Genomic DNA, 98,637 nt, shown 5'->3' with positions numbered 1-98,637 from the left:
AACCCCTGTTACCGCCGTGAAAGGGCGGTGTCTTAACCGCTTGACCATGGAGCCGTTTTGCCGAGCAACAAAATGAATTCTAACATGTTCAGCTTATATTGTCAACCCTTTTTTAAAACTTTTTTTCGTTTTTATAAATTGCAATAATGGATATCCGTTATAATTATATGCCTCATTTTATTTTGGTGGTTTTCTATTTGCTCTAATCTCTTATTTCTAAAAACTCTAATATTTGCATCTCTGGTTGCTCCTTCCTTTGATTTCATACTGAATGATCTTCAAGCATTTCTTAATTGATAAATTTAAAATCTTTCCTGTATTTACAACTTTAGTGAGAATTATTTAATATCTATATTAACTTCGTATAAAATGGAGTAGGATTCCTTCGAATCCTACTCCATAATTGATATATTATTTTAAATTACTATTTAATCTTACAACATCTCCAATTGTTTTTAACAGACTCTTATTCATGTCTGTAGTATCTTGACTAACTTCCCAAATCATAATTCCACCAACATTATCACAAGCCCATTGTGTTTTCTTCGTGATAGTGGGAATTCCATTATAATGAGCCTGCATTCCATAAATTACTGAAACATCTGTGTTATATGCATTAGGATTGGCTGCAAGAATTTCATCATAAGATGCCCATGACGGTCTGCCATAGAAAGGTACACCTAATACAACTTTGTTTGCAGGCATATTCCTAGTATTCTTCCAGTAATTGGCAGAATTAACAGCAAACTCATAGGAAGAATGCCTCTCTCCGTCTCCTCCATCATATGCCATAACATTGATAAAATCTACTGCATTAAGTACAGCATCTGTATGAGCAGCCGCGTCATAATAGATATTTCCATCAGGGGTTGCACCACTTAAAACAGCCGATGTTAATAACATATTTTCTTTTTTAAGCTCAGTACTTAAATAAAGCATAAGTGCTTCGTATTGATCTTGAGTAGTACCCGTTCTAGGGTGCTCCCAATCCATATCTACTCCATCAAACCCATACTGTTTAGCCATATTAACAATTGCATCGCCAAACTTTTTAATTTTGGAAGGAGAATTGGTTGCTGCTATGAAAGTGTTTTCTAAAGGTACGTCATTGTAAGACCAGCCACCAATTGCAATAAGTACTTTAACACCCTTTTGATGAGCCTCATTAATTATACTGGTTGCTGTTTCTGGGTTTTCCAATGGGAGAAGATTTCCGTCAGAAGTAGGAATAGCAAATGCATAGTTAATATGAGTTAAGTTATTGTACTGAATCCTATCTGTTTTATTCGTTTCCCAACTTGGATAGTAACCTACAATTTTAAGTTCCGTAGTTCCTGGATTAGGTTCTACTTCATCGGAACTAATCTTTTTCCATACACCCCATTGTCCCGTAGTTCCTGGTTCTTCTCCTTGTGTCCACCATTTCGCTTCCCATATAGAACCGTTATGAGAAACTCGATCTCCGCCGTTATAGACTTTACCAGATTCCCATTGAGCAACTTCCTGAACAGCAAGTTCTATGACATTCGAAAGCTTCACTGATGCTATAGAAGCAACGGGTAAGATTGGCATGGAAACGCTAGTTTTGATTTGTTTCCATACGCCCCATTCTCCGGTAGTCCCTGGTTCCTCTCCTTGAGTCCACCATTTCGCTTCCCATATAGAACCGTTATGAGAAACCCGCTCTCCACCATTATAGGTTTTTGAACTTTCCCATGGAGCAATTTCAGGGTCTACAGGGTCAACTGGATCTACTGGGTCAACTGGATCTACTGGGTCAACTGGATCTACTGGGTCAACTGGAACAAATCCATTGGCAAATACGTCGTTAATCTTGTCAACTAAAGGACTATTAATTATTGACCATTTTTTAAGCTTACTGCCATAATTGGTTACAGTTCCACTTAACTCAACATCTCCATATGCTGTCCAAATAATCGTTCCAGCTAAGTTTTTATCTTTAATATATTGTGCTTTATAACCAATTGACTCTTCATCATCATAACTTAAGAAGAAGTTATCTTTAGTTAGGTAAGGCACCTTTGCCTGAGCATCCCAGTGTTTCGTCCAGCCACTATTAGATTTAAGTGCCGTTTGTTTAATAAAAAAATAATTTGGTACTCCATCATATACATCTCTTGGCCAATTAGTATAATCTGCACAAGTCATAATCGGTCCGTCCGGCTGTATAGTTTCAGCTCTTTTTACAGTCTTAGTATTAAGTGCTGCTGTACCATCTGTTATTATGCCTTTACCATAGAATGGCATTCCCATATTAACTTTATTAAGGTTTACACCTTTTTGTACCAAATATTGATACAAATTATCCCAGTTAAAATTAGGTACTTCTGCACCCGTATATTCATATAGTGGTGCGTTGTGGCCTGCTTTATCTGACCAGCCACCATTAAAATCATAAGTCATGAAATTATAATAATCTACATACTTATTAACTTCATTCCAATTAAAACCTTCAAGTTTCCTTGTATCTGCTGAGAAACATGAAGTAATCAGCTTGTCCGTTCCAATAGCTTGTCTAATTTCCTTAGTCAAAGTAATAAAATTATTATAATCCATTTCTTTACCAGTAAAGTTCATTCCAGTAAATGGTCCTGGATATTCCCAATCAAGATCAATTCCATCAAAGCCTAGTCCAATTAACCGTACACAATCTTCAATAAATTTTGCCTTTTTTACCGGATCAGCTGCAACTTCTGAAAAATGTTTGCACATACTCCAGCCACCTATTGAGGCCATTATTTTAACGCCATTTTGTTTAGCTAATTCTAAAACTCCTGGTGCTCCACCTTCTTTTTTAAGAGGCATTGGCAAAGGTTGATTATATAGTCCCCAACTAGGATTTGACCAGGTATTACCCCATTCCACTACTTCAAAACCCTGTTCCCCTGCTCGTCTGGCAATATCAGCATTGATAGAGTATACCGGATCTAATTCACCAAATAGAATAAATAAATCCCAACTACTGTATATATCAGTATTGAATATTGGAGCTGGCTGTTGTTGTACGCCCTCTTTATAAATATTTTTATTCCTATAATCTCCGCTATGTAGGGAACCATCATTAGCCACTCCAAAGAAAGAATAATTTAAAATGGTATATTTTGAATAGTCAATATTCAAATGCGTTAATGCTCCCGGAGCTGGCAAACCTGCATTGGTGCCTTTCCAGGCATCCCATTGGGTTATATATCCTATTACCTGTTTGTTATGATCTCTAGCTGTTGCCTCGCTATTAGCTTTTACATAAGTCTTACCGGGCAAACCGGTTAAGATCAAACCAATAACTAATAAAGTCATGAATATAGATTTAAAAACCAGATTTTTCTTTATCTTATTATATAGCATTTTTACTCTCCTTTCTTGTCTTCACAACATTAAATTAATTATTAACTTAACACTACTGATAAAACTAATTTGTGGAACTAAATTTATATACACCTCCTTTTATTTTTATATTTTTTTAAAATCCACCTCCTTATCTATGTTTTATTCTTTTAATCTATTTTGCTCATACTGAGTTGACTGCACACACATTTTATTTCTTAACTATTCACTTGCTTTTTATTCTATTTTTAAGCTCTATATAAGCACTGCTTGCAAATGCTATAATCAAAGGGTATACTGCATGAAATCTTATTAATTTTAGTTTTTAGTAGTTTAATGACTTAGTAAATATATTGGGAAGGTACATTTTCTGAATGAATATGTAAAGCTATAAATTAATTAAAAGAAATTTACTTAAAAAATTAAATATTTATTAGTTACTTATATTAATTAGTTACTATTTTATAGAATTTTTTAGTAATTATAGAAATGTTATTATAAATATAACATATTTTAACATTTAGTAAATGTGCTATATTTGGCATTAATTGTATATTTTTGTTCTATTTACTTCTTTTGGTATCAAAATAGTTTTTAATCATAAGTTTTTCGAAATAACAATCGAAATAAAAGCAATTTGTTAAGCACTGAAAGATAAAATATAGTATTAAAATGGCACCTTCTCATTGGAAGATGCCATATAACTTAGGGTAAGCAACCTATAGCTATCATTTTCTTTACTCGAACTTATCCCCTCACTGCAAATGTTCAGACAGTAGAATATGCTCGCTAATAAAACTTTCATTTCAACCAAATTATAATTGATGTTTATAGAGAATATGCCGGTCCAAACCGCCATATTTTTTTACTGTGGTAACAATGCTATAATTAAGACGAATAAAGTTATTTAAGCTGTACTGATTATCCGGATGTACTGTTGCAAGGAAATATTGGTAAGCCGTATCCTTTAAAATCTCTTCTGCTGCTTTCATAAGCTTATACTGAAGTTTATTACCTTGATAATCCTTACTTATCACCACGGTTTCCATATGTGCTACCTGTATCATCTGTTCTTTTGTCAGGTTCAGATATACCCCTAAATTATCTTCTGCCTGATTAGGAAATCTTACAATTAAAAAACCTGCAAGGTTTTGATTATCTGATGCCTTTAATATAAATCCCTCCTTGTCTATATGTCTTGTTATAAAATCAGGTTCATCCATACAAAACCAAGAGGGGTCTTTCAGATATTTGTTGGCTTCTGAATTTAAGTAAGTAATGGCCTCTATATCCTGATAATCTGCTTTATTAATCTCCATATTCATGTATTCTCGATTCTTTCATATTTGTTCTTAATAAATAGCCAAATTCTTTAATACTATTAATTAGATACTTTAATAGTTATTTTACATCAAATTCGAATGCTGCATATCCTATTTTATCATTAAAACTTATCTCTTTAATTAGTCTATAGCGTCCTGTAGGAAGGGGCTTATAATAAGTGAAATAAAATACAGCATCTAATGATTTGCTTGTCTCCAAAATATAAAGCTCGTCTGTCCATCCTAAGTTTATATTGTCATTAATCATGTTGTCAAGTACCATATACCATTAATGATTACTTCTAATTCCAGACGTGATCCCAATTCAATCTCGTTGGAAGAAGTATTTTTTATTGACAATTTTATCATTTCTGTTTCAGCAAGAAGCTCGTTATTATTTCCAATCATTTGAACGTTTTTTAAAGGAGCATCTGTCATGGTGCTTTTATTCATATACTTTATATCCCATTTCCCATCTATCAATGAAAGATATCTATTATTAGTAATATTATTAACAGTAGAATAAACCTTTGTATTGCTAATAATGGATTCACACATCTTTATTGCTTCTTCTTTATCTATAAGAAAATATTCTCCTTTGTAATTAATGGCATATTCTCCAGCAAACAGAAGGGTATAAGGATTATCCCCAGTTTGCCCCAAAAGAGCCGATAACCCATGTGAGTGAAACACATAGTTATCGGCTCTTTCTTTATAACTTTTACGCTGCGGGATACTGACTTTCTTAACAACAAATGCGAAATCATTGTTTTTTGAGTTAGGTACGTAAACACAAATGGAGTAGGTGATTATTCATTTTTTGATTTAAGAAGAATTAAAAACTAGTAATGTAAATTAATAACAGTAGCCTTTACTCTTGTCATTGCCTCAATAGAATAACGAATACCCTGGGTACCAATTCCTGATTTCTTAACGCCTAAGAATGGGAAGTGGTCTGGTCCCCTTTCTGTTTTATTATTGATCTGTACGGTACCTACCTCCAGTTTTGAAGCTACATAAAATGCATCTTCAATATTTTCGGTAAATACAGAACTTTGTAAACCATATTCAGAAGCATTGGCAAGTTCAATTGCTTCATCAATGGATTGTACACGCAAAATTGGCAATACCGGCCCAAAAGGTTCCTCCCAGGCAACTCTCATATCTGTTGTAACATAATCTAATAAAGTAGGATAAATTAAATTACCTTCTCTCTTCCCGCCACAAATTAGTTTTGCACCCTTTGCTTTCCCGTCTTCGATTAGATTCCATACAAAGTCTGCGGCTCTTTTATTAATTAAAGGTACTACATCAACTTGTTTTTCTAAAGGATTACCGATTTTTAATTGCTCAATTAGTTCTTTTAATTTTGTAATTAATTCATCCGCAACTTCATTTAGAACTAATATCCTTTTAACAGCGGTACATCTTTGACCGGAGTAGGAAAATGCTCCAGATACAATATTTTTTGCTGCAAAAGATAGGTTTGCATCTTTTAATACGATTGCAGCATCTTTACCGCCTAATTCCATTAGTAAAGGAACCATGGTGGTCATTTTAGAAATATGTTCTCCTACTTCTGTACTTCCGGTAAAGTTTATAAAATTAATATCGGAATGTGTTACAACATAATCCCCTATTTCAGAGCCTTTACCTGTAACTATGGTTAGTACACCATCAGGCAATCCTGCTTTTTTGAATATTTCCACTAATTTGGTGCCGCATAGTGCTCCGGTTGTTGCAGGTTTAAACACTACTGTATTACCGGCTGCTAATGCTGGTGCGATTTTAGATGCAGCCAAATTAATTGGGTAATTAAAAGGGGATATGGCAAGGACAACTCCAACTGGTTCTCTTGTTACAACTGCCACTTTTTCTTTATTAAATCCAGAGAAATTGTCTCCTTGAATACTTTCTCCATGGATACTTTTGGCTGTATCCGCAGTGAATCTCATAAAATCTGCTGTCCGGCTTATTTCTGAATTGGCACTTTTCTTGTCTTTACCAACTTCGTGAATCAGAAGATCTGTTAGTTCGTCAATATTACGAAGTAAAATATCCGCTGCTTTATATAGAATTTCAGCACGCACACTTAAGGGTGTATCTCTCCAGGCAGGGAATGCATTTTTTGCTTTTTGAATCTCCCTGTCAACTTCCTTTTTTGAATAAGCCGGTACTGTACCGAGTACGGTACCTCCAATAGGTGATGTAATTTCAATGTATTTTTCATTGTTTTTTATCTCTAAATCAAGATTTTCCTGTAATGAATCTTGTTTAACTTCTTTTTCAGCGTTCATAAACACTCCTCCTTACGGTTATAATATCTATAATATATTTATAATAGTTCTCTTTGAAATATATTTATATTCAATAATTAATAAATTAGAATTAAACTGATTATAATCAGTAAACTATATTAAGTCAATAGGAATTATATGAATGATTATCTTATATTCTAACAATATTCTGTTCAATTATTCTAAGATTTTTATTCTATGGAGGCAAAAAGGCTATTGTAAAATGTATGATTCATACTGGGTATAGTAATCTAATCTCCGGCATGAATCATACATTTTGCAACAGCCTTTAAGTAGTTATAAGAAATTCAGAAAAGTATATCTTGTAGAATTTCTTTATAATTTCTGCTCACTAATAATTCTTTCCAATTCTAAAATCTCTGCAGGTGTTAATGTTTGGTTTTTTAAATATTCTGTAAGAAATGTATTTAAAGAACCATTGTATAATTTATTAAATAAAGCTTTGGTTTCTATATTTTGAACGGTGCGCTTAGAGATACATGCTTTACATAGAAAACCTGGATCTTCTCTTTTAATGGCACCTTTGTCTATTAACCGATTGATTACGGTATATGTGGTGTTTTTTTCCCAACCTATGTATTCTTTTATAATCTTAGCAATATCTTTTGCAGCTAAAACTTTATTCGACCATAATAACTCCATAATATTTAATTCACCTTCGTGTAGTCGTATTTCACTCATTACTGCTCCTATCTGCCTGAATATAGATAATTTTTGTAGGCTTTTCAATTTAGTCTATTTTCTATATATAAAATTCATTTTACATAAATTATCAGAAAAACAGTTGTAATAAATTGTGTAAAATAAATGGTAAAAAAGGATTTTAAGTACATACTACATAAGTAGAATGCAAAAATATTATAAAAATAATTATAATCAAGTTAAGATTTTATAGTAATATCAAGTGTTTTATTGAATACTTCTATTTCTGTACAACAAATTTAAATATTAATTTTTTTATTTTAAAAGCGTAAAAAAATATAGGCTCTACAATTGTCGAATGCAATAACATAAATAGTCGAATTATGAACTACTTATGTAGACAAGTCCTAATGCACTTATTCTATCCTAATAGAACCCAATTGTCAACCATAATAACCAAAATTTATGAAAAATAACATTACAAAACTGACATATTATACATATAGAAAAATAGAAGCTCTAAAATTATTTTTCAGGGTATATTTTTGAGCAAATGAAAAAAAGCTTAGTCGAGATAACAACTAAGCTTTAAATGCAAAATACTGCATAGACTGGTACATATTTTATATCTCCAGAATATTCAAAATTTCTGGTTGAAATTTTTATTGCGCCCTTTATGTAACTACATTTTGATTTTAATACACTTAAGTTTTTAGAACGTGTAATATTACCGGTTTTCACTTCAATTGGGACTATAGAATTATCTTTATAAAGGATAAAATCTATTTTAGCTTGTGAGTTCGATTCCCAATAAATAAGAGGATATCCGTTTCCATATAAGGTTTGGGCTACATAATTCTCAATAAGACCTTTTCTAATATGATCAGGATGTTTGCACTCAATCTGTTTTAATGAAGAATATAACATTCCCACATCTGCCATATATAATTTGTACTGAGGCAATATATTAGAACTTATTTCTGATTTACAGGCACTTTCTAATGCTTCTTCTGCAAGTTTATTACATCGTATACCATAGAAAGTATCAGTTATGTACTGTACGGCATTTCCATACATTGCATGAGTTGCACCTTTACGAATTAAGGTATATTGAAATTTACGATTTTCCTTTATAAGTTGTTTATCCATGATACTATAAACTTGACTGATTTTTAACCCGTCTCCTTCGTTATTACGGCTTTTGGCATCCCAAAGATATGCACTGGCTAATATTCTATGTTGTTCTGAGATATTATATTTTCCTTCCATACTGATAAATTCATTTACAGCCGCAGGCATTCCCCCTGTTTGCAAATAATCTTCAAATAAGGCTAATAATTCCCGGTGAACAATATCAGGAAGCTTCTTATTAGAGGCATAATGTATTCTAATTGTTTCTCCATACCATTCATTACCTGTAGCAATCAAGAATTCCTCAAAATTCAAAGGAAAAAGCTGCAGGATATAAAAGAAATCATCCTTTTTATACCGTTCGCTGTGAAAGCTTGTTATACACATAATCTGAAAGGGTGGATTTGCTTTAATTAAGGCTTCTAATTTCTCCATAAAGGGTGGATAAAAAGAAACTTCATCCATAATAAATAATATCGGCTCTTTTTCATCTTCCGGATGTTTAGATGCATAAGGATAAGTTTCAGAAATCATAAGCAGATTCTGAATCCATATAGACACATCTTCCCCCTCCAGCAATTTATGACATTCCGGTACTCTTTCAAGATTGATATAGATGGATTTTGCATAAAATGACTTTGCAAAGTCATTAGCTAAATAAGTCTTTCCGGTACCTCTTCCGCCCATTAACAGGAGAGGCTTATTCATATTATTTTCTTTCCATTTAAGCAAACTATCGATTCGTTTCCTTTTCAAAATAAGTACTCCTTTTATCTATCTTAATTTTGTAAGCAGCTGTTCGAAATAGTCTGGTAAAGGTGCTTCAAATTCTACATATTTCTTTGTTGTTGGATGAATAAAACCTAATACTCTGGCGTGTAACGCCTGGCCTTCCAGATGAAAAGGATCTTTTACAGGACCATATACATCATCACCTAATAAAGGATGGTGTATACTTGCCATGTGTACACGTATTTGATGGGTCCTGCCAGTCTCTAAAGAACATTCAATATGGGCATATTTATTGCCTAGGTTTTCAATTACCCGATAATGTGTAACTGCGTTTTTACCATTTTTCTGATTGATGGCCATCTTCTTGCGGTCCGTTTGATGTCTCCCAATGGGAGCATCCACTGATCCACTTCCTTCTTTAAAAGGATGATACACGAGGGCATTATATTTGCGGGTAATGGAATGAACTTTTAATTGCTCTGCTATAAACTGATGTGCTTCGTTGTTTTTGCAGGCAACTATGATACCGGTGGTATTCATATCAATGCGGTGGACAATACCTGGGCGTAAGACGCCATTAATACCGGATAATTCATCCTTACAGTGATATAACAGACCATTCACCAAAGTACCGGTATAATGCCCTGCAGCCGGATGGACTACCATTCCTTTTCCTTTATTAATAAGAACAATATCTTTATCTTCATAAATAATCTCCAAAGGAATATCCTCCGGTTCGATATTCAAATCAACAGGAGGAGGTATTTCAACGGTTATCTGTTCGCCTTCCGATACTTTATAGTTGGACTTTACCTGTTTCCCATTTGCCAAAATCAGGCCATCTTCAATTAACTTCTGAATATAGGATCTGGTCAGATCCTCTGTATTCTCAGCTATATACTTATCAATTCTTATTTTGCTGTCTTCTTTTTCTACCAATAAATCAATAAAATTATTCATTACACTCTATCATCCAAATCTAATCATTTTTTTTCTTACTTTTCCCTAAAAATTCAAAATCTTCATCTTTATAATAGAATAAGAACAGAATAATAAGGGCTGCGGAAGCGACTGTAACATAGCAGTCTGCTACATTAAAGATTGGAAAATTTATTAATTCAAAATAAAGAAAATCAACAACATATTTTCTAAAGATGCGATCAATTAAATTGCCAATGGCTCCAGCCGTAATAACTACTAAAACAATACGGAGATAATTATAGCGTTTATCAGCCGGTATCTTAAAATAAAAGAAAATCATAGCAACCATGATGATAGATGAAAATACAACCAACAGCCCGGTCTGATTGCTTAGTATGCCCCATACGGCACCTGTATTCTCATGATACAGCAACTTAAATACATTAGGTATAATTGTTACAGGGCCTTTTTTTAATTGAGTTACAGCATAATATTTGGTTAATTGATCTAATGCAATTAAAAGAATCAGGTAAAGTAAATGTCGTAATTTTTTCATAAATCCTCCAGTCGTAATATAAATCGAATTCCAGTCATAATCTCTTCCTGGGTAACAGATGTATCTATAAATGCCTGCCCTGTTTTTGATAATAATATAAACTTTAATTTTCCTGATTCCATCTTTTTATCATGGGCAGTAGCTTGAAAGATATCTTCCGCCTTTATTTCGGATACATTTACAGGTAAATCAAAGCTGCTGATAAATGCTATAATATCCTCCAGCTCTTCTTTTAGAAGATACCCTCTTTTATAAGAAATATAACAAGAAGCAGCCATACCTATAGCCACACATTCCCCATGTAAAAGATTAAAGTTCGTTAGTTTTTCAACAGCATGTCCGATGGTGTGCCCGAAATTTAATAAAGCACGTTCTCCAAGTTCTTTGGGATCTTTTTCTACCACTTCCCGTTTAATCAGACAGCTTTTATAAATCATTTCTTGCATCACTGAAATATCACGGGATATTATTTGGTTTTTATGGTTTTTCAGCCATTGATAGTAATCTTTATCTTTTATTAAGCCATGTTTTATTATTTCACCTAAGCCTGCGTAATATTGCCTGTTGCTAAGTGATGTTAAAGTGCTTAGATTTATATAAACGGATTCAGGCTGGTGAAATGCTCCAATCATATTTTTATAGGATTGAAAATCAACTCCGGTTTTTCCTCCGATACTGCTGTCAACCATAGCTAATAACGAGGTCGGCATCTGGATAAATCCAATTCCTCGTAAGTAGGTAGCAGCGGCATATCCGGTTAAATCACCGGTTACTCCACCACCTAGAGCAATTAAGAGGTCTTTACGATCAAATTTAGCTTGTATTAGATGCTCATATAGAGAATATACCGTATCCAGGTTTTTACTGTCCTCTCCTGATTTAAACACAAATGTTTCTACTGTCTTGGCATGCGCCTTTAATAAATTACTTAATTCTTCTAAGTAAAACTTACTGACATTGGTATCGGAAACAATGCAGAGTTTAAGATTCTTCGTTCCCAATTTTCCTAATTCTTCTATGAGTTTAGTATAGTCATCTTCAATATGAATATCATAAATAGGCTTATTATCATAATTAACAGTAATACTGGAATTCATAAATAACACCTGTGCCTTTCTACTTGGTCTTATGTATAGAATTATATTTTATAATTGTTCTTCTTCGTCTACATTAAGAAACTCAAAGTCATCATAAGTATCATCCTTTTGCCCGCCTGTTTTGTCATTTGGGGAATCTATAGAATCACCTTTTGACATATTATTTTGACTATCTTTTTTAACATTATCCTGCGTAGTGGTAACAGTGTCCTTTTGAACATCTGCTATGCCGGTTTGTGAATTTGCTTGGGTATCTTGCTGTATGTTGTTTTGTGTATCTGTTTGAGTATCTTTCTGCAAATCAATCAATTTTCCTTCTGATTTATCATCCTTATGATTCAGGAATGCATCCAGATTTGCAATATGTATATTAAAGGCGTCGGATTCTAATAGTTCTTCCTGTGTTTTTGCTAAATATTTAAACTGAGCCTTATATGCTTCATATTGTCTTACTAATTGGATGGTCTGCTGATGAATTTTATCTAATTCATTTTGGGCATCCATAAGAATAAACTTTGCCTTTGCTCTTGCTTCTTCTTTAATGGCATGAGATTCTTGTCTTGCGGCTTCTTTGGTCTCTTCTGCTGTTTTTTCAGCCAGAACCAATGCTTTTTGAATCGTTTTTTCGATAGTTTTATAATAATTAATACCCTCGTTTAGTACATTACATTTATCTTTTAATTCGATATTTTCTTTATATAAAGTTTCGTAGTCTCCAAGTAAAGAACTTATGAAATATTCCACATCCTTTTTGTCAAAGCCGATCCCTGTTTTAAACGTTTTGCTCTGTAATTCAATTGGTGTTATCATATGCTTCCTCCTAAGTGTATTTTAATATTAAACAATAATATCTGCCCTTTTTTGTCTGGCTTTGCAATTCTTTATAAATGAATTTACCATGTCCCCTTACAGATACTGTTTCACCTTCTTTTAGTACATAACTGTTTGATTCCACAAGACGGCCATCTACAAACACATTCCCGCTGCTTATAAGACTTAACATGCTGCTTCTGGAGGAGCCAAAAGCAAGTGAGATTATAGAATCCAGTCTTGGAGAGGAAACGGTCCCCCTGATTTCTTTAAAGGAAGGACGAATCTCCGGTGCTTCCTCGTTCATTCTTTCGCATTGAATTGAGGTGTGTTTTACTTTTTCTAAGTTATCTATAATAAATGAACTTATTCCGGATAAACAAAATATATATCCTTCTTTTTCTTTTACCAAAATATCACCAATTTTACCACGCTCTAATCCTAGGTTCATTATAGCACCCAGGAAATCTCTGTGGGTTAAATCATCACTAAACTTTTTATTTAAAGGCTTTATTCGAATACAGGTAATATAACTGGAAAAAGCCTTTACAGATTCATCTCCGTAAAAGCATATAATATTTCGCTCTGCGCCTTCATATCCACCATATAATTGATGGTTTACGTAAGGTAATTCTTTATTCATACTTTTAAATATACTGATTTCGTTTAAAGTCAAAAAGTCAGTATAGGTAGCTATACCCTTCCTATCGGCTATATTTGCCAGTTCCATAAATCGTTTTCTTAATAACAATTCCTCTTTATCTTTACTCAAAGCTGTCTCCTAACTAAAACATGATATAATAAACAGAGTGAAGAATTTTCAAACTTACTTGCAGACTTTGAATGAGTCCCAAGGTCATAAGCAGGCTATGTTCATGAAATGATACAAGTGGACACATTTCCTCTGATTCATACAAGCTGCAATAATATAAGCTCCGATAAAACATGTTGAAGATAGGATAATATAACAATACCTATTATAGGCGAAAAATCTGAAACCGATGTATTAAAAATTGAACGCCTTAATAAAAACCTAATAGGGTCAAGAAAAGGATTAATTAAATTCAATAAAATTTTCTTAATCCCATTAGGAATTGGAAGCCAAGAGGAAATGATATATACAAATAAAATGATTTCGATTACATTAAAAAAAACATAAAAGGTTCTATAAATTAAAATGATGTTCATATTTAAGTCCTTATAGTTATATTTTAAAATTCTCTATTCAAAGTGGGTACTTCAAATCCATCACTTTGAACCAAATCCAGATAATCACCGGAAATATCAACAGAATCAGGTGATATAATGAATATGTAACTGGAAATCTGATGTAGTTTTCCGTTCAACGCATATACAGAACCGGATACAAAATCCATAATCCTCTGAGCTAAGTCAACGTCAATACCCTCTAAATTAATAACAGCCGCCCGGTTGGATAATAACATATCACATATGTCCTGAGAATCTTCAAAGGTGGTAGGTTTCATAATGCAGACTTCAAATCCCTTGGGTGTTGTTCTAATGGGAACAACTTTGTTATTTGTAGTTCTTTCCATTCTGGTCACCCTTTCTTTTTTAGGTTCTTGGAAGGAAGCGCCAAAGTCAGATAATGTTTCTTCTCTTTCCATAGACTGCTGTCTTAATTTTTGTTTCTCTACTTTACGCTCCATACGCTCGGCACGTTTCGCTTCTTTTTCTTCTAATTCATCATCGTAATCATCGAAATCATCATCTTCGGTTAACTTAAGTGAATCTAAAATGTTTTTAAATATATTAGCCATATGCCAATCTCCTATCATGATTATTTATATATACGCATTATTATTCTCAAAATATATTCTGGTAATTATATAGAATAATTACGTTCACCAAATATACCTGTCCCAACTCGTACTATTGTTGCTCCTTCTTCTATTGCAACTTCATAGTCTCCAGTCATACCCATAGATAATATATCCATATGAACATTATCAATGTTTTTTGATTTTATGTCAATATTTAATTGTCGCAAATTTCTAAAATGAACCCTATTTTTTTCAGGTTCTTCTACAAATGGAGCGATCGTCATAAGACCTTTTATCTGAACATGGTTTAACTTTGATATTTCCATGATTAGGGGATATATGTCTTCTGCATATACGCCAAATTTCGTATCTTCTTTCGCAATATTAACCTCAATTAATATATTACTGACTATATTTTTTTTAGCAGATTCTTTATCAATCTGTGTGGCCAGTTTTAAAGAATCAACAGAATGTATAAGCACGGTTTTATCAACGATATATTTTACTTTATTCGTTTGCAAATGGCCGATTAGATGCCAATTTAAATTCTTAGGTAGTACTTCATACTTGGAGGTTAATTCCTGTACTTTGTTTTCACCAAATTCTATTATACCGGCATCCATGGCTTCTTCTATCATAGATACAGGTTTTGTTTTACTGACTGCTACTAAAGTAACCTCATCTCTTCCACGTCCTGCTCTCCTACAGGCAGCAGCTATTTTTTCCTCTACGATTTTCAAATTTTCTTTAACCAATGGATTCACTACCTTTCAATAATTATTATGTATGCAATGTCTAATAGATAATAGCCTGTTCTACTGCAGTTTTTCCATCCAATGCAATATGATCGTAAACAGAAAGCCCGTATTCGGTATTATCTTTTATGATGCAATATTCTTCATTTTTATATAATATTTCTACGCGGCGGAAGATGGCATAACCTTTATTTACATTGAATACACCTTCTAAAGCCTCTTTTGGACCAACCTGATACCGTTCGCCCGATTCAGAACGTATATAGATACCGGGATTTTCAAATAATCTGCCGTCTACATATCCTACAGTATCTGTCTTATAGTATATATCGGTAGGAACAAATACATATTCTACTTCACCACTATCCGTATTATAAGTTTCCTTCATTAAACCGGTACTACCTGAGTCACCCCCTAGAGTAAAGAACTCCAAAGGAATGGTATAAAAATCTTTCTTAACAATTGCTGAAGCAGGTATTTTAAGTCCTTTGGCAGAATTAGCCTCTAATTCAATCGATACAAAACGGTCATCAATATAGCGATCCAAATATTTTGTTAAGCTTAGTTTAGCAAAATATTTAGTACCCTTTTGAAAAGTGGAAATTGGTACAGTTGTACTTGTCTCTGTATCGGTAAATGTTATTTTAACATATTCTTTTTCTTGTAATTTTTTATATTGATTTTCATCCAATAAAAGAACAATATTCCAATTATTGTTTTTTATAATTCGGTAAATAGGACTATTCTTTTCAACTAATTCCATGGTACGAAGCTGTACTTTATTATAATTTTCTAAACTAAAGTCATCTGCTGTAATAGAATCTGTAGTTACATCCTCCATATTATCAATACTGTAGGAAATTACACCGCTAATTTTAGAATGATTGACTTTTAGAGAATTGCTTGTCCCTTTCTCTTTCATAATATTATGTAGATTATTTAAAAAGTTATCATTAGCAATTTCAAGTACCATATTATCCAGTTCATATTTTAAATCATATACGGCAGAGAAATTGCTGTTGTTAAAATCATTATGAAAATTCATAATTTCTTTTTTTACGTGCATTATATTATCAGAGGATATGGTAAGTGCATTTTCCCCATCTCCAATTAAATCATAAGATTTTTTATTTTTATCAAGGGTATAAATCGTTGTATTTTTTGCCACACGATCTCCATCTCTGTGATAATAGTTTATATAACCGGCTGCGCCGGAATAGACTACTTCTTCATTCCTTAGAATTAATCCGTTAAAAATATTATTATCTGCAGTAAAGCCTTCCCTTACTTCATAAATGGACAAATGATCTTTTGTAAAAAATATATATACCACACATAAAACATAAATAAATATAATAAGAAAGACAATTACGCCAACATTAACATTCTTGCGCTTTCGAAATTTCGTAACTTTTTCTGCCAATTAAAAACCTCCTTCATACCAATAAGCATTTTACATTTGTTACGTAATTCATGCTTATGTATCGTATATAAGCTATGCTAATGTACTGCTTATATATTATCTTCTTTATTATACTTATATTTGAAACATAATGAAAGTACTATTTGTATTTTTTTATAAATAACCTTTCGAATATTGGATAAAAATATGGTAATACTAATTAATGCAACAAAAAGGAGGTAAACAATTGAAAACAGTAGATTATATTGCATTAGTTTTAGTAATCATTGGAGCCATCAACTGGGGCTTAATTGGTTTTTTCGGTTTTGATTTAGTCAGAGTTATTTTTGGTGATATGACTATCGTATCAAGAATATTGTACTCAGTGATAGGTGTAGCTGGATTATATGCTCTAAGCTTCTTTGGAAGAGTTCAAAATGATTAATTAATCAAAATAGCAATCCAGTCATAATTGTTTTATTATGTTATACTTACTATCATTCTAAACAAGAAATGAATAAAAAAATTCTTGTGAAGTACAACAAAAGGGACTGATATAAAATCAGTCCCTTACTGCTTTTTATAAGTTAAATTTGTTTAATTATATTTTATAACCAATCTGATCAATTTATATTAACCGAGAAATACATTTCATAAGGAAACAGAGACAAATTTCTTTGCCGGTTCCGGTAAATCTATCTCATCACGAGATAAACTAAGGATAAAATCTATATTAAATTCATTAGATATATGTTCTAATTTTTCTAGGGTAGGTAATAAATCAGAATTATCAATGTTGGCAACTTTTAAGAAACTATCTAAGAATATATGTTCCAAATCATGATCTTGCGAAATTAAACCACAGATAAAACCTAAGAATTCGCTATAATTATCAATACAGTAAGACTTTACATTAATCAATCGAATCTTATTACTTAATTCATACATATGTTTGTTGCTCTTGTCAAGATAAACAATACTGCCTTTTGCTTCTTTTACTGCGTTATTAGCTTTTTCAATCAGGATTTTAGTTTTACCTTTTCCCTTTTCACCAGCAATAATCTGTATCATTATTATCTCCTCCTTAAGATGTGTACAAAATATGGTTGATTTAGATAAATATATAATTAATATAGTTTAAGTATAGTCTATTATCACACAAATTACAACTTAATTTTTTACATTTTAGTAAATTATAGTTAAGAAATCATTTTCAATAATTTTGTCATTTGTGAAAATAAACTGTTGCCATCACTTGCTTGCATAATTAATGAAACATAGGATTTGTTATTACTATCTTTACTATGTAATATCAGACAGTTCCCCGCTTTACTGGTGGTTCCGGTTTTTCCGCCTATTACGGTAATACCTTCCGGAGCAGTTTCCAAACCTTTTAAATAGCGGTTGGTATTTAAGAACTGTACTTCTTTTGATTGATTGTCTTTATCGGTATATTGAATGGTACAGCTTGCCTGATTAATTATTGAGACAAATTTATCATACATAAGCAATTCATTAAAAATTAAATATAAATCATAAGCTGTTGTATAATGATTGTCATCATGAAGACCATGAGCATTGATAAAATTAGAATGAACCGCACCAACACTTTTCGCTGTTTCATTCATTAGCTTGGAAAATCCTGCTTCGGAACCGCCTATATGTTCTGCAATAGCGATTCCTGCATCATTACCAGAATAAACTAATAAGCTGTTAAGTAATGCGTCTAATTTAATTTTATCACCCTCTTTGAAGCCACAAAGTTTTGCACCACTTTCTGTAATATGAGAGGCATTGTAACTTATAGTTACCGTATCATTTAAATCACCTTGTTTTAAAACCACCAAAGCAGTTATTAACTTGGTCAAACTAGCCGGATAGAGACGCTGATACACATTATTGGCATATAAAACTTCATCATCACTAGTATTGACAATCAGTGATGATGTGGCAGTAATATCTGAATTTTGCATATGATTTAAGTCGTCAGGAATAACGGTTAAATCAGTTGCAAGAAATTCAGCTATATCTATATTCTCGGGTTGTTCATATTGATATTCGTTTTGGTTTGATTCCGAATAAGTTAATAAAACAGTTGGAGTGTTACTACATCCGGTTAAAATGGCAGCTGTTAAAACAACCGCTATAAATTTCTTCTTCATGCTTTATCTCCAATTCCATATCTTAAATCCAAGAAATAATATAAATGGTTAAACAAGCAATAACAACACAATAAATTTGGTTTTGTTATGCTTTAAATATTTCTCTCCAATCTAAGTCACCGCGATCCAAAGCTTTAATTAATAATTCAGCTGTTGCTAAATTAGTAGCCAAAGGAATGTTGTGTGTATCGCATAAACGAACAACATTATTTACATCCGGCTCATGGGATTTTGAAGTTAAAGGATCTCTTAGAAAAATAACAAGATCTATCTCGTTATGTTCAATCTGAGCGCCCATTTGCTGCTCTCCTCCAAGGTGACCGGCTAAGTATTTGTGAATGGAGAGATTTGTAACCTCTTCAATTAACCTTCCGGTAGTTCCTGTTGCATATAAAGTGTGCTTATTTAAAATACCACGATAAGCGATACAAAAATTCTGCATTAATTTTTTCTTAGCATCATGTGCTATTAGTCCAATATTCATTAGGTGTTACCCCCTTTTCGTTTTCTTTGTAAATTAATATTTAAAACTAAACCTATAGCAATCATACAGCTCATTAAAGAGCTTAAACCATAACTAACAAAAGGTAAAGGCAAGCCAGTGTTAGGCAGCAGTCCAGTAGTAACTCCTAGGTTTACAAACACCTGGAACATAAACATAGAAGCTATACCGATAGCAATTAACATACCTAAGCGGTCAGGGGCATTCTTTGCAATTTTTAAGCATTGGAATATTAAAATTGCTAATAAAAATATTATAACACACGCACCGATAAAACCAAAGGCCTCTCCTAAAATTGAGAAAATAAAATCACTTTCAGATATTGGTACATAAGTATCTGCCTCTATAGAGTCCATTCCTTCTGTTAGAAGCTTACCGGTTAATTTACCTGCTCCAATTACCTGTATGGAATTCTCTTGCTGATATAAAGTATCGGTGGAAGCTTCTGATTCAGGATTTAAGAAGGCAATTACCCTCTTTTGCTGATAAGGCGTTAAAATACATTGAAAATCCTGTTGAACATACCAAAATAGTCCAAAAAATAAAGGAATTCCAATCAGTATAATAGGTAAAATAATCTTATAACTTAAACCAGCAGCAAATATCATTATAACAAAAATAAATAACATAACTAAACTAGTCGATAAATTTGTTTGTGTTAATATTAAATAGGTGGGGATACCCATTAATAAACCTGTTAACACTAATACATAAAATTTATCCATCTTTTCTCTTAATATTGTATACATTTTTGCTAAAAATATTATCATTATTATCTTACTAAATTCTGAAGGCTGGATGGTAACTACTTTTAAATTAAGCCATCTTCTTGAATTATTAATTTCAACACCAACTAATTTTACTAATACTAATAAAATTAAATTGACTATATAAAGCAAAATATAAAATTCACTTATAAAATGATAATCGATAATGGAAACGATAAATACTATAAAGAAACCCAAAAATATACCAAATATCTGCTTTTTAAATATATTTTCGCCTTCCTGTTGTGCAATACTGACTAAGAAAGCACCAATACTGCTTAATAATACTACAATTACAACCAGTGTTATATTATAGTTTTTAAAATTATACTGCTTTAAATTAAACATAAAAGATTTTTCCTTACTATTTTTTTTGCTTAAGGTCTTTAATTGGAATGTTGGCAAATAAAGCAGGTACTGATCCGTTAGAACTTTCAGATTCTGTTTGTGTTATCTTAATATCAAGTCCATCCAGATCAATTTCAATATATCTGGATATAACGGCGATAATATCATTTTTTATCTGCTCCATAATCTCAGGAGAACAGCCAGCACGGTCAGAAACTAAGACTAATTTCAACCTATCTTTTGCCACATTACTAGAAGTTTTTCTTCTGAAAAAATCTGCTAAGCTCATTAAATTTTCTCCTCTCAATTAGTTTTTCTTTAGTAAACTAGCAAGTTTGGCAAATAAACTCTGTTTTCCGTTTAAATCCAAATACGGAACTTCCTCCCCTACTATTCTTCTGCATATATTCATATATGCTTGTCCTGCTAAAGTGTCAGATCCAACTAAAGGTTCACCTTGGTTAGTAGATATGACGATATTCTCGTCATCAGGTACGACTCCAATTAAATCCACTGCAAGAATTTCTACAACGTCATCACTTGACATCATATCACCACGTTTTACCATATCATTTCTAAGTCTATTTACAATTAAATGAGTTTGCTTCATTTCGTTTGCTTCTAATAGACCTATAATTCTGTCAGCATCACGTACAGCGGATACTTCTGGAGTTGAAACAACTAATGCTCTGTCAGCACCTGCAATTGCATTTTTGAATCCTTGTTCAATTCCGGCTGGACAGTCCATTAATATGTAATCAAATTCTTCTCTTAATTCATCTGCTAATTTTTTCATTTGTTCCGGAGTTACCGAATTCTTATCTCTTGTTTGTGCAGATGGTAGTAAGTATAGATTCGGATATCTCTTATCTTTGATTAATGCTTGTTTGATTCTGCAATTCCCCTCAATAACATCTACGAGATTGTACACGATACGATTCTCAAGCCCCATAACAACATCTAGATTTCTAAGTCCTATATCTGTATCAATTAATACTACTTTTTTATCTAATTTTGCTAATCCTGTACCAATATTAGCCGTTGATGTTGTTTTACCTACGCCACCCTTACCGGATGTTACTACAATTACTTCTCCCATTCTGTTTCTTCCTCCAAACACTTATTATTATAAATTAATATCATTCAAAACTTCTTTATTTAGTGTTTCAATGTATATATTACCCTCTTCCAAGAATGCAATTTTTGTTTCTCTTTTTGCATTCTTAATGGGTTTATCCGGCGATCTTGCAATAGTATCTGCTATTCGGATCTGTACGGGATTCATATCCAGCGCTACAACAAAGGAATTGGTATTACCGGTTGCACCTGCAAAAACAGTGCCTTTTAGGGAACCCAGTACAATAATGTTTCCTTTGGAAACTATTCTGGCACCGGGATTTACATCACCTATGACGATGATGCTGGTTTCGGATTCCAAAACCTGACCTGATCTTAAATTACCTTTATAAAACTGGCCTGTGGTATTGGAAAGCTCCATAAGTTTTTCATCTAAAGCTTTTTTAAATACTTCCTCTTTTTGTGGATCATTTTCAACTACACACACCACATGGAGTTCTGTTTCTTCGGCAATAATATCAAGTACTGTCCGTTGTTCCTCGTTGGATAGGGTTCTGCCCTCAAAACTGATTGCCATTTGTGCCTTACTGAAAAATTTAGAGGAATCTCGAAATTTCTCGGCAATTTTCTCTTTCAGTTCATCAAATTTCATGAAGGCATCCAAGACAACAACAATACCATATTTATTACCTTTAATAATAACTGGATTATTCATTATTACCTCCTGGATAACAATTTAAACTCACAAGGAAGCCTGATATAGATATTGGATGAATAAGAGACTTCCTTGTTTTAGCAGGATTTATTAATCGGCAAATCCTCTGGATTCCGTTTCCGGTAATTCTGCAAAGCCGTTTACTAACTTATCTTTATCTTCCAAATCAAAATAATAACTGTAAACATCCCTGGTAAGTTCCACCGCATTGGAGGAACCATGTCCGTTTGGAATTACGGTTGTTACTGATATTTCTGGTGCGTTATAAGGAGCATAGGAAACAAATAAAGCGTGGTTGGGTTTTAATTTGCTTTCTTGAGCCGTTCCTGTTTTACCGGCAACGGTTACTCCAAAATCTTTAAACATTTTACTGGATGAACTTCTTGCACCATTTGCAACTTTATACATTCCCTGATGAATTAAATCCCATGTGGAATTTTTAATATCAGTTAATTCTGTATATTTTGCTTTATTATCCAACAAAACATTATTATCTTTATCTTGAATTCTATCCAGCAATGTTAAATCAAAGCGTTTTCCACTGTTTGCAACGGTAGTTACATAGCGGGCAATCTGTACGGGTACATAATCGTTAGTACCCTGGCCAATTGCAGAAGGAACGGAATATTTATCCGAAATATGAGGTTCATATTCTTCTACTTCAACACCGGATTTTTCACCAAAACCAAAAAGTTTTGCATATTTTGCAAGTTTTTCAAGACCCATTTTATCATTATTCTTACCGGTACTGTCCATACCTAAGCGCCATGAACCTTCATAAAAAAAATAGTTACAAGAAACCTCCAACGCAGTAGTAACCTCTACTTTTCCATGGCTATGTGTTGTCCAGTCCCTTGGAGAGGGTTTGATTTTATCAAAAACGGTTTTATCCAAAATGGTTTCTGTTGGACCTACTGCCCCTTCTTCCAGTAAAGCTGTCGCAGAGACCATTTTATAGGTAGATCCCGGTGCGGTCTTTTGCTTGGTTGCACGGTGGTTTAAAGGAAATGTAAGGTCATTATTCAGTTTATTATAATAAGCAGCATCCACTTTATTAGCCAACATGTTATTATCATAACTTGGATAAGAGACCATTGCAAGTACATCACCAGTATTTACATCCGTAACTACAACGGAAGCACTGCAGGGATCTAAAGCTAGCTGTGCAGGAGTAATTTCTAATGTCCTTATTTTATCTGTAACAAAGGAATAAGCCGATATTACATCATTTTCTAAATTAGATTTTTCTTCCTTATTGTATTTTATCACACCTTGGTCAAATAATAAAAGACAAATTTCCTTTCCTGATAATTTATACGAATATACCAAGGATTTATATAATATCTTATCAAATTTACTATCATTTTTTAGTGTATCTACTATGGTTTCCAATAACTTTTCGTAAATTTCTTCTGTATTATAATACTGGTCACTAATATCTAACTTAGTTAAATCAATATTGTTACTTGCAATTGCTTGTTGAAGAAATTGACTAAAGCTGAATTTATTCTCTTCAAAATTACTATAATTGTAGGGAACCGTCTCATTAGACCCACTGCCGGAAGTGCTGCTACCCCCAGATGTACTAAGAATTAGTTTACCTTTCACTAATAATTCTGAATAGATATAAGAAATATAATCTTTTTCTTCTTGTGACAAACTGCTATATAAAGAAGTATTTTCATAGGCAAGTAGAGATTTGATTTCACGTAAGGCATCTTTTTGTTTTGATGAAAACTTATTATATACCTGTTTTTCTAATGCTGTGGCATCGTCTTTATTTAAAGCATTTACATCAATTACATTATTATTAATTAAATTATAGTAAACATCATAAATCGGTATACGAATATCAGAAGCAGATGTACCTTTTGTCCCTGCATTCATGCTATTATTTATTTTGGATAATAAAATACCTGCCAGATTCTTCTCAATTATGTGATAAATTGCTTTTTGCAAATCGCTGTCTATTGTTAAATAAATATCGTTTCCCGCAACAGGGTCAAGACGGTCAATTGTATCCAGATACTTTCCTAAGTTATTTACAGAAATATTCTCTAAGCCCTTAGTTCCGGCAAGGTAGGATTCAAATTCTTTTTCAATACCGGATTTGCCGATAACATCGGAACTGTTGTAATCAAATTCTTTATTTTTTTCTAACTCTTCTGCATTTATTAAACCGGTATAGCCCAGTATGTGGGCAAAATATACACTTTCATTATACTTACGATAAGTTTGCTGTTCAATCTCAACTCCTGGAAGAATTTTGCTGTTTTCCACTATGGCAGCCACCGTTTCATCACTTACATTGGATGCAATAATAATCTGATTGTATTTTGGGTAGTTGGTATAGATGGCATAACGTAAGGTCATAATCTTTAATGTTTCTTCCAAGGTGTAATCATCTGAAATAGCAAACATATATTTACCATGTCTCATATGTTCAAATACTTCCTGAGCAGTAGCATTTTTTTCTTCCTCAGTTAACTCATTTACCGAACGGTGCCCATATACATTTTTCTTAAATCGTAATTCTGCGTTACCTTCCACAGTAAAATACAATTCTCCACTTTCATTAATGGATATACCAAATTCACTCTCTATTTCATTTCCGTGTTTTTCTAATAGGGTAATCAATTTATGAAGCATGGTATTTTTGTCAGCATTATTATTAAGTTCAGTATTTTCTTTCAAAACCACCGCAAAGGTAAGCTCATTATAGGCTAATAAAACGCCCTTTTTGTCATATATATTTCCTCTTGCACTTTTAAGCTCTCTTGTTTTTACTCTTTTTAAAGAAACATCTTTTGAATGTTCCTTTCCTTGGACAATTTGAAGTACAAAAAGCCTATTTACCAAAGTACCAAATAATATAATAAATATGAGACCAATGGGAACTAACCTGGAGGTAACCATTTGTTTTAATTTTTCTATAATAATATCAAACATAACTTAGACCTCCTTTTGTTCAGCTTTTTCCATATGTTTATTAATAATATAAAATAACTTAAGTAAAAAAATTGATATTAATAAGGTATATACGATTTCTGGCAAACCAATTCTTGTAAAGTAAAAGAAGATGTTTAATTTACCTCTTAACAAAAAATTAAAAACATAGTATAAGAAGAAATAAAAAAAGTTGCTGATGCCTACTAATATTATAGGGATGATTTGGTCGTCTCTTTCAAATACGATATTAGCAAAGCCATTAATATATCCAATTACCATATACATAAACGCATATAAGCCAATTAAATTTCCAAAGCATAAATCTACTAATAGACCACAAAAGAATCCGACTGTTAAACCAGACTTTCTACCTCTTAAAAATCCATTGGATACGGTTAGTATTAATAACAGATTTGGAACAACATTAGCAAGAGCTATCCATTGGAATATTGTGGTTTGTAACAAAAAACATATTAAAATTTCAATGGCAATAATTATAAATCGTTTCACGAATATCCTCCCGGGATAACTTATTCCAGTTTTTCTTTAACTTCTGTAATAATTAAAACTTCTTGTAAATTTTCAAAGTCGACAGCTGGCGTTAAATCTGCTGTTTTAGATAGATTATTGGAATCTAAGGTTATATTACTTATGTAACCTATTAATATTCCTTGTAGATATTTAGGACTAATATTTGAGGTTACTACTTCATATCCATCATATATATCAGCGTCTTTTTTTATTAATTCTACTGGTAATACACCTTTTTCTAATTTCGCTAAGTCTCCTTTAACTACACAGATATCAGAAGTTTTTAAAAACATACCACTGACACTACTGGAGTCGTCAATAATGGATCGTACAATTGAATGGTTTTTTCCAACCGTTTCAATAATTCCAACTAAACCATTACCGGCAATTACATTCATATCTACTGCAATGCCATCATCAGATCCTTTGTCGATGGTAAAGGTATTAAACCAATTGTTTGGATCTGCACTTATGACTCTTGCAGCAACTTTTGGATAATCGGCATATTTTTTATCTAATTTATATAAATCACGAAACCTGTCTAACTCATATTTATCTTGAAGAAGAATCTTGTTTTCATAAGATAAAACATTATTTTCTTCTTTTAACCGAGTGTTTTCTTCCTCTAATTTATTTAAACTAGCTATTTTTTCAAATCCATTAAACACGGAATGCCCTACGGTATTAATACCTTTTTGCATAGGACTAATGATGTTTCCAACAGTTGCTTTAAATGGAGATAACTCATCCCCAAATTGATAAGAAAGAAACATTAAAGCAAAACAAAGGATAGCGACAGCTATGAACACATGTTTCGGATTCAGATTTAACCTAGTCCGTCGTCTCATAATAATCTCCATTCTGCCGAAACACCACGAATTTGGGTGTCAGCTTTTTTATATATCCTGAATTTTAACCAAAATTAGCCTGTTTTTGTGTCAGGGCTAAGGAGGATAGTTTAGGATCCTCAATAATTCGTCCCAAACCACTTACTACAGTATTGGATGCATTTTCACAAACATTTATCATTAAATCTGTTTCTTGTGCAATTAATTCTTTTAAACCAAGTATGGATGCTGAACCACCAGTCACATAGATACCTGAATCAATAATATCCGAAGAGATTTCTGGTGGAGTTCTCTCCAGAATAATTTTAACTGAATCTACGATAGTATGGAAATGTTCCAATATAGATTCATAAGCCATGGCAGAACTAACGTCTACCTCAGTAGGAAGTCCTGTTACAAGGTTACGTCCATATATTTTTATACTTTTTTCTTCTTTCGGAAGTGCAGAAGCTAATTGAATCTTAATATATTCTGCTGTTTTATCTCCAATTACCAAGTTGTAAGTTTTTTTAACAAAGGATTTAATAGTTTCATCGAATCGATTGCCGCCAACTGGTACCAACTTACTGATAACAATGCCGCCTAAAGACATAATGGAGATTTCTGTAGTATCAGCTCCGATATCTACTACCATAACACCCCTGGCATTAGTAACATCCAAACCTGCTCCAACAGCATCCGCAATTGGTTTTTCTACCATACGTATATTTTTAGGTTTCGCATTAGAACTTGCTACCAAGTCAAAAAATGCTCGCTTTTCTACTTCTGTAATGTCAGTTGGAGTTGCCAAAACAAACTCTGCTGAAGAAAAACGGCTGCTCCTTGCATTAATTTTCTTTAATAAATAATTTAATAATTCAAGCATATTCACTAAGTCTGCAATTACACCATTCCTAACCGGATAGGTAACTTGAATATTAGTAGGTGCTTTTCCATACATTTCATAAGCTTCATTACCTACTGCTATTATCTTTTTCTTATTTGCAATTGCAATTACATTTTTCTCGTCGAGTATAATACCTTCGTTTTTATGGTATATCTTAATGGTGCTTGTTCCAAAATCAATTCCATATATTTTTCCTGCCATACAAGCTGTCTCATTCCAAATTTATAACACGTCATTGGAACAGAATCATTTGTGATGCTCACCATATAATTCATCAATTCCAAAATACTAACAAAAAGGCAACGGTGATTACACCGCCCTGGAAATTATAAATAGCCTTCTTCACCAAGACTTATATATCTATTATCTCCAATAATTATGTGATCCATAAGCTTAATACCTATTAAATTTCCAACTTCTTTTAGTCTTTTTGTAGTATGTATATCTTCTTTACTAGGTGTGGGGTCTCCACTGGGATGATTATGTAAGATTATAATATTTACTGCTTCATACTTTAAAGCATGAAGAAATATTTCTCTTGGGGACAATAGTGAACTATTCACAGTTCCGGAAGAAATAATCATATCTTTTAATATCTTACTTTTTGAATCCAACATAATAAGAAGAACTTTTTCCTGGGTCAAATGACGCATATCCTGCATATAGTAATTAGCAACTGAAGATGGACTGGTTAAACGAATTGCATCTGCGCCAGTGGCTTTTGCCATTCGTTTTGTCAATTCGGTCATACATAATAATTGTATTGCTTTTACTCTTCCGATTCCTTTGATGGATATCAGCTCTTTCATATTCATATGATTAAGTCCAAGTAGTCCAGGATAAACCTTAGAGTAATTTAAAACCTTAGTTGCAACATCTACTCCTCGTTCATTCTTAGAACCGGAACGTATAATTACTGCAAGAAGTTCTGCATCAGACAAAACACTGGGCCCATATTTTTCACATTTTTCATAGGGCCTTTCAGATAATGGTAATTCTTTAACGGTATAAAACTTTTTATTCATGATTCCTCCTAATCTTCTCTCTCCAAGAAAATAGCAGGATGCCTATTATTAAAGCTTACGGTAGATAATGATTCCCAAGACTATTCCAATTATTCCGGCTATGGTAAATTTAATTCTTATTCCAAAGTTGATTACCAAAACGCCTAAATTCAGGCTTACGGTACTATGGTCATTTCCATTGCCAATACCAAACTCCTGACCATAATTAAGCCATGATAAATAAGGTACATCTTTTGCTAAATAACCGATAAATCCTCCTAAAACAACACCTGCTAAAATAATTAGCAACAGTGCCCATGAATTTTTACCGCCAACTCTAGACATAAAAGTTTCCTCCAATTATACCATTTCTAGTGTCCATTCTAACACAAATCCATATGTTTGTATACTAAAATTCCATAAAATCCTTATACCTTATAACTGTATTAAGTTTTCCTCATAGAGTTTTTGAACTGACATGAGAATACCAAGTTTTCCATGGTACCAGGTTAATCCTCCTTGAAAATATACAGCATAAGGCGGTTCAATTGGGGCATCTGCGCTTAGCTCTATAGAAGATCCCTGAACGAAAGCACCGGCCGCCATAATTACGTCGGAGTGATATCCCGGCATAGGCCATGGCTCAGGAACTACGTAACTATCTACAGGTGCGGCAGCCTGAATCCCTTTACAAAATGCTATAACACCCTCAGGGCTTCCCAAAGTGATTGCCTGTATAATATCATAACGGTGTTCTGTTCCATTAGGAATTGCGGTAAATCCTAACTTTTCGTAAATATTTGCCGCATAGATAGCTGCTTTTAAAGCTCCTGATACAACCTGTGGAGCCATAAAGAAGCCCTGATACAACAAACTATTAATGCCTAATGTAGCACCTACTTCTTTACCAAGTCCAGGAGCAGTAAGGCGAAAGGCTGCATTATCAACATATTCTTCTTTTCCTACTATATAGCCGCCAATAGGTGCCAATCCACCACCCGGATTTTTAATTAAAGAGCCTACGCATAAATCGGCTCCCACGTCCGTTGGTTCTATTGTTTCCACAAATTCACCGTAACAATTATCTACCATACAGATTACATCAGGTTTCAAATTTTTTATATAGGAAATTAGTTCTCCAATTCGTTTTACAGATAGGGTTGGTCTGGTTGCATAACCTTTAGAACGTTGAATGGTAACTAATTTTGTTCTGTCATTAAGTGCATTTTTAATTCCGTCATAATCAAATTCACCATCCGGCAAGAGATCAACTTGAGCATAGGTAATACCATACTCTGCTAAAGAACCTCTGGATTCACGAATTCCAATAACTCCCTCTAAGGTGTCATATGGTTTTCCGACCGGAGATAAGATTTCATCTTCCGGGCGAAGGTTACCGGATAAAGCAGTGCTTAAAGCATGAGTTCCACTGATTAGCTGTGGCCTTACAAGGGCAGATTCTGCATGAAATACGGAAGCATATACACTTTCTAAAGTATCACGGCCTATATCATTATAGCCATATCCTGTGGTAGCTGCAAAATGGATATCACTCACTCTGTTATCCTGCATAGCCTTTAAAACCTTCAACTGATTATATTCAGCGATTCTATCTATTTCATCAAAGCGTTCCTTTAGATTTTGCTCAATTCTTTCGCAGAAATTTAGTATTTTGTTATCAATATGAAGATCATTATATATTTTATTTAATTGCGTATTCATTCGTTTTCCTTTCCTGTATAAATATCATGTCAAATTTATTGAGATAAGCGGTTAGAATAGTTTGTTGTAATAAACTCAAGTTGTATTATTTTTTATATCGTTTTGTCAGGTCATTGGGAACGCAGTGAAAAATTTTCAAGATACCTTGTATTTTCACTGCGTCTATAATGACCTTTTATAAAATTATTTGTTCTTATTATGAAAAACATTACACATTACACTTTATATTATATTTTTCAACTGAACTTCTTGTATTATTGCTTCTAATACTTCAGCTTCATGGTTATTGTACCGGTCCTTATTTATCCAAGTCACATCTTTTTCACGCTTAAACCAGGTTAATTGACGTTTAGCGAAATGTCTTGTATCTCTTTTTAAAATATAGACTGCCTCTTCTAAGGTACATTTACCTTCAAGATACTCTATAATTTCCTTGTACCCTAACCCTTTCATGGAAACCATGTCTTTCGTACAACCCATGTCTAATAAATGTTTTACCTCTTCTATCAGCCCTTGTTCCAACATTATATCAACCCGCTTATTGATTCTTTCATATAGAACCTCTCTCTGATTATTTAATACAAAATAACAGAAATTATAGGGAGATTCTTTTTGTCTTTGTTCTTCATTATGTTCTGATATTTTATTCCCGGTCAGTTTGTAATATTCCAAGGCACGAATTACACGCTTTATGTTATTTGGATGAATGGAATTTGCAGATGCCGGATCTACTGCCTGTAACATAGAATGAACATAAAGTTCACCTTTTTCCTTAACTAAATCTTCTAATTCCTTTCTATAGGAAATCTCATGGGAAGTATCTTCATCATTTTCCTCAAAGTCAATACCATACAGGACTGCTTGTATATAAAAACCGGTACCTCCTGCAATAATCGGAATTTTGTTTTTTGCATAAATTTCTGCCATGTACTTTTCTGCATATTCCTTAAACTTCACAACATTAAAATCTTCTTGAGGATTAAGTTCATCAATAAGATAATGCTTGATACCCTCCATTTCGGAGGGCATTATTTTCGCAGTTCCAATATCCATATGTTTATACACCTGCATGGAATCAGCAGAAATAATCTCTCCATTGACAGCTTTGGCAAGTTTAATGGATAAATCGGTTTTTCCTACAGCAGTTGGCCCTGTTAAAATAATCAATGGTTTCTTCATAAAATACTTCCTTTATAATTACTTATTATGATAATAAGTTTTAATATATATTTGAGGAATATACTCAAATACTTGTATCTAAATTAAACAATTCTCTTAAATTTCTTTTCTAATTCATATTTACTCATGGAGATTATAGTTGGTCTGCCATGAGGGCAATGATAAGGATTTTCTAAAGTCAGCAGCTGATCAATCAAAGAAGAAGCGTCTTGAGAGGAAATTCTATGATTTCCCTTTACTGCTGCTTTACAGGAAACGGAAGCTATTTTCTCCAATATAATATCCGGTGTTTCATTATGAGCCTCATCAACCAATTCGTCAATCATTTCAATAAGAATTTCTTTTTGAGCCAAACCGAACAAATCACCGGGAATAGCACGAACCGCATATTCCTTACCGCCAAACTCTTCTATTTCAAAACCAATACGCTTTAATTCTTTGCTGTATTTTTGAATTATCTCTTCTTCTCTCATGCTCAAAGAAAGAATCACAGGTGGTTCCAACATCTGTGCGTTATATTGCTTTTCATGAAGTGCTTTCATTGTTTTTTCATATAGTACCTTTTCGTGAGCTGCATGCTGATCAATTAAATACATTTTATCTCTGAATTCAACGATCCAATAAGTAGAGAATACTTGTCCCACAATTCGGTGATTTTCTTTCGCTTTCTCTGATATAAAGGAAAGCTGTTCCGGTTTGCTTATGATTACAGAAGAATCGTTAAAAAAAGATTCCTTTTTATCTGCATCAGAAGAAACATCATTCGTATCTAAAGTATTATACTGAGTGGTTTCTTTAATCACAGGAGTTGCAGTTTTAACCACTTCTTGAAATTTTCCGATTTCTGTTTCTTTTATTAATTCCTTTGTTTCTTCTGAAACAGGCGTATTATTAAGATTCAGATCACCTGCTGCATCCATATATCTATTATAGGTATATGAACTTGAACTCCCTTTATTGCCTGCTCCGTAATTAAGCAGGGAATTATTATTTGAAACTAAATTCTCATTCTTTTCTTTTAATTCTTCCATTCTTCGATTGACTTCAAATGGTTCCGGTATTTTCTCAGTAATAACAACTTTCTCTTTGCTTTTATCTTCTAATGAAACAGAAGGTATTAACTCTTTTCCCTCTAAAGAATTTTTAACAGCATGATAAACTAGCCGATAAACTTCATCACCGTTCTTAAAACGGATTTCTAATTTAGCTGGGTGTACATTTACATCAATTAACTCACTTGGAATATGCAAATGAAGACAGGTAAAAGGATAACGGTGGGTCATAGAAAAGGGCCGAAATGCTTCTTCAATTGCTTTGCTGATTAAGCTGCTCTTAATGTATCTTCCATTAATAAAATAATTCTCATAATTGCGGTTTCCCCGGGAAACAATAGGTTTTGCAATAAAACCATCTATACTCAGCCCATCTGCATCACCTTCCACCGTTACCAGATGAGATGCTATATCCCTTCCATAAACATGATATATAATATCTTTTAAATTATTATTTCCCGATGTGTGAAGCTTAATTTGGTTATTATTAATAAATTTAAAGGCAACGTTTGGATGAGATACCGATAAACGTTCCATCAGGTCACTAATGTATCCGGCTTCCGTAACCGGAGATTTTAAGAACTTTCTTCTTGCCGGTGTATTATAGAAAAGATTTCTTGCGATAAAGGTAGTACCGCCGGGACAGCCTATATGTTCCATACTCTTCTCTTCGCCCCCTGCAATTTGGTATCTGATACCTGAGAAAGCTTCGGCTGTTTTAGTCACAAGTTCCACCTGGGCTATAGCAGCTATACTGGATAACGCCTCACCACGAAATCCCAAACTGGAAACACTTAACAAATCCTCAGCTGTTCTAATTTTGCTGGTGGAATGTCTTAAGAAAACCAGCGGCATGTCCTCTTCATCTATACCGGAACCATTGTCCGTAATTCGAATAAAGCTGATACCGCCCTCCTTGATTTCTACTGTAATGGCATTAGCACCTGCATCTATAGAATTTTCTACTAATTCCTTTACCACCGCCGCCGGACGTTCGATTACTTCACCGGCAGCTATTTGATTAATCGTGCTCTCGTCTAAAACCGTTATTTTCGTCATATGTTCACCTCTATTCTTTCTAAATTAACGTAAAGTACTACTATTAAAGTACCAAATGTATTCTATGTACCAGATTAGTTCTAGTGGATTTTTTGCTGTAATTCATAAAGTATATTCATGGCCTCCATAGGAGTCATAGAATTTAAATTGATCGTCTTTAATTCCTTTATAATATCTTCATAGGGATTTAAGACATCATTAAAATCAAAGAATGACATCTGATTTGGTATATCCGTATGCTTTTTCTTTGCTTTATAATGAGGATTTGTTTCATTATCTGCTTCAGCAACATAATCCTTATCAGAAGAATCATCCGGTATGTTTTCCTGATTACTGTGGGAATCCGCAATTGCCCTTGCTTTTTCCGTAATGTCATTTTGACTTAATTCTTCTACAATTTCATTTGCCCTTTTTAATACACTTTCAGGAACTCCTGCTAATTTAGCTACCTGAATTCCATAGCTTTTATCAGCACCGCCTTTTACTATTTTACGAAGAAAGACAATGTCTTCTCCCTGCTCTTTTACTGCAATGCAATAATTATTTACACTGTCTAGTTTGCCTTCTAATTCAGTCAATTCATGGTAATGGGTTGCGAACAATGTTTTTGCTCCTAATAGCTTCGGATTACTGATATGTTCTACCACAGCCCATGCAATACTTAATCCGTCAAAGGTGCTGGTACCTCTTCCAATCTCATCTAAAATAAGTAAGCTGTTTTTCGTTGCATTTCGGAGTATGTTGGCTACTTCCGTCATTTCAACCATAAAGGTACTTTGACCGGAAGCCAAGTCATCGGATGCACCCACACGAGTAAAGATTCGATCTACAATTCCGATATTGGCATAGGCAGCAGGTACAAAGCTTCCTACCTGAGCCATTAATACGATCAATGCAGTCTGTCTCATATAGGTCGATTTTCCAGCCATATTAGGACCGGTAATAATAGAGATTCTTTTTTCCTTATTATTAAGATAGGTATCATTAGCCACAAACATATCGTTGGAGATCATCTTTTCAACAACTGGATGTCGGCCGTCCTTGATGTCGATGACACCGTCTTCATTAATAGACGGTCTGACAAAATTATTTCTTTCAGCAACTAAGGCTAAGGATGTAAATACATCCAGTTTTGCCACAGATTTAGCTGTTTGCTGGATACGGCTTACTTCCGATGCGATCTTGTCACGAACTTCACAGAATAAATCGTATTCTAAAGAAAATAATTTATCCTCAGCACCTAAAATTACATCTTCCAATTCTTTTAATTCAGATGTTGTATAACGCTCGGCGTTGGTTAAAGTCTGTTTCCGAATCCAATTTTCAGGAACCAGATTTTGATAAGAATTAGTTACCTCCAGATAATACCCAAATACTTTGTTAAATTTAATTCTAAGATTCTTAATTCCGGTTTTTTCTTTTTCCCTGCTCTCCAGTTCGGCCAGCCATGTTTTCCCTTTTGTTTTGGCTTTACGAAGCTTATCCACTTCTTCATGAAAACCATCTTTGATGATACCGCCTTCTCTAACAGTAATAGGCGGTTCTTCTACTATGGACGTTTCAATTAAGCTATAAAGGTCTTCCAGTGGATCTAAATTATCAAAAATACTTTTTAATAAATTACTGGAAGATGTATTTAATAAAATCTTAATATGTGGAAGCATGGACAAGGAGGACTTAAAGGCAATTAAGTCTCTAGGTCCCGCACTTTTATAACTGATTCGTCCCATCAGACGCTCTAAGTCGTAGATAGGATTTAAATATTCCCGTATTTCTTCTCTCGTAATTACACTATCGTTTAATTCCGCTATGGCATCCAAACGGATATTGATTTCTTCCTTATCAATTAGTGGCTGTTCCAGATAATTTCTTAATAATCTTGCACCCATGGCAGTCTTTGTCTTATCCAGCACCCAAAGAAGAGAACCTCTCTTTTGCTTCTCTCTTAAGGTTTCTGTCAATTCCAGATTACGTCTTGTGGAACTGTCTAATAGCATATATTTACTTGTCACATAAGGCATAATTTTGGTCAAATGGGTTAAGGAGTTCTTTTGTGTCTCATATAAATACTGTAATACGGCACCGGAAGCAATAACACCAATGGTATAATCTCTTAAACCAAGACCATCTAAAGAAGAAACATTAAAATGTTCCTTTAAGGATTTGGCACATCCCTCATCATCAAAATACCAGGCTTCCAAATTGGATATGGAAATCTGAAGCCGGCTTTTCAGGTCGTCTATATCTACACCACTTACTAAAAATGTACTATTACATATGATTTCAGAAGGATTGAATTTTGTGATTTCGTCCAGTAATTTTCGGTCGGAGTCTACTTCCGTAACATAAAAATCACCGGTTGTTACATCTACCGTACTAATTCCGTAGGCATTTGTAGTATGTACGATTCCCATTAGATAATTATTCTTGCTTTCATCCAATGCCTGAGGATTGATATTGGTTCCGGGTGTTACAATTCTTATGACTTCTCTTCGAACAATTCCCTTTGCAGCCTTTGGGTCTTCTACCTGCTCGCATATGGCAACATGATAACCCCGGCTTATTAACTTACTTAAATAGCCGTCCACTGCATGATAGGGTATCCCGCACATAGGTGCTCTCTCCTCCAATCCGCAGTTTTTACCTGTCAAAGTTATCTCAAGTTCTTTCGAACAAATTATCGCATCTTCAAAGAACATTTCATAAAAATCACCCAAACGGTAAAATAAGATACAATCTTTATATTGGCTTTTTAGTTCCATGTATTGCTGCATCATTGGTGTTAATTCTGCCATGGTTAATCGTCCCTTCTAAACATATGGTATTTTATTTATTTATCTTTTATATTCTCTGCGGATTCTAAAGGATTACATCATCCATCAGTTCATCTCCGTCTGCAGCAGAGGTTGCTAAGACATCACAACGTTCGTTTTGAGGATGCCCTGCATGTCCTTTTACCCAGACAAAGTTTACTTTATGAGGTTTCATAGCTTCTAATAACCGTTTCCATAAATCCACATTTTTAACCGGTTCGTTTTTGCCCCGTTTCCAGCCTTTTTTGATCCACCCTTCCAGCCAGTGATCATTAAAAGCTTTCACCAGATATTGTGAATCGGAATACAAATCAACTTCACATGGCTTGGTCAATGCCTCTAAGCCTGCAATTGCTGCCATTAATTCCATTCGATTGTTGGTTGTTTTCTTATATCCCCCTGACAGCTCCCGAATATGTTCCTGTCCCTTGGAATCAACAAATACAAGGATTGTTCCATAACCGCCGGGGCCCTCAGGATTTCCTCTGGCTGCACCATCTGTATAAATAGTAACCTTCATAAATTACTCCCTTTTTTATCATTTAAAAATATAAGGGGCTGTTGCAAAATTGCCATTCTTCGATTTAAAAGCTTTCTCAGAATGACAGATTATTGTTTGCGACAGCCTGGTCGTTACATAACTTTATGTTTAACTTATTTCCAGCAAGCATGTTATTCTCTGCTTTTACGTGAACATTATAACATAATATTCATGGTTTGAAAAGTAATTCCTTATCACTAGGCAAAGGCAAACATGTACCAAGTATAGTTCATACATGAAAGCGCTTTCTAAATTTCCCCCAGATATAACTCTGAAAGTAAGTATATGCTTTATCAAATATTAATAAGGCAAACTGTCCTCCAAGGATTAGTAAGGCCCATATTTCTATACGAATTGTTCCTTGATAGAACAGATGAGGCATAAGAATTACAGATGGCAGATAAATAATATTAAATGTAATATATTTAATCACCCACAATATAAGGTTCCTATTCTTTAATTTAGCAAGTTTTTCCCATGCAAATTCATTGATAAGAATATATAATCCCATTGCTGAAAAAGTAATGCAATAGAACTTATTGGGTGTCAGAAAGAAATTTAGGACAATGCTGCCTATAAAGAAACCCAGTCCCAGCCTGATGCCACACTCCCGTATGGCTATTCCGACACAGAAAGCTGCCCCGGCCAGAAAAAAAAGGGTGTTAAATTCTAATATTCCACTTAATGTAACCAGTACTACAGATATAGCAAGTAAAATGCCTAAGAATGCCATCTTTTTTGCCCCTAGATACATCGGCACAAATCTCCTCCCATACATTCACATAAGGTGTCTGCGCACCATAAATCACAGCATATGTTACCAGTTCCAAAAACGGAGTCACCACCATAGCGGGTGTTTTGATATCTTTGTCCTCTAAATTGTAATTGATTTAATATATTTCTATATTCAGGATTACCCGGTTCCATGTTAACTGCCGTCTGAGCATGGTTTAACGCTTCATAATTATTTCCAATACCAGCGTTTGCAATAGCACTGTAATAATACCATCTGGCAGTACGGTTTCCAATCCCTGATAAGACATTCAAAGCTTCTCTATAATGTCCTGAATTAATATAGTTGGTTACAGCAGTCATTTCAACCGGCTCATCCGCACTACCGCCAGAGTAAGTGCTTTGACCTCCGTAATAGCCACCTTCTTTTTCCTTCATAATTTGATCATATGCTTCCTGTACTTCTTTAAATTTTTCTTCTGCTAAATCAGCTAATGGATTATCAATATAAGAATCCGGGTGATATTTTCTGCTTAATTCTCTATAAGCCTTTTTAATTTCATCATTGGATGCACTTGGTGAAACACCAAGGATTTTATATGGATCTGCTATCATATCTTCCTCTTTTCTGCGAATTTCATGGTATTATTTCTGAATGTTCTCTAATTTTTTCTTTTGGAGAGAATCAAACTTAGTCCAAACTCCCTCGTATAAAATGTTTCTTAATATGTCCGCGTCCAACAAACATGGCAGTTTTTCGAATTCACCGGTACATTCTGCTAACATTAAATTAAGTATGTTCTTGCATTCTGTTTCATAATAATCTTTTTGAGAAATCGATGTTAATGGATTATATCTGCCCTTTTTTATGTCTTCTTCCAAGTCTTCATAAGCATCAATAATATATATATACTTGCCTAAAAAGAAACCGAATTTTCTTAATGCAGATTCCCACACATCTTCTTTATATACAAACAATTCAGACATTAGTTCCCCAAAGCAACGGGACACCAAATCAATATTCTGGTCATTGTTTTTTTCACATTCTTTCAGTCGGTTTAAGCTGCTCCCAATAGTCTGGCATTGTCTGGGATACTTATCACAAATCTTCTTAAACTTCTTCTTCAATAGTTTTGTACCGGTAAAGCCTGCAATGCTTTTATCATCCTGCCAGTCATCTAAAAGATGATAATAAGAAAGAACGATATTCATATCCGCTGCATAATTCGTAATCTCATTACAAAGTGTATCATGTTTCTTTACCGGATGTACAATACATCTGTGTATTCCGTGTTCTGTATCACTTTCATAGAGAGAAGTTAATAAAATAATAAGAAAAGTCATATCATATGTCAATGTCATTTGCCCGAAAGAACCATACTTATCTTTTAAGGTTTTGCATAAACCACAATAATAAGCTCTATACTTATAAAAATCTTTCATTTTTAGTTCCGGCTTATATATATTTACGTAACCAAACATAGTTCCTCCCGGTAATCAGCTTAAGTGCTTGTTATTCGATATTAATCCAATTTCCCTCTTCTAAAAATTGATTTGCTGCTTTTGTAGCATTATCAATTATATCTTCCGAATACCCCATAACACTTAGCAGCTTAATTGCATTTCTTGAAACTGCTCTTCCTGCCTGGAGTTTATCAAATAATACATTATTATCAACCACTTGTTCCTGGAAATGATAATTGGAATAATATCTTTCTAAAATATGCGTTAATTCAATGTCATGAGTAGCTGCACAGCATAAAGCATTTGCCTGGGAAAAGCTGTACAGAATCTGGGAAGAAGCGGCAACACGTTCTAAAGTATTGGTTCCTCTTAGTACTTCATCAACAAAACATAATGTTGGAATATTTGAATTCAACTTATCCAAAATACGTTTTAAGGATTTTATCTCAACAATATAGTAGCTTTCTTTATTTAACAAATTATCCTGCAAAGCCATGGAAGAAGCAACATAAAAATAACTAGCCTTATAAGACTTACACATGGATGTGAAAATTGTTTGAGAAAGTATAGCATTTATAGCAAGTGTTTTTATAAATGTTGATTTACCAGATGCATTGGAACCAGTTATTAGTATACACTGGTCTTCTGAGATAGAATTGGTAACCGGTTCATCAATCATAGGGTGGTATAACTCTTCTGCCTGTAAAAATGGTTTTCCGCCGGATACAAGTTCCGGTAAAGAATAATAATCCATCATAGCTCGAAAGGATGCAACAGCTATCATACTATCCAAAGTACCTATAGTTACAAACATTTTATTTAAAGTCTCGCGATTGTTTTTAAAACAAGTCAGCATGGAGTTAAATTTAATTAAATCCGTATGGAATAGCATTCGTACATAGTCCAATACAATATCAAGCATCTCACCGTTTGGATTCTTACCTGCCACCACTCTGGAACCTTTTTTAAATTGATTGAATTTCTGGCTGGCTTCTTCCAATTGGGTAATGTATTCTTTTATTTCCGGAATATTTAATTTCGAAAATTCTTTCACACAACCTAATAATCTTATTATATAGGAACAAACATTTAAATAAGCTTCAATTTCCGCTTTTTTGCGGTAATATTGAATCATATTGTTGGTAACCATGGCAAAAGTTAAAAGTCCGCCTATAGGAGGATTAAAGAATATCAAAGCTATGGCCCCAAGTAATCCTATAATCATAAGATAATGAGGGACATTGCTTGATATATCCAGGTTATCCAAACGATTAATATATTCGAAAACAGAAATATCTTTTAATTTTCCCATCCTGCGAAGGGTCACCTGTACTTGCATTCTTTTCTCGGAATTTTGCTGAAAGAATTCTATAAGACGGTTTCTTTCCTTTAAATCTTTTTCATCGTATTTTAATTTTCTTAATACAGAATACAGATATTCTTCACCTATGGAACTGTTTGTATTATTCATTAACATAAAAATTTCATCCATAGAAACATCGTTCCAGGTAATATCATCCACATCTTGTGAATCGTCCTGTACAGAACGATAATAGCTTGCGATAGATATTAAACTTTCAGTGGTATATTCTTGTTCGGGGATTTCACCCCATTGTTTTTTTAACTTCGCAATTAATTTTTCTTTGTTGTTTTTTGTATCATAGATGCTCTTAATAATAATTCCTATAATAAGCGCACCTGTAATATAAACGAATTCCATAGTAATATCCGTACCTTTCCTTGTTTTAGAATTAAAATATAAGACTTGATATTGTAATACTTCACACACTGTTTTACTCTCAATTGAAGAATTAACTTTGAAAATTGAAATGTTTTCAAACTTTGAAATATTTCAAATTCAATGCACTCTCAAATGCCATTATAATTTTTTCCAAAATGTATGTCAATTATATAATGACATTCTTTATATTATTCTTATCAATTTAAGAATTTCTAAAGAATTTATCAAATCAGGGAATAAATGCCTAAAATAATAAACTGCCATTCTGAGAGCTGCCGAAGAACCTCACCTTGTAATGAGATTCTTCGCTTAAAACTCAGCACAGCTAAATTCTAAGCTCAGAATGACAGTTTTGTAACAAGCCCTATATTTTGTTAATCATTAATAATTCTAACTGCAGTGATTGGATTTCTATAATACATATTAGAAATCTTTATTCCTGTTCTTGTAGTACTAGCATGAACAATTTGACCATTGCCAATATACATAGCAACATGATTAATTGAACTGCCATTACCGTAGAATACCAAGTCACCAGGTTTTACATTGGATGGATTAATCCTTGTTCCATTACGTGATAAGGATGAGGATTGACGTGCAATGGAATATCCAAAATTCCTATAAATTAAATGTACAAAACCAGAACAGTCAGTTCCATTCGTTAAACTGTTACCGCCCCATACATAACGGTTACCTACAAATTGTTTTGCATAAGCTACAATTTGTGCTCGAATACCGGAAACTCCAGTAACTGTTTCTTCTACGGAAACACCTTTTATAAGTTCATAGGTTAAATCAACATACTGCCTGGATACGTAACCCTTATCCTGGTCTACTCCGATTTTAACCCATTCCTCATCGAAATCAAGCACTTCAAATTCCTCACCAATAGGTACACTGGTAATTACTTTTGATAAGAGACCAGCTTCTGCTCTTACATTAAGAGTTGTAGTATTAACAGTAGCTACAACACCTCCTACTTTCTTTGCTAAAGTTACTGCTTCATTTCCAGTAATAAGGTAGGAACTCATTACATAGCCGGTAACTTTACCTGATTTAATCTTCGCCCAACCGCTGTCATCTGTTTCAAGAATAGTACATCCTGCATTCTTCGGTAATTTACCAATGATTTTTTGGTCTTCTCCCGGTTTTTCCCGTATATTTAAATGATTTTCAACATTAGCAATACCTAAATTGGTATAATTATATTGATCGGCAAGTTCTATTTCTTTATTCTTAACAGCTTCACTTACTTCGCTGTATTTCTCAAGTGGTACTGTAATTCCTGCAACAGCCTTCTCACCAACTACAGCCTCAGCCTTTGCTACCGCGGCATTAAGAGAAAATAATACCATTCCGCCCATACAAAAGGTCGAAATCTTTAAGAACTTCGTGAAATTTTGGTTCATGGTAATCCTCCGATAATTTGGTTTAAATGTATTTGTAATATCATGGTTAAATTTATATGTTAAATAAAGTTGTTACAAATATATTAAATCTATTACAGGGTTATTATAACAATGGTTCATAATTTTGTCAACTAAATGTCAAACTTTTTTTAATTCTCAGCTAAAAATTATAAAATAGTTAAAAAAATAATTACTATGACATAAATATTCCATGTTTTATTCTATATACGTAGAATATCTTACGAAAATATTAATGTTTTTTTAAAATAAAAAAAAGCGGATGTATTTATCCGCTTAATTATAGTTATATAATGATACAGATAATGCCGCCATTGCTGTCATTAATAATCTTCTGCATGGTTTCCTGAAGTTTTAACTGACTTTCATCCGTCATTTTGTTAATCTTAGTATTGATTCCGTCATCTACCAATTGTTTAATGGATTTACCATATATATTGGTTTCCCAGATTCCTTCCGGTTCTTCAGCAGCATTCTTATTAATGTAAGCAATTAAATCTTCAGCCTGTTCCTGAGTACCTACGATAGGTGCTATTTCAGTTTGAATATTGGCCTTAATCATATGGATGGATGGCGCCGTAGCTTTAATTTTAACACCATATTTATTACCATGTTTCATAATCTCAGGCTCATCTATGGTTATATCTTCTCTGGAAGGAGTAACTACACCATATCCTCTTGTACGGACATCCTGACATGCATTGCCCACTTTTTCATATTCGTTTTTCATATTGGCAAGTTCTCTTAAAGTAGCAATCAGCTGATACTCATCGTTAATTGGTACACCGATTAAGTCACTTAAAATATTGTAATAATATACATCATCAAAATCTACCGTAACTTTTACGGAACCATTCTCCATTTCGATCTTATCGATTTTGAATTTCTTAACATACTCACTGCCGCTTTCCATGTTTTCTGCTCTTACATCACGAATCAATGTAATGTTTCTCATTAATTCTTTAATGGAGTTAATCAAATCCAGTTTTAACCAATGGTCATCTGGTAACATTTCGGCCCATTTGGGCATATAAAAGTCAATTTCAGATACCGGGAATACAGATAATATGTTAACCATGATTCTATGTATGTCATCTTTCTTCATCTGCTCACAGTTAACTGGCAAAACAGTAACATTATATTTTGCAGCGATTTCATTTGAAAGATCAATGGTATTCTCGGAATAAGGTCTATTTGTATTCAGTAATACAATAAAAGGTTTTCTTAATTTCTTTAATTCATTAATAGTTTTCTCTTCTGCCGGAATATAATTTTCTCTTGGTATGTCACCGAAACTTCCATCTGTTGTTACAACAATACCGATTGTAGAATGATCATTAATAACCTTTTGTGTGCCAAGTTCCGCAGCCTGGGTAAAAGGAATTTCATAATCAAACCATGGCGTTTTCACCAAACGTTCCTGTTCATTCTCAATGTGGCCGGATGCGCCACTTACCATATAGCCTACACAATCAATAAGACGTATATTAACTTTTGTTCCTTCTCCTAAATTAATTTCAGCAGCTTCTTTCGGTATAAACTTTGGCTCTGTTGTCATTATGGTTTTGCCTGCTGCGCTTTGTGGTAGTTCGTCTATGGCTCTTCCCCGGCTATATTCGTCTTCTATATTGGGTATTACCAATAGATCCATAAATCGTTTGATAAAGGTAGACTTTCCAGTTCTAACCGGCCCTACCACGCCTATGTATATTTCACCGCCTGTCCTAGCCTTAATATCATTATATACATCGTATATTTGATTTGATAAGTCAAGTGACGATAATTGCTCTAACATATGCCGTCCTCCTTTCAGTTATATCTAAACATATGCAATAAATCTTCATTTCATGCCTTGTTTTATTGGGTCGGACTAAGGGATTATTGAAATAAAATCATGGGCAGGAAACAGAATAATCTGCTCCTACCCATAATTATATTTCAATATTATGTTTAATTCATTTCCATTGATATCATATTTGCTGCTGCATCTGCCGCTTCTTGTGGCGTCAGGCTTCCCTCCAGCATAGCTTGCAGTTGTGCAGTTACATTAGACATAAATACTCTTGCTGTCGAATGAATTACACCAGGTTTTGCAAGGCTTACATATTGAGCTAATTCCTTCATTGGAACATTGGAGTCATATATATCCAATGCAGAAGCTCTTGATGGTATATAGCCAGTAAGGCTATTAAATGCCTTTTGGTTCTCTGTATTTGTCATCACGTTTAAGAATTGTGCAGCCTTGTCAGCGTTTGGTGACTTAGCAGATACTACGAACATTCCGGTTACACCAAAGGTAACTCCTTCAAGTGGAGGTCCTATCACATAATTCTTCATTTCCTGGCTTTCCATCAATGTTAACATGTATGCAGAACTATACGTTGCTAATGATTTTCCTTCCAGGAAGATGGAGGATTGATCTTGTGATGTTATAGAATCTGCTGGAAAATATCCTGCGTCATACTGTCTTTTTACCTCTTCCCAAGCTTTCACTGATTCAGCGCTATTAATAAGTATTTCGTTATTTTCTCCAATTATATCACCGCCATAAGCCCAGATATATGGATATAGAGTTGCATTAAGGGTATTTCCACCTTCGAAGGTACGAGCATAATATCCTGCTGCTACAGCTGCATCTGCCAGCTTATTAAACTCTTCAATGGTGTCTGGAAGATCATTTGCATTACCACCAACCTCAGCCAGAATATCACTATTATAGAACATTGTCTGAACTTCTCGTAAAATTGGAAGTCCATATAGATGACCATTATATGACACTGCCTCTATGGAAGTTTTTGAGAAATCAGAGTAATCAAAACCGGAACCCAAAAGCTCATCTATAGGTGCAAGAACCTCCTTATCAGCAAATTGTGTCATCATATCCGGTATAAGATAGAAAATATCCGGACCTGCATCTGTTGCTAAAGCAGCAAGCATTTTTTCTTCTCTGTTTTTCCAGGGAATCTCTTCAAATACTATATTTGCATTTGGATATATTTTTTTAAACTCTGCTGCCATGTCATCAAAAACTTTGTTTTGATTGTCAGCTAAATCTGTAGATACAAAGGGATGTGTCCATACAGTAAGTGTGAAACTCTCATTTGTATCAGGTGTCTCCGTTTTTTCTTCATTTTCAGTTCCTTTAGTCTGTTCCCCCGTTGTCGGTACGGCAGGGTCTACCGTATCAACTTTCTTTGTTGGACTACAACCGGCCAATACCACCATTGAGAGACTGACTGCCACCAACATTTTTAATACCTTCTTCAACATGTTTTTTCCTCCCTAATTTTAATTTTTGCCAGAATAATGATATATGTTCCCTCTTTAATTCTGTGTATTTTTCCTATATATCATCACCCTGACAGTTGTATTTTAGTACAATATATATAATTAGTAAACTAAATACCTTGCCAATTAATATAACTAAATTGCTATATTATACTTTACCGATGCCAATGCTAATGAATTTTAAAGTTTATCACCTTAAATTCACTCTTATTTAGACCTCTATCCTCTTACCGGTGTTCCTTTTTCTATAGATTCGTAGGCTTTAATAGCAACTTTTAAAGCAAATAATCCATCCTCTCCGGTTATTGGCGATACCCTGTCATTATCTACAGCATCTGCAAAGTCTTCTAACATAAGCCGATTCATATCATCTCCCCAATAACTTTGGAGGCTCTTTGTATGCTTATTCGAGTACAGATTTCCATGTTGTTTAAATGAATCCACGTTTATGCTTCCTTGGGTACCGATAATGTTAAGAGTTACATCTCCCCATGTAGGAAATGACTTCGGTCTATTCCATGATGTGTCCAATGTAGCATAGGGACCGTTCTTAAATTGCATAAATATCAATCCCGTATCTTCAACGGGTATATCATGTATATACCTTCCGCCTTTGGCAAAGACTTCTTCAACTTCCTTGCCTAAGATCCAGTGCATGATATCAGCTACATGTATGGTATGATCAATTATAGCACCACCTCCGGCTTTTTCTTTATCAACAAACCATCCTCCCGGCATGGTTCCATGATTCGTTCCGGTTATGGCTACTATATCGCCAATTGAACCATTATCTATAATTTCTTTTGCCCTGACTACAGAAGGAATATATCTGCACGGTAATGCCACCATAAGTTTTATACCATTCTTCTTGCAGGCTTCAATCATTTTTTCTCCATCTTCCATAGTGGTTGCTAAGGGTTTTTCTACAATCACATGTTTCCCTGCATTAGCAGCCTCTATAGTAAGTTCGGCATGGAGTTTATTAGAAGTGCATATACACACCGTGTCCACTTCATTATGTAGAATCAGATCTGAATATTTTTCATAATATCCTATATCATATTTTTCAGCTAATGGTCTTCCCATTTCTGTGTCAGGCTCCGCAAGACCAATGATATTAATGTTTTTTATATTTAGCGCCTCTTCAATATAAGAAGCAGCATGAACATGTTCACAGCCTATTATTGCCAGATTCATTTATATCACCTCCTTAGGATATACCTTTTGGCCTGTCTTCATAGACTCCATGGCACACAAAGATATGTAAGCTGCCTTTATGGCATCGTTGCAGGCTATTGGTACATCCTTGTTATTCTCTATTGCATCTATAAAAGCTATAATCTCCTTCGCATAGGGATTGCTTCTTGGGGTTAAAGGACTTTCCGGTATGGCTACCCCGTCTTTTGCACCGGATGCAGTACTTTCGATTTGACAAATGATTGGAATCGAATCTTCGGAGTTACTTTGATAGATTCCCTCCGTTCCCACAATTTCTAACTTGGTTGTAAAAGGAGAACCACCAGGCTTTGACCAATCCGCTTCAATATGGGCTATAACTCCATTTTTAAATTCCAACATAACAACATCATATTCGTTATATCGCTCATGTTTATAGGCATTTCCCTTTGCATAGACTTCCTTCACATCTCCAAAACAGTGCATAAGAAAATCAATATCATGGATTGTCATATCATGAATAGCTCCACCGCTTGTATTTATATCTTCGTACCATTCCCTTATCCTTCCGGGATGTACCCCTCCGCGGTAGGTTCTCACCATGACTGGCCGGCCTATATCTCCACTTTCTATAATCTTTTTTGCAGTTTCATATTCCGGAAAATAGCGGAGTACATGTGCTATCATAAGCTTAACCCCTGCCTGTTCTGCTGCATCACGCATCTTCTTTCCTTCTTCTACTGTCAAAGCTACTGGTTTTTCACATAAGATGTGAAGCCCTGCCTTGGCAGCCTTTATAACATATTCACAATGCATATTGGTAGGAAGGCATATATCTACCATGTCAATATCTTTCCTGTCAAAAATATCATTTCCATCATACAAAGCTTCGGCGCCCAGAAACTCTGCCATTTTATCAGCACGCTCTTTCATTACATCGGCCACAGCAACGATTTCGGCTTCATGTATATTCTTATAACATTGAGCGTGTGCATGAGCAATCCCGCCGCATCCTATAATACCTATTCTAATCATGATTACCTCCTGCTTCTATTATGTCTCTATATATCCTTTTGTTTTTAATTGAGGATTCGTATATAGACAGGATTATATCCAGAGCTTTTTTACCTTCTCTCCCATCTATTTTTACTAAAGAATCGTTAATTACAGAAATATAAAAGTCCCGTATCTGTGTAACATGAGTATATCCCCAATAAGCTTTTCCTGGTATTACTTCACTATTTTCTTCTGCCATCTCATAGTACTCTACTCCATCTATATCAACCCATGCCAAATCCTGCTTCATTCCTACTTTTCCATGTTCACCAACTATTTCTAACTCTATTGGTGCATCATAGCCATAACAGTTTGTAGCATACAGATGATATAAACAGCCATTCTGAAATTTTACCAGAGCATCCGCAGTGTCCTCAACTTTCAAATATTCATGATTTCTGTTACTTATATTACCTTCTATCCATTCTATATCACTTCCAACCAACCATTGAACTCTGTCTATAGAATGTATTGCCTGATCGATTAAAACGCCTCCGCCCTCCTTATCCCATGTGCCTTTCCAATCTGAATCGGCATAATAGGATTTATTCCTTGACCAGGATAAATATGATCTGGCGCACTTTATTTTTCCTAACTTTCCTGAATCAATTATATTCTTGATGTGGGTACATCCTTTTGCATATCTTGTTTGAAATATCACTCCTAGTTTTGTTCCCATTTCTTCTGAAACAGAAATCATTTTGTCCGCATTGGACAAAGTGATAGCCATTGGTTTTTCTGTCAGAACATGTATTTTATTCTTCATCAGCTCTATCGCAATCTCATGATGTGAATAATGGGGTGTTGCTATATGGGCCACATCTATGTTGTCCTCCATACATTCTCTGTAATCAATAATTGCTTTACAGCCTTTAAACTGCTCTGCAAATGCCTTCGCTTTATTTAAGTCTGTATCTACAGCATAAACCACTTCTGCAAGATCACTCAACTCTTTAAACACCTGTGCATACATCTCTGATATTCTCCCGCAGCCTATCATGCACACTCTAAGTTTTTTCATATTATGACCGTGCTCCTTTCACACTTTAGCCAATCTCTTCTTGCTTTTCTCTTACTCTTTCTTTCCATTTTTCTATATTATCAGCAATGAACTTATCGTCATTTAGTTCTGGATAGGACTTATAAACTCTGTTTATCTCTTCCATCTGACCTTCACCTAGTATTTCCTTTTCATCTAAACACCAATTGCCTTGAAGTAACCCCTGTCTTGCCAACACCTCATTTATTCCGGGAATACATCCAAAGAAATTATTGTTCACATCAAAAAATGCAGCATTACAGTCTGTAATTTGAGTTCCCATGGCTAAAAGTTCTCCAAATCCTGCTCCCGTATCTTTAGCCTTTTTAATCTTATCCAGCAACTCCGCCGCCTTACTGGTCCATACTGCCCAATGCCCCAATAAGCCTCCGCATATTTCTTTTTCTATAATCTGGCCATTAACATTGAATTTATATTTTGTAAGAAGATCTGCGACTATGTTATCATCATTTCCTGTATATACTGTGATTTCATTACAGCGCTTGGAACTGCATACAGCTCTGAGTACATCTAAAGTATCATAACGGTTAAATGGGGCAGTTTTTATTGCTATAACTCCTTCTATGTCCGCAAACTTCTGCCAAAATTCATAACTGAATCTTCTTCCTCCGGCATTAGGCTGCAAATAAAATCCAAAAACCGGCATAATATCTGCAATTCTTTTGGTTCTTTCTAAGAGCTCATATTCCGTATAGGAATCCAGTCCTCCCATACTAAGTAAAATCATATCGTATCCTATTTTTTCTGCAGTTATGGCTTCTTGTATTGCCTGCTCTGTTTCCCCGCATACCCCTGCAATTTTTATAAAGGGTCTTTGTATATTGGAACTTACAATTTCATCATGTACCACACTTAAAAGTCTCGCATATAGGTTATGCTTTTGATCCCTGATATTAAATTGTGTAGTATGTACACCCACTGCAAGTCCCCCTGCGTTTGCCTCCATATAATAGTGAACCAGAACCCGTTGGGTGAAGTCATCAAATACCCTGTCCTTATTAATAGCTAATGGACACGCCGGTATAACTGTCCCTGTTTTAAGAAGATTTAAAATATTTCCATCCAAACCTTTTGCCATCTAATATTTACCCTCCCTTTCTTGAAAATGTGTGGGTTTATCTATTGTATCTCCACCATTTAACAACCATTCTGATGTGGTATCTATCATCTCTCTTATTGTGGTTTTGGGATATCCGAATATAGTATGAGCCTTAGAAGCATTACTTAACAATGCCATATCAGATTCAATGCCTGTAAACTTGGGAGTTTTATTGAATTTCTCTGCAAACCTTTCTGCCATCCATCTTATAGATACGGTCTCCGGTCCCGTAACATTAATTACATTTGCCGGTGTACTTACCACCCGAAGAGATCGGACAGCCATCTCACAAGCATCTTTTTGCCATATAACATTTGCATGGCCCATAGTTAAATCGATAGGTTGTTCATTAAGAACTGCCTGTGCAATCTCTGATAGAACACCATACTTTAAATCTATGGCATAATTTAACCGGAATATGGTCATTGGTGTTTGGTTCTGTTTTGAAAAATATTGAAGTATTCTTTCTCTGCCCAGGCAGGACTGAGCATATTCACCCACTGCTTCCGGGGGAAACTCTTCAGAAGGTGCTCCTGCCGATACCTTAACCAGCGGATACACGCATCCTGTAGAAAAGGCAACTATATTGGAAGCTTTGTATTTATTTGCTATCCTTCCCGGAAGATATGAGTTTATAGCCCAAGCAAAGTCTTCATTACCTACGGTACCAAATTTATATCCTACCATATATATGATATTTTTTACTTCCGGGAGAGCTTCCAGTTGATCCTCTGACATAAAATCGCATTTTATGGTTTCTATTCCTTCCGATTCAAGTTCTTCCTGAATACCGTCACTTTCTGTAAATCTGGCCACACCATATATCTTTTTCTGGTTTTTTGCTTTATTAGAAGCCCTTTTGGCTAATTTAGCAAGGTTAACCCCCATTTTCCCACTAACACCTAATATCATGATATCCCCATCTATTTTTTCAATATCATTAATTAACTCTTCAGATGGTATATACATACTTTCTTTTAAACTTTCAAAACGATTCATTTCTACTCCACCTCTATATATAAGATATTATCTTTGTAAGACCTGCATGGTTTCCAGATTCTAAATCTGCCCACGCAGATTCTGCCTCATCGATTTTTATACTATCCTTTATGTATTCATCAACTGTTATCTTTCTCTCACCAACCAGTCTTATAAATTCTTCCATATTGCGGCCTTCTGTCCATCTTACATACCCATATGGATAATCAATTGCCTGGAATTCATAAACTTTATCGTATCTTCCCGGACCTCCGGCTTTCGAAATCATGATTTGTATTTCTTTATCAAACATAAGACCTCTATCATAATGAGGCTCTATATCCCCTACGATAATACTTTTGCCTCTAAGTCTCAGCCATTCCAGACTTTTGTTCGTCTGATATCCTGCACTTCTGCCAGCACATAAGAACACAGCATCTGCCCCTCGTCCACAAGAAATTTTATCAATATGACTTTCCATTTCTACTTCGTTAATAAAAGTTTTTATTCCTGTAATTCTTTCGAACAGTTCTGCTCTTTTTTCTGTATTATTCAAAGGAACAACCTGTAGCACTGAAGCATTGGCTATCTGTCCAATCAGCTGACCAAATATGCCAAGACCAGATACTACTGCAATTTCTCCAAACTGCAAGTGTGCCTGACGTAAGGCATGAATGGCTATAGCTCCCAAACCAACTAAGGATGCTTCTCTAAGCCCAACGCTGTCAGGAAGTTTAACACATAAGGTCTTAGGTACCAGCAGATATTCGCTATGTGATACATGGGGAGCTCCGTAACAGGCAACTCTATCACCAATCTTGATGTATTCTACTCCCGCTCCAACCTCAACTACTTCTCCGGAACCACTATAGCCAAGATTAACATACTCATTCCCGCTGTTCTTAGTCATGGTTATCTCCGTACCCGGGCTTATAGCCGTATAGCTTGTTCTAACCAATATAAAATTATCTTTTATTTTTGGTATCTCTTTTTCTACAATACATACTTTTCCTTTTAATGCACAAATACTTTTCATTCTAACCTCGCTTCTGGTACTTTAGCACCTCTTTTTATTTTATTCCAGTGAATGCGATACCTCTGGTGAAATATTTTTGGAAAAATAAAAACATTAAGAATGTTGGCACGAACGAAAATACTGCTCCGGCCATTTCAATTCCAAAATTTCCTTCCTTTGTAAGAAGAGAAGCCAGACCAACCGTTATAGGATACATTTTCTTACTGGTGGTAAATATAAGCGGAGTCAAGAGATCATTCCAACAAGATATAAACGCAAAGGTACCAACAGTTGCTATTACAGATTTACACAATGGCATCATAATGCCAAACAGTACTTGAAAGTCATTAGCACCGTCTATATATGCTGCTTCTTCCAATTCCTTAGGTAGTTGAAGCATGAACTGTTTTACAAAAAAGACTCCCATTATACCCCATATCTGTGGAAGAATAAGAGGGATATATGTATTTATCCATCCAATCTTATTAAACATGATATAACGTGGTATTATTAAGATTTGTGACGGAACCATAATAACTGCCATCATAATCCAGAAGATTAAATCTCTTCCCTTAAATTGCTTTTTTGCAAATATATAGCCTAAAACCAATGCAAAGAACATTTGTAAAGCAGTAGGTATAATGGTGATAACCAAGGAATTTTTTATCCATGTCAAATATTCTGAATTCTTTATTATAAAAATAAAGTTAAATAGGGACAGGTCTTTCTTTATCCATGTAAATGGGTTGCCTACAGGTATTTTCATTTTTATCATGCTGCCTATTATCATTATGATGAAAGGTGTCAGAAATAATATGGCTAATACCGTTAACAGTACAACTGAAACTACTGATGTCTTTTTATCTTCCATAATATGTTTCCTCCATTAATCAAGCTGCTCTCTTATAACTCTTTTCTGTATAAGTGACAGCAACAATATTATTAAAAACAGTACATACGCAAGAACACTGGCATATCCGAATCTTAAAGAAGAAAATCCCTGTTCATACATATAAAATACTATCGTGTTAGTTGAGAAATTAGGTCCGCCGTTGGTAAGTAGAAATGCCGAATCAAATATCTGGAAAGAACCTATCGTGGTAACAATTGCTACGTAAAAATGTATAGGTGTTAATAAAGGGAAAGTTATTTTTGAAAATATTTTCCACTTTCCAGCTCCATCTATTCTGGCAGCTTCATATACATCTTCCGATATACCGTTAAGTCCTGCAAAATAATATATCATGGTACTTCCTACAACCTTAAATACACTCAGGCTTGCCAGTACAAGTAATGCCTGCTTGGAACTGGCTAAAAAAAGCTGTGTATTCAACCCCAAAAAAGAAAGTATCTGATTTATAATTCCCTGATCCGATCCCATAAAAATCCACTTCCATATACCAGATATGACTACAAAAGATGTTACAACCGGCAGAAAAAATATACCTTTAAAAAAGGTACCCACTCTTTTTTTCTGTGAAAATATCATTACCGCTAAAAACAACCCTAATGCCATAGTGGGAACAATATAATAAACCGAGAACATTGCTGTGTTTTTAATAGACTTCCAGGCAATGGCATCATGAAAAAGCCGTTTCCAATTACTCAATCCGTTAAATTTTGGTGTTCCTACAATAGACCAATCCGTAAATGTAAGCACAAAACTAAATATTATAGGAATAAGATAAAAAATTATAAATTGCACCATTATGGGAATGAGAAATATGTACACAATACCGTATTTCGACAGATGCTTTTTAACTTTTCCTGCCACAGGCGGTTTCCTCCCTTTATCTGGTTTACACCCTGAATATGCTTTCACTACTACTTACCTCCTCATGCTTTAGTCAATATTATGTATGTTTTTTGATTGTGAGGAAACTTAGAAATAAATAGTATCATTCTAAATATCTCACTATCTATATTCTAATAATATTATGGTTAAATTTAAACAAATAACTTTGCCCATTAATAGAACTATATTGCTTTTTTATCGAAAAAGAGAGTAAAATTGCGGGATAACCATTTATATACAGCGATTATTATTAACAAATATATTAATATTAACAAATCACATTTATTTTTCAAAGCTTTTGTGGTACAATTTACTATATTCTCATTGAAAGGAAGTGTTTGTATTAGGAAAGATTTCATTTATGAGCTGCACTCTTTCATGGAGCTGGATTATCCCATAATTTTTGATTTCTATAAGATGGATTCTTCTTTCAGTGAAGTTTTCTACCATTGGCACATAAATATCGAATTGCTATATTTTATTTCGGGCAGTGCGGAAATCTCCATTAATGGAGAAATTATTTTAGCTTCTGCCGGTGATGTAGTTATAGTAAACTCCAATTATATACATAACATTAAATTATATGGTAGTGAATGTAGTTATTATTGTTTGATTATGGATAATAATTTTTGCCGTGAAATAGGCTTTGATATAACAGAAAATATATTTTGCGAAAAAACAAATGATCCGGAAATAATCAATATATTTAATATAATAATCCGGGAATCAAAAAACCAGCGGCTTCATTGGAAAAGAGCAATTAGAGCACTATGTATAACCATAAATATATTGTTATACCGAAACCAAATAGTAATAAATAAAGAGCGAATTGCCAGTAAGAATAAATCAGAATTAATTAAACAAGCAATTGAATATATAAATAGAAATTTGAAGAATGAATTTAGCTTAGACGATATTGCCTCTGAACTTTGTATAAGCAAATATTATTTTTGCCGTATTTTTAAGGAGATAACAGGCCAGACACTAAAGGGCTATCTCCTTACGACCCGCTGCCTTTATGCCCGGACACTTTTAAAAAAGGGGAATATAAACATTGTAGAATGCGCTGAAATGTGCGGCTTTAATAACCCTTCATATTTTTCAAAATGCTATAAAAACCAATTTGGCTATCTTCCATCTTGTGAGTTAAAAACATAATACAGAATAATTTCAATTGTTTACTATTGCTCAGATTAATTTTTTGAAAAACACGAAGGGATCTTAGCATATAAAATTAGAATAAAAATAGGGACAGCTTATAATCATTGATAAAAGGAGTTATCCAATTGGACTCCTTTTATTCAATTGGGCCATTTAATACAGTATCCATTGTTACTTTAACAACGTAACCAATTAGAAGAATAACGACTATTCCCATAGCATAATTTAGCCATGTCCATATAGTAAGAATTTGCATAGTCAATAATAAAAATATAAGTCCTAACAATCCAAATACAATTGTTACACGGCGGTACTCCAGCTTTTTATCCAGCTTCTTTTGTTTTTCTTTTGAAACAAATAAATAGTTATTAGATAATATCGGACCTTTCTCTTTTGAAGTAAAAAATGCATATACAAACATCAATACGGAAAGTATTCCGGATATTAATGCAGGAACTATTTCACTTTTCATTCAAGAACCCTCCAATTAGAATATACTACATTATATGTTAATATAGTTTAACATTCTAATTATTATCTGAAGGTTTATAAATCATTTTTATTCTATTATATAGGAGTAAAAGTAACTTACATCATAAAGTATATTTAGAAAGCTGTATTATAACCTGAAATTAACCAGCTCCCTTTTCCCGCAAGTAAAGTTATGGGTATAATTAGAAATATAGCGGCTAATATATTTAATATAATACCTTATCTCCTAATAATAAAATATATTCTTTTCCCTCATATACGCTATTCCCTTTATTACATATATAAGGAATGTCCCTCATATATGTAAACCCTAACTTTATCAAAACATTGCCCGATGCAGGATTCTCTTTTGCATGTCTTCCCATTATCTCTTTTATATTTAAATCCTTTTGCGCAAAGCTTATGATTTCTTTCATGGCTTCTGTTGTATAGCCCTTTCCCCATGCCTTTTTACCCAGATTATAAGCAATTTCATATTTATTATAATCTTCTTCCAGATATAATACTCCTGTTCCTAATAATTCTTGAGTTGTCTTTAATATGAAAGCCCATCTGTACCAGTTATCAGAATTTATTTTACTAACTTCTCCTTTGACCCAATCAATAGTTTTATTTATATCATTATGGCTAGTCCAAAACATATATTGGGCAACGTCGGGGTCACTTTCCCAACAATCATAAATATCTTTTGCATCTTCTAAACAAAATGGTCGTAATATTAATCTTTCTGTTTCTAAAATGGGTGTATTCATTCTTATATGCCCCTTTCAACAATAAACTATACTGCTTTATATTTTATAATAATTATGTACTAATTTTTCTTATATTTTGTTTATTAATTCATGCTTGTTACATATATACCATGTTGTTTTATGAAGCTTATTTTTTTAAAAAATATATCATCGTCTTCAATTTTCTACACTTATATTCTAGAATAATTAATATCCGCTTTTCTTGCTTGTGCACATAAATTTTGCCGTGAAACTTTATAAGTGTTCCCGTCCTTTATAAATATGGAACCCAACTGTCTAAATTCAAAACTTACATTCTTTTTTATACACTGTTCTCTAATATTTAGAACCCACTCATAATCTAAGGGTCTTACGTTGCTTCCCGATTCACCGCCAACAACCACACACTCAATTGTATCGTCTAGATAATTCTGAATATTAATTCTTTCAAGCATGGGCTGTATGGTAATCATTTTATGTTTTATAGGTAGAGTTCTTAGTACAGAAAGTCTCTCCTCAGCTCTATGTTGATTTTCAATAGTAGTACATATTGTCACATTGTTATATCCATCTTGAAAATCCTCAAGTAATCCAACTGGAAATCGTTCAATCCTTTTAGTCAGAAATAAAAAGTGTAAATCATCTCGGATTTTCATCATTTCCCATACTTCTTTTCTCCAATCATCTGCCTCTTCTACAAAAAAATCACTGTTAAAGCATAAGAATACGGTTTGTCCGCTTTTTATTTTATAATTGCCCTTTTTATCTTTTTCTATGGGTTTGTAAAACTCTTCTGTTTTATATATTTTATCGGTATCAATTCCTTTTCTTTGATCTGCTCTATGTATATAGCAATTGGCACATCCTTCGCTCTTTTTATGACATCCACGCCATGGATTCCATATAGCCATAAGACCTCCTAAATAACTGTTTCTATTTTTTGCAATTTAATCCGGTTTTGGGTCACGTTCAACTAAAGATTTTTACATAGTTGAATTAGATTTTCATAGACTTTCTTTTGAGCTCCCCGCATCTCCATCTCAATGCAATTCCATTCTTGGTTTAACATATGATAACTTTTTTGCTCATGAAGCACTTCTTTAAATCCTACAGACTTATAGCATTTAATAGCGGACTCATTTTGTTCAAATACACCTAGTGTTATCTTATTCACTTTTAAGATTTCAAAAGCATACTTTATAGCCAACTGAAGCATCTCATAGCCGTATCCCTTTCCTCTTAATGAATTATCCACGATAACAAATCCAAATCTTACAACAGTCTTGTTCTTATCTGTAAAACGCATTATTAAATGACCAACAACACCATTTTTGTCAAATGCGGTCATTGGCCAAAAAGAATCGCTGTCTTTGAAGGAATCATAATATTCATTCATTTTATCTCCATCAATTGGAAACTCGTTGTATCTGTCAGCACTCCATAGCCTAAATTCTTGTTCATTTCTTATCCATTTTACAATATATTGTGCATCACATGCCTTATATGGTCTTAAACGAATCATACTATCCCCGATTCCGGTGTTTTTGCACCTTTTTATTATATATTTAAAAATATTCCTCATTTGCCGTCTTATTATTTCTTCCAGATACATCGTTATAAAATGCCGCTTGTGCTGCACTCATATATGGATTCAGCCATAGGAGTCCAATTCCCAATGTAAATGCTGAAAGAATCATCCAACCAATAAAACTTATATTAAGGCAAAACAAGCGCCATTTATTTCCGTACATCATATCTTTCGATTGTTGAAGGGCTTCCTGAATATTCATGTATGGATCGTTTGCCATAATATACGGTGCCATTGCATAGCTTAGAGAAGCAATAATACCGGGAATTACAAAAAGCAATGACCATAATAATGTGTATAATTGTATTAATAAATTCATACCACATGCCTTCCAAAAAATATCAAACCTAGAAAAAATATCACTGAATTTTGGATCAGTATTATTGATTAGATTTTGGTTAAATCGGCAGTAACCAAGCTTAATTACACCACCGAGAAATAAAGAAAGAATGGCAAGCATGATTATGGAAGAAATCAAAATAGCGAAAACCGATATAAAGGCTGTTGGTACACGTACAGTCATACTCTCTGATTTTCTAGAGATAGTATTACCTGAAACTGCATTGACACCTAATAACGAAGCAATGAAACCGGTACCAATAGCCATTCCCCATCTACCACTTAACGCTCTCCGGGCAATTTCTCGAAAATCCTCCGCGTATAACATATTAAAATCCCCCTTCAACTTGTTTTATACGTATATTTTTTTCTAGTACATCTGCAAATTCCATTATATTTGGCCCCAATGTTTCTAGCCATTCTAAAGTTTTTTCATCCTCTTTATAGTTATTAGGATGTTTCCGAATCTTTAATACTCTATGCATAATTTTGATATCAGGTACCAAATTATTTTCAAGTGCCCATAAACCGGCATTTGTTTTACTAATAATTTTTCCTGACTGCAAAGTATATAGGCATCTTGCAATGTCCAATAAATTACCTGCGGCGTATAAACTTCTGCTTGGTTTATCAAAATATTTTCTAATTATACAATAATAATCATTAATAGCGTCAAATTGCGCTTTCACATTGGGATAGTTTAATAGAAATCTTATATCCTTTCCATATAATAATCTTCCATAATCCATTAAATTCATCATAGAAAACACATCAAATTCATAGTGTTCTGCTATTCGTTCACCTGTTGTTCCCCAATAAACAACCTTATCTTCCTGTTTATTCAAAAATGCTTCTAAAGATATAAAACCACCCTCAAATGCTCTAAAATATGGGCTATTTATATACTTTGCAGATAATTCCTGGCGTAAATGAAGAAGTTTTTCTGCCTGATCACTAGATATGGAATGCTCCGTTAAGCATAGAATATCAATATCGCTCCAACCTAATTGAAAATCATCCAATACAACTGAACCCAATATATATATGGAAGGATTATTATCTATTAGAATATCTGCAATTGTATTAACCATAATGTCTATACTTTTATTCATACAAAATCCTCCATGCTTTCACTGCCTGAGAGTTGCTCCGCAATTCACTTTGTAAACAATCTTCTTATTAATAACATTTTAGATAACTGCTTTTCTTTAACTATTATATCGTATAAAAAGATAAATATCTACCAATATATGTTATACTCAAGGTATTTCTTTAACAATATTTTGATAAATAACCCATAACTTTCTTAATTTATTCTTAAAAGCAATTGTACAAGATGAAAGACAATTTATTCTATGTTATACTATCGATATCTAAGTGAGGAGGTTTATAATATGGCACATATTTTGGTTGTGGATGATGAGGAAGTAATTAGTGACCTGATTATTATGAACTTAAACATGGTTGGGTTTACCTACAGTCAGGCTTTCAATGGACAGGAAGCCTTAGAAGCTATAAATCAGATGCAGTATGATTGCGTTTGTACGGATGTTCAAAAGCAGATGTCGAAAAGAAACCGGTTAAGATTGAAGATTCCAATACAAATCTGAATACGGCCTTATCGGATGAAGATACTGATGAGAATGAAAAGCAGGATACCGAATTAATTGACAAAGCTTTGAATGAAAATTCTTCTACTGATAATACTGCTGATTCAACAGAACAAGAAACCTCTTCAGAAATCGAATCAAAGATTAATGCGGCTAAGTTGGAGCTTGAAGGAAAAGAAGTAGATCTTAAAGTAGAAATGGAAGGCTCTACAGAGATTGTAAAAGGAAAGATACATGTAAGTGAAACAGGTTATCAAATGGCATATGATCCTGAACGATTTGAATTATACAGGAAATTAGATGATGTTGACAATTATAAGGCCAAAAATAAAGATTTATTCGTATATCCATATGTATTCTTAAATGTAAGCAGATGTGAAAATACTACCATTAACTAATATGATATAAAATGTAAAAATTATTATTGACAACTATTACGTTTACTGATATAGTTTATTACGGATAGTGATATATCAGTTGTAACAAATTATATTTTAAAGAGGTGATGTTATGTGAGAGATACAGTGAAAGGAGGCGCCTTAACAGAGGCAACTTTATATATTCTTCTTTCAGTCTATAGCCCAAATCATGGATACGGTATTATGCAGTTTATTGAGAAAGAAACCGAAGGTCGCTTAGTATTGGGTGCAGGCACTCTATATGGCGCAATTAATAATCTGCTTAAAAAGAAATGTATTGAGCCTGTGAACGAAGATAATACGGAACGTAAAAAAGAGTACGTAATAACTGAGTTAGGGTGCGAAATGGTTGAGTCTGAAATAGACCGTTTGTCAAAGCTGCTTCTATCTGCCAAAAATATTGTAGGAGGTAATAAACCATGATTAAAATTTTTAAAGTATTTTTCAGTGATTTGGACAAACAAGAGAAATGGTTGAATGAAAAGGCACAACAAGGATTAAAATTAGTAAAGGCTTCAAAACTCTTTTACTATTTTGAAAAATGCAAACCTTCCGAGTATATTTATAAATTGGAATTTATCATAGATAAATCAATGGCTCAGCAAAAAGATTATAGAGCCTTTTTAGAAGAGCTTGGGATTCATTCCTTTACTAAGAACTTTGGTTTTGGTAACTACTCTTATGGTAAGATTCAGTATAGTTTATCAGCAGGCAGAGTTAGAACTTCTCCCGGAACCATTAATTCTGAATTATTAATTTTAGAAAAGAAAAATGACGGTAAACCTTTTGAAGTATTTACAGAAAAGAAAGATAAATTATCATATTACAGGAAAGTAAGAAACGCATTTATTTTTCCAATAGCTGCCCTCCTTACCATTGCAATTGTGGGCAAACCACAATTAGATTTTATTCATAATCAAGAACTCATTAATATACTGCATTATGGAGTTAAAGTATTAACCATATGTGTATGTATACCCTTATTAATAACAGTATTAAGAACATGCTTCCGAATCAATGAATTAAAAAAAGATATCACTATAGAATAAATTATTAATAATAAGTTTTGGAAGGTTACCATAAGATTTACAAATAGAATAAAATGTATTCTTAACCGGGCTGTTACACAGTAGTGTACAGCTCCATTTTTTGGGGAAGTATATTTTATTAAGCTGGCAAAGAACTGCAAATAATGGTAGAGTATATGATTGGATCACACCCAGAATCTGCAAGCAAGCTTGTGAATTCTGTATTTCCTTTGTATTATATCATATACCCCATCATCAATTAGATTCATTATAGTCTATTTCTCCCACTTTAAATCTGAATACTCCCGTCTTTTATCACGAAGTAAAAGATCATTTACGGCTTCTTCCGGGGATTTATTCTCAAACAATACCTGATTTATTTGTTCTACAATAGGCATTTCCACATTGCATTTTATAGCAAGTGCAAGTGCTGCTTTTGCGGAATATACTCCTTCAACCACTTGCTTTACTTCCTCCATAGCAGCTTCCATGGTATAACCTTTTCCAATCAAATAACCGGCTTTACGGTTTCTGCTGTGGTGGCTTGTGCAGGTTACGATTAAGTCACCAACGCAGGAAAGTCCGGCGAAAGTTTCTATTTTGCCGCCCATAGCAATACCAAGACGGCTGATTTCAGCAATTCCTCTTGTCATAAGGGCTGCTTTTGTATTATCTCCATATCCTAATCCGTCAGCTATACCTGCTGCCAGTGCAATAACATTCTTTAAAGAACCACCAAGCTCAATGCCAATTACATCGGGGCTGGTGTATACCCGAAAACGGTCACTCATAAAAATATCCTGTATAAAATGAGCACTCGCTTTGGATTCTGCACCCACTACTACCGTTGTGGGAATTGCACGGCTTACTTCCTCCGCGTGGCTTGGGCCGGACAACACGGCAATGTCTGCATTATTTAATTCTTCGTGTAAAATATCGGTTAATGTATCTAAGGTGGATTCTTCTATACCTTTACCTACATTTACTACAATTTGTCTTTCCTTAATGTAAGGTCTCGCTTTTTGAGCAGTTTGTCTCACATAAGGTGAAGCTACCGCAAATACAATAATATCTTTATCTTTACAGGAGCTTTCCAAATCACCGGATATACTTACAGAATCCGGAAGTTTTGCCCCAGGAAGTTTTTCTTTTAATTCTCTTGTTTTTGATAGAATATCTACTTCATTAGCAAGTGATGACCACAAAATTACCTCATGTCCATTATTTCCAAGCAGAATAGCTAAGGCGGTTCCCCAAGCTCCTGCTCCTAAAATACTTACTTTTGCCATTAATAAATACCTCCTAAGTTTACTTGTCTATTTTCACCTTTTGACCGATTTTATTCTCGGTTCCACTCATTAGTCGTTTTATGTTGGAGCGATGCTTTATAAAAGCAGATAAAGTAAATATGATACCAACTATAATCATATGTAAATTACCCGGATAAAAGATTATGATCCATATTGGAAGTAATGTGGATATAACCAGTGAACCAAGTGATACATATCTAGTTACAATAACAATAACCATAAATATAACCAACGCGGCAATTGCAAGCCTCCAGTCATAAGCTAATATAACTCCGCCAGTTGCTGCAATTCCCTTACCACCTTTAAAATTAAGCCAAACAGGAAAGTTATGTCCTAATACAGCTCCAAGACCGGCATAAAGCATTAAAAGACTGACTGCTTCATAATCCGGAAATATAACCAGACGGACCAGCAAAACAGGAATAATTGCCTTAAGGGCATCTCCTAAAAATGTAACTAATCCTGCTTTCCATCCTAAAGTACGGAGGGCGTTGGTAGTACCAGCATTTCCGCTTCCGTATTTACGGATATCAATCTTATTAACTTTTCCAACAATATAAGCTGTTGAAATACATCCAAAGCAATAACCAAGTACTAAGCAAATTAATATTTTTATAAACATACTATTCCTTTTCCTTTCGCTCCCTGATGAAAATCTTTAATGAGGTTCCAGCAAAGCCAAAGGCCTCCCTAATTTTATTTTCTATATATCTAGTATATGAGAAATGCATCAAAGATTTGTCATTTACAAAGATAACAAATGTAGGCGGTTTTACTGCAACTTGTGTTATATAATATAATTTTAAACGTTTTCCTTTATCAGAAGGGGGTTGCTGCAGGGCAACAGCTTCTGCCATGATTTCATTTAATACTCCGGTAGCTATTCGTAAATTCTGATTTTGAATTACCTGTTCTATTAAATCAAATAATTTATTCAATCTCTGTCCGGTTAATGCAGAGATAAAAATCATTTCTGCATAAGGCATAAAAGCTAAAACTTCTTTTATCTTATTAGTATGCTTATAAATGGTTTTATCATCCTTTTCAATGGCATCCCATTTGTTTACTGCAACAATAATACCTTTTCCACGTTCGTGTGCAATACCGGCTATTTTAGCGTCCTGTTCGGTTACACCTTCTGAAGCGTCAATTACAAGAACTACTACATCTGCTCTTTCTACTGCAGTTACTGTACGGATAATACTGTAGCGCTCCAAATCTTCCGTAATTTTATTTTTACGGCGGAGTCCGGCTGTATCAATAAAGATATATTCTTTACCATGGTATTTTACGGTGGTATCTATTGCATCCCGGGTAGTTCCGGCAATGTCAGATACGATAACCCTATCTTCTCCCAGCAATTTGTTGATGATGGAGGATTTTCCTACGTTTGGTTTTCCTACAATTGCAATTCTGGGACGTTCATCCTCCTCTTCTGTCATATCTTCCGGTCTAAAGTGCTTAATCACTTCATCCAGCATATCTCCAAGTCCAAGTTTAGAGGCGGCAGAAACTGGATGTGGATCTCCAATTCCGAGATTGTAAAATTCATATACATCAGGCATAAATTTATCAAAATTATCGACCTTATTTACAACTAAAACTATGGGTTTACTGGAGCGTCTCAACATATCTGCCACTTTAAAATCAGCATCCACCAAACCTTGTCTTACATCTACAATGAACATAATGACATCTGCTGTTTCAATAGCAATTTGCGCCTGCTGCCTCATATGTGACAACATTAAATCTTTACTTTCCGGTTCAATACCTCCTGTATCAATCATTGTAAATTGATTGGTCAGCCAGGTAACATCAGCATAGATTCGGTCTCTTGTTACACCTGGATGATCCTTTACAATTGAAATTTTTTCTCCTGCTAATGCATTAAACAATGTTGACTTTCCTACATTGGGACGGCCAACAATTGCAACTATCGGTTTACTCATATTTATAACTAGCTCCTTTCAAAGTCTGGAGACTTTGTGCGCAACACAAATCTCCGGTTGAAAGAATTTTATTCTTTCAACCTTTCGACATAATGCCATTTTGCGGCATCTCAAATAATATATGAAGAAGTTCAAAATGAGAATTTCAATGGATTTTCATTTTGGACTTCTTCCAAGTGTAAAGATATTTTTCCTTCACACTTTTCTCCTTCATCTTAATTAATTATGGCATCAATTAAGGACTTTCCGTCTGATTGTACAATACGAAGTTCTATTTGTAAAGCATTTCTGATATCTTATGCAGTAAAAGCATTCAGTAATACTTCACCATTTCGAAGCAATACATCCGATAATAGTAAGTATTCCCCTAAATCTTTTCCTTTTAACTGTTTCGTTATATCTTCTCCTATTAATAATCCTGCAGCATTTTACACCTTAATTCTTTGTTGGTGGTATGTTTTAAACAAAATAAACGATTCAAATAACACTAGCTACGGGATTAGAACATCTGATAATTGTTTACTTTTTTAGCATAGATTGCATATGATTTAGTATAACAGTTGAGTGATAAATTATCAAATCTATTTTAAAACTTTATTATCTTTTTATTATCTAAATCTAACTTAAATACCAATAAGATGACAATTCTGCTAAATATATATATGTCTTTAGATGTACGTACCAGTTAAAATTGATAAGCTTAAATACCGTAGATATTTAATTTTGAAATGTATCATGTTAAACAGCAAATGAGGTATGACTTTAAGTCCATACCCCATTGCTAATTAAGATTTTCTTTGATTGTAAAACCCTTAGTATTCTAAATTATAAGAGATTAAAATTACACCATCTTGCATATATACATCAACTTTTTGATTTAAAGCATCAGCTAAAAATTTAGAAGTTATTATATTGTAATTGGCGCATTATTCTGCTTGCAGTCCTCTCAGCAATAAACCGCATAGTATAACCGCAGCTAAGAGAATAGCCAACAAGGGCCACAAGTTGACCAAATAAGAACCGTCACCCACCATTAATTTATATCCCCAGGTCGCAGGGAATATGCTCCCTCCAATCTTAAAAAATTCAGGGAGTAAATTAACCGAAAACATAATCCCCGACAGCATAATGGATGGTAAAAATATCACTTGTGAGATCATAGTTAGTTTTGCTTGGTTTTTTACCCATAGCCCCAAGATACTCCCAATACTTAAGGATACTGCAATAAAAATTGCAAGTGAACCAAAATACAAGATTGGGCTTGTCGGTAGTGCTGCGCCAAAAGCAATGGGAGCGACGATGTATATTATCACGCACATAATCAATAGATGAATAAATGATGATAAAAACATAGAAACCAGACCAAGGTACAACGGTACCCCATTGGCTTTGTACACCTTCTTTATATCACTTCCATATATCTCCACAAGGGAGGGCGGCAAACCAATCAGAGCTCCAGTTGATACCCCCAGTACAGTCATAGATTGTATAAGTGTATGCTTGGCCTCCGGGTTTATGGATGTGAAGATTCCGCCCATAACGGCAAAAAACAAAAGAGGAACCACATAACATGTAATCAATAGTGATTTGCTTCGTATATCCAATTTCCATTGCAATGCTACTCCGTACAAAAATCCATTCATTCACCATCCCCCCTTGCTATTTCGATAAAATGCTGTTCAAGGGTTCCTCTGTCTATTTTAATGTCCAATACGTCAATTCCCCGACGCTTGAAATCTTCAAGTAAGGTCAGCATGGTATCCCCAATATTGTCAGATTCAAAATTTTCATCACCTTGCTGGGTTTTGATGTGGAGAGTATACCGTTTGCCGAGTTTTGAGGTCAATTCTGAAGCAGTACCTATAAAGGCAATATTACCATCATTGAGAATAGCAATGCGGTCGCAGAGACTTTCAACCTCTGCCATATCGTGACTGGCTAAAATAATTGTCTTTCCCTGCCCTTTCAGTTTTCGTATTTGGTCATGGAGGGATATTCTGCCTTCAACATCAAGCCCGGCAGTGGGCTCGTCAAGGAACACAATATCCGGGTCGCTGATTAAGGCAAGGGCAAGGTGCAAACGCCGCTTTTGCCCCGTTGACATATCAGTATACAGTTTCTTCGACAGCTCACTAATTCCGAGGGCAGCAAGCATTGAATTGTCTATTTTTGTTTTATTCCATTGTGCAAATAAGCTCACCGCTTCCATAGGTTTGATATGGCCCGGGAGAGATGCTGATTGCAATTGAATACCCATCCTGCCATTCACCACAATACTGCCGCTGTCATACCTACGCAAGCTCTCGATACATTCAAGGGCTGTGGTTTTGCCTGCGCCGTTTACGCCAAGCAACGCAAAAATCTCACCTTTTATAACATTGAAATTCAAATTCTTCAGTACAGTGTGATTACCATAACTTTTTTTTAGTCTGTCAACCTGTATGGCGTAGCTCATTTTCTTCCCTCCTCTAGAGGATTATAACCCAATGACATAAAATAGACTCCTAAAGCCGGTTCGATAAAAGCATTGGCAAGACCTTGCTTTTGTTTCCATTCATTGTCCGGGCCATTAAAGTTTTCAGCCTCCATAAGTTTAGACAGTATACTCATATCCCCGCCCGTAAACTCCATAAGCATTTCCCAAAACTCTTTAGCGAAGTTTTGGCCTTTCTCACTTTCGGGCAGTACGCCATCTTTTTGAAACTGTATTGCTTCACCTTGCAGGCGCGTGAAAACTTCCATCATCGCTGGCCCGCTATCCTTATCGAAGCGGCTCCGAAAATGGTCAAGGGTCTTATCATCAAAATGTTTGATAAGCCAGTAGAATTCATTTTTCATTTGTAGATTTACGATAATATCGGCGTATTTCTTGAAATCCACTGATTGCATTTGCAACACCTCCCCTTGCAACGTTTCTATCTCTTTAAGTGATTCAGACAGGGTTTTTATCTTTTCCCGTAAAGCGGCAGCTTGTTCTGTAAGAGCTTTGGCAACATCAGCAGGGGTATCAAGAGAGATCAGGCAATTTTTTATGTCATCCAGTGAAAATCCCAAATGTTTCAGTGACAGAATTTGATAGAGCTTAATCACATCTTTATCGTTATAAAGTCTGCGGCCACCTTCACTCTCTGACGATGGTGAAAGCAGACCTTCATTGTCGTAGTATTGCAAAGTGCGAACGGTGACACCCATTTTCTTTGCAACCTCCCCAATCGTCATATATCCTTTCGGTATCGCTTTGAATTTTTCCATATTACACCTCCTGCCTATATTATAATTCATTACGTTACGTCATATTCAAGATGTTTTTCTACTTTTTAATAATTTAATTTCTGCGGCAATGGATGGTGTTGCGTTCCATTTAGCTTACCACCCAATAAAAAACGCCATGCCCTCATATTTTGCATGACGCTTTTAACTGGAAACTCTCTTAGTGCTTTACTATCACACTCAAACAGTCTCCTTTTCATGTACGGTTTTATCTCCTATATAGGCTGGCACGCTATATAGGCAGTTTTACAATGCGTCAACTAACTGTGCAAATGCAGCAGCAATTTTATTAATTACGCTTAAACTTTTCAATGGCCTGATTTTCATCAGGTACGAAAAATATATCTTTACCGTGGTTGCATTCATAAATGAAATCAGCTAGACTCTTACTTGTGTATACCGAAAAGTCCCCTACTATTGCAATTTTAAATTGATAATTAATAAATTTTTGCAATATTTCTCCTGCTAACCTGGTCTTTAAGTCGAAAAAGTCCTCACAAATTAATGACTTATCCAAAATAACACGATTACAATCCACTTCATAATTAACAGTAGCCATAAGATCTAAAGCGGATTGTACATCCTTTATCAATAAATCATCACTGCTTAAAACAGCAATATCAATTCCATTCTCACTAATCTTATTTATTATCATATTAATAAACACGCTCCTTTCATAGCCCTTCTATCATTAAAAATGCAGCTAATATACCACGCTTACCTTGAGTTGCTCTATGGGAAAATAGTGTATCTTTGTTACAGGAAGTGCAAACACCTGAAATATGAATATTTTTTTCCTCCATACCGGCATCTAACAATATATGCTTGTTAGCTTCCCAAAGATCAAGCTGGTATTTATGGTTACCCTTATCTAATAGCATATCCTTAAGTTGTGTACTATTAAATTCGTCCTTAAATGCTTCCGCAACATCTTCACTTACTTCATAGCAATCCATACAGATGGAAGGCCCAATAACTGCTACTACATCTTTGGAATTTGTTCCAAAATGTTCCCTCATAGCTTCTAGAGTGACCTTGCCCATTCTTTTTACAGTTCCTCTCCATCCTGAGTGACAAAGTCCTATGGCATGATTTTTAGTATCTACAAGATACAGTATTACACAGTCGGCAGAAAATGTAACAAGGGGTATACCCGGAATATTAGTAATCAATCCATCAACACCTTCATAGTCTCTGGTTCGGATAACTCCTTTCCCTTTATCGGCTTCTGTAACCAATCTTACTACTGTATTATGTACCTGATGTGACAAAACGCAATCTTTCATAGGCAATCCGATACTTTCACAAATTCTTCTATAATTTTCATCAACATCTTCTGTATTATCACCATTGGAATAACCTAAATTCATACTTTCAAAATATCCTTTACTGACACCGCCTAATCTTGTCGAAAATCCATGACGTATAAAGGGTATACTTGATAAAGCAGGGAATGTAAGAAATGGTGTTTTATTTTCTGTATTTAAAATTGCATTTTTATTATTTATAAGATTCATGTTATCCTCCATATTGTTTGTTTTTCTTCTTGGGAAACACAAAGAATGTAGTGTATTTCTCTGTATATGCTATATATAAATTGAAAATTTAACTATTAGCAAATAGTATATAATAAATAAATATAGATTGCTATATTATTTACTTAATAATTCGAGTAAAGACCTAAAAATATTATCACTTTGGGAATTAATCAAAGAAGGTTGGATTATTTAGAAATTTAAAGCATTGGGATACGTCGATTCTGAATTAGAAGGAATATAAATACAACATTAAAATATCGCTAGAAATGCATCTTGAATGAGAGAAATCTCCTGATTTAAGATTAGAACCACATCAAACCGGCATGGTGTCTCCATGGAGATGTTGTTAATTAACATATAATATCTGGCAGTTTTTGATATTTTCTTTATTTTACGTATATCAATAGCCTCGTGAGGCATGCCTTTAGCAGAATTGGTACGGTATTTTACTTCAATAAATATAAGATAACTATCTTTTTGGGCTATAATATCAATTTCACCGGTTCTGCATTGAAAATTAGTTATAATTATCTTATAACCTTGGAGTATTAAGTACTCTACCGCTTTTTGTTCAAACTCTTTTCCAATAGAACGTTTGTTATACATAGTCTCCTCATAAATTTCATTAGTTTTATCTTGGCTCATTAGCTTTTATTTTGGCAGAACCTTCTTTTTAATTTGGTCCATATCATCAACAAACAATAATATTTCTGCAACCACCTCATATAATTCAGGCGGAATAAAATCTCCAACTTCTAATCTGGACAGAGTGCCTGCCAGTTGTTCATCTTTATGAAGAGGAATCTTATTTTCACCTGCTTTTTTAATTATTTTGTCTGCCAAATAACCTTTGCCGGAAGCAAGAATTCTAGGCGCAGGTTCATCAGGATGATAAGATAATGCTACTGCAGTTTTATTTCTAAACTCTGGATCCAAAATAGGATTGGTTTTTGCTCCGGATTGAACCCCATATTTTCTTTTTTTATTTTCTATTGATTTCATGTTTTCTTTCATAGGAGTCCTCCATCGCTTCAGATTACACAAAATTCTTGATAAAACTAGCTCTATGTATCAAAGAAGTACCATATTCTTTTAGTGCCTCTATATGTTCTTTTGAGCCATATCCTTTGTTACTTGCAAATCCGTAATAAGGAAACACCTTATCATAAGCAATCATTATTCGATCTCTGGTTACTTTCGCAATTATACTTGCTGCTGCTATAGATATGCTTTTTGCATCTCCCTTTATAATAGGAACTTGCTTAATGTCAACTTGTGGTATGGTAACTGCATCATTTAATAATATATCGGGTTTAACAGGCAGATTGTTTATAGCTTGTCTCATGGCTTCAAAAGTTGCCTGAAGAATATTAATCTCATCGATACGGGAAGGAGGTACACTTCCAACTCCAACCGCAATTGCCTGTTCCATAATCTCATCGTATAATTCTTCTCTTTTTTTCGCAGATAACTGTTTGGAATCGTTAATATATAAAATATTACAATCCTTTGGTAAGATAACTGCACAGGCAACAACCGGGCCTGCTAATGGTCCTCTTCCCACTTCATCAATACCGCATATATATTGATATTCCTGATACTTCTTCTCATAAGTTTTCATTTTTTCAGTTCGTTCTATTTCTTTTTGAAGTTTTTCTATTACTTTTTCATACTTTTGAATAAGTTTAATAACACCGGACCTATTGTCATTACGATATTTCTCTATAATATGTACTAATTGTTTCTCATTGGCCTCAGCAAACTCTTTCTTAATATCGGATATTTTAATTTCCAAGTTACTTTCTCCCTTTATCATTAATGTTATTTAACAAAACCAAACCGTTTTAATGGCCATATCCGCACCCAGGCTTTCCCAATAATCCGGTCTTTATTTATTACACCAACATCCGGATCCCTGCTGTCTGAACTATGATTACGATTGTCACCAAGGACAAAATATTCATCTTCATTTAAAGCAATCGGAACACTAGCCGTTCCTGCATACTTCATAATCTCTTTTCCATAGTCTTCTTCTAAAAGCTCCGAGTTAATATAGATGTTACCATCTATAATTTGTACGGTTTCACCTGGAAGTCCAATTATTCTTTTAATATAAAATTTTTTACTTGTTATAATTGGAAATACAATAATATCAAATCGTTTTGGAGCTATAAAATGATAGGATAATTTATCTATAATTAAATTATCTTGATCAAATAATGTATTTTCCATTGACTGTCCCTGAACTACAGTACGTTGACCAACATAATTTATAATTACGAAGGTTGTTAGAAAAACTAGAACGACATAAAACAAGAGATGAAAGATTTCTTTTTTCATATTTTTAGTACCGCCTAATGGTTCTTCTTCTGCATTAAAATCAACTACTTTTTTTAGTGACACTTCTTTACCTCTTTTCTTAGGCTTAAAACATAGAAGTTATATAATATATATAGTAGTATACATTGCTCAAAGAGCAATGTAAATTACTAATTATTAAAAAAGTTGGCGCACAGGAAAACATACCTTAATTTGGAAACTCTAAAGTAATATTTCCCAGCTTACCGTCTTGAAATTCATCTATAACAATTCCGGCTGCTTTATTTAAATCTAAAAAGCCGCCTCTGATTCTACAAGCCCGTCTTTCCGCAATACTAGAAAGTATCTGTACCGGATCATCCACTTCTTCAATATTGTAACGAGCTGCTAAACAACCAATATAATTTTCACGAAGAAATTTAATTAGTTCTAAGGATAGTTCCAATATATTAAGTATTTCTTCGCGAATGGAGCCAATGAAAGCCAGACGTAATCCTACCGCCTGATCTTCAAATTTAGGCCACAATATACCTGGTGTATCAAGTAATTCGATGTTCTTACTCAAACGAATCCATTGCTTCCCTTTTGTTACACCCGGCTTATTGCCTGTTTTTGCAGAAGCTTTACCTGCAAAGCTATTAATAAAGGTTGATTTTCCTACATTGGGAATACCTACTACCATGGCTCTAACGGGTCTGTTTATAATACCTCTTTTACGGTCTCTTTCGATTTTTTCTTTACAGGCTTCCTGTACAATTTCATTTACTTTCTTTACACCTACTCCGGTTTTTGAGTTGACTAAAGTAACAAAATAACCCTTCGATTCAAAATATGCTTTCCATTGTTCGTTATATTTTGGTTCTGCTAAATCATATTTATTTAACAATATTACTCTTGATTTATTTTTCGCTAATTCGTCAATATCCGGATTCTTGCTGCTTAGTGGTATTCTTGCATCTACCAGTTCGATGACAACGTCAATTAGTTTTATATCATCCTGCATCATGCGTCTTGCTTTGGCCATATGACCTGGATACCATTGAAAATTCAATTATTCTTCCTCCCTTATCAGGTTCAATTTGTTAACAAAATTAAAGTTATTTGTTCGAATCCATGCTTTCCCTATTATTTCATCAGACAATATATTCCCAATATTCGCAAATCTACTGTCCTCACTATTATTTCGATTATCACCTAATACAAAATATTCATTTTTATCCAGAGTTATCTCCTCTGCAGCCAAGCCGCTGTTTATAATTGCTTCAATTATCATCGGTTCTTTTAATAAATCGCCATTGACGTATACATTTCCGTCGGCAATATATATTGTTTCACCGGGAAGGCCTATTATTCGCTTTATATTATAGTAATTATGCTCTCTTCCGCTTTGCTTAAATACGATGACATCAAAGCGTTCCGGCTTGCTGAACCTATATGCAAATTTATTTACAATAATTTTATCTTGGTCTGCTAAGGTGGGATTCATGGAAACTCCCAGCATGGTAGTCCTTTCTATGGTCAGATTTACAACAAAATATGCAAGTCCAATAACAACAGCTAATTCAATAATCCATATGATTCCTTCAATTACGATTTTCTTTATTAATGGCTTTTTGCTAGTTTTATCAAAATTAAAATCCATGGCAAGCCTCCCTCTGTTAATAATTATCATATATTCTAAAAAAGGGACATTACCTAAGTAATTGTCCCCTCTAGTTATCATACATTAGAACTATTTTATTGCTTCTTTAACTTTAGCTCTCTTACCTACTCTACCACGTAAATAAGTTAACTTAGCTCTTCTAACTTTACCATGTCTAACAACTTCAATTCTGTCAACGCTTGGAGAATGTACTGGCCAAGTTCTTTCAACACCGATACCATTAGAATTTTTTCTAACTGTAAATGTTTCTCTTGCACCGCCATTTTGTCTCTTAAGTACAGTACCTTCGAAAACCTGAATTCTTTCGCGGTTACCTTCCTTTACTTTTGCGTATACTTTAACAGTATCACCTACGTTAAAACTAGCAACTTCTGCTTTAAGCTGAGCAGCTTCAATGTTTTTAATAATATTGTTCATTTTGTGACCTCCTTCATATTTAGATGTTCTTAATACCTTGCATTATCTAACTTTCTATTGCTATTTACTTCAATTGCATGTCCATTATATAAAATGCGGCGTATCAGAGGACCATCCCATCTCACAACAACTTACTCTAACATATTACAATTGAAAATGCAAGCATTTTCCGATTTTTTATCTGCAAATTATTTGTTTATCATATCCAATATAAATGGACTTTTTTCTATACAAGAATAGCCTTATAAGATATATTATTCTATATAATTATTCTTTAGAAATTTCCTCTCATCCTCTGTCAAATGGGCCTTTTCCAGCAAATCCGGCCGGTTTTTAGCTGTACGTAGAATGGATTGTTGTCTTCTCCACTGCTCAACATTACCATGATGTCCGGATAACAATACTTCTGGTACCGCTTTTCCCATAAACACTTCCGGTCTGGTATATTGGGGGTATTCTAACAAGTTATCCTGCAAAGATTCAAATTCCGCTGAAACATCATTATTAAGCACTCCGGGAATAAGTCTGGATATGGCATCTACCATAACCATAGCCGGTAATTCTCCCCCTGTAAGAACATAATCTCCTATGGAAATATAATCAGTGACAATCATTTCAAGTGCTCTTTCATCAATGCCTTCATAATGACCGCATAAGAAGATTAAGTCGTCTTCCAGGGCTAGCTCTTCTGCAATGTTTTGATGAAAAACTTTTCCCTGTGGAGTCAGATAAATAACACGAGGCTTTTTTTCCGAATTACCATTCAAACAACTTTTTTTAATCTTTTCTGTTGTATATTCATAGGCGCGATAAACCGGACCGGCAGCCATAACCATTCCTGCACCGCCGCCATATGGATAATCATCTACTTTATTGTGTTTATTCTCTGAAAAATCACGGATATTAATTGCCTCCAGAGATAATATGCCTTTTTCTAAAGCTCTGCCTGTAATGCTTGTATTTAGCCCCTGAAGAATCATCTCCGGGAATAAGGTTAGTACATGATAATTCATAATTACACCCTTTGTATATCATTTATTTTCTTCAATCACATCTTTATAATAAACCCGGAAGCAGATGAACTTTTATTTCCTTATTCTCTACGTTAACATCCAGGATACATTCTTTTATGGAAGGAATTAATATTTCTTTACCCTCTTTTGTTTTTACAACATATACATCATTTGCAGCCGTAGTAAGAACTTCTGCTAATTCACCAAGTTCATTACCATCGTCACTAATTACCTTAGAGCCTAATATATCATATATAAAGTATTCATCTTCTTCCAGTTTCACTGCATTATCTCTGGTAACCAGAAGATCTTTTCCTTTATATTTTTCAATGTCATTTATATTATCAATTCCTTTAAACTTTAATATAACATATTGTTTAAAAAACTTTATGCCTTCAATTTCAAGGTCTAAATATTCTTTTCCGGTATCTAGTTTGACTTGTTTTAAGGTTTTAAATCGATTTACATCATCCGTTGTAGGGAATACTTTAACTTCACCGCGAATACCATGGGTGGAAGTAATGACGCCCACTCTTAAGAAATCATTCATAATGGTCTCCTATCATTCAAGTAATTTTGACTTTATGACAAAACAAGAACCCGTGCCTTAAGGCATGTCTATAAAGACCAGGTTCTTGTAACAAACAGTCTAGATTTATTGTAATATCTCAACGACTACTTTCTTATCATCCTTAGTTGCTGCAGCTTTTACAACTGTACGGATGGATTTAGCAATACGACCTTGTTTGCCGATTACTTTACCCATATCTTCAGGAGCAACCCTTAATTCAACAATAATTGCCTTTTCGGTCTCCTTTTCCGTTACAACAACTTTTTCAGGATAATCAACCAGTGATGTAGCAATTACTTCAACTAATTCTTTCATTACTCTTCACCTCCATAGGAATGTGAAATGATTGTACAACTATTGCACAATACTTTGTAGCAACAAAAAGTTAAAAAAGCAATTATTTTGTAATACCTGCATTTTTAAATAATTTGCCAACTGTTTCAGTAGGTTGAGCACCATTTGATAACCATTTCTTAGCTGCTTCTTCGTTAATGTTGAATACACTAGGATCTTTGGTTGGATCATAAGTACCAATTTCTTCGATGAATCTACCATCTCTTGGTGATCTGGAATCTGAAACAACGATTCTATAGAAAGGAGCTTTTTTCTGTCCCAATCTCTTTAATCTAATCTTTACTGCCATGTATTTCACCTCCTTAAAAATAAATCTTTATAATGCAAAAATATTTTCACATTAAACTTTATTGTAAAATGCTGCAAAAAATCATATCATGAAAATAATTCTTTACAAACAATTTATAACCAACTAATTAACTAAAATCCAAAAGGTAATTTAAACTTACGTTTACCACCCTTGCTGCCAAGCATTCCTGAAAATTGTTTCATCATTTTCTTAGATTGTTCAAATTGTTTTACGATTCTGTTAACTTCACTAATGTCAACACCTGCACCCTTGGCAATTCGTTTCTTTCTGGAAGGGTTTAATACATCCGGATTGGAACGTTCTTCTTTTGTCATGGAATAAATGATAGCTTCTATACCGGATAAAGCACCTTCATCAATATCAACGTCTTTTAGCTGTCCGCCCATGCCCGGCATCATTTTTAAGATATCGCCAAAACCGCCCATCTTTTTGATTTGCTGCATCTGATCTAAGAAATCATTAAAATCAAATTCTGCTTTTTTGATTTTCTTCTCTAATTCTCTGGCTTTGGCTTCATCAAAATCTACCTGAGCCTTATCAATTAAAGTTAAAATATCACCCATTCCAAGGATTCTGGAAGCCATACGATCCGGATAGAATTGCTCTAAATCAGATAATTTTTCTCCCACACCAGTATAAAGAATAGGTTTTCCGGTAACCGCACGAATGGAAAGGGCTGCACCGCCTCTGGTATCACCGTCTAACTTCGTTAAGATAACACCGTCAATACCGATTTTATTATTGAACATTTCAGAAACATTTACTGCATCCTGACCGGTCATAGCATCTACTACCAGGATAGTCTGAAATACGGAAACATTCTCTTTGATTTCTATTAACTCATTCATCATATCTTCATCTATGTGAAGACGACCAGCGGTATCCAGAATCACCACATTCATACTGTTTTTGGCCGCATGTTCAATGGCCGCTTTTGCAATATTTACAGGCTTATGTTTATCTCCCATAGTGAATACCGGAACACCCTGCTTATTACCATTAATTTGTAACTGCTCAATTGCAGCCGGTCTGTATATGTCACAGGCAGCCAACAAAGGTTTTTTACCCTTTGATTTAAACTTTCCTGCCAATTTAGCAGTTGTGGTAGTTTTACCTGCACCCTGAAGACCGCACATCATAATTACAGTAATTTCATTACCAGGTTTAAATGCAATCTCTGTAGTTTCAGAGCCCATTAATTTTACCATTTCTTCATTTACAATCTTTATAACCATTTGTCCCGGCGTTAAGCTGGACATTACATCCTGGCCTATAGCACGTTCCTGGACAGACTTGATGAAGTTCTTAACTACTTTAAAGTTAACGTCTGCTTCCAGTAAAGCCATTTTAACTTCTTTTAAGGCAGCTGCTACATCTGCTTCTGATAAACGACCTTTACCTCTTAGGTTCTTAAATACATTCTGCAGTTTTTCGGATAGGCTTTCAAATGCCATGCCAAAACCTCCTAATAATTACTTTTATGTTTTACAATATGTTTCAGATCTATATTACTAAAATAGTATGAATATAAAATAAATACTATGTCCTATAATTCTTCCAGTATTTCCTTTGTCAGTCCTATAATTTCATTCAATTGGTGTAATTCTTTTTCTTCTTTGTGTGAAGAAAATTCTATCCGCTGTTGTGCAATCTCTTTGATCCGATTTACTTTTACTTTTGTTTCATTAAATTCTTTTATAAAATTTAATTTCTCTTCACATTCTCTTAATTGTTTACTACAGCGTTTTACAATATCATGTACACCTTGTCTGCTGATACCTTGTCCATCTGCTATTTCACTTAGGGACAAATCGTTAAGAATATAATCTTCAAATATCTGCTTATTATGATTTTTTAATAGCTCCCCATAAAAGTCAAATAGTATGGATAATTCCACTTTTTCCTTTATTTTATCATCCGTATTGACTATTTCTGTATGAATGCTTGAATTGGTTACACTCATTTTGATTTCTCCTTTAACAAAGCACCACCTGTAAAGCTTTTTACTTTACAGGTGCTAGTATAACTAAATTCAATAAAAATGTCAAGATATTTTTTTATAAATTTTTAGTATTTTTTTGTAAATACTTAGTATGATATTTTTTTACAAATTCTTAGATAAATATTTTATAAATCTCTTTTTTAAGTGCTCTAATAAATACTTGAAAATCTTTTAACCTTTTATAAAATAAAGCATCTCATATAAATGTTTTTCATCAAATACTAGTGATGAGATTAAAATAGAAAAATATTTGTTATGGGAGTTAATTAATAATAAACGAATCTGCATATGTATTTAATGAATCCTGCCTGCTGCATCTTTTATTATTTTATCAATAATGCCTTTATCTATCTCATTAATTCTTTTTACAGGTGTAGGATCATCAAAAATATCTTGCAGTGTTTTCTCCATTACCGCCAAATGCCTCCACTGACCAAATTTATATGCGGTATTTGAATGATACCCCACATCTTTAAATCCATGTTTCTTATGTAAAGCAACACTGCCTTCATTGGGGACACAGATTAAAGAATATACATTATAATACCCTTGTAGTTTCACTATATGAAATAATGCTTCATATAAAGCATTACCAATTCCCCTCTTATGATAATCCGGATCCAAATAGATGGCACATTGGCAGTCCCAACCATATGCAGACCGTACATGATGGTGTGAACAATAAGAATAACCCACTATTTTATCATCAATTAGGCATACCAGCCATGGAAATGCTGATAATACATCAGATATGCGTTTCCGAAACTCTTCTACGGAAACCTCTTCATATTCAAAAGTAATAACAGAATTTAATATATAGGGATTATATATCTTTAAAATTTCTTCTGCATCTTCTATCGTTGCCATTCGTATAGTAATATGACTCATAATTATCCTCCAAATACTTATCTTTGCTTATTTAGGCTGATGAGTAAAAATAAAAGCACCTATTCCCACTGCAATAGTGATATTCAAGGAATCAACATCTGGTGACTGGGGAATACAGATACTGGTTCCAACATCTAAAAAGGAATCATCCAGTCCCGTTGCTTCATTCCCAAATACCAGTGAGAATAATTCTGTTTTGGGGCAATTCTGAATCTCTAAAGTATTACTTCCATTTAACATAAAGGTAAATACATCTTGTTTTTTGTATTGCTTCCTATACTCTTCGAAGGAAGAAAAATGCTGGTGACGAAGTTTAAAAAATCCTCCCATGGAAGAACGTATTGTTTTAGGATTATAAATATCCGCACAGGGTGTAATTAATCCAATATCATAAATACCCATCCCCACTGCGGTACGTATAATGGTTCCCAAGTTTCCCATATTACTGGGATTGACTAATATTATATGGGACTTTTCAGGATCCAGAATATTCTCGTATTTTTCAAAAACACCAATTACATAACAATTCTCTTTATCGCTTAATTTTGAGATTAACTTATCATTTTCCAGTACAGTTATGTTACATTGTTTACATAATTTTATTATGTTATCCTTGTCTGTAAATGTGGAATGTATATAAACTACCCTTACTGTTTCAGGGTGACCTTTTATTAATTCAATTGTGGGAAATGCTCCTAACGTATAGGAATAATCAAACCCCTTTTTGTATGGCTTTATTGGTTCCATAAAATCCTCCGCTAATCCATTAAGGAAAGCAAGCTTCCTTAAGTTTTTAATAAATATATTATAACCTTCCAGATTCAAATTACAATATTTATTATAGATAAAATGCGAAAAAACGCCTTATAAACCATTATATGTATTTAACGTAAGTCCTAAATGGTAATATTTACAATTTGTATAGAAATCTATTTTTTGCTTTACTGTTGCACCGGGTATGCGTGGAAATGGTATTGCTGAGAGGCTTTTACGCCGTGTCTGTGAAGATGCGATTCAGGACGGCTACAGCTGTATTGAATCTTATCCAAACAAAGGTGAAAGTGATATGTATTATAACTATGTAGGCCCCATGCCATTATATCAAAAACTCGGATTTATTATAGTGGGTGAAACCCAGCAACGATATATTATGCAAAAGAATCTTTAATAAATGAAGTATATAACTTATTTCTAGATAGTAAAGCCAGATGTATTTATTTAAAAAGACGAGTAAATTCATATTTTTCAAATGAATTTACTCGTCTTTTAATTAAAATCTGCAATTTATAATTTTTTAAGGTAAGTTTTGTATATATATTTCTTAAAAATATATTTTTATAGTATCAAGTCTATAGATTTCAGTTCATCCTTATACCGGATAAGCATTGTTCACAGTATCTGCCATACTCAAGTCTACTTTTTCCTTCTGTGCCTTTCGATATTTGAAAAAATCTAAAGCAACCTGTGGGAACAAAGCATAAGATAATACATCTTCATCTTGTTCTTTCCACTGCGCCATTTCTTTTTCAATAGTGGCTAATTCCGGCTTTAACAAGTCAGCAGGCCTGCAGGTTATTGGCTCTTTATCACCAATGACTTTTTTCTGAACTTCCGGATTAAAAGGTTTTACCGTACGTCCGTATTCCCCAGTTAGAATGGCTTTAGATTCTTTTGTTACCATCTTATAACGTTCACCAGTTAATACATTCAGTACCGCCTGTGTTCCAACAATTTGACTGGATGGGGTAACCAAAGGCGGTTCACCGAAGTCCTTTCGAACTCTAGGTACTTCTTCCAGAACTTCTGCATATTTATCTTCTGCTTTTTGCTCTTTTAATTGAGAAATTAAGTTGGATAACATTCCGCCGGGTACCTGGTATAACAGAGTTTTAATATTAACTCCCATTACTTTGGGATTTAAGCTTCCGGATTCCAACGCCTGGTCTCTCTGAGGTCTGAAATAATCTGCAATTTCTGCTAATAATTTTTGATCTAAGCCAGTATCGTATGGTGTGCCTTTAAAAGTTTCCACCATAACTTCTGTAGCCGGCTGGCTGGTACCCATGGCAAATGGAGACATGGCAGTATCAATAATATCACAGCCTGCTTCTACCGCTTTCATATAAGTCATTCCTGCAACACCACTGGTATAATGGGAATGTAAATCAATCGGTATGTTTACTGCAGATTTTAAGGCGGTAATTAACTCCGTTGCTTTGTATGGAACCAGTAATCCTGCCATATCCTTTACGCAAATAGAATCCGCACCCATACTTTCTATACTTTTTGCTAGTTCAACAAAATATTCGGTGGTGTAAGCATCACCTAGGGTATAGCAGATAGCTACCTGAGCATGACCTTTTTCTTTGTTTGCTGCTTTTACAGCACATTCTAAGTTTCTTAAATCATTTAAGGCATCAAAGATACGGATAATATCAATTCCATTTGCAATGGATTTTTGAACAAAATATTCTACCACATCATCTGCATAATGACGGTATCCTAATATATTCTGCCCTCTGAATAACATTTGTAATTTTGTATTCTTAAATCCGCCTCTTAATTTTCTGAGTCTTTCCCAGGGATCTTCTTTTAAAAACCGTAAAGACGCATCAAAGGTTGCACCGCCCCAGCATTCCACGGAATGATAACCAACCTTATCCATTATGTCTATAACAGGAAGCATTTGTTCCGTAGTCATTCTGGTGGCTATTAAGGACTGATGTGCATCACGAAGAATGGTCTCTGTAATTTTAACCGGTCGTTTTGTTTGTTCTGACATTCCTTTACCTCCATATTTTAATGTATATTTTTAACGAGTATAAAATTTATACGCCAAATATTGATAAAAATACTCCCGCTGCTATTGCAGTACCAATAACGCCAGCAACGTTCGGTCCCATTGCATGCATAAGTAAGAAATTAGTAGGGTCTGCTTCTGCACCGACTTTTTGTGATACTCTTGCTGCCATAGGAACTGCTGAAACACCTGCTGATCCAATTAACGGGTTGATCTTACCTCCGGAAAGCTTACACATAAGTTTGCCTAATAGCACACCTCCGGCTGTACCAAAGATAAACGCAACGATACCAAGTGCAAATATTTTAAGTGTAGTAAGTGTTAAGAATGCCTCTGCACTGGTGGTTGCACCAACGGAAGTTCCAAGCAGAATAACAACAATATACATTAATGCATTAGAAGAAGTTTCCGTTAATTGCTTTACAACACCGGATTCTCTGAATAAGTTTCCTAACATTAACATACCTACTAATGGAGCTGTTGTTGGGAGAATTAAAACTACTACAATGGTTACTAAGATAGGAAATAATATTTTTTCTATTTTAGATACAGGTCTAAGTTGCTCCATTTTTATTTTACGTTCTTTTTCTGTTGTTAATAACCTCATAATCGGCGGTTGAATAATTGGAACTAAAGACATGTACGAATATGCTGCTACCGCAATAGGTCCCATGTATTCAGGCGCAAGTTTGGAAGCCAAAAAGATTGAGGTTGGTCCATCCGCTCCGCCTATAATTGATATCGCTGCCGCCGCTCCATCCTTAAATCCTAAACCAATTGCTCCCAAATAGGCAATAAAAATGCCCAATTGCGCTGCCGCGCCTAAAAGAAAGCTCTGGGGATTTGCAATTAGCGGACCAAAATCAGTCATAGCACCTACTCCTAAAAAGATAAGAGAAGGCCATATTCCCAATGCGTCTCCCTGATAGAAATAGTATAATAAACCGCCCGGTACAGAATTTCCCGAAGCATCAACTGTACCTTCTGCCATAATGCCCGGAAATAAATTAACTAATAACATTCCAAATGCAATAGGTATTAAAAGAAGTGGCTCATAATCCTTCTTAATTGCAAGATATAAGAAAAAGCATGCAATTCCTATCATTATGAAATTCTTATATGTAAGTGAGGAGAAGGCGGATTGCTCGACTAATCCAGTAATCGTTTTAACAAAATAATCCAATGAAATACCCTCCAATCAGTGTATTAGATTTTAAATAGCATCTAATATTATTCCGTTAAAGTAGCTAATAAAACTCCGGATTCTATCATGCTGCCTTCTGTGACGTTAATACTGGCAACTTTTCCATCTGATGGAGCTACAATTTCATTTTCCATTTTCATAGCTTCTAAGATTAGTATTACGTCACCTCTTTTAACAACCTGTCCTATGGAAGCCTTGATTGCCAAGATTTTACCTGGCATTGGACTTTCTATTTTAACATTACCTGCGGAACCCGCAGAAGTTTCTTTCACCTTTGGAGTTGAAACAGGCGCTGCTGGTTTTGGTACGGGAGCGTGATTTGATACATTTGATGTTTGAACAGGCACTGGTGCGGCCATAGGTTGTTCGGATGTTAATTTTTCTTCAACGGATACTTCATAAGCTATACCATTTACCGTTATTGTATATCTTTTCATGGTATTACCTCCTGATTTTATTATGATTTTAATAAATAGTTAAAGTATTTTTATCTGCTTCTATTAATCTTACGAATAGATCTAACAATCAAGCCATCATTTGGAACTTCATTTCCCATAGATGCCATAATAGCAGCTGTTATAACTGCCACTAATTCTGCATTATCTGTTACTGATATATCTACTGAATCCCCTGTTTCCAAAGAAGTCTCATAATCAATAGCAGGTTCTTTCTCAATTTCAATATTATTAGAATTGCCACTATTCGTAAACTTTTCAATAAGCTTAGGTATATATTTCAATAAAGAAATAATATAGGATATAAAAATTAGTACCACAAATACAATTCCCATGCCTATAACAGTATTCAATAAAGCTTTACTTAATAAGCCCATATTACTTGTACTTGCATTTGCCGCTAACACAATATTCATTCCTTGCTGTAAGCCAATCATGATTTACCTCCTAATTTACTCTATATGGTACCATGTTTTTTGTTAGGTCGGCCTTCCCGCTTTGTAAATAACATTTCATAAGCGTAAATCAAATGTTTTCTCGTAGATTCCGCCGGTATTATGCTATCAACATAACCCCGTCTTGCTGCCGCTTCTGCACTTCCTTGCAAAGAAGCATATTCTGCTGCTTTTTCTTCTATTAATGAAGCGTCTTTGGTATCAGCATACATAATATTAGCAGCTAATTTTGCATCCATCATTCCGATTTGCGCATCGTCTATAGCAAAAACAATATCTGCACCTATATGTTTTGAATTCATTGTTATGTAAGCAGTTCCATAAGCTTTACCTATTATAACATTTACTTTAGGTACTGTAGCATTTGCAAATGCATAGGTTAATTTTGCCGCTGCAGTTCCTATGGTTTTTTCTTCCCCCATAGAAGCTTTGTAACCTGAGATATTGGTTAGTGTTAAAATGGGAATACTATAAGCATCACATATCTTAACAAATTTCTCTGCTTTGTTGCAGCTTGAGGTTGTTAAATTATTGTCAAAGGTTTCTCCGACTTTACCATCTTCACCAATTATTTCTGTTCTATTCGCAATGGCGCCAATGGTCATACCATTTAATCGTATAAATCCTGTAACCATATCTTTTGCATAATCTGCTTTTACTTCAAGAAAGTAGCTGTTGTCAGAAATATCTTGTAATGCAAGTCTGGTATCTTTTATTTCTGCTACGAAATTAGGCACCAGTCTGTTTAAATCATCGGTACATTCATCATAAGAAGCATCATCTTCATTATTGGACGGCAAAATGGTTATTAGTTCTCTAATCTTTTCTAATACTAAATTATCATCATCACATATAAAGTCCACATTACCTGCTTCTGCCTGATATTTTGCAGCGGCTGTATTACATTTTTCTGTAAAGTTTCCTTCAATTACATTTGGTGAATTAATAAATAATTTACCATTACTATTGGATATAAAAGAAAAATCACTTAAGGAAGTCAAAACTGACAAGCCTCCTCCACAATTACCAAGTATAGCAGTAATTTGCGGAATAACCCCTGATGCCATGGTTTGCTTGTAATAGATTTCTCCAAAACCATGTAATGCATCGGTCGCTTCATGCAGCCTGAAACCGGCACAGTCAATAATTCCAACGACTGGTGCTCCAACCTTAAGTGCTAAATCATAAATATGGGATATCTTTTTGGCGTGCATTTCACCTATAGTGCCATTAAGAACGCTCTGATCCTGACAATAAACATAGACCAAGTTGCCATCAATAACACCATAACCGGTAATTACGCCATCTGCAGGTAATTCCTGCTGTGAAAGGTTAAAATCCGTGCTTCTTCTTGTAACTAAAGCACCTATTTCAACAAAACTGTTGTTGTCAAAAAGAGCGGATATCCGATCCCTAGCTGACAATTGTGTAGAAATATTCATATTCGGCCTCCATTTTCTCAATATTGTAAAACTAAAACCAAATTTTATGCCAATTATATTATATATCTTTTAAATGGATTTTTCAATTAAATTCCAATGGTTTCTACCAAAATCAGCTATTTTAACAAAAATAAAATTGTTGAATGCTAAAAATTTTTTAGCAGCTTTATATATGCAAAAACTTGCAAAGCAAGATAACATCTCACTTTGCAAGTTATAATGCAATGCTTATAATACAAATAGAAAGCCCTATATGAAACTCTTTTAATTATAAATTTTAGTATATTTTTGAATTAAATCCATTTTGAAGCCCTTTCGATAAAGAGAAGAAGCTAATTTCATCTTTTCCTCTTGGGACAAGGAATCTATATCCGTTGTTTTCTTTGCTACTGCTTTTTGAATTGCTAGCTCTTCGTCATCATACTCTTCCTCAAAAGCCAGTTCTATGTATTCTTTACGAATACCTTTTTGTGAAAGCTCAGTCTGTAATTGCCGCTTGCTTTTCGTATTCTTTTTAAATCGAATATAATTCATGGCATATCGTTCATCATCAAGGTAATGAAACTTTTTTACATAATCAATAGCAGATTCAATGATAGTTTCCGTATAATCAGCCTGTTTTAACTTTTGTCTAAGTTCCTGCTCGGTTCTATCCATATATTTTAAAATTGCCATAGCTTTTTGTTTTGCTCTCCGCAATACTGTATTCTCAATAATCTCCGTGTAAACCTTTTCTGAAATCGGTTCATCTTCCTGTAACTTGTAAACACGAATGTCTTCTAGATACAATAAAAAATGATATTCCCCATCAATATAAACTTTTACTTTTCCCTTGGTTAGTCCTTCCAGCTTTGTTACAATCATAATGTCTCCCTTAAAGAATAAAGGGGCCGTTGCAATTATACAACTGCAATTATGTAGCAGCAATCATGCAACAGCCCCTGTTTATGATATTATAAATAATGTATTATTATTAATTATTCTTTAGTTTCTTTCGCAGCTTTCGCTTCTTTTTCATTCTTAGGTTCTTCGTTACTATCTGCAGAAATATTATATTTTTCACGTACTTTCTTCTCAACTTCTACAAATATATCTGGATTTTCTTTTAAATATGTCTTAGCATTTTCTCTACCCTGGCCAATCTTAGCATCATTATAAGCATACCAAGCTCCACTCTTTATAATAATGTTCTCATTGGCAGCCAGATCAAGCACATCTCCTTCTCTGGAGATACCCTGACCAAACATAATATCGAATTCTGCCTCTTTGAAAGGAGGGGCAATCTTATTCTTAACTACTTTAACTCTTGTTCTGTTACCTATAATCTCTCCGCCTTGTTTTAAGGATTCTATTCTCCTAACATCCAAACGAATGGAAGAATAGAACTTAAGTGCTCTACCGCCGGTAGTTGTCTCCGGATTACCAAACATTACACCAACTTTTTCACGAAGCTGATTGATAAATACAACAATACAATTGGACTTGCTTATTACAGCCGTTAATTTTCTAAGTGCCTGAGACATTAATCTCGCTTGTAAACCCACATGGGAGTCACCCATATCCCCATCAATTTCTGCTTTGGGAACCAATGCGGCTACAGAGTCAACAATAACAATATCAACTGCACCGGAACGTACCATAGTTTCTGTAATCTCTAAAGCTTGTTCCCCGTTATCCGGCTGTGAAATATATAAATTATCAATATCAACACCTATGTTTTTCGCATAAGCAGGATCAAGAGCATGTTCTGCGTCTATAAATCCTGCGATTCCTCCACTCTTTTGAACTTCAGCTACCATATGTAATGCAACAGTGGTTTTACCACTTGATTCAGGCCCATAAATTTCAATAATTCTTCCCTTGGGAACACCGCCAAGTCCCAGTGCAATATCTAAGCTAAGAGAGCCGGTTGGAATAGTCTCAATATTCATGTGAGCTGCGGTATCTCCTAATTTCATAACCGAACCTTTTCCATACTGCTTCTCTATCTGTGCTAATGCAGATTCCAATGCTTTCGCTTTATCTTCCTTTATCATACTCATTCTCCTTTTCGTTCACGAACTAATGTTCTTGTTATTATAATAGCCTATTCTAATCTTTTTGTCAATATACAAACTTTATTTCGTCCTAAATTTTGAATACCAACTAGCACGCATATAGAAAAATATGCCCGAAACATATTAGACAAGACCACCCCCTCTGACAAGAATTTAAAAAATTATATTCTATTCCCTATAGAATAATCTTCTAATCCTTATAATTAAAATTTAAAAGGAAATTATAACCAGATAGTAAAACGTTGAAAAAAAGATTCTTAGAAATTAGAATGAATGTAAGAATAAGGATATTATACCAAAATAATATTATGTTGTAAATAGCTTGTTCTGAAAAAAATTAAAAAGAATTCAAAGAATTCAAATTCAAATGAATTCCAAAAGTACTTTGGCAGCAAGGGTTTTATTAATCTAATTAATAGGAAATCAATATATTAAAAATGTAATCCATAATAGATTTACATCTATTATGAATTTCATTTTATACAAAGTTTAGCATATTCGTAATCCTTTTTATGAACATAGAAAATATATTCATATGCATGGTTCATATCCTGACCGATAATTGCGATATTTCCTCTCATTCTGCTATCTTGACCTTTAACTCTTAAACGATACTCTATTTTTTCAGATTTAAGTATTTCCCTTATACTTACCTGCTTTTCCATAGAATAAGTTATTGCTAATTCTTTTCTGTTAAATATGGTAATCATTGAAGCTCCTTTCATATACCTCTTAAATTTGTTCCTGTCTATCCTCCAGAAATGGTTCATACATCATTAACGCATGATTTTCTGTTACATATTCATCTGCAATCTCTTTATTATGTATATCGTATACTTTTCTAGATATAACATTATGTCTGCTATATTTTCCAAATAGCTCTTTCTTCATATAATGCTCTTTTTCATAGACTTCATAGAATTCTCCAGGCCGGTTATTGACTCTAATGGAACCACAAAGATCTGAATCTGTAAGCCACACTTTTAATTGGCAAGGCTGATTTGTATCATTACGAATCAGCAAGTCCCTGTAATTGTAGACACAGGTTGCACCACTGCCAAAGGGCTGGGTTCGATTGCTGTCAGGAAATACGAATGAATTACTACCATATTCTTCTACCTAAGTCCGGTCTGGTTCCAAAGAAACCACATCAATACTTGAAACAGAGCCTAAAAAAGAGTGAAAAATCTCAGTATATTCTGAGGCTCTTCACTCTTTTCCTTGATAACAGGCGTTCTGTTTTTAATTGGTATATTCTAAAGGTATAAATTCTTAGGTGGAACAACCTTAGCATTATATCCTTTGTCTATTAAGGCTTTTACAATGGTATCCTTATGTTCATGTCCGAAAGCTTCCATGGTAATAGTAAGTTCTACTGCGCTATTTCTGTTAATACTTACAAACTGATTATGATCTAATCGGATGACATTTCCTTTATTTTCTGCTACTACCTTTGTAACATTTACTAATTCACCAGGTCTGTCCGGAAGAAGTACGGATACTGTAAATATACGACCTCTTAGAATTAAACCGTTCTGAACAACAGAGGATACGGTTATTACGTCCATGTTGCCGCCGCTTAAGATAGAGACAACTTTCTTATTCTTACAATTTAATTGTTTTAATGCACCTACTGTTAATAACCCGGAATTTTCAACAAGCATTTTATGATTTTCAATCATATCCAGGAAAGATACAATTAGTTCATGATCATCCACCGTTATAATATCATCTATATTCTTTTGAATGTAAGGAAATATTGCTGAACCGGGAGTCTTAACGGCAGTACCGTCTGCTATGGTATTTACCCCAGGCAATGTAACAATATGCCCTGATTTTAGAGATTCCTGCATACAATTGGCACCCATAGGTTCCACACCAATTACTTTCACATTAGGATTTAATAACTTGGCCAAAGTTGAAACGCCGGCTGCCAACCCGCCTCCTCCGATTGGCACTAAGATGATATCTACCGTTGGAAGCTCCTTAAAGATTTCCATAGCAATGGTTCCCTGACCAGTAGCCAGGACTTCATCATTAAAAGGATGAATGAATGTATAACCTTTCTCTTCTCCTAATTGCATAGCATATTGATAAGCATCATCATACACATCACCATATAAAATAACGTCAGCCCCATAACCTTTTGTTCTATTAACTTTAATAAGTGGTGTTGTAGTAGGCATAACAACCGTAGCTTTTGCATTGTATAACTTAGCTGCATAGGCAACTCCCTGTGCATGATTACCAGCGGAAGCAGTGATTAAACCTTTATCTCTCTCTTCCTGGGATAATGTACTTATCTTGTAGTATGCACCTCTTACTTTATATGCTCCGGTATATTGCATATTCTCAGGTTTTAAATAAACTGCATTACCTGATTGTTCTGAAAAATATTCACTATAAACCAGTTTTGTTCTTAAGGTAACTTTTTTTACTAATTCAGCAGCTTCCTCAAATTTTTCCAATGTCATCATAGCCTTTGTCTCCTTTTAGTTAAATAACGCATTTACAAAGTCTTCAGCGTTAAATTTCTGTAAGTCCTCAATATGTTCTCCTATTCCAATATATTTTACAGGGATGCCCAGCTCAGACTGTATGGCAATGGCAATTCCTCCTTTTGCCGTTCCATCCAGCTTTGTTAATATAATACCGGTAATTTCGGCCACTTCATTAAACTCTTTTGCCTGTGACAGAGCATTTTGTCCGGTAGTACCATCTAATACTACCAAGGTTTCACGATAGGCATCCGGATATTCCCTGGTAATAACACGGTCAATTTTCTTAAGCTCTTCCATTAAATTTTTCTTATTATGAAGTCTTCCTGCCGTATCGCAAATTAATACATCCGCATTACGGGCTTTTGCAGCCATAATTGCGTCGTAAATAACTGCCGCAGGATCAGAACCTTCCTGCTGTGCAATAATTTCTACTCCGGCTCGGTTGGACCATTCTGTTAACTGTTCAATAGCAGCGGCACGGAAAGTATCTGCGGCAGCAACTAAAACCTTTATACCTTGTTCTTTTAATTGGCCCGCTAATTTACCAACGGAGGTTGTTTTGCCAACACCGTTAACACCAATTAACATTACAATGGATTTACGGTTTTCAAATTCATAAGCAGTTTCTTTCACTTCCATCTGCTCTTTGATACTTTGAATTAATAATTCTTTACACTCTTTTGGTTCTTTGATCTTTAATTCTTTTACTTTAGATTTTAAATTATTGATAATTGAGGTTGTTGTATTAATACCCAAATCAGCCATAATTAAGATTTCTTCCAATTCTTCGTAAAAATCTTCATCAATACTTGAAAATCCATTAAAAATCGAATCAATACCTGCTACAATATTGTCTCTTGTTTTGGAAAGTCCAGCCACCAATCGGCCGAAAAAACCTTTCTTTTCTCCCATGAATTCACTCCTTAACTTTACTTATCTAATTCATTTTCTATTAAATTAACAGATACCAGGGTGGATACACCTTTTTCCTGCATGGTAATACCATATAGAATATCTGCTGCGGACATAGTGCCTCTTCTATGAGTAATAACAATAAATTGTGTATGTTCTGTTAATTTATGTAAATATTCTGCAAATCGTTTCACATTGGCATCATCTAAAGCAGCTTCAATTTCATCCAACAGACAGAATGGAGAAGGCTTTAGGTTCTGAATTGCAAATAATAAGGATATGGCTGTTAAAGCTTTTTCACCACCGGATAACTGAAGCATATTCTGTAATTTCTTGCCCGGCGGCTGAGAAGTAATAATAATTCCGGCTTCCAGGATATCATCATCTTCTGTTAATTCCAAGGTTGCTTTACCACCGCCAAATAATTGTTTAAATACCAAATCAAATTGTATTCTAATTGCCCGGAATTTCTCTTCAAATTGCTTACGCATTTCGTCATCTAATTCCCTGATAATTTCCACAAGAGTTTCTTCTGCCTTTCGGATATCATCCCTTTGGGTTTTTAAGAAGATATACCGTTCTGATAAGTTCTTATAATCCTCAATGGCATTTACATTAACATCACCAAGATTCTTAATTTTTCCTTTTAATTCAGATATATTTTTCTTGGTTTGCGGCAAGTTAGTAATGGAATCATCCTTTATTACCAAGGCAGAACTATAGGTAAGCTCATATTCTTCCCACATATAATTAATCTTTTCATCCATTTGTTCCAACAACTTTTCTAATTGATTGGATAGACGATAAGCTTCTTTATCCAAGTTGTTCATCTCTTGTGACAACTCTTCTCTCTTTTGTATGAAAGCCTTATGATTCTTAGTTATTTCCTCTTTCATACCATTTAATTCTATGATTTTCTCTTCCAAGGATGAAGTCCTTTGATGTAATAGCTCAATATCTTTTTCAGTGCTTTTAATATTTTCAAGCTTTTCCTGAATCTGTACTTCCGAATTCTCTTTTGCTTTATTTAATTCTGAAGCTTCTTCGTACAATCTTTCCAGTTCCCGCTTAATACGTCTAATATGTTCCAAAGTATTCTGATTACGTTGTTCCAATGCTGAAAAATCAATACGAATAGATGAGGCTTTATCATTTAAGTTTTGTTCTTCTTGTTTTTCCTTTTCCAGCAGGCCATTGAACTCTTCGATTTTACCCTCATTCTCTTTGCTTTTTAATACATTGTCTTTTAAGTCTTCATTCAGTTTATCAATATTTGCATGTAATTCCTTAGACTGTAATTCAATTTCATGAATTTCATTGGTAAACTCATTAAAACTGACCTTACCTTCTTCTTTTTTTGCAATTTCCTGATTCATATTCATTTTAACGGTATTTTGATTTAAATGAAGTTCTTGCAGTTTTATCTTATTCTCTTCTATTTGCTGTCTTATGGAATTTCTTTGATTTTTCTTATCTTCCTTATCCTCAGTTAATTGAACAACCAGTTTAGAAAGGGTTTCTACCCTGTTCTCCAATTCTTCTATTTCACGGCGCCTGCTCAGTAGATTACTTGAATTCTTATAAGCACCACCGGATAAAGAGCCTCCTGGATTTAATAATTCTCCCTCCAGGGTAACAATACGCAATGTCTGGTTATATTTCTTTGCCAGACGTAATGCATTATCTATATGATCAACCACAATATTTCTGCCAAGTAAGTAACCCATCAAGTCCCGGAATTTAGGATCCGTTTCTACCAAAGTATTGGCATAACCGATTACCCCATCTTCCTTAAGAATCTTATCGGAATTATTCAATTCTTTATAGGCAATATTGGTTAATGGTAAGAAAGTAGCACGTCCATATTTATTCTTCTTTAAATAATCAATAAGACCTTTGGCAGTTTCTTCTGTTTCTGTAACAATATTCTGAATATTTCCGCCTAAAGCGATTTCAATAGCCGTTTCATATTGTGAGTCTACTTTAATAATATCTGCAACAACACCAATAATGCCAGATACGGTATCTTTCCTCTCCATTACCTTTCGAATGCTGTTACCATAGCCTTCATAACGCTCGGTCAGGTTCTTTAAAGATTCCAGTTTTGATTTCTCTTTGTGGTATTCTTGTTGTTTTTCAATAACTTGAGCAGACAATTGATCAATCTCTGTCTGCAGCTCTACTATATTGAATTCCACTTGCTGGTTCTTGGTATTTAAATCGTGGATTTCAGTTACAATTTGATTTAGATTCTCTTCTTGTTCTTTAATGACAATATCAATGAGAGCTTCTTCACTTTTATTTTTTAAAAGCTTTTGATTTAATTCTACTTTTTTAATATTATTTTGTTCCAAAATAGTTTCATAACGTTGCAGATTGGACTTAATAGTAGCGTTTTCACTTAAGAATTCAAATATTTCACTATTACATTCTTCAATTTGTTTTGTGAAACCAGCTATATTTTCACGTACTTTTTCTAATTCAGACGTAATCGCTGACTGATTATCATCTAAGTTATCTATTTTTAAATCTATTTCTCTTTTTTCTTTAATATAGCCTTCCTGTTCTGACTTTTTGGAACTAATATCCTTATTAATTGTTTCGATTCTGGATTGGTAATGAAGATCATTTTGCTCTATAGCAAGAATTTGTTCATTTAATACTTTAATGGCACCTTCCTGCTTTTCCTTGTTTAATTTGCATTCGTTAAAGGCGTTCTTATTCTCCTCCAGCTCTCTGTCGCAGGCTTCCATCTTTAGTTCTAGCTTTTCATATTCTTCTTTGGTGTTCTCATAGCCGCGGGTGGCAGAAGTTAAATGCTCTTTTACAATTTGCAGTTTTTCTTCTATCTGGGCTTTGGATTCCCCCATATTGCCATGTTCCATAAGAAACAAATTAACATCTAAGGTTTTTAATTCTTCCCTTAATTTTAGATATTCTCTGGCCACCTTAGATTGTCCCTCTAATGGTCCAATCTGTTTTTCAATCTCAGATAAAATATCATTAACTCTGCATAGGTTTTGTCTTTCTTCCTCTAAATTCTTCTCAGCAGTATTTTTTCGTTTCTTAAATTTAACAATACCGGCAGCTTCATCAAATAATTCACGTCTGTCTTCCGGTTTACCGCTTAATATTTTATCTATCTGTCCCTGACCAATTATGGAATAGCCTTCCTTACCAATACCAGTATCTAAAAATAGTTCCTGCACATCTCGAAGTCTACAGGTACCTCCATTAATTAGATATTCACTTTCACCGGAGCGGTATACTCTTCTTGCAACAGTTACTTCTTCATATTCAATAGGGAGTTTATGATCGGAATTATCTAAAGTTATAGCTACATAAGCGTATCCCATTGGCTTTCTGGCTTCAGTACCGGAGAAAATAACATCCTCCATTTTGGAACCTCTGAGCTGTTTTGCACTTTGCTCACCAAGAACCCAGCGGACAGCATCACCTACATTGCTTTTACCACTTCCGTTAGGTCCAACAATTGCTGTTATACCATCATGAAATTCAAAGTTAATTTTATTAGCAAAAGATTTAAAGCCATGTACTTCAATGCTTTTTAAATACATTCATGAATCCCCCGTTTATTTTTTTAGTCCTCTCATCTTCAGAATGGACTGATAAGCCGCTGCCTGTTCCGCAGCTTTTTTGGTTCTGCCAATTCCAACACCTAATTCGGTATTATCCATTAGTGCAGCCACAGTAAAGTTTTTATTGTGATCAGGCCCTTCCTCTTTTATTAATTCATAAGATAATTGTCCTTTGTAGTTGCTTTGCACAATTTCTTGTAAGATAGTCTTGCTATCGAAAAAGAGTTGTTTATTCTCTACATCAGCTAAGATAAATTCGCTGATAAACTCTTTTGCATTAGTAAAACCACCGTCTAAATAGATTGCACCGATTACTGCTTCCAAAGCATCCGATAGTATAGAATGTCTTTCTCTGCCACCGGTAGCTGCTTCTCCCTTGCCTAAAAGGATAAAATCTCCCATCCTAATATCAATAGCACATTGGGCAAGCATTTGTTCACATACCAATCTGGCTCTTAATTTAGTCATATCACCTTCCGGCATCTTAGGATTGTTACGGAAAATGTATTCGCTAGACACCACTTCAAGAACAGCATCACCAAGAAACTCTAATCGTTCATTATTATCCAACTTATTTAAACGTTTCTCATTGGCAAAGGAACTATGAGTCAAAGCATGTCTTAACAACTTTCGGTCATTAAAATGATAACCTATAATATCTTCAAAAGCTTTTAAACGCGTTAATCCAGATGTATCTGTACCAACCATATTTATTAACCTCCAGTCAAAATGTTCTAATATTTTTTAATCATTATAGATCAATTAAAAAATCTTAAGAAAATGTCATTCTAATTTAAATTTCTGCTTATAAAACTTTGTTCTCAAATAAACTGGTTTTTTTACTATAGTATTTTAACCTATTTGAGATTAATAAAACAAGCAAAATTTAAATCAGAATGACACCATAGGAACTTTTTCAGTAATTCTTTTTTCGGATAATCAATCCAATAGAATACGAAATAAAACTTAATTAATTTAAAGCTTTCTTAATTTCCTCTACTGCATCACCAACTGTTACTATATTCTCAGCATCTTCATTGGCAATTTCAATGTCAAACTCTTCTTCAATACCCATAATAATTTGGAAAATATCCAAAGAATCTGCACCTAAATCATCAACAAAAGTTGTTTCCATTGTAATTTCATCTGCTTCCACATTTAATACTTCGCCAATAATTTTCTTTAACTTTTCAAATTCCATAATAATCACCTTTCATCTTTTACCTTTTATTCTTTTTCTTGAATATAAATGCTTATTTTTTCATTAATTTCCTGTTCTACAAATGTTAAACATTGGATAATTGAATTCTTAATCTCAATACTTTTTGAACTACCATGGGTCTTTACTACAAGTCCATTTAGTCCAAGCAGCGGTGCTCCGCCATATTCGGATGCGTCAAAAGACTTTAAAGTCTCTTTTAAAGCAGGTTTACTAAGTAATGCTCCTATTTTACTTCTCGTAGTACTCATTAGTCCAGTTTTAATTTTACCCATTAATGCACTTCCAAGTCCTTCGTAAAGCTTTAAAATTACATTTCCCACAAATGCCTCACAGACAATAACGTCTGCACCACCATGGGGAATATCCCTGGCCTCAATGCTTCCTATAAAATTAATATCATTACAATTTTTAAGAAGTGGAAATGTTTCTTTTACTAACATATTTCCTTTTTCTTCTTCAGCACCTATATTCACAATCGCTACTCTTGGATTTTTGATGCCAACAACATGTTCCATATATACAGAACCCATTTTCGCAAATTGTACTAAATGTGATGCTCTTGCATCAACATTGGCACCACAGTCTACCAGTAAAGAAACTCCATTTATGGTTGGAATCAGTGGTGCTAGCGGTGGTCTTTCTACACCTTTTATTCTACCTATAATTAATTGCCCACCTACTAAAACAGCGCCAGTACTTCCGGCAGAAACAAATGCATCTGCTTCACCGTTTTTAACAAGATTCAGTGCAACAACAATAGAAGATTCTTTTTTACGTCTTATCGCCATTACAGGTGCTTCTTCATTGGTAATTACTTCATTGGCATTTACAATTGATAAACGTTCTTTATCGTAAGTATAATTGCTTAATTCAGCATTGATTGCTTCTTCCTTACCAACCAGTATTACCTGTATATCTTCTCTTTCGTTGATTGCTTCAACTGTGCCTTTCACAATTTCGCCGGGTGCGTTATCCCCACCCATTGCGTCAACGGCAACTCTTACCATTCTCTTCATAGTTGGCTCCCATCTGCACAATGCGCATATTTACATACTGTATACTCTCCTTCATATCCCCCTGCCAGTATCTATACATCAATATACTAGATATTATTATAAAAATCAACACTAAATTGTTAAAATATATTACCGGTAAAGATACATGAAATTATCCAGGAAAAATAATAAGGGATCAAAGGGAAATCATACGGGCTGTTGTAAACCAATAAACAAAAAATTACAGTTCATTGGTTTTCCAACAGCCACCTTATATTTGACTTTATCTAATTGTTTGAATTATGAAACTCTTCAATAATGTTATCTGCAACTTCAGGATGTGTGTTATGTACATGATTTAGATAGCGGAAATTACTTCCTTCATAGGGTTGAATTTCACCCATTAATCCAACTTCATAACAATTACGTATAATATTTATAATACAATTGTCAAAATGATTATAGGTACAAGATTTACATTGTTTTAGGATATGAGCAATGCCACGCTCTAATTCTTCGGTATTATATAACTTTAAATCGGATATAGGAATATTTTCACTACCACCTTCTACATAAGTGCTTCCGTCTTTCAGGCATTTTGTTATGCATTGCTGGGCATATCCAATAATACAGTCTTTTTTTACGCAACTACCGCACTGCTCCTCAGTAAGGCAGGCTTTACTCAAATCAGAAATCACCTGATTAAAATTAAATTCTTCATATAAAATTCCCATAACTATCTCCTTTTCTTTTGTATTATACAATTTGTAGTTTATAGCATCATTTAATGCTTCTGGCTACACGTAACTAAAAATGCACCCAGAAAGATTAATTATCTTTCAAAGGTGCGTATAGAGCATAAATACAAATTCATTGGAACTATATTGCTAAGTTCCATTATATGCTTACGGGTTTGATAATATCTACATTTTTCTATAGAAAAATGATTTATGTGTGATAAATTGTAAGTTTTGAGGTTGAATAATTTGCTCTGTACTACCCACAAATAATATGCCATCTTTTTTTAGAGATTGATTAAATTTTTTATAAATATCATCTTTTGCTTCTTCTGTAAAATAAATTAATACATTTCTGCATACAATCAAATCGCAATGGCTTGGATATTCATCTTTTAGCAAATTATGATGCTTAAATTCTACACATTGCTTTATACTATCCGAAATCTGATAAGTTTTATCATTGATTTCATGAAAATATTTTGATAAGAATTCATCCGGAATGCCTTTTAAACTCTTTATATTATAAAGACCTAATTTGGCTTTTGACAGAACCTGCTTATCAATATCAGTTGCAATGATTTTGATCCGGGAAAGAGGTATGAATTTAGATAACAGCATGACTAAGGAATATGGTTCATCTCCTGTAGAACATGCCGCACTCCATATCTTTAACTGATTACCAAACTTACTGAATAAGTAAGGTAAAATCTCTCTTTCTAATAGATTCCACTGTTCCGGATTACGGTAAAATTCTGATACATTAATGGTCAAATAATTAATAAATTCTTCGTACATTACTGGATTTTTCTTAATGGTTTCCACATATACGTTATAAGAATCAATTTTATGTTTGGCAATTAATGCATCAATTCTCCGTTTCATTTGACGTTCTTTATATGCATGTAAATCAATTTTAGTTAAACTTAAAATCTGCGCTTTAAAGGCCTCATAATTATCAGTCACAGAGAACCTCCACATTCTCAATACATGTATTTAATGTAACACATAATTATAACATGTGTTTACATATTCTTTAGTATTTATATTATCTATTCTTCAGTAGTTTCAACATTCTCTTCTCTTTGCTCTGTTGCTTCATCAGCTGCATGTAAAGCTTTAATGCTTAAGCTGATCTTCTTTTCCTCTAAGTTAAAGTCAACTACCTGTGCAGTCACTTCTTCTCCAATAGCTAAAACATCAGATGGCTTTTCAACATGTTCTTTGGAAATCTGGGATACATGAAGTAATGCGTCAACACCCGGTTCCAATTCCACAAAAGCACCAAAGTCAGTCATTCTTGCAACTCTTCCTGTTACAACAGTGCCAACAGCATAATTCTCAGCAGCCTTTAACCATGGATTGGTATTCTCAAATTTAAGACTTAGAGCAATTTTTTCACCAGAGATATCTTTAATAAGAACTTTTACAGAATCTCCTACTTTAAATAATTTTTTAGGATTATCTACTCTGCCCCAAGACATT

At 34.1% G+C, this 98,637-nt stretch carries 104 protein-coding genes and 1 pseudogene (1 of these 105 only partly in view); 7 read left to right on the top strand and 98 right to left on the bottom strand.

Going from position 1 to position 98,637, the window contains the following annotated elements; translation table 11 throughout:
- Positions 1–411 precede the first annotated feature (411 nt).
- From RT261_RS10270 to RT261_RS10200, 16 genes are all read right to left on the bottom strand, one after another.
- Complete coding sequence (locus tag RT261_RS10270) at positions 412–3,366, bottom strand: glycosyl hydrolase family 18 protein (RefSeq protein WP_313132284.1); 2,955 nt, start codon at positions 3,364–3,366, stop codon at positions 412–414.
- A 794-nt stretch (positions 3,367–4,160) separates the two neighbouring features.
- Positions 4,161–4,664, bottom strand: a complete 504-nt coding sequence (locus RT261_RS10265) for a GNAT family N-acetyltransferase (RefSeq protein WP_313132282.1) — start codon at positions 4,662–4,664, stop codon at positions 4,161–4,163.
- An 82-nt stretch (positions 4,665–4,746) separates the two neighbouring features.
- The gene (locus RT261_RS10260; RefSeq protein WP_313132281.1) at positions 4,747–4,935 is read right to left on the bottom strand and encodes an immunoglobulin-like domain-containing protein; all 189 of its coding nucleotides are present in this window, start codon (positions 4,933–4,935) and stop codon (positions 4,747–4,749) included.
- Entirely contained in the window at positions 4,932–5,360 is a 429-nt protein-coding gene (locus RT261_RS10255; protein ID WP_313132280.1) for a hypothetical protein, read from the bottom strand. Before RT261_RS10255 ends, RT261_RS10260 begins: the two co-directional genes overlap by 4 nt.
- Positions 5,361–5,509: 149 nt before the next feature.
- Complete coding sequence (locus tag RT261_RS10250) at positions 5,510–6,964, bottom strand: NADP-dependent glyceraldehyde-3-phosphate dehydrogenase (protein WP_313132278.1); 1,455 nt, start codon at positions 6,962–6,964, stop codon at positions 5,510–5,512.
- 336 nt (positions 6,965–7,300) lie between these two features.
- Positions 7,301–7,666, bottom strand: a complete 366-nt coding sequence (locus RT261_RS10245; protein WP_313132277.1) for a BlaI/MecI/CopY family transcriptional regulator — start codon at positions 7,664–7,666, stop codon at positions 7,301–7,303.
- A 549-nt stretch (positions 7,667–8,215) separates the two neighbouring features.
- Complete coding sequence (locus RT261_RS10240; RefSeq protein WP_313132276.1) at positions 8,216–9,514, bottom strand: ATP-binding protein; 1,299 nt, start codon at positions 9,512–9,514, stop codon at positions 8,216–8,218.
- A gap of 18 nt (positions 9,515–9,532) precedes the next feature.
- Entirely contained in the window at positions 9,533–10,450 is a 918-nt protein-coding gene (locus tag RT261_RS10235) for an RluA family pseudouridine synthase (RefSeq protein WP_313132274.1), read from the bottom strand.
- Positions 10,451–10,469: 19 nt separating this feature from the next.
- Complete coding sequence (gene lspA, locus RT261_RS10230) at positions 10,470–10,967, bottom strand: signal peptidase II (RefSeq protein WP_313132273.1); 498 nt, start codon at positions 10,965–10,967, stop codon at positions 10,470–10,472.
- Positions 10,964–12,064: a 3-dehydroquinate synthase gene (gene aroB, locus RT261_RS10225; protein WP_313132271.1), complete on the bottom strand. Its 1,101-nt coding sequence runs from the start codon at positions 12,062–12,064 to the stop codon at positions 10,964–10,966. Before aroB ends, lspA begins: the two co-directional genes overlap by 4 nt.
- A gap of 48 nt (positions 12,065–12,112) precedes the next feature.
- Entirely contained in the window at positions 12,113–12,874 is a 762-nt protein-coding gene (locus RT261_RS10220) for a DivIVA domain-containing protein (protein WP_313132270.1), read from the bottom strand.
- A gap of 10 nt (positions 12,875–12,884) precedes the next feature.
- Positions 12,885–13,646 (bottom strand): YlmH family RNA-binding protein, encoded by a 762-nt coding sequence (locus RT261_RS10215; protein ID WP_313132268.1) that lies wholly within the window; start codon positions 13,644–13,646, stop codon positions 12,885–12,887.
- 137 nt (positions 13,647–13,783) lie between these two features.
- Positions 13,784–14,062: a YggT family protein gene (locus tag RT261_RS21160; RefSeq protein WP_442871771.1), complete on the bottom strand. Its 279-nt coding sequence runs from the start codon at positions 14,060–14,062 to the stop codon at positions 13,784–13,786.
- 23 nt (positions 14,063–14,085) lie between these two features.
- Positions 14,086–14,655 carry a cell division protein SepF gene (locus RT261_RS10210; protein WP_313132267.1) on the bottom strand — a complete coding sequence of 190 codons (570 nt, stop codon included), beginning with the start codon at positions 14,653–14,655 and terminating at the stop codon, positions 14,086–14,088.
- 65 nt (positions 14,656–14,720) lie between these two features.
- The gene (locus RT261_RS10205) at positions 14,721–15,413 is read right to left on the bottom strand and encodes a YggS family pyridoxal phosphate-dependent enzyme (protein ID WP_313132265.1); all 693 of its coding nucleotides are present in this window, start codon (positions 15,411–15,413) and stop codon (positions 14,721–14,723) included.
- A gap of 40 nt (positions 15,414–15,453) precedes the next feature.
- Positions 15,454–16,836 carry an HlyD family efflux transporter periplasmic adaptor subunit gene (locus tag RT261_RS10200; RefSeq protein ID WP_313132263.1) on the bottom strand — a complete coding sequence of 461 codons (1,383 nt, stop codon included), beginning with the start codon at positions 16,834–16,836 and terminating at the stop codon, positions 15,454–15,456.
- Positions 16,837–17,038: 202 nt separating this feature from the next.
- On the opposite strand from RT261_RS10200, the gene RT261_RS10195 reads away from it, so the two are divergent.
- The gene (locus tag RT261_RS10195) at positions 17,039–17,260 is read left to right on the top strand and encodes a DUF378 domain-containing protein (protein WP_091684203.1); all 222 of its coding nucleotides are present in this window, start codon (positions 17,039–17,041) and stop codon (positions 17,258–17,260) included.
- Between the two features lie 206 nt (positions 17,261–17,466).
- On the opposite strand, the gene RT261_RS10190 is transcribed toward RT261_RS10195, so the two are convergent.
- The 33 genes from RT261_RS10190 to RT261_RS10030 form a co-directional block, all read right to left on the bottom strand.
- Entirely contained in the window at positions 17,467–17,886 is a 420-nt protein-coding gene (locus RT261_RS10190) for a twitching motility protein PilT (protein WP_313132260.1), read from the bottom strand.
- A 128-nt stretch (positions 17,887–18,014) separates the two neighbouring features.
- The gene (locus tag RT261_RS10185) at positions 18,015–18,977 is read right to left on the bottom strand and encodes a D-alanyl-D-alanine carboxypeptidase family protein (RefSeq protein WP_313132259.1); all 963 of its coding nucleotides are present in this window, start codon (positions 18,975–18,977) and stop codon (positions 18,015–18,017) included.
- 85 nt (positions 18,978–19,062) lie between these two features.
- The gene (gene mgsA / locus RT261_RS10180) at positions 19,063–19,461 is read right to left on the bottom strand and encodes a methylglyoxal synthase (RefSeq protein WP_091684206.1); all 399 of its coding nucleotides are present in this window, start codon (positions 19,459–19,461) and stop codon (positions 19,063–19,065) included.
- Complete coding sequence (locus RT261_RS10175) at positions 19,461–20,594, bottom strand: FtsW/RodA/SpoVE family cell cycle protein (RefSeq protein WP_313132258.1); 1,134 nt, start codon at positions 20,592–20,594, stop codon at positions 19,461–19,463. The genes mgsA and RT261_RS10175 overlap by 1 nt, the downstream gene beginning before the upstream one ends.
- A 16-nt stretch (positions 20,595–20,610) precedes the next feature.
- Positions 20,611–20,883 (bottom strand): cell division topological specificity factor MinE, encoded by a 273-nt coding sequence (gene minE, locus RT261_RS10170; RefSeq protein WP_313132257.1) that lies wholly within the window; start codon positions 20,881–20,883, stop codon positions 20,611–20,613.
- An 18-nt stretch (positions 20,884–20,901) separates the two neighbouring features.
- Positions 20,902–21,693 (bottom strand): septum site-determining protein MinD, encoded by a 792-nt coding sequence (minD, locus tag RT261_RS10165; RefSeq protein WP_313132255.1) that lies wholly within the window; start codon positions 21,691–21,693, stop codon positions 20,902–20,904.
- Positions 21,694–21,720: 27 nt separating this feature from the next.
- Positions 21,721–22,386 carry a septum site-determining protein MinC gene (minC, locus tag RT261_RS10160; protein WP_313132254.1) on the bottom strand — a complete coding sequence of 222 codons (666 nt, stop codon included), beginning with the start codon at positions 22,384–22,386 and terminating at the stop codon, positions 21,721–21,723.
- 90 nt (positions 22,387–22,476) lie between these two features.
- Entirely contained in the window at positions 22,477–25,335 is a 2,859-nt protein-coding gene (locus RT261_RS10155; protein WP_313132252.1) for a penicillin-binding transpeptidase domain-containing protein, read from the bottom strand.
- 3 nt (positions 25,336–25,338) lie between these two features.
- Positions 25,339–25,845 carry a rod shape-determining protein MreD gene (mreD, locus tag RT261_RS10150; protein WP_313132251.1) on the bottom strand — a complete coding sequence of 169 codons (507 nt, stop codon included), beginning with the start codon at positions 25,843–25,845 and terminating at the stop codon, positions 25,339–25,341.
- 20 nt (positions 25,846–25,865) lie between these two features.
- Positions 25,866–26,714: a rod shape-determining protein MreC gene (gene mreC, locus RT261_RS10145; protein WP_313132249.1), complete on the bottom strand. Its 849-nt coding sequence runs from the start codon at positions 26,712–26,714 to the stop codon at positions 25,866–25,868.
- Between the two features lie 64 nt (positions 26,715–26,778).
- Positions 26,779–27,801: a rod shape-determining protein gene (locus tag RT261_RS10140; protein WP_313132248.1), complete on the bottom strand. Its 1,023-nt coding sequence runs from the start codon at positions 27,799–27,801 to the stop codon at positions 26,779–26,781.
- Between the two features lie 125 nt (positions 27,802–27,926).
- Positions 27,927–28,625: a RadC family protein gene (gene radC, locus RT261_RS10135; protein ID WP_313132246.1), complete on the bottom strand. Its 699-nt coding sequence runs from the start codon at positions 28,623–28,625 to the stop codon at positions 27,927–27,929.
- A gap of 48 nt (positions 28,626–28,673) precedes the next feature.
- Positions 28,674–28,949 (bottom strand): DUF4321 domain-containing protein, encoded by a 276-nt coding sequence (locus tag RT261_RS10130; RefSeq protein ID WP_313132245.1) that lies wholly within the window; start codon positions 28,947–28,949, stop codon positions 28,674–28,676.
- Between the two features lie 90 nt (positions 28,950–29,039).
- Positions 29,040–30,326 carry a methionine gamma-lyase family protein gene (locus RT261_RS10125; RefSeq protein ID WP_313132244.1) on the bottom strand — a complete coding sequence of 429 codons (1,287 nt, stop codon included), beginning with the start codon at positions 30,324–30,326 and terminating at the stop codon, positions 29,040–29,042.
- Between the two features lie 222 nt (positions 30,327–30,548).
- Positions 30,549–31,505 carry a tRNA (adenosine(37)-N6)-dimethylallyltransferase MiaA gene (gene miaA, locus RT261_RS10120; RefSeq protein WP_313132242.1) on the bottom strand — a complete coding sequence of 319 codons (957 nt, stop codon included), beginning with the start codon at positions 31,503–31,505 and terminating at the stop codon, positions 30,549–30,551.
- A gap of 83 nt (positions 31,506–31,588) precedes the next feature.
- Positions 31,589–33,616: a DNA mismatch repair endonuclease MutL gene (mutL, locus tag RT261_RS10115; RefSeq protein ID WP_313132241.1), complete on the bottom strand. Its 2,028-nt coding sequence runs from the start codon at positions 33,614–33,616 to the stop codon at positions 31,589–31,591.
- A gap of 80 nt (positions 33,617–33,696) precedes the next feature.
- Positions 33,697–36,411 (bottom strand): DNA mismatch repair protein MutS, encoded by a 2,715-nt coding sequence (gene mutS / locus RT261_RS10110; protein WP_313132239.1) that lies wholly within the window; start codon positions 36,409–36,411, stop codon positions 33,697–33,699.
- 64 nt (positions 36,412–36,475) lie between these two features.
- A complete protein-coding gene (gene rnhA / locus RT261_RS10105; RefSeq protein WP_313132238.1) occupies positions 36,476–36,949 on the bottom strand; it encodes a ribonuclease HI in 474 nt (157 codons plus the stop codon).
- 250 nt (positions 36,950–37,199) lie between these two features.
- Positions 37,200–37,724 (bottom strand): hypothetical protein, encoded by a 525-nt coding sequence (locus tag RT261_RS10100; RefSeq protein WP_442871772.1) that lies wholly within the window; start codon positions 37,722–37,724, stop codon positions 37,200–37,202.
- A complete protein-coding gene (locus RT261_RS10095) occupies positions 37,715–38,317 on the bottom strand; it encodes a J domain-containing protein (protein WP_313132236.1) in 603 nt (200 codons plus the stop codon). The genes RT261_RS10100 and RT261_RS10095 overlap by 10 nt, the downstream gene beginning before the upstream one ends.
- 30 nt (positions 38,318–38,347) lie before the next feature.
- The gene (locus RT261_RS10090; protein WP_313132235.1) at positions 38,348–39,184 is read right to left on the bottom strand and encodes a DUF5685 family protein; all 837 of its coding nucleotides are present in this window, start codon (positions 39,182–39,184) and stop codon (positions 38,348–38,350) included.
- A 31-nt stretch (positions 39,185–39,215) separates the two neighbouring features.
- Positions 39,216–40,955, bottom strand: a complete 1,740-nt coding sequence (locus tag RT261_RS10085; RefSeq protein ID WP_313132234.1) for a MutS-related protein — start codon at positions 40,953–40,955, stop codon at positions 39,216–39,218.
- Between the two features lie 326 nt (positions 40,956–41,281).
- On the bottom strand, positions 41,282–42,316 hold the full coding sequence (locus tag RT261_RS10080) for a C40 family peptidase (protein WP_313132232.1): 1,035 nt from the start codon (positions 42,314–42,316) through the stop codon (positions 41,282–41,284).
- A 304-nt stretch (positions 42,317–42,620) separates the two neighbouring features.
- Complete coding sequence (gene spoIVA / locus RT261_RS10075; protein ID WP_313132231.1) at positions 42,621–44,129, bottom strand: stage IV sporulation protein A; 1,509 nt, start codon at positions 44,127–44,129, stop codon at positions 42,621–42,623.
- Between the two features lie 155 nt (positions 44,130–44,284).
- The gene (locus RT261_RS10070) at positions 44,285–45,604 is read right to left on the bottom strand and encodes a sugar ABC transporter substrate-binding protein (protein WP_313132229.1); all 1,320 of its coding nucleotides are present in this window, start codon (positions 45,602–45,604) and stop codon (positions 44,285–44,287) included.
- Positions 45,605–45,841: 237 nt separating this feature from the next.
- Positions 45,842–46,819: a Gfo/Idh/MocA family protein gene (locus tag RT261_RS10065; RefSeq protein ID WP_313132228.1), complete on the bottom strand. Its 978-nt coding sequence runs from the start codon at positions 46,817–46,819 to the stop codon at positions 45,842–45,844.
- Positions 46,820–47,833 carry a Gfo/Idh/MocA family protein gene (locus RT261_RS10060; RefSeq protein ID WP_313132227.1) on the bottom strand — a complete coding sequence of 338 codons (1,014 nt, stop codon included), beginning with the start codon at positions 47,831–47,833 and terminating at the stop codon, positions 46,820–46,822.
- The gene (locus RT261_RS10055) at positions 47,826–48,875 is read right to left on the bottom strand and encodes a Gfo/Idh/MocA family protein (protein WP_313132226.1); all 1,050 of its coding nucleotides are present in this window, start codon (positions 48,873–48,875) and stop codon (positions 47,826–47,828) included. The genes RT261_RS10060 and RT261_RS10055 overlap by 8 nt, the downstream gene beginning before the upstream one ends.
- 25 nt (positions 48,876–48,900) lie before the next feature.
- Entirely contained in the window at positions 48,901–49,992 is a 1,092-nt protein-coding gene (locus tag RT261_RS10050) for a dihydrodipicolinate synthase family protein (RefSeq protein ID WP_313132225.1), read from the bottom strand.
- Positions 49,993–51,012, bottom strand: coding sequence for an NAD-dependent epimerase/dehydratase family protein (locus RT261_RS10045; RefSeq protein WP_313132223.1), 1,020 nt, complete (start codon positions 51,010–51,012; stop codon positions 49,993–49,995).
- Positions 51,013–51,025: 13 nt separating this feature from the next.
- The gene (locus RT261_RS10040; RefSeq protein WP_313132222.1) at positions 51,026–52,027 is read right to left on the bottom strand and encodes a zinc-dependent alcohol dehydrogenase; all 1,002 of its coding nucleotides are present in this window, start codon (positions 52,025–52,027) and stop codon (positions 51,026–51,028) included.
- Positions 52,028–52,061: 34 nt separating this feature from the next.
- Positions 52,062–52,877, bottom strand: a complete 816-nt coding sequence (locus RT261_RS10035; protein WP_313132220.1) for a carbohydrate ABC transporter permease — start codon at positions 52,875–52,877, stop codon at positions 52,062–52,064.
- 15 nt (positions 52,878–52,892) lie between these two features.
- Positions 52,893–53,828, bottom strand: a complete 936-nt coding sequence (locus RT261_RS10030) for a carbohydrate ABC transporter permease (protein WP_313132219.1) — start codon at positions 53,826–53,828, stop codon at positions 52,893–52,895.
- Between the two features lie 351 nt (positions 53,829–54,179).
- Between RT261_RS10030 and RT261_RS10025 the strand changes: the two genes are divergently transcribed.
- Positions 54,180–54,959, top strand: a complete 780-nt coding sequence (locus RT261_RS10025) for an AraC family transcriptional regulator (protein ID WP_313132218.1) — start codon at positions 54,180–54,182, stop codon at positions 54,957–54,959.
- Positions 54,960–55,098: 139 nt separating this feature from the next.
- Here RT261_RS10025 and RT261_RS10020 read toward each other — a convergent pair whose 3' ends face one another.
- From RT261_RS10020 to RT261_RS09990, 7 genes are all read right to left on the bottom strand, one after another.
- On the bottom strand, positions 55,099–55,434 hold the full coding sequence (locus RT261_RS10020) for a DUF3784 domain-containing protein (protein WP_313132216.1): 336 nt from the start codon (positions 55,432–55,434) through the stop codon (positions 55,099–55,101).
- Positions 55,435–55,568: 134 nt separating this feature from the next.
- A complete protein-coding gene (locus RT261_RS10015; RefSeq protein ID WP_313132293.1) occupies positions 55,569–55,646 on the bottom strand; it encodes a hypothetical protein in 78 nt (25 codons plus the stop codon).
- 14 nt (positions 55,647–55,660) lie between these two features.
- The gene (locus RT261_RS10010; protein ID WP_313132215.1) at positions 55,661–56,206 is read right to left on the bottom strand and encodes a GNAT family N-acetyltransferase; all 546 of its coding nucleotides are present in this window, start codon (positions 56,204–56,206) and stop codon (positions 55,661–55,663) included.
- Positions 56,207–56,376: 170 nt separating this feature from the next.
- Positions 56,377–57,096 carry a DUF5131 family protein gene (locus tag RT261_RS10005; protein WP_313132213.1) on the bottom strand — a complete coding sequence of 240 codons (720 nt, stop codon included), beginning with the start codon at positions 57,094–57,096 and terminating at the stop codon, positions 56,377–56,379.
- Positions 57,097–57,158: 62 nt separating this feature from the next.
- Positions 57,159–57,707: a GNAT family N-acetyltransferase gene (locus tag RT261_RS10000; protein WP_313132212.1), complete on the bottom strand. Its 549-nt coding sequence runs from the start codon at positions 57,705–57,707 to the stop codon at positions 57,159–57,161.
- A gap of 43 nt (positions 57,708–57,750) precedes the next feature.
- Entirely contained in the window at positions 57,751–58,440 is a 690-nt protein-coding gene (locus RT261_RS09995; RefSeq protein WP_313132211.1) for a DUF975 family protein, read from the bottom strand.
- A 1-nt stretch (position 58,441) separates the two neighbouring features.
- A complete protein-coding gene (locus tag RT261_RS09990; protein WP_313132209.1) occupies positions 58,442–59,224 on the bottom strand; it encodes an aminoglycoside adenylyltransferase domain-containing protein in 783 nt (260 codons plus the stop codon).
- Positions 59,225–59,506: 282 nt separating this feature from the next.
- Between RT261_RS09990 and RT261_RS09985 the strand changes: the two genes are divergently transcribed.
- The 4 genes from RT261_RS09985 (at position 59,507) to RT261_RS09970 (ending at position 61,190) form a co-directional block, all read left to right on the top strand.
- Positions 59,507–59,722 carry a response regulator gene (locus RT261_RS09985; protein WP_313132208.1) on the top strand — a complete coding sequence of 72 codons (216 nt, stop codon included), beginning with the start codon at positions 59,507–59,509 and terminating at the stop codon, positions 59,720–59,722.
- The gene (locus tag RT261_RS09980) at positions 59,653–60,120 is read left to right on the top strand and encodes a hypothetical protein (RefSeq protein ID WP_313132206.1); all 468 of its coding nucleotides are present in this window, start codon (positions 59,653–59,655) and stop codon (positions 60,118–60,120) included. The genes RT261_RS09985 and RT261_RS09980 overlap by 70 nt, the downstream gene beginning before the upstream one ends.
- 114 nt (positions 60,121–60,234) lie before the next feature.
- The gene (locus RT261_RS09975; RefSeq protein ID WP_313132204.1) at positions 60,235–60,564 is read left to right on the top strand and encodes a PadR family transcriptional regulator; all 330 of its coding nucleotides are present in this window, start codon (positions 60,235–60,237) and stop codon (positions 60,562–60,564) included.
- Positions 60,561–61,190 carry a DUF2812 domain-containing protein gene (locus RT261_RS09970; RefSeq protein WP_313132203.1) on the top strand — a complete coding sequence of 210 codons (630 nt, stop codon included), beginning with the start codon at positions 60,561–60,563 and terminating at the stop codon, positions 61,188–61,190. The genes RT261_RS09975 and RT261_RS09970 overlap by 4 nt, the downstream gene beginning before the upstream one ends.
- A gap of 254 nt (positions 61,191–61,444) precedes the next feature.
- Here the strand turns inward: RT261_RS09970 and RT261_RS09965 are convergent, their stop codons facing one another.
- The 24 genes from RT261_RS09965 to RT261_RS09850 all read right to left on the bottom strand — a co-directional run bounded on the left by RT261_RS09965 (position 61,445) and on the right by RT261_RS09850 (position 79,520).
- A complete protein-coding gene (locus tag RT261_RS09965) occupies positions 61,445–62,458 on the bottom strand; it encodes an NAD(P)H-dependent glycerol-3-phosphate dehydrogenase (protein WP_313132201.1) in 1,014 nt (337 codons plus the stop codon).
- 19 nt (positions 62,459–62,477) lie between these two features.
- The gene (gene plsY / locus RT261_RS09960; protein WP_313132199.1) at positions 62,478–63,101 is read right to left on the bottom strand and encodes a glycerol-3-phosphate 1-O-acyltransferase PlsY; all 624 of its coding nucleotides are present in this window, start codon (positions 63,099–63,101) and stop codon (positions 62,478–62,480) included.
- Between the two features lies 1 nt (position 63,102).
- On the bottom strand, positions 63,103–64,428 hold the full coding sequence (gene der / locus RT261_RS09955; protein WP_313132198.1) for a ribosome biogenesis GTPase Der: 1,326 nt from the start codon (positions 64,426–64,428) through the stop codon (positions 63,103–63,105).
- Between the two features lie 296 nt (positions 64,429–64,724).
- On the bottom strand, positions 64,725–64,838 hold the full coding sequence (locus RT261_RS21155; RefSeq protein ID WP_313132291.1) for a DUF512 domain-containing protein: 114 nt from the start codon (positions 64,836–64,838) through the stop codon (positions 64,725–64,727).
- A 516-nt stretch (positions 64,839–65,354) separates the two neighbouring features.
- Positions 65,355–66,071 carry an ABC transporter permease gene (locus RT261_RS09945; protein ID WP_313132197.1) on the bottom strand — a complete coding sequence of 239 codons (717 nt, stop codon included), beginning with the start codon at positions 66,069–66,071 and terminating at the stop codon, positions 65,355–65,357.
- Positions 66,068–66,883: an ABC transporter ATP-binding protein gene (locus RT261_RS09940; protein WP_313132196.1), complete on the bottom strand. Its 816-nt coding sequence runs from the start codon at positions 66,881–66,883 to the stop codon at positions 66,068–66,070. Before RT261_RS09940 ends, RT261_RS09945 begins: the two co-directional genes overlap by 4 nt.
- Positions 66,880–67,680: a MerR family transcriptional regulator gene (locus tag RT261_RS09935; protein ID WP_313132195.1), complete on the bottom strand. Its 801-nt coding sequence runs from the start codon at positions 67,678–67,680 to the stop codon at positions 66,880–66,882. Before RT261_RS09935 ends, RT261_RS09940 begins: the two co-directional genes overlap by 4 nt.
- Before the next feature lie 307 nt (positions 67,681–67,987).
- Entirely contained in the window at positions 67,988–68,353 is a 366-nt protein-coding gene (locus RT261_RS09930; RefSeq protein WP_313132193.1) for a DUF4180 domain-containing protein, read from the bottom strand.
- A 19-nt stretch (positions 68,354–68,372) separates the two neighbouring features.
- On the bottom strand, positions 68,373–69,215 hold the full coding sequence (gene pgeF, locus RT261_RS09925; protein ID WP_313132192.1) for a peptidoglycan editing factor PgeF: 843 nt from the start codon (positions 69,213–69,215) through the stop codon (positions 68,373–68,375).
- A 270-nt stretch (positions 69,216–69,485) separates the two neighbouring features.
- Complete coding sequence (locus tag RT261_RS09920) at positions 69,486–69,842, bottom strand: YraN family protein (protein ID WP_313132191.1); 357 nt, start codon at positions 69,840–69,842, stop codon at positions 69,486–69,488.
- Positions 69,843–69,887: 45 nt separating this feature from the next.
- Positions 69,888–70,250 carry an EscU/YscU/HrcU family type III secretion system export apparatus switch protein gene (locus RT261_RS09915; RefSeq protein WP_313132190.1) on the bottom strand — a complete coding sequence of 121 codons (363 nt, stop codon included), beginning with the start codon at positions 70,248–70,250 and terminating at the stop codon, positions 69,888–69,890.
- A gap of 22 nt (positions 70,251–70,272) precedes the next feature.
- Positions 70,273–71,031, bottom strand: coding sequence for a ribonuclease HII (locus RT261_RS09910; protein WP_313132189.1), 759 nt, complete (start codon positions 71,029–71,031; stop codon positions 70,273–70,275).
- Between the two features lie 26 nt (positions 71,032–71,057).
- Positions 71,058–71,576 (bottom strand): signal peptidase I, encoded by a 519-nt coding sequence (gene lepB, locus RT261_RS09905; protein WP_313132289.1) that lies wholly within the window; start codon positions 71,574–71,576, stop codon positions 71,058–71,060.
- A 187-nt stretch (positions 71,577–71,763) separates the two neighbouring features.
- On the bottom strand, positions 71,764–72,606 hold the full coding sequence (gene ylqF / locus RT261_RS09900) for a ribosome biogenesis GTPase YlqF (protein WP_313132187.1): 843 nt from the start codon (positions 72,604–72,606) through the stop codon (positions 71,764–71,766).
- Positions 72,607–73,197: a signal peptidase I gene (gene lepB / locus RT261_RS09895; RefSeq protein WP_313132186.1), complete on the bottom strand. Its 591-nt coding sequence runs from the start codon at positions 73,195–73,197 to the stop codon at positions 72,607–72,609.
- Positions 73,198–73,287: 90 nt separating this feature from the next.
- Positions 73,288–73,635, bottom strand: coding sequence for a 50S ribosomal protein L19 (gene rplS / locus RT261_RS09890; protein WP_313132185.1), 348 nt, complete (start codon positions 73,633–73,635; stop codon positions 73,288–73,290).
- Positions 73,636–73,889: 254 nt separating this feature from the next.
- Positions 73,890–74,648, bottom strand: a complete 759-nt coding sequence (trmD, locus tag RT261_RS09885; RefSeq protein WP_313132184.1) for a tRNA (guanosine(37)-N1)-methyltransferase TrmD — start codon at positions 74,646–74,648, stop codon at positions 73,890–73,892.
- A gap of 43 nt (positions 74,649–74,691) precedes the next feature.
- On the bottom strand, positions 74,692–75,198 hold the full coding sequence (gene rimM / locus RT261_RS09880; RefSeq protein WP_313132182.1) for a ribosome maturation factor RimM: 507 nt from the start codon (positions 75,196–75,198) through the stop codon (positions 74,692–74,694).
- Positions 75,199–75,303: 105 nt separating this feature from the next.
- Entirely contained in the window at positions 75,304–75,534 is a 231-nt protein-coding gene (locus RT261_RS09875) for a KH domain-containing protein (RefSeq protein ID WP_091684256.1), read from the bottom strand.
- Positions 75,535–75,616: 82 nt separating this feature from the next.
- The gene (rpsP, locus tag RT261_RS09870) at positions 75,617–75,862 is read right to left on the bottom strand and encodes a 30S ribosomal protein S16 (RefSeq protein WP_313132181.1); all 246 of its coding nucleotides are present in this window, start codon (positions 75,860–75,862) and stop codon (positions 75,617–75,619) included.
- A 131-nt stretch (positions 75,863–75,993) separates the two neighbouring features.
- Positions 75,994–77,337: a signal recognition particle protein gene (gene ffh, locus RT261_RS09865; RefSeq protein ID WP_313132179.1), complete on the bottom strand. Its 1,344-nt coding sequence runs from the start codon at positions 77,335–77,337 to the stop codon at positions 75,994–75,996.
- 92 nt (positions 77,338–77,429) lie between these two features.
- Positions 77,430–77,846, bottom strand: coding sequence for a YlxM family DNA-binding protein (ylxM, locus tag RT261_RS09860; RefSeq protein ID WP_313132178.1), 417 nt, complete (start codon positions 77,844–77,846; stop codon positions 77,430–77,432).
- 333 nt (positions 77,847–78,179) lie between these two features.
- On the bottom strand, positions 78,180–78,773 hold the full coding sequence (locus RT261_RS09855; RefSeq protein ID WP_313132177.1) for a GNAT family N-acetyltransferase: 594 nt from the start codon (positions 78,771–78,773) through the stop codon (positions 78,180–78,182).
- Positions 78,774–78,800: 27 nt separating this feature from the next.
- Positions 78,801–79,520: a TrmH family RNA methyltransferase gene (locus RT261_RS09850; RefSeq protein ID WP_313132176.1), complete on the bottom strand. Its 720-nt coding sequence runs from the start codon at positions 79,518–79,520 to the stop codon at positions 78,801–78,803.
- Positions 79,521–79,704: 184 nt separating this feature from the next.
- Between RT261_RS09850 and RT261_RS09845 the strand changes: the two genes are divergently transcribed.
- Positions 79,705–79,941: a GNAT family N-acetyltransferase gene (locus RT261_RS09845; RefSeq protein WP_331665453.1), complete on the top strand. Its 237-nt coding sequence runs from the start codon at positions 79,705–79,707 to the stop codon at positions 79,939–79,941.
- 201 nt (positions 79,942–80,142) lie between these two features.
- Here RT261_RS09845 and RT261_RS09840 read toward each other — a convergent pair whose 3' ends face one another.
- From RT261_RS09840 to rpsA, 18 genes and pseudogenes are all read right to left on the bottom strand, one after another.
- The gene (locus tag RT261_RS09840) at positions 80,143–81,555 is read right to left on the bottom strand and encodes an oxaloacetate decarboxylase subunit alpha (protein WP_313132174.1); all 1,413 of its coding nucleotides are present in this window, start codon (positions 81,553–81,555) and stop codon (positions 80,143–80,145) included.
- A gap of 46 nt (positions 81,556–81,601) precedes the next feature.
- Positions 81,602–82,756, bottom strand: coding sequence for a sodium ion-translocating decarboxylase subunit beta (locus RT261_RS09835; protein ID WP_313132173.1), 1,155 nt, complete (start codon positions 82,754–82,756; stop codon positions 81,602–81,604).
- A 47-nt stretch (positions 82,757–82,803) separates the two neighbouring features.
- On the bottom strand, positions 82,804–83,214 hold the full coding sequence (locus RT261_RS09830; RefSeq protein WP_313132172.1) for a biotin/lipoyl-containing protein: 411 nt from the start codon (positions 83,212–83,214) through the stop codon (positions 82,804–82,806).
- 50 nt (positions 83,215–83,264) lie between these two features.
- A complete protein-coding gene (locus RT261_RS09825) occupies positions 83,265–83,669 on the bottom strand; it encodes an OadG family protein (protein WP_313132171.1) in 405 nt (134 codons plus the stop codon).
- 20 nt (positions 83,670–83,689) lie between these two features.
- Positions 83,690–85,129: an acyl-CoA carboxylase subunit beta gene (locus tag RT261_RS09820; protein ID WP_313132169.1), complete on the bottom strand. Its 1,440-nt coding sequence runs from the start codon at positions 85,127–85,129 to the stop codon at positions 83,690–83,692.
- Positions 85,130–85,393: 264 nt separating this feature from the next.
- Positions 85,394–85,993 (bottom strand): regulatory protein RecX, encoded by a 600-nt coding sequence (locus RT261_RS09815; RefSeq protein WP_313132167.1) that lies wholly within the window; start codon positions 85,991–85,993, stop codon positions 85,394–85,396.
- Positions 85,994–86,106: 113 nt separating this feature from the next.
- Positions 86,107–87,165, bottom strand: a complete 1,059-nt coding sequence (gene recA, locus RT261_RS09810; RefSeq protein WP_313132166.1) for a recombinase RecA — start codon at positions 87,163–87,165, stop codon at positions 86,107–86,109.
- Between the two features lie 494 nt (positions 87,166–87,659).
- Positions 87,660–87,911, bottom strand: a complete 252-nt coding sequence (locus RT261_RS09805; protein WP_313132164.1) for a hypothetical protein — start codon at positions 87,909–87,911, stop codon at positions 87,660–87,662.
- A gap of 7 nt (positions 87,912–87,918) precedes the next feature.
- A pseudogene (locus tag RT261_RS09800) lies at positions 87,919–88,254 on the bottom strand (hypothetical protein); the annotation flags it as partial.
- 188 nt (positions 88,255–88,442) lie between these two features.
- Positions 88,443–89,663 carry a threonine ammonia-lyase gene (gene ilvA / locus RT261_RS09795; protein WP_313132162.1) on the bottom strand — a complete coding sequence of 407 codons (1,221 nt, stop codon included), beginning with the start codon at positions 89,661–89,663 and terminating at the stop codon, positions 88,443–88,445.
- Positions 89,664–89,678: 15 nt separating this feature from the next.
- Positions 89,679–90,599, bottom strand: a complete 921-nt coding sequence (ftsY, locus tag RT261_RS09790) for a signal recognition particle-docking protein FtsY (RefSeq protein WP_313132160.1) — start codon at positions 90,597–90,599, stop codon at positions 89,679–89,681.
- A 17-nt stretch (positions 90,600–90,616) separates the two neighbouring features.
- Positions 90,617–94,177, bottom strand: a complete 3,561-nt coding sequence (gene smc, locus RT261_RS09785; RefSeq protein WP_313132159.1) for a chromosome segregation protein SMC — start codon at positions 94,175–94,177, stop codon at positions 90,617–90,619.
- A gap of 15 nt (positions 94,178–94,192) precedes the next feature.
- On the bottom strand, positions 94,193–94,906 hold the full coding sequence (gene rnc / locus RT261_RS09780; protein WP_313132158.1) for a ribonuclease III: 714 nt from the start codon (positions 94,904–94,906) through the stop codon (positions 94,193–94,195).
- Between the two features lie 262 nt (positions 94,907–95,168).
- Positions 95,169–95,399, bottom strand: a complete 231-nt coding sequence (gene acpP, locus RT261_RS09775) for an acyl carrier protein (protein ID WP_313132156.1) — start codon at positions 95,397–95,399, stop codon at positions 95,169–95,171.
- Between the two features lie 26 nt (positions 95,400–95,425).
- A complete protein-coding gene (gene plsX, locus RT261_RS09770; protein WP_313132288.1) occupies positions 95,426–96,427 on the bottom strand; it encodes a phosphate acyltransferase PlsX in 1,002 nt (333 codons plus the stop codon).
- Between the two features lie 275 nt (positions 96,428–96,702).
- Positions 96,703–97,149 (bottom strand): hypothetical protein, encoded by a 447-nt coding sequence (locus RT261_RS09765; protein ID WP_313132155.1) that lies wholly within the window; start codon positions 97,147–97,149, stop codon positions 96,703–96,705.
- 189 nt (positions 97,150–97,338) lie between these two features.
- Positions 97,339–98,118, bottom strand: a complete 780-nt coding sequence (locus tag RT261_RS09760; RefSeq protein ID WP_313132154.1) for a CheR family methyltransferase — start codon at positions 98,116–98,118, stop codon at positions 97,339–97,341.
- Between the two features lie 86 nt (positions 98,119–98,204).
- Positions 98,205–98,637 carry the 3' end of a 30S ribosomal protein S1 gene (rpsA, locus tag RT261_RS09755; protein WP_313132152.1) on the bottom strand. It continues 671 nt past the right edge of the window, so only the last 433 of its 1,104 coding nucleotides appear in the window; its start codon lies beyond the right edge, outside the window — the gene reads right to left on this strand; it ends in the stop codon at positions 98,205–98,207.

Origin of the sequence: Anaerocolumna sp. (assembly GCF_032079385.1) — a bacterium.
Taxonomy (GTDB): Bacteria; Bacillota; Clostridia; order Lachnospirales; family Lachnospiraceae; genus Anaerocolumna.
Note: the sequence above shows the minus strand (reverse complement) of the source record. Positions and strands in the feature narration are given on the sequence as shown.

Excerpts from the sequence above, each read along its gene's own strand:
- RT261_RS21160 (WP_442871771.1), bottom strand. The coding sequence starts at position 14,062 with ATGAACATCATTTTAATTTATAGAACCTTTTATGTTTTTTTTAATGTA.
- RT261_RS09830 (WP_313132172.1), bottom strand. The coding sequence starts at position 83,214 with ATGAAAAGATATACAATAACGGTAAATGGTATAGCTTATGAAGTATCC.
- RT261_RS10080 (WP_313132232.1), bottom strand. The coding sequence starts at position 42,316 with ATGAACCAAAATTTCACGAAGTTCTTAAAGATTTCGACCTTTTGTATG.
- rplS (WP_313132185.1), bottom strand. The coding sequence starts at position 73,635 with ATGAACAATATTATTAAAAACATTGAAGCTGCTCAGCTTAAAGCAGAA.
- RT261_RS10090 (WP_313132235.1), bottom strand. The coding sequence starts at position 39,184 with ATGTTTGGTTACGTAAATATATATAAGCCGGAACTAAAAATGAAAGAT.
- lepB (WP_313132186.1), bottom strand. The coding sequence starts at position 73,197 with ATGGATTTTAATTTTGATAAAACTAGCAAAAAGCCATTAATAAAGAAA.
- RT261_RS09815 (WP_313132167.1), bottom strand. The coding sequence starts at position 85,993 with ATGATTGTAACAAAGCTGGAAGGACTAACCAAGGGAAAAGTAAAAGTT.
- ffh (WP_313132179.1), bottom strand. The coding sequence starts at position 77,337 with ATGGCATTTGAAAGCCTATCCGAAAAACTGCAGAATGTATTTAAGAAC.
- RT261_RS10095 (WP_313132236.1), bottom strand. The coding sequence starts at position 38,317 with ATGATAGCAGATCCATATAAAATCCTTGGTGTTTCACCAAGTGCATCC.
- RT261_RS10045 (WP_313132223.1), bottom strand. The coding sequence starts at position 51,012 with ATGAATCGTTTTGAAAGTTTAAAAGAAAGTATGTATATACCATCTGAA.
- ylxM (WP_313132178.1), bottom strand. The coding sequence starts at position 77,846 with ATGAGTGTAACCAATTCAAGCATTCATACAGAAATAGTCAATACGGAT.
- plsY (WP_313132199.1), bottom strand. The coding sequence starts at position 63,101 with ATGTTTATAAAAATATTAATTTGCTTAGTACTTGGTTATTGCTTTGGA.
- RT261_RS09875 (WP_091684256.1), bottom strand. The coding sequence starts at position 75,534 with ATGAAAGAATTAGTTGAAGTAATTGCTACATCACTGGTTGATTATCCT.
- RT261_RS09825 (WP_313132171.1), bottom strand. The coding sequence starts at position 83,669 with ATGATTGGCTTACAGCAAGGAATGAATATTGTGTTAGCGGCAAATGCA.
- RT261_RS10020 (WP_313132216.1), bottom strand. The coding sequence starts at position 55,434 with ATGAAAAGTGAAATAGTTCCTGCATTAATATCCGGAATACTTTCCGTA.
- RT261_RS10000 (WP_313132212.1), bottom strand. The coding sequence starts at position 57,707 with ATGATTCGTTTAAGACCATATAAGGCATGTGATGCACAATATATTGTA.
- rimM (WP_313132182.1), bottom strand. The coding sequence starts at position 75,198 with ATGAATGATTTCTTAAGAGTGGGCGTCATTACTTCCACCCATGGTATT.
- RT261_RS10250 (WP_313132278.1), bottom strand. The coding sequence starts at position 6,964 with ATGAACGCTGAAAAAGAAGTTAAACAAGATTCATTACAGGAAAATCTT.
- pgeF (WP_313132192.1), bottom strand. The coding sequence starts at position 69,215 with ATGAATCTTATAAATAATAAAAATGCAATTTTAAATACAGAAAATAAA.
- mreC (WP_313132249.1), bottom strand. The coding sequence starts at position 26,714 with ATGAGACGACGGACTAGGTTAAATCTGAATCCGAAACATGTGTTCATA.
- RT261_RS10125 (WP_313132244.1), bottom strand. The coding sequence starts at position 30,326 with ATGAATACGCAATTAAATAAAATATATAATGATCTTCATATTGATAAC.
- spoIVA (WP_313132231.1), bottom strand. The coding sequence starts at position 44,129 with ATGTTAGAGCAATTATCGTCACTTGACTTATCAAATCAAATATACGAT.
- RT261_RS10260 (WP_313132281.1), bottom strand. The coding sequence starts at position 4,935 with ATGATTAATGACAATATAAACTTAGGATGGACAGACGAGCTTTATATT.
- RT261_RS10050 (WP_313132225.1), bottom strand. The coding sequence starts at position 49,992 with ATGGCAAAAGGTTTGGATGGAAATATTTTAAATCTTCTTAAAACAGGG.
- mgsA (WP_091684206.1), bottom strand. The coding sequence starts at position 19,461 with ATGAATATTGGACTAATAGCACATGATGCTAAGAAAAAATTAATGCAG.
- rnc (WP_313132158.1), bottom strand. The coding sequence starts at position 94,906 with ATGGTTGGTACAGATACATCTGGATTAACGCGTTTAAAAGCTTTTGAA.
- RT261_RS10070 (WP_313132229.1), bottom strand. The coding sequence starts at position 45,604 with ATGTTGAAGAAGGTATTAAAAATGTTGGTGGCAGTCAGTCTCTCAATG.
- acpP (WP_313132156.1), bottom strand. The coding sequence starts at position 95,399 with ATGGAATTTGAAAAGTTAAAGAAAATTATTGGCGAAGTATTAAATGTG.
- mutS (WP_313132239.1), bottom strand. The coding sequence starts at position 36,411 with ATGGCAGAATTAACACCAATGATGCAGCAATACATGGAACTAAAAAGC.
- RT261_RS09930 (WP_313132193.1), bottom strand. The coding sequence starts at position 68,353 with ATGATAATAAATAAGATTAGTGAGAATGGAATTGATATTGCTGTTTTA.
- miaA (WP_313132242.1), bottom strand. The coding sequence starts at position 31,505 with ATGAAGAAACCATTGATTATTTTAACAGGGCCAACTGCTGTAGGAAAA.
- ftsY (WP_313132160.1), bottom strand. The coding sequence starts at position 90,599 with ATGGGAGAAAAGAAAGGTTTTTTCGGCCGATTGGTGGCTGGACTTTCC.
- RT261_RS10005 (WP_313132213.1), bottom strand. The coding sequence starts at position 57,096 with ATGGCTATATGGAATCCATGGCGTGGATGTCATAAAAAGAGCGAAGGA.
- RT261_RS10035 (WP_313132220.1), bottom strand. The coding sequence starts at position 52,877 with ATGGAAGATAAAAAGACATCAGTAGTTTCAGTTGTACTGTTAACGGTA.
- RT261_RS10210 (WP_313132267.1), bottom strand. The coding sequence starts at position 14,655 with ATGGCTAATATATTTAAAAACATTTTAGATTCACTTAAGTTAACCGAA.
- mutL (WP_313132241.1), bottom strand. The coding sequence starts at position 33,616 with ATGACGAAAATAACGGTTTTAGACGAGAGCACGATTAATCAAATAGCT.
- RT261_RS10130 (WP_313132245.1), bottom strand. The coding sequence starts at position 28,949 with ATGTCTAGAGTTGGCGGTAAAAATTCATGGGCACTGTTGCTAATTATT.
- RT261_RS10245 (WP_313132277.1), bottom strand. The coding sequence starts at position 7,666 with ATGAGTGAAATACGACTACACGAAGGTGAATTAAATATTATGGAGTTA.
- RT261_RS10175 (WP_313132258.1), bottom strand. The coding sequence starts at position 20,594 with ATGTTTAATTTAAAGCAGTATAATTTTAAAAACTATAATATAACACTG.
- RT261_RS09915 (WP_313132190.1), bottom strand. The coding sequence starts at position 70,250 with ATGAAAGAAAACATGAAATCAATAGAAAATAAAAAAAGAAAATATGGG.
- RT261_RS10190 (WP_313132260.1), bottom strand. The coding sequence starts at position 17,886 with ATGATACAGATTATTGCTGGTGAAAAGGGAAAAGGTAAAACTAAAATC.
- der (WP_313132198.1), bottom strand. The coding sequence starts at position 64,428 with ATGAGTAAACCGATAGTTGCAATTGTTGGCCGTCCCAATGTAGGAAAG.
- RT261_RS09765 (WP_313132155.1), bottom strand. The coding sequence starts at position 97,149 with ATGGGAATTTTATATGAAGAATTTAATTTTAATCAGGTGATTTCTGAT.
- RT261_RS09970 (WP_313132203.1), top strand. The coding sequence starts at position 60,561 with ATGATTAAAATTTTTAAAGTATTTTTCAGTGATTTGGACAAACAAGAG.
- RT261_RS10265 (WP_313132282.1), bottom strand. The coding sequence starts at position 4,664 with ATGGAGATTAATAAAGCAGATTATCAGGATATAGAGGCCATTACTTAC.
- RT261_RS09850 (WP_313132176.1), bottom strand. The coding sequence starts at position 79,520 with ATGGAACCAATAAAGCCATACAAAAAGGGGTTTGATTATTCCTATACG.
- RT261_RS09945 (WP_313132197.1), bottom strand. The coding sequence starts at position 66,071 with ATGAATGGATTTTTGTACGGAGTAGCATTGCAATGGAAATTGGATATA.
- trmD (WP_313132184.1), bottom strand. The coding sequence starts at position 74,648 with ATGAATTATCATGTACTAACCTTATTCCCGGAGATGATTCTTCAGGGG.
- RT261_RS09965 (WP_313132201.1), bottom strand. The coding sequence starts at position 62,458 with ATGGCAAAAGTAAGTATTTTAGGAGCAGGAGCTTGGGGAACCGCCTTA.
- lepB (WP_313132289.1), bottom strand. The coding sequence starts at position 71,576 with ATGAAAAAAGAAATCTTTCATCTCTTGTTTTATGTCGTTCTAGTTTTT.
- RT261_RS10235 (WP_313132274.1), bottom strand. The coding sequence starts at position 10,450 with ATGAATAATTTTATTGATTTATTGGTAGAAAAAGAAGACAGCAAAATA.
- RT261_RS09995 (WP_313132211.1), bottom strand. The coding sequence starts at position 58,440 with ATGTTATACGCGGAGGATTTTCGAGAAATTGCCCGGAGAGCGTTAAGT.
- minD (WP_313132255.1), bottom strand. The coding sequence starts at position 21,693 with ATGGGAGAAGTAATTGTAGTAACATCCGGTAAGGGTGGCGTAGGTAAA.
- RT261_RS09820 (WP_313132169.1), bottom strand. The coding sequence starts at position 85,129 with ATGAATATTTCTACACAATTGTCAGCTAGGGATCGGATATCCGCTCTT.
- RT261_RS10155 (WP_313132252.1), bottom strand. The coding sequence starts at position 25,335 with ATGTTTGATATTATTATAGAAAAATTAAAACAAATGGTTACCTCCAGG.
- rpsP (WP_313132181.1), bottom strand. The coding sequence starts at position 75,862 with ATGGCAGTAAAGATTAGATTAAAGAGATTGGGACAGAAAAAAGCTCCT.
- rnhA (WP_313132238.1), bottom strand. The coding sequence starts at position 36,949 with ATGAAGGTTACTATTTATACAGATGGTGCAGCCAGAGGAAATCCTGAG.
- RT261_RS09990 (WP_313132209.1), bottom strand. The coding sequence starts at position 59,224 with ATGAATAAAAGTATAGACATTATGGTTAATACAATTGCAGATATTCTA.
- minE (WP_313132257.1), bottom strand. The coding sequence starts at position 20,883 with ATGAGCTTAGCAGATTTTTTCAGAAGAAAAACTTCTAGTAATGTGGCA.
- radC (WP_313132246.1), bottom strand. The coding sequence starts at position 28,625 with ATGAATAAAAAGTTTTATACCGTTAAAGAATTACCATTATCTGAAAGG.
- RT261_RS10055 (WP_313132226.1), bottom strand. The coding sequence starts at position 48,875 with ATGAAAAAACTTAGAGTGTGCATGATAGGCTGCGGGAGAATATCAGAG.
- ilvA (WP_313132162.1), bottom strand. The coding sequence starts at position 89,663 with ATGATGACATTGGAAAAATTTGAGGAAGCTGCTGAATTAGTAAAAAAA.
- recA (WP_313132166.1), bottom strand. The coding sequence starts at position 87,165 with ATGATAAAGGAAGATAAAGCGAAAGCATTGGAATCTGCATTAGCACAG.
- minC (WP_313132254.1), bottom strand. The coding sequence starts at position 22,386 with ATGAATAATCCAGTTATTATTAAAGGTAATAAATATGGTATTGTTGTT.
- RT261_RS10100 (WP_442871772.1), bottom strand. The coding sequence starts at position 37,724 with ATGTATCTAGGGGCAAAAAAGATGGCATTCTTAGGCATTTTACTTGCT.
- RT261_RS10025 (WP_313132218.1), top strand. The coding sequence starts at position 54,180 with ATGGAGCTGGATTATCCCATAATTTTTGATTTCTATAAGATGGATTCT.
- plsX (WP_313132288.1), bottom strand. The coding sequence starts at position 96,427 with ATGGTAAGAGTTGCCGTTGACGCAATGGGTGGGGATAACGCACCCGGC.
- RT261_RS10195 (WP_091684203.1), top strand. The coding sequence starts at position 17,039 with ATGCAACAAAAAGGAGGTAAACAATTGAAAACAGTAGATTATATTGCA.
- RT261_RS10270 (WP_313132284.1), bottom strand. The coding sequence starts at position 3,366 with ATGCTATATAATAAGATAAAGAAAAATCTGGTTTTTAAATCTATATTC.
- RT261_RS10140 (WP_313132248.1), bottom strand. The coding sequence starts at position 27,801 with ATGGCAGGAAAAATATATGGAATTGATTTTGGAACAAGCACCATTAAG.
- aroB (WP_313132271.1), bottom strand. The coding sequence starts at position 12,064 with ATGAATTCCAGTATTACTGTTAATTATGATAATAAGCCTATTTATGAT.
- RT261_RS09935 (WP_313132195.1), bottom strand. The coding sequence starts at position 67,680 with ATGGAAAAATTCAAAGCGATACCGAAAGGATATATGACGATTGGGGAG.
- RT261_RS10040 (WP_313132222.1), bottom strand. The coding sequence starts at position 52,027 with ATGAAAAGTATTTGTGCATTAAAAGGAAAAGTATGTATTGTAGAAAAA.
- RT261_RS10185 (WP_313132259.1), bottom strand. The coding sequence starts at position 18,977 with ATGAAGAAGAAATTTATAGCGGTTGTTTTAACAGCTGCCATTTTAACC.
- RT261_RS09805 (WP_313132164.1), bottom strand. The coding sequence starts at position 87,911 with ATGAAAGGAGCTTCAATGATTACCATATTTAACAGAAAAGAATTAGCA.
- RT261_RS09855 (WP_313132177.1), bottom strand. The coding sequence starts at position 78,773 with ATGAGTCATATTACTATACGAATGGCAACGATAGAAGATGCAGAAGAA.
- RT261_RS09985 (WP_313132208.1), top strand. The coding sequence starts at position 59,507 with ATGGCACATATTTTGGTTGTGGATGATGAGGAAGTAATTAGTGACCTG.
- RT261_RS09940 (WP_313132196.1), bottom strand. The coding sequence starts at position 66,883 with ATGAGCTACGCCATACAGGTTGACAGACTAAAAAAAAGTTATGGTAAT.
- smc (WP_313132159.1), bottom strand. The coding sequence starts at position 94,177 with ATGTATTTAAAAAGCATTGAAGTACATGGCTTTAAATCTTTTGCTAAT.
- RT261_RS10065 (WP_313132228.1), bottom strand. The coding sequence starts at position 46,819 with ATGAATCTGGCAATAATAGGCTGTGAACATGTTCATGCTGCTTCTTAT.
- RT261_RS09920 (WP_313132191.1), bottom strand. The coding sequence starts at position 69,842 with ATGTATAACAAACGTTCTATTGGAAAAGAGTTTGAACAAAAAGCGGTA.
- RT261_RS10060 (WP_313132227.1), bottom strand. The coding sequence starts at position 47,833 with ATGATTAGAATAGGTATTATAGGATGCGGCGGGATTGCTCATGCACAC.
- lspA (WP_313132273.1), bottom strand. The coding sequence starts at position 10,967 with ATGAAAAAATTACGACATTTACTTTACCTGATTCTTTTAATTGCATTA.
- RT261_RS09840 (WP_313132174.1), bottom strand. The coding sequence starts at position 81,555 with ATGTCAGAACAAACAAAACGACCGGTTAAAATTACAGAGACCATTCTT.
- RT261_RS10220 (WP_313132270.1), bottom strand. The coding sequence starts at position 12,874 with ATGATAACACCAATTGAATTACAGAGCAAAACGTTTAAAACAGGGATC.
- RT261_RS10010 (WP_313132215.1), bottom strand. The coding sequence starts at position 56,206 with ATGAATACACCCATTTTAGAAACAGAAAGATTAATATTACGACCATTT.